The 115343-nt window shown below is 52.7% G+C and carries 107 protein-coding genes, 1 tRNA gene and 1 pseudogene (2 of these 109 only partly in view); 72 read left to right on the top strand and 37 right to left on the bottom strand.

Annotation, left to right across the window (positions count from 1 at the left end; all coding sequences use genetic code 11):
- The 3 genes from SH668x_RS05570 to SH668x_RS05580 all read left to right on the top strand — a co-directional run.
- Window positions 1–1017 carry the 3' portion of a type I 3-dehydroquinate dehydratase gene (locus SH668x_RS05570; protein WP_437187708.1) on the top strand. It extends 432 nt beyond the left edge of the window, so 1017 of the gene's 1449 nt are visible here — the last part of the coding sequence; the start codon falls outside the window, past its left edge; the stop codon is at window positions 1015–1017.
- A gap of 288 nt (window positions 1018–1305) precedes the next feature.
- The gene (locus SH668x_RS05575) at window positions 1306–2574 is read left to right on the top strand and encodes a HEAT repeat domain-containing protein (protein ID WP_437187709.1); all 1269 of its coding nucleotides are present in this window, start codon (window positions 1306–1308) and stop codon (window positions 2572–2574) included.
- A 338-nt stretch (window positions 2575–2912) separates the two neighbouring features.
- On the top strand, window positions 2913–3881 hold the full coding sequence (locus tag SH668x_RS05580) for a type I phosphomannose isomerase catalytic subunit (protein ID WP_437187710.1): 969 nt from the start codon (window positions 2913–2915) through the stop codon (window positions 3879–3881).
- Between the two features lie 670 nt (window positions 3882–4551).
- Here SH668x_RS05580 and SH668x_RS05585 read toward each other — a convergent pair.
- Both SH668x_RS05585 and SH668x_RS05590 read right to left on the bottom strand, forming a co-directional pair.
- Entirely contained in the window at window positions 4552–5514 is a 963-nt protein-coding gene (locus SH668x_RS05585) for a PP2C family protein-serine/threonine phosphatase (protein WP_437187711.1), read from the bottom strand.
- Window positions 5483–6310 (bottom strand): serine/threonine-protein kinase, encoded by an 828-nt coding sequence (locus SH668x_RS05590; protein WP_437187712.1) that lies wholly within the window; start codon window positions 6308–6310, stop codon window positions 5483–5485. Before SH668x_RS05590 ends, SH668x_RS05585 begins: the two co-directional genes overlap by 32 nt.
- 539 nt (window positions 6311–6849) lie before the next feature.
- Between SH668x_RS05590 and SH668x_RS05595 the strand changes: the two genes are divergently transcribed.
- Together SH668x_RS05595 and glyA are read left to right on the top strand one after the other, a co-directional pair.
- Window positions 6850–7905: a prenyltransferase/squalene oxidase repeat-containing protein gene (locus tag SH668x_RS05595; RefSeq protein WP_437187713.1), complete on the top strand. Its 1056-nt coding sequence runs from the start codon at window positions 6850–6852 to the stop codon at window positions 7903–7905.
- Between the two features lie 153 nt (window positions 7906–8058).
- The gene (gene glyA, locus SH668x_RS05600) at window positions 8059–9312 is read left to right on the top strand and encodes a serine hydroxymethyltransferase (protein WP_437187714.1); all 1254 of its coding nucleotides are present in this window, start codon (window positions 8059–8061) and stop codon (window positions 9310–9312) included.
- A gap of 198 nt (window positions 9313–9510) precedes the next feature.
- Here the strand turns inward: glyA and SH668x_RS05605 are convergent, their stop codons facing one another.
- From SH668x_RS05605 to SH668x_RS05625, 5 genes are all read right to left on the bottom strand, one after another.
- A complete protein-coding gene (locus SH668x_RS05605; protein ID WP_437187715.1) occupies window positions 9511–10164 on the bottom strand; it encodes an adenylate kinase family protein in 654 nt (217 codons plus the stop codon).
- A 138-nt stretch (window positions 10165–10302) separates the two neighbouring features.
- Complete coding sequence (locus SH668x_RS05610) at window positions 10303–11238, bottom strand: hypothetical protein (RefSeq protein ID WP_437187716.1); 936 nt, start codon at window positions 11236–11238, stop codon at window positions 10303–10305.
- A gap of 329 nt (window positions 11239–11567) precedes the next feature.
- Entirely contained in the window at window positions 11568–11906 is a 339-nt protein-coding gene (locus tag SH668x_RS05615) for a zinc ribbon domain-containing protein YjdM (protein WP_437188517.1), read from the bottom strand.
- Window positions 11907–12154: 248 nt separating this feature from the next.
- The gene (gene scpB, locus SH668x_RS05620) at window positions 12155–12883 is read right to left on the bottom strand and encodes an SMC-Scp complex subunit ScpB (RefSeq protein WP_437187717.1); all 729 of its coding nucleotides are present in this window, start codon (window positions 12881–12883) and stop codon (window positions 12155–12157) included.
- Entirely contained in the window at window positions 12880–13719 is an 840-nt protein-coding gene (locus SH668x_RS05625; RefSeq protein ID WP_437187718.1) for a hypothetical protein, read from the bottom strand. Before SH668x_RS05625 ends, scpB begins: the two co-directional genes overlap by 4 nt.
- Window positions 13720–14042: 323 nt before the next feature.
- On the opposite strand from SH668x_RS05625, the gene SH668x_RS05630 reads away from it, so the two are divergent.
- On the top strand, window positions 14043–15353 hold the full coding sequence (locus SH668x_RS05630) for a 3-keto-disaccharide hydrolase (RefSeq protein WP_437187719.1): 1311 nt from the start codon (window positions 14043–14045) through the stop codon (window positions 15351–15353).
- Between the two features lie 69 nt (window positions 15354–15422).
- On the opposite strand, the gene SH668x_RS05635 is transcribed toward SH668x_RS05630, so the two are convergent.
- From SH668x_RS05635 to SH668x_RS05655, 5 genes are all read right to left on the bottom strand, one after another.
- A complete protein-coding gene (locus tag SH668x_RS05635; protein WP_437187720.1) occupies window positions 15423–16376 on the bottom strand; it encodes a S1C family serine protease in 954 nt (317 codons plus the stop codon).
- Between the two features lie 309 nt (window positions 16377–16685).
- Window positions 16686–19970 carry a DUF4332 domain-containing protein gene (locus SH668x_RS05640; RefSeq protein WP_437187721.1) on the bottom strand — a complete coding sequence of 1095 codons (3285 nt, stop codon included), beginning with the start codon at window positions 19968–19970 and terminating at the stop codon, window positions 16686–16688.
- A 49-nt stretch (window positions 19971–20019) separates the two neighbouring features.
- Entirely contained in the window at window positions 20020–21141 is a 1122-nt protein-coding gene (locus SH668x_RS05645; RefSeq protein ID WP_437187722.1) for a hypothetical protein, read from the bottom strand.
- Between the two features lie 362 nt (window positions 21142–21503).
- Window positions 21504–22316 (bottom strand): ExeA family protein, encoded by an 813-nt coding sequence (locus tag SH668x_RS05650; protein WP_437187723.1) that lies wholly within the window; start codon window positions 22314–22316, stop codon window positions 21504–21506.
- Between the two features lie 53 nt (window positions 22317–22369).
- Complete coding sequence (locus SH668x_RS05655; protein ID WP_437187724.1) at window positions 22370–22801, bottom strand: hypothetical protein; 432 nt, start codon at window positions 22799–22801, stop codon at window positions 22370–22372.
- Between the two features lie 263 nt (window positions 22802–23064).
- Here SH668x_RS05655 and SH668x_RS05660 point away from each other — a divergent pair, with 263 nt between their 5' ends.
- From SH668x_RS05660 to SH668x_RS05670, 3 genes are all read left to right on the top strand, one after another.
- Window positions 23065–24522, top strand: coding sequence for a family 16 glycoside hydrolase (locus SH668x_RS05660; RefSeq protein ID WP_437187725.1), 1458 nt, complete (start codon window positions 23065–23067; stop codon window positions 24520–24522).
- A gap of 164 nt (window positions 24523–24686) precedes the next feature.
- A complete protein-coding gene (locus SH668x_RS05665; RefSeq protein WP_437187726.1) occupies window positions 24687–25520 on the top strand; it encodes a uracil-DNA glycosylase in 834 nt (277 codons plus the stop codon).
- Between the two features lie 45 nt (window positions 25521–25565).
- Complete coding sequence (locus SH668x_RS05670; RefSeq protein WP_437187727.1) at window positions 25566–26201, top strand: phosphopantothenoylcysteine decarboxylase domain-containing protein; 636 nt, start codon at window positions 25566–25568, stop codon at window positions 26199–26201.
- A gap of 78 nt (window positions 26202–26279) precedes the next feature.
- On the opposite strand, the gene SH668x_RS05675 is transcribed toward SH668x_RS05670, so the two are convergent.
- On the bottom strand, window positions 26280–27476 hold the full coding sequence (locus SH668x_RS05675; RefSeq protein ID WP_437187728.1) for a hypothetical protein: 1197 nt from the start codon (window positions 27474–27476) through the stop codon (window positions 26280–26282).
- 227 nt (window positions 27477–27703) lie between these two features.
- Between SH668x_RS05675 and SH668x_RS05680 the strand changes: the two genes are divergently transcribed.
- Window positions 27704–29395, top strand: coding sequence for a hypothetical protein (locus SH668x_RS05680; protein WP_437187729.1), 1692 nt, complete (start codon window positions 27704–27706; stop codon window positions 29393–29395).
- 101 nt (window positions 29396–29496) lie between these two features.
- Here SH668x_RS05680 and SH668x_RS05685 read toward each other — a convergent pair whose 3' ends face one another.
- The 3 genes from SH668x_RS05685 to SH668x_RS05695 are packed head-to-tail and all read right to left on the bottom strand — an operon-like array spanning window position 29497 to window position 34640.
- Window positions 29497–29946 (bottom strand): molybdenum cofactor biosynthesis protein MoaE, encoded by a 450-nt coding sequence (locus tag SH668x_RS05685; protein WP_437187730.1) that lies wholly within the window; start codon window positions 29944–29946, stop codon window positions 29497–29499.
- A gap of 14 nt (window positions 29947–29960) precedes the next feature.
- On the bottom strand, window positions 29961–31397 hold the full coding sequence (locus SH668x_RS05690; RefSeq protein WP_437187731.1) for a DUF1501 domain-containing protein: 1437 nt from the start codon (window positions 31395–31397) through the stop codon (window positions 29961–29963).
- A 9-nt stretch (window positions 31398–31406) separates the two neighbouring features.
- A complete protein-coding gene (locus tag SH668x_RS05695; protein ID WP_437187732.1) occupies window positions 31407–34640 on the bottom strand; it encodes a DUF1549 domain-containing protein in 3234 nt (1077 codons plus the stop codon).
- A 331-nt stretch (window positions 34641–34971) separates the two neighbouring features.
- Here SH668x_RS05695 and SH668x_RS05700 point away from each other — a divergent pair, with 331 nt between their 5' ends.
- The 7 genes and pseudogenes from SH668x_RS05700 to SH668x_RS05730 all read left to right on the top strand — a co-directional run bounded on the left by SH668x_RS05700 (window position 34972) and on the right by SH668x_RS05730 (window position 42808).
- A complete protein-coding gene (locus tag SH668x_RS05700; RefSeq protein WP_437187733.1) occupies window positions 34972–35832 on the top strand; it encodes a glycerophosphodiester phosphodiesterase in 861 nt (286 codons plus the stop codon).
- 162 nt (window positions 35833–35994) lie between these two features.
- On the top strand, window positions 35995–36459 hold the full coding sequence (locus SH668x_RS05705) for an RrF2 family transcriptional regulator (RefSeq protein ID WP_437187734.1): 465 nt from the start codon (window positions 35995–35997) through the stop codon (window positions 36457–36459).
- A gap of 214 nt (window positions 36460–36673) precedes the next feature.
- A complete protein-coding gene (locus tag SH668x_RS05710; protein WP_437187735.1) occupies window positions 36674–37138 on the top strand; it encodes a hypothetical protein in 465 nt (154 codons plus the stop codon).
- A gap of 102 nt (window positions 37139–37240) precedes the next feature.
- Window positions 37241–38353 carry a DUF1559 family PulG-like putative transporter gene (locus SH668x_RS05715; protein WP_437187736.1) on the top strand — a complete coding sequence of 371 codons (1113 nt, stop codon included), beginning with the start codon at window positions 37241–37243 and terminating at the stop codon, window positions 38351–38353.
- A 517-nt stretch (window positions 38354–38870) separates the two neighbouring features.
- Window positions 38871–39853 (top strand): annotated as a pseudogene (locus tag SH668x_RS05720) (pyridoxal-phosphate dependent enzyme).
- A 24-nt stretch (window positions 39854–39877) separates the two neighbouring features.
- Entirely contained in the window at window positions 39878–42211 is a 2334-nt protein-coding gene (locus tag SH668x_RS05725) for a SufS family cysteine desulfurase (RefSeq protein WP_437187737.1), read from the top strand.
- A 51-nt stretch (window positions 42212–42262) separates the two neighbouring features.
- Window positions 42263–42808, top strand: coding sequence for a rhodanese-like domain-containing protein (locus SH668x_RS05730; RefSeq protein WP_437187738.1), 546 nt, complete (start codon window positions 42263–42265; stop codon window positions 42806–42808).
- Window positions 42809–42907: 99 nt separating this feature from the next.
- On the opposite strand, the gene epsC is transcribed toward SH668x_RS05730, so the two are convergent.
- Window positions 42908–43861 (bottom strand): serine O-acetyltransferase EpsC, encoded by a 954-nt coding sequence (epsC, locus tag SH668x_RS05735; RefSeq protein WP_437187739.1) that lies wholly within the window; start codon window positions 43859–43861, stop codon window positions 42908–42910.
- A 687-nt stretch (window positions 43862–44548) separates the two neighbouring features.
- Between epsC and SH668x_RS05740 the strand changes: the two genes are divergently transcribed.
- From SH668x_RS05740 to SH668x_RS05765, 6 genes are all read left to right on the top strand, one after another.
- A complete protein-coding gene (locus SH668x_RS05740; protein ID WP_437187740.1) occupies window positions 44549–45004 on the top strand; it encodes a SufE family protein in 456 nt (151 codons plus the stop codon).
- A gap of 140 nt (window positions 45005–45144) precedes the next feature.
- Window positions 45145–46386 (top strand): aminotransferase class V-fold PLP-dependent enzyme, encoded by a 1242-nt coding sequence (locus SH668x_RS05745; RefSeq protein WP_437187741.1) that lies wholly within the window; start codon window positions 45145–45147, stop codon window positions 46384–46386.
- 223 nt (window positions 46387–46609) lie between these two features.
- Window positions 46610–47836: a homoserine O-acetyltransferase MetX gene (gene metX / locus SH668x_RS05750; protein ID WP_437187742.1), complete on the top strand. Its 1227-nt coding sequence runs from the start codon at window positions 46610–46612 to the stop codon at window positions 47834–47836.
- 9 nt (window positions 47837–47845) lie between these two features.
- Window positions 47846–48475 (top strand): methionine biosynthesis protein MetW, encoded by a 630-nt coding sequence (metW, locus tag SH668x_RS05755; RefSeq protein WP_437187743.1) that lies wholly within the window; start codon window positions 47846–47848, stop codon window positions 48473–48475.
- A gap of 167 nt (window positions 48476–48642) precedes the next feature.
- Window positions 48643–49581 carry a DUF58 domain-containing protein gene (locus tag SH668x_RS05760; RefSeq protein WP_437187744.1) on the top strand — a complete coding sequence of 313 codons (939 nt, stop codon included), beginning with the start codon at window positions 48643–48645 and terminating at the stop codon, window positions 49579–49581.
- A gap of 101 nt (window positions 49582–49682) precedes the next feature.
- Window positions 49683–51806, top strand: coding sequence for a BatA domain-containing protein (locus SH668x_RS05765; RefSeq protein ID WP_437187745.1), 2124 nt, complete (start codon window positions 49683–49685; stop codon window positions 51804–51806).
- Between the two features lie 141 nt (window positions 51807–51947).
- Here the strand turns inward: SH668x_RS05765 and SH668x_RS05770 are convergent, their stop codons facing one another.
- Complete coding sequence (locus tag SH668x_RS05770; protein ID WP_437187746.1) at window positions 51948–53579, bottom strand: multiheme c-type cytochrome; 1632 nt, start codon at window positions 53577–53579, stop codon at window positions 51948–51950.
- A 380-nt stretch (window positions 53580–53959) separates the two neighbouring features.
- Here SH668x_RS05770 and SH668x_RS05775 point away from each other — a divergent pair, with 380 nt between their 5' ends.
- Entirely contained in the window at window positions 53960–55240 is a 1281-nt protein-coding gene (locus tag SH668x_RS05775; RefSeq protein WP_437187747.1) for an outer membrane beta-barrel protein, read from the top strand.
- A gap of 421 nt (window positions 55241–55661) precedes the next feature.
- Here the strand turns inward: SH668x_RS05775 and rplT are convergent, their stop codons facing one another.
- Window positions 55662–56024 carry a 50S ribosomal protein L20 gene (gene rplT / locus SH668x_RS05780; RefSeq protein ID WP_437187748.1) on the bottom strand — a complete coding sequence of 121 codons (363 nt, stop codon included), beginning with the start codon at window positions 56022–56024 and terminating at the stop codon, window positions 55662–55664.
- A 182-nt stretch (window positions 56025–56206) separates the two neighbouring features.
- Entirely contained in the window at window positions 56207–56410 is a 204-nt protein-coding gene (rpmI, locus tag SH668x_RS05785) for a 50S ribosomal protein L35 (RefSeq protein ID WP_437187749.1), read from the bottom strand.
- Between the two features lie 496 nt (window positions 56411–56906).
- On the opposite strand from rpmI, the gene gap reads away from it, so the two are divergent.
- The 7 genes from gap (at window position 56907) to SH668x_RS05820 (ending at window position 63692) form a co-directional block, all read left to right on the top strand.
- Entirely contained in the window at window positions 56907–57926 is a 1020-nt protein-coding gene (gene gap, locus SH668x_RS05790; protein ID WP_437187750.1) for a type I glyceraldehyde-3-phosphate dehydrogenase, read from the top strand.
- A gap of 230 nt (window positions 57927–58156) precedes the next feature.
- Window positions 58157–58843 carry a ribulose-phosphate 3-epimerase gene (gene rpe / locus SH668x_RS05795; RefSeq protein WP_437187751.1) on the top strand — a complete coding sequence of 229 codons (687 nt, stop codon included), beginning with the start codon at window positions 58157–58159 and terminating at the stop codon, window positions 58841–58843.
- Between the two features lie 14 nt (window positions 58844–58857).
- A complete protein-coding gene (locus tag SH668x_RS05800; RefSeq protein WP_437187752.1) occupies window positions 58858–59418 on the top strand; it encodes a histidine phosphatase family protein in 561 nt (186 codons plus the stop codon).
- Window positions 59419–59577: 159 nt separating this feature from the next.
- Window positions 59578–60483, top strand: a complete 906-nt coding sequence (gene accD / locus SH668x_RS05805; RefSeq protein WP_437187753.1) for an acetyl-CoA carboxylase, carboxyltransferase subunit beta — start codon at window positions 59578–59580, stop codon at window positions 60481–60483.
- 145 nt (window positions 60484–60628) lie between these two features.
- Window positions 60629–61498, top strand: a complete 870-nt coding sequence (locus SH668x_RS05810; RefSeq protein ID WP_437187754.1) for a serine/threonine protein kinase — start codon at window positions 60629–60631, stop codon at window positions 61496–61498.
- A gap of 146 nt (window positions 61499–61644) precedes the next feature.
- The gene (gltX, locus tag SH668x_RS05815) at window positions 61645–63204 is read left to right on the top strand and encodes a glutamate--tRNA ligase (RefSeq protein ID WP_437187755.1); all 1560 of its coding nucleotides are present in this window, start codon (window positions 61645–61647) and stop codon (window positions 63202–63204) included.
- Between the two features lie 53 nt (window positions 63205–63257).
- Window positions 63258–63692 carry an ester cyclase gene (locus tag SH668x_RS05820; protein WP_437187756.1) on the top strand — a complete coding sequence of 145 codons (435 nt, stop codon included), beginning with the start codon at window positions 63258–63260 and terminating at the stop codon, window positions 63690–63692.
- Between the two features lie 65 nt (window positions 63693–63757).
- Here SH668x_RS05820 and SH668x_RS05825 read toward each other — a convergent pair whose 3' ends face one another.
- Complete coding sequence (locus tag SH668x_RS05825) at window positions 63758–64546, bottom strand: SDR family oxidoreductase (RefSeq protein ID WP_437187757.1); 789 nt, start codon at window positions 64544–64546, stop codon at window positions 63758–63760.
- A 133-nt stretch (window positions 64547–64679) separates the two neighbouring features.
- Between SH668x_RS05825 and SH668x_RS05830 the strand changes: the two genes are divergently transcribed.
- Window positions 64680–65099: an EamA family transporter gene (locus SH668x_RS05830; RefSeq protein WP_437187758.1), complete on the top strand. Its 420-nt coding sequence runs from the start codon at window positions 64680–64682 to the stop codon at window positions 65097–65099.
- 41 nt (window positions 65100–65140) lie between these two features.
- On the opposite strand, the gene SH668x_RS05835 is transcribed toward SH668x_RS05830, so the two are convergent.
- The 4 genes from SH668x_RS05835 to SH668x_RS05850 form a co-directional block, all read right to left on the bottom strand.
- Entirely contained in the window at window positions 65141–65551 is a 411-nt protein-coding gene (locus SH668x_RS05835) for a hypothetical protein (protein WP_437187759.1), read from the bottom strand.
- A 30-nt stretch (window positions 65552–65581) separates the two neighbouring features.
- Window positions 65582–66295, bottom strand: a complete 714-nt coding sequence (locus SH668x_RS05840) for an RluA family pseudouridine synthase (RefSeq protein WP_437187760.1) — start codon at window positions 66293–66295, stop codon at window positions 65582–65584.
- A gap of 67 nt (window positions 66296–66362) precedes the next feature.
- Window positions 66363–66884 carry an adenine phosphoribosyltransferase gene (locus tag SH668x_RS05845; protein ID WP_437187761.1) on the bottom strand — a complete coding sequence of 174 codons (522 nt, stop codon included), beginning with the start codon at window positions 66882–66884 and terminating at the stop codon, window positions 66363–66365.
- Window positions 66885–66947: 63 nt separating this feature from the next.
- Window positions 66948–68630, bottom strand: coding sequence for a protein kinase domain-containing protein (locus SH668x_RS05850; RefSeq protein WP_437187762.1), 1683 nt, complete (start codon window positions 68628–68630; stop codon window positions 66948–66950).
- 155 nt (window positions 68631–68785) lie between these two features.
- On the opposite strand from SH668x_RS05850, the gene SH668x_RS05855 reads away from it, so the two are divergent.
- Window positions 68786–69151, top strand: coding sequence for a sirohydrochlorin chelatase (locus SH668x_RS05855; RefSeq protein ID WP_437187763.1), 366 nt, complete (start codon window positions 68786–68788; stop codon window positions 69149–69151).
- A gap of 30 nt (window positions 69152–69181) precedes the next feature.
- On the opposite strand, the gene SH668x_RS05860 is transcribed toward SH668x_RS05855, so the two are convergent.
- Window positions 69182–69925: a hypothetical protein gene (locus tag SH668x_RS05860; protein WP_437187764.1), complete on the bottom strand. Its 744-nt coding sequence runs from the start codon at window positions 69923–69925 to the stop codon at window positions 69182–69184.
- Window positions 69926–70257: 332 nt separating this feature from the next.
- The gene (locus SH668x_RS05865; RefSeq protein WP_437185075.1) at window positions 70258–71067 is read right to left on the bottom strand and encodes an IS5 family transposase; all 810 of its coding nucleotides are present in this window, start codon (window positions 71065–71067) and stop codon (window positions 70258–70260) included.
- A gap of 305 nt (window positions 71068–71372) precedes the next feature.
- Between SH668x_RS05865 and SH668x_RS05870 the strand changes: the two genes are divergently transcribed.
- A complete protein-coding gene (locus SH668x_RS05870) occupies window positions 71373–71768 on the top strand; it encodes a transposase (RefSeq protein WP_437187765.1) in 396 nt (131 codons plus the stop codon).
- The gene (locus SH668x_RS05875) at window positions 71765–72172 is read left to right on the top strand and encodes a transposase (protein ID WP_437188518.1); all 408 of its coding nucleotides are present in this window, start codon (window positions 71765–71767) and stop codon (window positions 72170–72172) included. Before SH668x_RS05870 ends, SH668x_RS05875 begins: the two co-directional genes overlap by 4 nt.
- A gap of 42 nt (window positions 72173–72214) precedes the next feature.
- Here the strand turns inward: SH668x_RS05875 and SH668x_RS05880 are convergent, their stop codons facing one another.
- Together SH668x_RS05880 and SH668x_RS05885 are read right to left on the bottom strand one after the other, a co-directional pair.
- Window positions 72215–72643: a hypothetical protein gene (locus SH668x_RS05880; RefSeq protein ID WP_437187766.1), complete on the bottom strand. Its 429-nt coding sequence runs from the start codon at window positions 72641–72643 to the stop codon at window positions 72215–72217.
- Window positions 72640–73566 (bottom strand): DUF1559 family PulG-like putative transporter, encoded by a 927-nt coding sequence (locus SH668x_RS05885; RefSeq protein WP_437187767.1) that lies wholly within the window; start codon window positions 73564–73566, stop codon window positions 72640–72642. The genes SH668x_RS05880 and SH668x_RS05885 overlap by 4 nt, the downstream gene beginning before the upstream one ends.
- Window positions 73567–74100: 534 nt before the next feature.
- Between SH668x_RS05885 and SH668x_RS05890 the strand changes: the two genes are divergently transcribed.
- The 5 genes from SH668x_RS05890 (at window position 74101) to SH668x_RS05910 (ending at window position 78507) form a co-directional block, all read left to right on the top strand.
- Window positions 74101–74607 carry a thioredoxin family protein gene (locus SH668x_RS05890; protein ID WP_437187768.1) on the top strand — a complete coding sequence of 169 codons (507 nt, stop codon included), beginning with the start codon at window positions 74101–74103 and terminating at the stop codon, window positions 74605–74607.
- A 498-nt stretch (window positions 74608–75105) separates the two neighbouring features.
- A complete protein-coding gene (locus SH668x_RS05895) occupies window positions 75106–75564 on the top strand; it encodes a hypothetical protein (RefSeq protein WP_437187769.1) in 459 nt (152 codons plus the stop codon).
- A 246-nt stretch (window positions 75565–75810) separates the two neighbouring features.
- Window positions 75811–76626, top strand: a complete 816-nt coding sequence (locus SH668x_RS05900) for a hypothetical protein (RefSeq protein WP_437187770.1) — start codon at window positions 75811–75813, stop codon at window positions 76624–76626.
- A gap of 155 nt (window positions 76627–76781) precedes the next feature.
- Window positions 76782–77519 (top strand): hypothetical protein, encoded by a 738-nt coding sequence (locus SH668x_RS05905; RefSeq protein ID WP_437187771.1) that lies wholly within the window; start codon window positions 76782–76784, stop codon window positions 77517–77519.
- Window positions 77520–77805: 286 nt separating this feature from the next.
- Window positions 77806–78507 (top strand): zinc ribbon domain-containing protein, encoded by a 702-nt coding sequence (locus SH668x_RS05910; protein ID WP_437187772.1) that lies wholly within the window; start codon window positions 77806–77808, stop codon window positions 78505–78507.
- Between the two features lie 75 nt (window positions 78508–78582).
- On the opposite strand, the gene SH668x_RS05915 is transcribed toward SH668x_RS05910, so the two are convergent.
- From SH668x_RS05915 to SH668x_RS05925, 3 genes are all read right to left on the bottom strand, one after another.
- Window positions 78583–80358: an Hsp70 family protein gene (locus tag SH668x_RS05915; RefSeq protein WP_437187773.1), complete on the bottom strand. Its 1776-nt coding sequence runs from the start codon at window positions 80356–80358 to the stop codon at window positions 78583–78585.
- A gap of 63 nt (window positions 80359–80421) precedes the next feature.
- Complete coding sequence (locus SH668x_RS05920) at window positions 80422–80961, bottom strand: DUF2760 domain-containing protein (RefSeq protein ID WP_437187774.1); 540 nt, start codon at window positions 80959–80961, stop codon at window positions 80422–80424.
- A gap of 178 nt (window positions 80962–81139) precedes the next feature.
- Window positions 81140–82741, bottom strand: coding sequence for an SLC13 family permease (locus SH668x_RS05925; protein WP_437187775.1), 1602 nt, complete (start codon window positions 82739–82741; stop codon window positions 81140–81142).
- A gap of 260 nt (window positions 82742–83001) precedes the next feature.
- Here SH668x_RS05925 and SH668x_RS05930 point away from each other — a divergent pair, with 260 nt between their 5' ends.
- Window positions 83002–84534: a hypothetical protein gene (locus SH668x_RS05930; protein WP_437187776.1), complete on the top strand. Its 1533-nt coding sequence runs from the start codon at window positions 83002–83004 to the stop codon at window positions 84532–84534.
- 36 nt (window positions 84535–84570) lie between these two features.
- Here the strand turns inward: SH668x_RS05930 and SH668x_RS05935 are convergent, their stop codons facing one another.
- Entirely contained in the window at window positions 84571–85641 is a 1071-nt protein-coding gene (locus SH668x_RS05935; protein WP_437187777.1) for an FAD:protein FMN transferase, read from the bottom strand.
- A 52-nt stretch (window positions 85642–85693) separates the two neighbouring features.
- Between SH668x_RS05935 and SH668x_RS05940 the strand changes: the two genes are divergently transcribed.
- Entirely contained in the window at window positions 85694–86839 is a 1146-nt protein-coding gene (locus SH668x_RS05940; RefSeq protein WP_437187778.1) for a formylglycine-generating enzyme family protein, read from the top strand.
- 179 nt (window positions 86840–87018) lie between these two features.
- Window positions 87019–88404: a cytochrome c gene (locus tag SH668x_RS05945; protein ID WP_437187779.1), complete on the top strand. Its 1386-nt coding sequence runs from the start codon at window positions 87019–87021 to the stop codon at window positions 88402–88404.
- A gap of 80 nt (window positions 88405–88484) precedes the next feature.
- Here the strand turns inward: SH668x_RS05945 and purH are convergent, their stop codons facing one another.
- On the bottom strand, window positions 88485–90056 hold the full coding sequence (gene purH / locus SH668x_RS05950) for a bifunctional phosphoribosylaminoimidazolecarboxamide formyltransferase/IMP cyclohydrolase (protein WP_437187780.1): 1572 nt from the start codon (window positions 90054–90056) through the stop codon (window positions 88485–88487).
- A 306-nt stretch (window positions 90057–90362) separates the two neighbouring features.
- Window positions 90363–90448: transfer RNA gene (locus tag SH668x_RS05955), tRNA-Leu, on the bottom strand.
- A 375-nt stretch (window positions 90449–90823) separates the two neighbouring features.
- Here SH668x_RS05955 and SH668x_RS05960 point away from each other — a divergent pair.
- The 29 genes from SH668x_RS05960 (at window position 90824) to SH668x_RS06100 (ending at window position 113027) form a co-directional block, all read left to right on the top strand.
- On the top strand, window positions 90824–91762 hold the full coding sequence (locus SH668x_RS05960) for a tyrosine-type recombinase/integrase (RefSeq protein ID WP_437187781.1): 939 nt from the start codon (window positions 90824–90826) through the stop codon (window positions 91760–91762).
- A 150-nt stretch (window positions 91763–91912) separates the two neighbouring features.
- On the top strand, window positions 91913–92077 hold the full coding sequence (locus tag SH668x_RS05965; RefSeq protein WP_437187782.1) for a hypothetical protein: 165 nt from the start codon (window positions 91913–91915) through the stop codon (window positions 92075–92077).
- Window positions 92074–92322, top strand: coding sequence for a helix-turn-helix domain-containing protein (locus SH668x_RS05970; protein WP_437187783.1), 249 nt, complete (start codon window positions 92074–92076; stop codon window positions 92320–92322). Before SH668x_RS05965 ends, SH668x_RS05970 begins: the two co-directional genes overlap by 4 nt.
- Before the next feature lie 577 nt (window positions 92323–92899).
- Window positions 92900–93319 carry a MarR family transcriptional regulator gene (locus tag SH668x_RS05975; RefSeq protein WP_437187784.1) on the top strand — a complete coding sequence of 140 codons (420 nt, stop codon included), beginning with the start codon at window positions 92900–92902 and terminating at the stop codon, window positions 93317–93319.
- Between the two features lie 120 nt (window positions 93320–93439).
- The gene (locus SH668x_RS05980) at window positions 93440–94447 is read left to right on the top strand and encodes a hypothetical protein (protein WP_437187785.1); all 1008 of its coding nucleotides are present in this window, start codon (window positions 93440–93442) and stop codon (window positions 94445–94447) included.
- A gap of 4 nt (window positions 94448–94451) precedes the next feature.
- Complete coding sequence (locus tag SH668x_RS05985; RefSeq protein WP_437187786.1) at window positions 94452–95081, top strand: DUF6475 domain-containing protein; 630 nt, start codon at window positions 94452–94454, stop codon at window positions 95079–95081.
- Complete coding sequence (gene dnaB / locus SH668x_RS05990; RefSeq protein WP_437187787.1) at window positions 95068–96402, top strand: replicative DNA helicase; 1335 nt, start codon at window positions 95068–95070, stop codon at window positions 96400–96402. Before SH668x_RS05985 ends, dnaB begins: the two co-directional genes overlap by 14 nt.
- Window positions 96403–96503: 101 nt before the next feature.
- Window positions 96504–96734, top strand: coding sequence for a carbon storage regulator (locus tag SH668x_RS05995; RefSeq protein WP_437187788.1), 231 nt, complete (start codon window positions 96504–96506; stop codon window positions 96732–96734).
- Window positions 96721–97761: a hypothetical protein gene (locus tag SH668x_RS06000; RefSeq protein ID WP_437187789.1), complete on the top strand. Its 1041-nt coding sequence runs from the start codon at window positions 96721–96723 to the stop codon at window positions 97759–97761. The genes SH668x_RS05995 and SH668x_RS06000 overlap by 14 nt, the downstream gene beginning before the upstream one ends.
- Before the next feature lie 116 nt (window positions 97762–97877).
- Entirely contained in the window at window positions 97878–98183 is a 306-nt protein-coding gene (locus tag SH668x_RS06005; RefSeq protein WP_437187790.1) for a hypothetical protein, read from the top strand.
- A 439-nt stretch (window positions 98184–98622) separates the two neighbouring features.
- The gene (locus SH668x_RS06010) at window positions 98623–100257 is read left to right on the top strand and encodes a DNA cytosine methyltransferase (RefSeq protein WP_437187791.1); all 1635 of its coding nucleotides are present in this window, start codon (window positions 98623–98625) and stop codon (window positions 100255–100257) included.
- The gene (locus SH668x_RS06015) at window positions 100254–100415 is read left to right on the top strand and encodes a hypothetical protein (protein ID WP_437187792.1); all 162 of its coding nucleotides are present in this window, start codon (window positions 100254–100256) and stop codon (window positions 100413–100415) included. Before SH668x_RS06010 ends, SH668x_RS06015 begins: the two co-directional genes overlap by 4 nt.
- Complete coding sequence (locus SH668x_RS06020) at window positions 100412–100726, top strand: hypothetical protein (RefSeq protein ID WP_437187793.1); 315 nt, start codon at window positions 100412–100414, stop codon at window positions 100724–100726. The genes SH668x_RS06015 and SH668x_RS06020 overlap by 4 nt, the downstream gene beginning before the upstream one ends.
- 284 nt (window positions 100727–101010) lie before the next feature.
- Complete coding sequence (locus tag SH668x_RS06025) at window positions 101011–101154, top strand: hypothetical protein (RefSeq protein WP_437187794.1); 144 nt, start codon at window positions 101011–101013, stop codon at window positions 101152–101154.
- Window positions 101155–101173: 19 nt separating this feature from the next.
- Complete coding sequence (locus SH668x_RS06030) at window positions 101174–102859, top strand: DEAD/DEAH box helicase (RefSeq protein ID WP_437187795.1); 1686 nt, start codon at window positions 101174–101176, stop codon at window positions 102857–102859.
- Complete coding sequence (locus tag SH668x_RS06035; protein WP_437187796.1) at window positions 102846–103094, top strand: hypothetical protein; 249 nt, start codon at window positions 102846–102848, stop codon at window positions 103092–103094. The genes SH668x_RS06030 and SH668x_RS06035 overlap by 14 nt, the downstream gene beginning before the upstream one ends.
- A 4-nt stretch (window positions 103095–103098) precedes the next feature.
- Complete coding sequence (locus SH668x_RS06040; RefSeq protein ID WP_437187797.1) at window positions 103099–103656, top strand: hypothetical protein; 558 nt, start codon at window positions 103099–103101, stop codon at window positions 103654–103656.
- Complete coding sequence (locus SH668x_RS06045; RefSeq protein WP_437187798.1) at window positions 103653–104006, top strand: hypothetical protein; 354 nt, start codon at window positions 103653–103655, stop codon at window positions 104004–104006. The genes SH668x_RS06040 and SH668x_RS06045 overlap by 4 nt, the downstream gene beginning before the upstream one ends.
- A gap of 198 nt (window positions 104007–104204) precedes the next feature.
- On the top strand, window positions 104205–105137 hold the full coding sequence (locus SH668x_RS06050) for a PD-(D/E)XK nuclease-like domain-containing protein (RefSeq protein ID WP_437187799.1): 933 nt from the start codon (window positions 104205–104207) through the stop codon (window positions 105135–105137).
- 42 nt (window positions 105138–105179) lie between these two features.
- Window positions 105180–106397, top strand: a complete 1218-nt coding sequence (locus SH668x_RS06055; protein WP_437187800.1) for a recombinase RecT — start codon at window positions 105180–105182, stop codon at window positions 106395–106397.
- A 344-nt stretch (window positions 106398–106741) separates the two neighbouring features.
- Window positions 106742–107134 carry a putative quorum-sensing-regulated virulence factor gene (locus tag SH668x_RS06060; protein WP_437187801.1) on the top strand — a complete coding sequence of 131 codons (393 nt, stop codon included), beginning with the start codon at window positions 106742–106744 and terminating at the stop codon, window positions 107132–107134.
- Between the two features lie 55 nt (window positions 107135–107189).
- The gene (locus SH668x_RS06065; RefSeq protein WP_437187802.1) at window positions 107190–107402 is read left to right on the top strand and encodes a hypothetical protein; all 213 of its coding nucleotides are present in this window, start codon (window positions 107190–107192) and stop codon (window positions 107400–107402) included.
- Window positions 107403–107439: 37 nt separating this feature from the next.
- Complete coding sequence (locus tag SH668x_RS06070; protein WP_437187803.1) at window positions 107440–107754, top strand: hypothetical protein; 315 nt, start codon at window positions 107440–107442, stop codon at window positions 107752–107754.
- 81 nt (window positions 107755–107835) lie between these two features.
- A complete protein-coding gene (locus tag SH668x_RS06075) occupies window positions 107836–108309 on the top strand; it encodes a hypothetical protein (protein ID WP_437187804.1) in 474 nt (157 codons plus the stop codon).
- A 19-nt stretch (window positions 108310–108328) separates the two neighbouring features.
- Window positions 108329–108778: a hypothetical protein gene (locus SH668x_RS06080; RefSeq protein WP_437187805.1), complete on the top strand. Its 450-nt coding sequence runs from the start codon at window positions 108329–108331 to the stop codon at window positions 108776–108778.
- A 90-nt stretch (window positions 108779–108868) separates the two neighbouring features.
- Window positions 108869–110242, top strand: a complete 1374-nt coding sequence (locus SH668x_RS06085) for a putative antirestriction adenine methyltransferase (RefSeq protein ID WP_437187806.1) — start codon at window positions 108869–108871, stop codon at window positions 110240–110242.
- Window positions 110194–111018 (top strand): ParB/Srx family N-terminal domain-containing protein, encoded by an 825-nt coding sequence (locus SH668x_RS06090; RefSeq protein WP_437187807.1) that lies wholly within the window; start codon window positions 110194–110196, stop codon window positions 111016–111018. Before SH668x_RS06085 ends, SH668x_RS06090 begins: the two co-directional genes overlap by 49 nt.
- A 16-nt stretch (window positions 111019–111034) precedes the next feature.
- On the top strand, window positions 111035–111532 hold the full coding sequence (locus SH668x_RS06095) for a hypothetical protein (protein WP_437187808.1): 498 nt from the start codon (window positions 111035–111037) through the stop codon (window positions 111530–111532).
- Complete coding sequence (locus tag SH668x_RS06100; RefSeq protein WP_437187809.1) at window positions 111483–113027, top strand: terminase large subunit domain-containing protein; 1545 nt, start codon at window positions 111483–111485, stop codon at window positions 113025–113027. Before SH668x_RS06095 ends, SH668x_RS06100 begins: the two co-directional genes overlap by 50 nt.
- A 19-nt stretch (window positions 113028–113046) precedes the next feature.
- Here the strand turns inward: SH668x_RS06100 and SH668x_RS06105 are convergent, their stop codons facing one another.
- Window positions 113047–113493, bottom strand: a complete 447-nt coding sequence (locus SH668x_RS06105) for a hypothetical protein (RefSeq protein WP_437187810.1) — start codon at window positions 113491–113493, stop codon at window positions 113047–113049.
- A gap of 433 nt (window positions 113494–113926) precedes the next feature.
- Window positions 113927–115343: the 3' portion of a hypothetical protein gene (locus SH668x_RS06110; protein WP_437187811.1), read on the bottom strand. The gene runs 1265 nt beyond the window's last position; only the last 1417 of its 2682 coding nucleotides appear in the window; its start codon lies off the right edge, out of view; the stop codon is at window positions 113927–113929.

Below are 115343 nucleotides of genomic sequence, written 5' to 3' on the forward strand. Positions count from 1 at the left end.
GCCGCGTGGCCGCTTCTTTCCGCAGTCAGCCAGAAGCGGAGGCTCCCCGTCGTTGGAATGGGACTAGGTCACGCTGAATTGACCTTTTCGTTGCTGGGAGCCAAATACGGTTCTCCTTGGATTTATGCTGCCCTCGAAAAGGGGATGGAGGCCTATCCGGGGCAGGCAACCGTGTTCGAGCTGAAAGAAGCTTACGGTGCCGATGAGATCAATTCTAAGACGGCATTTATCGCTGTCGCGGGATTTGGACCCTCTCAACTCGCGACAACACGTGTGATGAACGCTGCTTTTCGACAGCTGGACATCAATGCAAAATGCCTCCCGATCGAGATCGGAGGGAGTCGTCACGTGAAGAAAATGATCGATGTTCTGAACGTCAAAGCGGTCCTGCTTCACGAGGATCTGGATGAGACGCTGCTGGGTTTAGCCGAGCATGTCGGCGCTGTTGACTCGAAAATCGGGTACCTGAACTTGTTTCTGAAACGGGACAACGGCTGGCACGGGTACAACACACTCTGGCGTGCCGGTCTGAAGTCGATCGAAGCAGACTTGGCGAGCCGAGGGAAAACGCTCTCGTCTCAGAGCGTTTTGGTCATTGGAAATGGCGGCATCGCTCGCTCGATGGTACAGGCAATGTCCGAGCGAAGCGGGATTGTGAGTGTCTGTGGACTGGACGATCAACTGGCTCAACGGCTGGCACAGCAGACCGAGTGTCGGTTTGTTCCCTTTCAGAATCTTTTTGAAACGCTTGCTGATCTTGTGATACTCGCCGATCCGAAATTGGTTGCAGGGACGCTCAGGGGGCAATTGAATCCATCTGTGTTCCGCTCATCGATGACCGTCGTTGATGTCAGTCAGCTTCCAGTAGAGAAAAGCTTCATCGAAGAAGCTCGATTTCGGGGAGCGCAGACTATTGGAAGTCTGGAGATGTTCCGATTGCAAATTGATGCCCAGTTTCAGGCGATCACCGGAAAGCCGATCCCTGTGGGGATCCTGCAGGATACGATTTTGAAGTGATCTTTTGAAAATGTGATCTTTTCTCGAACCAATTGAAGGTGTGAACCCCTCTGTGTTGGAGCAATTGAGTCTATTTGGAGAGTTTGGCTAGATTTTGAAAAATCTGCCCGCACGCAGGGAGTTTTGGGATTTCATCCGCGATTGGAGCTCATGCTTTTTCACATAAGATTGCGTGAAAATCGTTGTTTGATGGGGGTGAGGAAAGGTAAAATTTCGGTGTCCATGCTGATTCTCCCAATCGCGATTTATGGCTTCTGCCGAGTGGATGTCTCCCGTGACAGGTGTTTCATGTCTCCTCCAATCGGAATTCGTTGTCCAGCATTCGTCATCCTCATGATGCTGATGGGAAGCATTTGTTCTGCCGACATCATCCATCTGAAGTCCGGGGGCGAGGTGCGGGGGGTGCTGCGAACTCAGCAGAGTGCGGACGGGGCGGCGACCATGGAGACGCTTGCCGGTACGACGATTACAATTGCCGCCCCGGAAATCGATTTTCTGAAACGGCGCAATCCGCTGATCGAAGAATATGTCACTCGTTCTCGCAAGCTGACTGGAACAATTGAAGAGCATTGGGAGCTCGCGGAATGGTGCCGCACGAAAGACTTGAAGGACCAGCGGCACGAGCAGTTGGAAGTCATTCTCGAACTTGATGCGAATCATCCGGACGCTCGGCGGGTTCTCGGCTATCAGCTGGTGCATGGTCGCTGGATGACAAAAGAAGACGAAATGCTCGAACGTGGCTACATCCGCCACAAGAATAAATGGGTGACTCGTCAGGAGCTGGCATTGATCGAAGCGAACACTGCTCAGCAACAGGAAGAAGCCGCGTGGACCCCCAAGGTCCGGCAATGGACTGCGTGGATGACCGGGAGCGATCCAAGAAAGGCCTCAACCGCACTCAAAGAGTTTAGCCAGATTACTGATCCAGACGCGATCGCTGCATTGAAGCGGCATCTTTCTCAGCATCAACAGGACCATCTGCGTATGCTGTTCGTGACGATTCTGGGGAAAATGGATGGAGAGCGAACCGTTGTCCCACTTGTGGAACGAATCCTGACGGATGAGAGCGATCAGGTCCGGTTGGCGGCAATGGGGGCACTGAAGCCAGAAGCGTACCCGTTGGCATTGCCGCTATTCACTGAAGCTCTGAAGAGCAAAGCAAATCCAGTTGTTTGTCGAGCAGCCTTCGCTTTGGGGGAAATGAGAGATCGACGTGCGATTCCAGCGCTGATCAATGCGCTGGTCACTGTTCATCCTGTTCAGATGCAGGTTCCAGCTTCGCAGCCGGTGACATTTTCAACAGCGCCCAACAACAGCCCCTTTTCCGGAAATCTCCCACCAGATGTTGAAATTGCATCCAGAACCGGGCAGCTCCCTTATGGAGTGGGTGTGCGATCAGAGGGGATTCCTCAGCAGATGAGAGTGGTTACCGTGCTCAGAGATGTCAAAAACGTCCCGGTTCTAGAGGCTCTTCAGAAGGTAACTGGCCAGAATCTTGGCTTTAATGAACGAGATTGGCACATCTGGTGGGCTGTCAATCAGAAAGCGGATGGCTGAGTCATTACAAGTGCTCGTAGCGATATTATCGAGCGAGTGAAAGCAGTAATTCAATTTCTCAGCGCGAATTGCTGAACGCGGCTGACGGTCATTGCGTGTGTAATGCAATCCTGGTGCAATTGATTTCTATAAACACAGTTGCGCGAGCACGACAGGGAGTTGAGGGGAGGAGTCTTCTCACCTAGAATCGACTGTCCCGCGATCAATGCAAGCAGGGAGATGCTTAATTAGTTGTTTCCGTCTCTGATCGAATCTGCAGTGACGTCAATTTCTGCACTCACTGCTTCTTGACGGTTCCCGTTCTTTCAATCAATTTCGAGGCGGCTTTGGCAACGCGAGTGGTTGACCCAATTCGGTTTCTGCCCATCATCAAGCGCGCACTTTGGGGAGGGGAGCGACTTGAGAAGGAATTAAACAAGCAGTGCAACGGCGTGCCGGATGCTGCCGAAAGTTGGGAAGTCAGTGATATTCCCGGCAGTGTGAGCATTGTTGCAGACGGTGAGTTCGCGGGAGTGACTTTGCGGGAACTGATGGAAGGTTCTGCTCAAGATTTGCTCGGGCAGCATGCTGATGAAAAGCAGTTTCCTCTGCTAATTAAATTTCTCGACGCTCGTGAACAGCTGTCTTTGCAGGTTCATCCCAAGGATCCGGTAGCAATGCCGGATGGTTCCATCCGACCCGGAAAGACTGAGAGCTGGATTGTGATCGCGGCAGACGCGGGTAACAAACTCTATCTTGGTTTAAATCCGGAAGTCACCGAGCAGGTGCTTCGAGAATCTCTGGAAACCGGCGATTTGGAAAGACATCTGAACCAGTACACGGCACACGCCGGTGATTGTATTCATCTGTCGCCCGGAACCTTCCATGCACTTGGCGGCGGATTGCTCATCGCCGAGATTCAGCAGCCATCAGACATTAAGTATCGTATTTACGACTGGAAGCGTGTTGATGCGAATGGGAATTCGAGAGAGTTACATATCGAACAGGGATTCGCATCGGCTGATTTCGAGCGAGGTCCCGTCTCTCCGGTGATTCCTCAGCCGAGCATGGTGCGGCAGGGCTCGGAGCTTCTCGTTGATTGTCCCTTTTACAGGATCGCACGTCATACAGGTTCAGAACCGCTCACGATTGCTGATGACAACTCGATGCATGTGCTTGTTGTTCTGTCAGGGGAAGCTGATCAGGATGGATTTGTACTGGAGCGGGGGCAAGTAGCTGTTCTTCCCGCTGCACGCGAGAAGCACGAATGGTGTCTCAGTGAGAACGCCATCGTTTTGGATTCGTATCTCCCGCCTCGCAATTCCTGACCGCCCCTTTAATTGTTTTCGCTCGATGAATACGGGCTCAGGGCGAAATCCGGCGTTCCCTGAAGATCGCAATCATTGGGAGGCAATCTGGGGCCTTGGAAGTTGCGGAAATCGCCAGTTGAACTCTCAGCAGTGCACCACCGCGATTCAAAATGTGTGACATTTTGTGATTTGATTCAAATTTGTGGATGCACATTTTCAATGAATCTGCGCAGCGTTTGAAGAGGAATGTAAGCCTTTCGTTCTCCGCTATCCGATGAAATAAGAAGAAGTCGTTTTTCCCTGTCGGGGGCGGTGGGGATTCATTTCCAGGGTTCACTTGGATGTTGTGAGAAACGATTCCAATTCTCGTTCGAACCGCATTTTCAGGAAGATTCGAGCTGATTCAATCGATCTTCGTCGAGATGTCTCCCCGCTGACTATTGGACCAGTCAGCGGGGAGACAGACGGTGTTCTCAGTCCACGACGGGAATTTCTCGCTACGACCATTTCCCATTGATGCACTCTTTATAGAGCGTCAGCGTCAACGGCTCGTCGTTGATCGATCTCCTCACCGCGTCCAACACCCGTGAGCCCTTGCCTCACGGGTATGAGGAGGCGAATGGTGCCTAAAACTGTTCAATCGCTGCTTTTATCGCCCCCTGAACGCCACACTCTCATGAGAGACGCTCTAGTTGGTCAGGCGAAAGAGGAGGATGCTGAGATCGTCAGGCTTGGATGGCGTATCAAGACTCGGTGCGAGCATGCGGTTGCGACTCAGATCAGCCAGTCGCTGCACGCAATCGTTCAGTTTTCCTTTGCGAATCCGATCAACAATTTCTTCCAGAGTGAGATTATCGAACAGTCCATCCGAGGCGAGCAATACGGTGTCTCGTGGTGAAAGAGAGATCCACGGTCCGAGTTCGATTGACATCTGATCGCTTCCAATGACATTGGAGACGAGATGGCGATCGGGATGAAACAGAGCTTCCTCTTTCGTCAGCATTCCCGATTCGACCGCATAACCGATCGGTGAATGCGATACGGAAGAGAACTTGACCCGCCCCCGTTGGCTGACCACAAGGATTTCGGAGTCTCCAATGTGGTAACTGCGCGCGAGGTTTTTCCGAATCTCCACCAATGCGAGGGTGGTCGCCGCACCAGTGCGAGACCGGATCAGGCGTTGATTCACTCGTTCGATTTCGTTTAAAACGATTGCGCGCGGGGCGTCGATTTCGGCTGCAGAGTTCGCAGCTGATGGGACGGGGACGATCCCGCTCAGCATCAGAGGGGGAGTCGAGCTTTTCCGCTTAAGCGCCCGGGTCAGCATAGTCTTGACGAGTTGTGAAGCACGTCGTCCCCCACGATGACCTCCCAGGCCGTCCGCGACGAGCAGCATTCCCTGTTGAGGCGAGAGTGCGATCGACGCGACGGCATCCTCGTTCTCACCTGTCTTGTAAGGAGATTTACAGGTGAGCCAAGCGGCGAAACCACTTGCGAACGGACCGAAAGAGACCGGCGGCAGCGCAGAGATCGACAGAGACTGAAGTAGCCCAGGTGCTTCAGTGGAGCTGCTTGATGGCGTTTTGAACGTAACCGGGGAAAAATCCTCGGCGTTCGCATCAGGCTGTGCGGATGCGTCGGCGCTCGGCATGATTCATCACCCTCGGCTTTAATCGGAGGAAGGCGTTCCGCATTTGTTCTGCATCGCGGAATCGTCTTCGAGGGTCAGCATCGATTGCTTTTTGCAGAAATGCAATGAGATCTGCGTGAATCCGTGTCCGTAATTTACGAATTCCCGGGGGGGGCCAGGCATAAGGCCAAGAGGGCCATTCCCCGGAGAACATTCGATACATGATCAACCCGACTGAAAATACATCTGATCGTTGTGACGGTTTCCCCATGGCCTGTTCCGGGGCCATGTAACCGATGGTTCCTGTCCCTGATCCGGCAATGGTCTTTTGTGCGAATTTTGCGATTCCGAAGTCGGCGAGTCTCAGTCGATCGCCCGCGAAAAGCACCATGTTTTCTGGCTTTACGTCGCAGTGGACGATTTTCTGCTGATGGGCGTAGGCAAGTGCTTCCAGCATTTGTTCGGAGAAGGCCATCGCAGACCGCAATGACAACCTGCGAGCCAGTCGGTCTGAGAGAGTCCGTTCGCCCAGCGGGAACGTGATTACGAAATGTTCCTCGATGACAGAAGCATCCTTCAGCGGAAGGATGTTGGGGTGCTCGAGCCTCGCTGCAAGACGCACTTCATGACGGAACACTTTGAGTGATTCATCAGTCAGTGTCGGTCCGCGTGGGACTTTCAGGGCGACATGAACCCCTTCAATCGTGTCGAATGCTTGGTACACGGTCGCAAAGCCACCTTCGCTCAGGCGCTTTTCAATCCTGTACTTCCCCAGTTTTTGACGTGCTCGGAGTGACAAACTCGCGCCGCCCTTCATTCCAAATTTCTTGCCAGCAATTGCAGGCGAGAGGTGAATCCTCCGCGTCAACGCCACTGGCTGTATAGGAAATCAACAATCTGGATTTTGCAAAAATACTTCTGGAATGATCGACATTGACGTCGACCATCACCATACGAATTGAGGACGCCGCCGAAGTTTTTCGATTTCGGGTCCAAGAGGAAATCGAGCAACAGGTCAGCTACCGTCGCCCTCCCCAATCCAACCCTGATTGAATGCACAAATGAAGGAAGTTTTGCTCGAACGACCGTATTCCATATCATTTTGGGAGAGTCCAACTCCGATTGCAAATCGGAATTTATCGGAATGGTGCAGGGCGGTCCGTTTCCGAACTGGATTTCGCAAATGATTTCGGAGTTCTGCAGGCTTCCAGATATTCAAGGGGCATGCCGCGAGTCGCATAAAAGTTCGGATTCGAATGTTATTTCGATGTTATCGGTCGTTACAATGTGCTTTCCGGTTTGGCTGAAGCCAGCCAGAAGGCGTGCGAGGAATTCTGTTCAAGGGAAATTATCAGAATGCCGCTCTTCCCCAGCGTGAGCCGAGGCTATTTGCTACTTGTCGTGACAGGCTTCCTTTTACTGACTCCTTTTTCACCGGGACTTCTGGCAAAAGAGCGGGATCTGGAACTGGATCAAACAACTGCCAAAGCTCTGGATTACCTGGCCCGTGAGCAGAGGCGTCAGGGCTATTGGGAGGCGAATTCTGGTCAGTATCGCGTTGCGATGACCGCACTGTGCGGTGTCGCCTTGCTGACAGAAGGATCGACCACGACTCGCGGAAAATACGCCCGCAATGTGAGCCGCGCAGTCGATTTTCTATTGGACTGCGCGCAACCGAATGGCCTGATCGGGTACTCGGAAGATTATCACTACACGTATGGGCATGGGTTTTCGATGCTCTTTTTGTCAGAAGTGTATGGTGAAGAAGAGGATGAGGAACGCAGAAAGCAGATCAAATCGGTTCTCGAACGAGCGGTTCGGTTCAGCGCAGAAGCGCAGACGACTCGAGGTGGCTGGGGTTACGTTTCGGCACGAGATGGAAACGACTTCGATGAAGGTTCGACCTGTGTGACTCAAGTACAGGGGTTGCGCGCTTGTCGGAATGCGGGGATTCCGGTGCCTCGAGAGATTATAGACCGAGCAAAGAAGTACATTGCGGACTGTCTCACCGCTGATGGCGGGGTGCAGTACAGCATCCGTGGAGGGGGAGCACGTGCACCGATCACTGCTGCCGCTGTCGCCAGCATGTACAGCGCAGGGGATTATGGTGAGTCAGACGACGTTCGCAAAATGATGGAGTTCTGCAAAAGCAACATTTGGCCTCAGGGGGGCGCCATCAAATCGAACGGATTCGGTCACTGGCATTACTTGCATTACTACTACGCGCAGGTCATGTACCGGGACGTCGAACTCTGGCCGAAATACTTCGCGGAACTTCGTCAGGTTTTGATTGCAACACAAGGAGCAGACGGCAGTTGGGCAGATTCGCAGGTTGGGAATGTCTATGTGACTGCGATCAACGTTACGATCTTGCATCTCGATCGAGGCTATTTGCCCAGCTATCAGAGATAAGACAACTTATGAGACGTTTTTTCTGGGGCGGGAATTCCGTGGGGCCCGTGTCTCGTTTTTTAGATCCTGTTTTGTAAACTGCTTCAGCTTACAGGGTAAAAGGCATGTTCTGGAGCTGAGTTCAGAACTATCAGATTGAACAGGAAAGATTTCATGTCCTCAGTGTCACCTTCGCTTCAAAACTCCGACCCCGAAATCTGGAACGCAGTCGTTCAGGAACGTGGCCGTCAGGTTGATGGACTGGAACTCATCGCCTCCGAAAACTACACGAGCAAAGCGGTTCAGGAAGCTGCCGGGACGATCCTCACCAACAAATATGCTGAGGGATATCCCGGCCGACGCTACTACGGCGGATGCGAATACGTTGACGTGGTCGAATCACTGGCACGTGACCGGGTTTGCAAGCTGTTCGGGGCGGATCATGCCAACGTACAACCTCACGCAGGGTCGCAGGCAAACATGGCTGTGTACATGTCTGTCCTGAAGCCAGGCGACACCATTCTTGCGATGAATCTGGCGCACGGGGGACACCTCACTCACGGAATGCACCTCAACTTTTCCGGGCAGCTTTATAACGTGGTCCCGTACGGTGTTCGTGAGAGCGATCATCGCATCGACTTCGACGCTGTTGCTCGACTCGCACGTGAGCACAAACCGAAGATGATCGTAGCGGGTGCAAGCGCTTATCCTCGTGAAATCGATCACCCGAAGTTTGCGGAAATCGCCAAAGAGGTCGGAGCTTACCTCTTCGTTGACATGGCTCACTACGCTGGATTGGTCGCTGGAGGAATCCACAACAACCCAATGAAAGTTGCGGATTTCGTATCTTCGACTTCTCACAAGACGTTGCGCGGACCACGTTCCGGCTTCGTTCTTTGCAAGGAAGAACACGCCAAAGCTCTCGACAAGACCGTATTCCCCGGACTTCAAGGGGGGCCATTGATGCACATCGTTGCTGCCAAAGCGGTCTGTTTCAAAGAAGCTCTGGAGCCAGCGTTTAAGCAGTACGCTCAACAAGTGGTCGATAACGCCAAAACACTGTCAGAAGTTCTGATGGCTGGTGGAATTCGATTGGCGAGCGGTGGAACCGATAATCACCTGATGCTGTGCGACATGACCGCGATTGGTTTGTCCGGGAAGATTGGTGAAGAAGCCCTTGATCGCGCCGGGATCACTGTCAACAAGAACATGATTCCGTTCGATCAGCGTAAACCACTCGATCCAAGTGGAGTTCGCATCGGGACCGCCGCGCTGACAACTCGCGGTATGAAGCACGACGAAATGAAGAAAGTCGGCGCCTGGATTCTCGAAGTGTTGAAGTCAGCGGAAGACAAGACCGTTGCTGAACGCGTTCGAAACGAAATCGCAGAGTTTGCCCGTAACTATCCAGTACCAGGGATCGAGTAATCGTCTTTGGTGATGTGAAGTAATGATCACCCGTAACTCCGATTGGGGTTACGGGTTTTTTCATGCCATTTCAACCGTGTACTGACATAAAGCCTTCAGCCGGAACTCGAACCTTTTCCGAAGTCGCTGCGGAGCATCACCTCAAAAATAAAACCGCCTTCAATTTGAGGTCGAAGGCGGTTTCGGTTGAGTTTGGAGCTATTCGCGAGGGAAGTTTTCATTGAGTACTGGCACCAGAAACTTCAGGCATTCGAGCAGCACTTCTGCGTGAATCCCTGTTGATTCGATGTTCTGGATCACTTCACTCGGGTAGTATTCGAGGACCGGGGCCGTTTCACGGCGGTAAACTTCGAATCGCTTACGTGTCACGGTGTCGCTGGCGTCGTCGATTCGGTTTTCGAGTGCAGCCCGGCGGCGAATTCGTTCGATCATCGCCTCTTCGTCGTCACAAGTCAGGTGAAGGAGAAGTTTGACGTCAATGAATTCCTTCAGCATCTCACATTGATGGACGTTACGGGGAATTCCATCGAGAAGCAGGAGATGTTCTCTCGGGCGAAATCTTTCCGCTGCTCGCTGAGATTCGAGCCAGTTCAGGAAGACTCGTACCGTCACGTCATCCGGAGCGAGTTCGCCTTTGGCGCTGTACTCCTTGACGATTCGTCCTTCCTGACTCAGGCTGTCAAGTTTTCGAAAAATGACCCCGCTGGACAGGTGAAAAAAACCTGGAATCCGCGTGAGAATTTCCCCTTGTGTTCCTTTTCCTGCTCCCGGAACTCCGAAAATCAAGGCTGCCGGGTAAGGGTACTTTGGCTTCCCCATCAGGTTCCGCCGATTTCCTGGTAGATTTGGCATAGACTCGCTGTTTCTAGACGGAATGGCATCTCTTCCGTAACGATCGCAACTGTAGAAACACAAAAACACGTGTTGTTTACTAAGTGTAGACAACCGTTGATCGAACAGTCGACCAGCGGGACGTGTTAATGCAAAATTCTACAGTTCAAGACGACTTCGGCGGTCCTGCCACATGATTGGCAAGGGTTTCAGATTATCCTCTAGAAACTTGAATGCTTGTACATACTGCGCAGGTTGACGTAAGAGGGCGATTCCTTTGTCCTTTACCGGAGGAGTCAGAAGAACGGCGCGAGGATTGGCCTCTTTGGTTTTGCTTGGGGAATACGCCTGAAAGATCGACTCAGCCATCTTCTTGTCGTTTTGGTCATCTCCGCCGACGATGATTTGAACTGCAATGGCGTACACAGGATTGCGAAGACTTCGCATTGCGTTCGTTGCTTTGAGTCGTCCTGCCGAAGCCTCTGGGGAGAGGAGAATCAGGACTTTCACATCCTGCCCACGCGGTGTTCGTTCAGCAAGCGACGGTGCGTCGTCGTGTGGCGCGAGGCTCCAATCAAACTCGGTAAACACTGTAGCGGCGGTTCCACCTGTCCCAGAGCCGATGATGCCGAGCTTTCGCATATTCAGTCGCTCAGCCTGATGCTCTTTGTATAGGAAGGCTTTGACTGCGAGGAGGTCCAGCGCTGCAATTCCCGCATAATCGTTCGGCGTGAGTTTCTCGCCTTCCTGCAAACTGCTTTCACCGTGCTTGCGTGGGTCGACGGTAATCACGGCGTAGCCTCGTTTTTGCAGTACTACAGGGAACGAGTCTTTATCTCTTGGGGATGAACTTTTGTCCCATGTCAGTCGAGATTCATTGTCACCCGGGACCATCACGACAACCGGAGCGTTCTTCGCACCGCCACCATCGGAATCCTGAGTCTCGACGTACGGGTAGTACGTGATGTGGATTGCGTAACCGTCGTTGGTATTGAGTACTTCGTGCCGGCTGGTCTCACCACTCTGGGCGAAAACAGTTGAGGAGCAGAGCAAGCTGGCGATCGTGGCCAGCATCGCGAAAGTGACTCTAGACATCGGTGGTCGGCTTTCGATTTGGGTGAGCGGAAACGGAAAGAGTGACGCAATAGGGGAACTGTTTAATGGACTTTTACAAACAACTCCTCAATTCAAATTCTCGTGTGTTCTCTGGTCGGAGGAAACCAGAATTCATTGAAATTGCCATAGAATTATGTCGGATTCCAGTCTACGGCCCTTTTTATCGATTGGTCAAATTGAATCAGGGCAAGGTGACCGCTCCTAGACACTTCTCGCGAGCGTCAACTGTTTCCCCTGAGGGGAAGTTGGCACTCGAGCTGGGAAAAGGCAGGTCAGGGCAGAGACGACTTTGACCTGAACCACGCTGCTCAGACCTTGCGAACGAATTCCGATTTCAACTGCATTGCTCCGAATCCATCGATCTTGCAGTCAATGTCATGGTCGCCTTCAATCAGCCGGATGTTTTTCACTTTTGTTCCGGATTTCAGCGTGGACGATGCCCCTTTGACTTTGAGGTCTTTGATGACTAGGACGGTGTCACCGTTTGCCAGTACGGTTCCGTTGGAATCCTTCCAGACTCGTTCGCTCTCTTCCGCTGGAGAACTCGACTCGTTCCACTCGTGTCCGCATTCAGGGCAGACAAACAGATTGCGATCTTCGTAGGTGTATTCGGACTGACATTGGGGGCAAGGGGGCAGGGTGGACAAGTTTCGCTCCGTCTGGGTGGCTGTGCGAAGTGCTGATCTGGGATAGAGCTGCAGTTTTTCTGGTCGAGCGTAGGAATGCAACGCTGCATCTGTCATCGACTCAAAGAGAACGTGTCCGTATGGTGTCACGGCAGAACCAGTGCGATCAACCGGAGCGTTTGAACGAGCTTTTGCCACCATTCGCCGCGACATACCCCTGAGGCAGGTGCTTATTCGCAATCGAACTCCCCAATCCCCAGTGGCAGCGACTAGGCGGCGGCAGATTGCTCGTCGGAAGCGTTGTTTCCGACTTTGACTCCCGGGCGACGGAGTTGCTCGGCCATTGGCAGTTCATCCAGGCTTGTGAACCCGAAGGTCTCCAGAAAGAGTCGAGTTGTCCCGTAAAGATAGGGGCGGCCCAGAGAGGTGTCTTCCCCTGTAACCCGGACGAGGTTCTTTTCCATCAGCTGCTTGATGATTTCGGCGGATTGAACGCCGCGAACTGCTTCGACATCCGCTCGCGTACACGGTTGCTTGTATGAAATGATCGCCAGAGTCTCGATCATCGGTGCTGAGAGTTTGAGTCTGGACTGGCGACGATGGACTCGATCCAGCCAGGGAGAGAGTGTACTCAGCGTGAGAAACTGGTATCCACCTGCGACTGGTTCAATACGAAATGGCGAACGTTCCGCATCGTAACAGGCATTGAGTTGTTCGATGAGTTCCTGTGCTTCCCGGGCGTCCGAGAGTGTGGCGATCTGAGCAAGTTTTTTTGCTGAGACGGCGCTCTCCGCAACAAATAAAGCCGCTTCAAGGCGGGCCATCTTCGGATGTCGTACGAACTGCGTTCCAGCGGACTCAACCGAAGTGGACTTCGATTGACGAGTTCTACTGAGGAGTTGATTCCACTTCCAGCCAAGACCGTTTGACGTCTGAGGGCTGCCAGATGTTGATCGGGGGCTCGGTCGGAATCCTGTACCGAAACGGAACGGCTTCATCGTGACTGGGAACCTGCAGTGAGAGTCAGGTTGCTGCTTCGAGAAGGAAAGTTCGACGCGGCGTAGCGGGTCCGCATCCATTTATCGACTTGTTGAAGTGTCTGATTCACAGCGAGGAGTGGATCCTCTGCTTCAGATTCAAATCGATGAACAATGTGCGGTGCATCACCAGGCGAGAAGACGCAGACAAAGAGGAATGATCCTTCTCCAACACCTTTTTCCAAATGGAAGTTTTTTACTCCCAGTTCAGACAGTCGCAGCGATGCCTGTCGCCACGTGAGGAGGGGACTGCCCGCTTCGAGTGAATCGTTGCGAGAAGTTTCAATCTTGCTGCTGGTCGAAAATGGTGAGTTGTTGTTTGAAATCGGTGAACTGTTCTTGGAGCTTGAGTCGCTGGACATCGCGAATGGTTGACGGGACTCATTTGCGAATGGGCTTGAGTTTGAAGCGGATGCAGTTGCGACTTGAGGGCGTTGATTTTCCCACGCTGCTGCGCTCTCTTCGAATGGAGAATTGCTGCTTTCCTGACGGGATGATGTCTCGAACAGGTTGCGGGAGTTCGAGGGTGGAAATGCGTCTGAGTTGTTCCGATGGCCAGACTTGTGGAGCGGAGCGTCCTCTTGGTTCTCTGTAATGTGTTGTGGTGCGTCACTTTGCGGGCTTTGCGTCCAGTTGAAAGCGTCTTGGACGTTTCTCATGACGTTGTCTCTGGTGGACGATTGCGCGCCGTTGGCCGGAACCAACTGCGGGATCCCAAAGATCGCCATTAAGCCGATTGCAGCGAGTGGGATCGAGAGCAACAGTGTAGCCAGAAAACTGGCGATTTTCGCGCCCATGGTGAGGACCTTCCATGCCAAACCTAAGCCACTAATCTCGTGTCGCTTCGAATCGGGATTGACCCCGAAAGGAAGAAATGCTTCGTGCTGTCGACTCGAGTAAAGGCATCCCAAACACGTCGAATCCAGTAGAATTTATTTGAAGACTGGGCTCGTTCGGGATGCGGGGGAGCATAAATGAGAATCGTGGATCAACACAATAACAATTTCGAAAGATGTTCGGCAAAGATTGCCGAAGCCCGGAATCGCAATTTGAAATGGGGTTTTGTATTCTGCGTTTATGTTGAAAGTTCAGTGATATTTCGTGAATTTGGAGACAAGCTTTGAGAATTTCCGCATCACTCCTGTTCTTGGCGGTAGCGCTTTGCCGCGTCAGTTTCGGTGGCGACAACGTCGCGCCCGAAGGATTCCGCAGCCTCTTTAACGGGAAAGATTTCTCCGGATGGCATGGGATGCCACACTACAACCCCGCCGATCTTGCTGCTGCAAGTGAAGAAGATCGGGCCAAGCTGTTGAAGGAATGGAATGACGACATTCCATTGCACTGGAAGGTGGAAGGCGATTCCATCGTTAACGACGGTCACGGTGTGTACCTGACAACAGATGAATCGTTCGGCGATTACGAACTCCTCGTCGATTACCGCACCTTCCCGAAGGGTGACAGCGGTCTGTATCTGAAAAACACACCGCAGGTTCAGATTTGGGATTACACTCAGACTGAAGATGGAGAACTCGGACGAGATCGTTCCAAGGGGTCAGGTGGTCTCTGGAACAACTCCCCAGGCAAGCCAGGTAAAGATCCTTTGGTTTTGGCTGACAGCCCATTGGGCGAGTGGAATACTGTTCGAGTCATTCAGGTCGGTTCCCGCACCAGCGTTTGGCTGAACGGCAAACTCGTCGTTGATCACGCGATCATGGAGAACTATTTCAATCGTGCGTTGCCGCTGCCCAAAGCTGGTCAGCTTCAGCTTCAGACCCACGGTTCCGAGATTTTCTGGAAGAACATCTTCGTTCGTGAACTTCCCGTTGCTGAAGCCAACAAGTTCCTGGCTGAAGACGCAGGCGAAGGCTTCACAAGCTTGTTCAACGGAAAAGACCTCACTGGCTGGACCGGCGGAACAGATTCCTACGAAGTCGTTGATGGGGCGATTCGCGGTAAGCACGGTGCGGGCGGTGTGCTCCACACTGAAAAAGAGTACGGCGACTTTGTCGTTCAACTCGAATTCAAACTTCCACCAGCAGGCAACAACGGTCTGGCAATTCGTTACCCAGGCCAGGGGAACGCCGCATATGACGGCATGACCGAACTGCAGGTTCTGGATTCAGAGCACGAAGTTTACAACACTCTCGACGCTCGGCAGTACCACGGTTCCGTTTACGGAATGATTCCGGCGACACGCGGTTACCTGCGTGATGTCGGTGAGTGGAACTACCAGATCGTGACGGTCAAAGGAACACACATCACTGTCGAACTCAACGGAAACGTGATTCTTGACGGTGACGTCGGTGCAGTAACTGAATTCATGGCGAACTCGGCTCATCCAGGCAAGGATCTCAAGAAGGGATTCTTCGGATTTGCTGGTCACCAGGATCCAGTTGAGTTCCGCAATATTGAGATCAAAGAGATCCAGTAATCTCCGCTGATTCGATGAAATGCGAGGACCGCCAGGCAAATTGTCTGGCGGTCCTTTTTTGTAAACGAGTTACTTTTGAGTCATTCCGGGAATGAAAAACTCTAAGAGTTCTTCATCCCGAATGACTTCGAGTTGCAGTGGCATTGTCGCTGGAAACAGCGAGAGCAATCGGTGCATGTCGTCGATATGACTGATGACACGATCGTTCATGCTGACAATGACGTCGCCGGGTTGAATTCCGGAGAGCCCTGCTGCGCCATTCGGTGAAAGCTCGACCACTTCAACTCCGTGAGAGACCAGAAGATCAAGATCGCGGATCACTTCATCAGTGATGCGACGAATGGTCCCCATGATCCCCAGTTGTCGACGTCGTACTGTGCCGTTAGTCAGAATTTCCTGAGTCACCCATGTGGCCGTGTTGCTCGGAATCGCAAATCCGAGTCCCTGCGCATTTGCAATGATCGCAGTGTTTACGCCAACGATCCGGCCCCGTGAGTCGACCAGAGGCCCTCCTGAATTTCCGGGGTTGATTGGAGCAGCATGTTGAATGATGTTCTCCATCAGGCGACCATCGACGCCCCTGAGGCTTCGTCGAAGTGAGCTGACGACTCCGGTTGATACCGTCGACTGCAAACCGAGCGGAGTTCCCATCGCGATGACAAGTTGGCCGACCCGGAGAGCATCTGAATTACCGAGTTTCGACGTCGGCAGGTCCCCGGTTGCGAGTCGGATGAGTGCGATGTCAGTAGAAGGATCGTCACCAATGACAGTCACGTCGATGCGATCTCCATCACACGTTTCTGCGAGTAGTTTTTGACGACCGTGCACCACGTGACTGTTGGTGATTGCGAAGCCGTCGGAAGTAATGACGAATCCAGATCCGATCCCAGTCTGAGGTTCGTTGACGGGATTCCGAATACTGATTACTGCCGGTGAAACCAATTCGACAACGTTTACGACTGCTTGTGAGTACGCGTCGAGGATGTCGGTTTCATCGATCGGAGGATGTCGAGTGTTCTCCATTTTCGCGTCCTCAGAGAAGGTGGTTGGTACGTTTCGGTTTGCCTCAATTCTATGAGTGGGGCTCGCAGGGAGAATGGGGGTGCCCAGCGGCAAAATGACGCGTTTCTGGCTGGGCGCGGAGCGGAAGGATGACTCGATGTCGCTGATCTGTCGGAATTGTTGAACCCATATAGGATTCCGGCGAATCTCGGGTCCGCAGCAACGAAATCAGGGTGATCCCGAATTCGAGATCACCCTGATTGAAGTCGCTAAAACGCGTTGTCGCGAGCGAACTGGACACCTATTTCCGCGGATCGATTCCGTCGGTATTCACGCGGCCTTCAGTGGCCGGGCATGTTGTGCGAAGTGAATCCAGTCGGTCACTTCTTCCAAATCCGGAACGCGGGAAGAGCGAAGCAGTCGCGCTCCTTCACGTGAGTTCACAAATGGACTGACGATCGCGAAGAGCTTGTTTGCAGACATCGAAGCAAGCGCTTCCGGAGCGACGATTCGGCAAGCGACGAGGACCTGAGCATCGTGACCGCGCAACTGAGGGACAGAGCAGACGAGATTCGCTTGCTGCTGCCATGCGAGTACAGTCTCTGGTGTCACTTCCCGACGCTTCAATCGGTGCGAAACGTCTGCTGGAATCTGGCTCAGAAGGTCCGAAACTGTTTCAATTCCGATCGCGTTGAGGCGTTCAGCCATTCGAGGACCGATAGACGGAGCGTCCACGATGGGACTGTCCTGATGCAAGTAGAACTTCCACTCCTTCGAGTTTTCAGACGGCAGTTCTTCGTCGTTCTCGTGAGTGTGTAAGTGGACCCGAGTTGTCGGATCTGACAGGCATGGCGTTGAGATCGCTCGCGGTTTTCCACGACCAGCCGAATCTTTCAATTGCACTTTGCGGCCGGCTGACCAGTTACAGGCGTCGACCCAGGTTCGTGCCGACTTGGCAGCCGTAATCCATTGTTCAATGTGCAGAAGTGTTGGCCACTCCGTGCGGATCAACCAGGACATCGTGTAATCCGTTGCGTGACGTGATCGCAGATCGGCAATCAGGTCATAAAGTGCGTTCGCGTCACAAGCCGCCAGTTCTTCTGGAGTCGAGATTCCACAGGACGCCAGCATTTGGGCATCGCGTCCTGTGAGGGTAGGAACGCAGCAGAGAAGGCGTGCTTCGTTCTGCCAGTTGCGGAGCGTGGCCACGGCAATCTGTAGACTGTCGAGCGGCATCTCCACTTTTTCTGGATCGAGTTCTACCAGTTCACTCACGCTGCGGACGCCGAGGGCTCCGAGGCGCCTCGACATTTGTTCCCCAAGTGAAGGAACTGAACTGATCGGGCTCGCCACCTGAAGCCAATGTGAATCTTCAGTCTGATTCAGAACGGGCCTCGAAGTGGTTGCTTGAGGGGGAGACGAGAAGCCTTCTGTGACCGTTGCTGGGGAGCTGGATGTGTTGACGACCGGGGACAATGTTCTTGATGCCAGTCCCGGAGATTTCGTCAGTTGAACAAGATTTGCTCCCGCTTCTTTGAAAAACTTTACGAGATGTTCCTGGCAGGAGAGCAGCAGGATCTGATGCGTTTCTGCGAACTCTATCAGGACCTCTGCGGCTGCCTGAAGTCGACCTTCATCGCTGTCGGTCAGCACGTCATCGAGAATGAGTGGCCACTCTGTCCCGCGTCGCTGGAATTCTCGGCACAGTGCTAAGCGGAAGCACAGGACTGATTGTTCCAGAGTTCCGCGGCTCAGGGCGGTCGCTGGCAATGCCTCGTTGTTGGCATCAACAATCAGGAGTTCATCTTTGGCGGCGTTCCACTTCATCCTTGGATGACGACCGACGGTAATCAGGTTCAATAGTCGAGAAGCCTCTGCGACGACTGGCGAAACGATTTCCGCATTCAGGTGCTTCTGCGTTCGCTTCAGCACCGTTTGCAACAGTGACAGTGATTGCCATTGTTCGCGAGTATCAGAGATCTTCTGCTCGATCGCCACGTATTCGTTATGCAGCGTCTGAGTGGTGTGATCGCAGGAAAATTCGCGCGCAGCCAGTATCAGTTGCTGAAGTTCAGTCCGGGCTGCCAGTAATTGTCGCGTTGTCGTTGCCCGCTGAGCACGCCAGTAGTGCCGGCGGTTGATGAGGTACGATTCCAATTCCACGTCACCCGGGCGCGCACTGGACACCTGAACCGTTCGTGTGTGGGTGACGGTCTTCTCAGCTGTGGAATGGGATGAAACTGGAACTGCGTGTTGAGTTGATGCAGACTCGTGACCTTCACAGCGACAACCGTTGGCGTCGTGCAAGTGTCTCAGGTGGACTCGATCACCGTGAGTTCGCTCTCCTTTTCGCATCAACTCGTCACGGCGGGCACGCAGACGTTGAATCTGGCGTGTGAGCTCGTGTTCGCAACGGTCGACACCTTCTCGTTGAGTTTCGAGAAGCGTTTGCTGATGAGCAGTCTGTTGGCGTCCCAGTTCCTGACAGATCAGCCAGACCTGTTCCCGGATCTGTTCGATGTGCGTTTGAAGTTGCTCAGGGAGTGTCTCACAGCGACATTCGGAGGCTGCCTGAAGATTGGCGAGGATCGTTGAAATTTGCGTTGTTTGATTTTCGATCTGAGAGATGGAATCGCGTTGACGCTCCAACAGACTGAACAAGTCCGGGATTTCGCTGCCGGCGTGGTCCGCTTTTGTGACGGACAGAGACATTCGGGACGCAGCCAAATCTCGTAGAACTTGCTGGATATGGGCAATCTCACCATCGATCGCTTTAATCGGGGCAGTCCAGTCCACAGCCGGAATCGCGACAGGAACTTGAATGATCTCTGTTTCTTCGATGAGATGTTCACGGGTGCTCCACAACCGATCCTGAGTTTCGGAAAGGTCGCATTCCACCGCGTGCAGCTCCTGGTCCTGCCAAGGTCCCAGAGTTGTGAGCTCATCAATCTGGTCTCGTAACGTTTGCAGATCAAGTTGCCATTGAAGGAGTTGCTTTCGCTGTGCTAACCGTGCCGCTGCCAACTCGTCTTTGATTCGTTCTTTTTGTTCCTCGAGTGCATGGATCGGGCTGCTTTGAGAGGCTGGCTCGTGCAGTTGGGATTTTTCAGATTCGAGTTTGTGCAGCTTTTCACTGATCCATTCCCCACCGTTTGTGCGGCTGGAAAGATCGATTGCCTCATCGTGGGCGAACTGAACTAACCCCGAGAGGTCGTGTGCTTTGTAGCCGATCGCTGCGTACAGCATGGAGAAGCGATGTTCTGGCATTTTTTCGATGGCAGCACGCACCGAAGCGACATCGTTCGCGGTCCCTTCCAGGAGCGAGATCGCCAGCGTGTCGGATTGGTCCGCTCGCGGTCGACGAATCACTTCGAATCGGCCAGAACTATTCTTCAGCGTCAGGCTTCCTCCCGCTAAATCGCTTTTTACAGGAGGGAGAAGTTTGACCTGTCGAGCGTCGTCGAAGCCGCACAGAACTCCACGCAGGAAATTGACAATGGTCGTTTTTCCAGAACCGTTTGTTCCGTAAATGACATTGAGGTTCGGCGAAAGATTCGAGATCTGGCAATGGGACAGAATCCCAAACCCACTGACATTAATTTCTTGCAGATACATCAGAATTCCTTGGAATCGACGAAAAATGAGAGCAGAGGCGTCCCGCGGATTATGTTTTGATTGTGAAGCTGTCCGAAAGTTCTTTGACGATTCGGACGCGACTTTGTTGGAAGGAGCTAGGCGTGTACGCGCGGATGGCGGCTTCCACGTTCGTTGACTGAAATTGCAGTGCAGCGGCATTGCAATCGTCCGTTGACAGATTCTCCGCCTCTCGCAACGCAATTCGGACTGCTCGAGAGTGAGACCACTCCTGTTCCTGTTCTGGCGCTGGGATCCAGATCAGACTGCGGTTCCACACACGATCGAGTGCGACGTTCTTCGCCCGTATCTCATCGAGGAGCGATTCCGGGGAGGAGCCGAGGAGCAGATCATTCCACAGTGGACCTGTTCCGGTCAGTTTCCAGTCGACAGCGACAATCCTAGAAGATGTACTTCGTTGGAGCGCACGAATGCTCTCAGCGATTGATTGGAGAAGCGATTTTCGAGTCGTTGTTGGAGAGATCTCGATCGCCTCTTCTCGCCAATCGACTGTCGATGTTGGCAGGATCTTGCAGACGAGCTTCTCTTCTGCATGGAGTTCCAGAAGAAGCATTCCTGTCGGTTCAAAGGAATTCATTCCATTGTGCTGAACCGGGAGCATTTTAAAAGAAGTCGACTGCGAGTCGTCAGTGGAGAACGCATGTACGAACTGCTGGCCTTGACCTGAAGCGAGGACGATTTCGGGAGAAGCCGAACTTCGAATTTGGATATTTGATGGATCATTGAGCGAGACCGTCGAAACGGACAGCACTCTTCCAGTTCGAATCGATCTGAGGGGAGTACGTTCTCCCTGTATGATCTTGATGACGTGATCAGGGTCGATCGCCCATTCCGGAAGGCAACCGAAATGATTGGCAGCCCAACCGATTTGAACGCCTGCGTTGTGGAGACGTTTGAACTGTTCTGTCAGAAAGCAGGCGAGCCTTGGTTCCGAATCGAAGTCTGCAATTGTGCCGCTGAGGATCAGAAAATCGACTTGATGAGCGATGGCTGAGTCGAAAATTTTAATCGCGGTGAGTTCACGTGCCTGATATGCGATTTTCCGGAACAATTCCGGTAGGTTGCTGATGGGATCCAACGGAACGTGGATCGTCAGTTCTGACGCCAGCAGAATACGGGTAGCTTGACCCATTGAATCGCCTCCGTGCGGAAATCTTGCCGTCAATCCGGTGGATCACGCCAAATGACGTCGATCTCACAGGCAAGGTCGCAACCACTCTGTTTCAAAATCCATGAGGCATCGTGATGCCCCCTGTGGTGTTGCCCCCAATTTTGTTCCGACTCCGTCAGAACTGAGTCGAACGTATCAGGGGTGTGCAATTTTGACAACAGGAGTTTTCTGGAGCGGTTTCAGACTTGCAGGGATCGCACGAGGAAGCTCTCTGGGGCTTTAATTGATCGGGACAAATTGAATGAGGGAAAACCCACCGAGAGTCTGCGGGAGATGCCCCGTTCATTCGATCTGATGCCGCTTCAATTGGAAGTCTGGAGGTATTAGGCAGCTACGGAAATGAGTTCTTCAGCTGCGGCTTCGATTTCAACTCGGTGAATGCTTTTGAGTTCATCCACGAATCCGACGAGAAGTGAGAGGTCGCAAAGTTGATTGATTCTTCTCGGAACTCCCTGAGTCAGTTCCCACAGCGATTGATTAGCTTTTGAGTCGAAGATTGGCTCGGTTCTTCCCGCGACATGGAGTCTATGTTGAACGTATTCAGAGACTTCCTGAGCGGTGAGCGGTTCTAGAGCAGTGCGGACCGAGACGCGTTGGTCAATGGCTGCGACTCTTTGAAGTCGGCTGAGGAGTTCTGTACGCCCAGCGAGGATCATTGAGAAGTCGGATCGTCGATCTTCCCTCAGGTTCAGGAGGAGTCTTAACGTGTTGATTTGCTGGTTCTCCAGCAGATGAGCATCGTCAATCACGAAGACAACATGCTGGCCCTGCTTCTGGAGCAGTTCTAGCTGCGTTTCGAGCCCTCGAAGAATAACGTCTTCGGGGTCGCGAGCGTTGACATCGCTTCCAAGACGGCTTGCGAAATAGGCCAGAATCGCAGTGGGGCTCAGCTGAGGAAATGACAGCCTGAGAAACTGAGGATTGGATTGAACAGCCAGTTCGGATTCGAGGACATGGGTGAGGAACGATTTCCCGACTCCATGCTCGCCCGCAATCACGCCCAGTCCTTTACGCTGTTCGATGAGATAGCGGAGCTTGAGCAACGCAGTCTGGTGCAGCTGGCTGGGGTAGTAAAATTCAGGCAGGGCGCCGTCATCAAACGGTCGGGTGCTCAGTTTCCAGTGGGCTTCGTACATAGTTCGTTTTGCTGATTTGGTTTCGTTGTGCCGCTGAGATCCGGATACGTCGCTTATTCTTCAGGTTCGATGCTTTCCGAGAGCCATACTGGAGCGTGCACTGGTTGCGGGTTTTGTTCCAGAAATCCGGTCTGCTTGATCGCGCCGAGTTGCTGCTGACCGCCTGACCCCTCAATGGGCTTCGCATCTCGATGTTTAAACGTGGCGGGTTCCTGAATGCGGACTGGTTTTTCTGTCGTTTCGAAAGGGTGAAACCGTCGGAGCGTTTCGGAGGTCTCGGCTGGTTCGTCGAGAAGTAAACTTGAAGAAGGCGTTGGGGTAAGTCGGCTGTAGAACGTCTCCTCCACCTGTACTGAGTCCGGAGAGGAGGAGGGAAAAGATGTGTTCTGCATGAGGCGACTGGCGAGAGGCCACATCGCTGCCAGTGATCCCGTCAGGCAGATCGCAGCGAAGCAGAACCAGTATACTGGTCGGATACTCTGCATTCGACTGGGCTCCTGTCTCGTGACGACTGAGATTGCAGTTGTCGTCAAGTTGACTTTTGGTCAGTTGGTGTTGTCGAGTTGACGTAAGCGTGGGCGCCCAACCTCACCCCTTCACTCATGCATCGGCGGGGACCGTGAGAAACTTAACGAAAAGAGCGATTAAGCCGTTCGTCATATGTTTGGACGCTTGAATCTTGTGGTGTGCTTTGTCCATACTCGGAATCCTTCAAGGATTTCGGACCAATTGCCGAGAGAGCTCGACCATGAAAAAACTTCCTCCGTCCCCCACACTTAGTCGTCGCTTGTTTCTGCGGATTTCCGCTGCTGCACTCGCGATCGGAACACTGGCACTGCCTCAGTTCTTAAAGGCTGAAGAGCCACAGAAAGATCCATACGGTGGATTCAAGATCGGGCTGCAAAGCTATAGCCTGCGTGAGTTTAGCGAAGAGGAAGCCCTGAAGCACACCGAAAAGCTCGGCCTGCACTTCTGGGAAGGGTTCCCCGGACACATCCCCATCAGCACTGTTCCTGCTTACATCGCAGAGCAAAAGGAAAAGCTGTCGAAGTCGAGCGTTTCTCTCGTTTCATACGGAGTCGTTGGCTTTGACGGAAATGAAGCGAAGGCTCGTGAAATCTTCGATTTCGCCAAAGCAATGGGACTTAGCTCCATCTCTGCCGACCCGAACCCTGATCAGGTGACATTCGACCTGCTCGACAAGTTGGTTGAGGAATACCAGATTCCGATTGCGATCCACAATCACGGACCTGGTCACCGCTATGACAAAGTTGACGACGTGTTGAAGGTCGTTGAAGGGCGCCATCCGCTGATCGGTGCATGCGTCGATACAGGCCATTACCTGCGAAGCGATGAAGACCCAGTTGAAGTGGCTCACAAGCTGGGGGCACGTGTCTTTGGCGTTCATCTGAAAGATGTACGGACCATTCGCGATGAGCAAGGAAAGCCAACAGGCAAGCAGTTCACAATTCTCGGTGAAGGGGATTTGAACGTCGTTGGATTCCTTCGTGCGTTGCGGGACATCAAGTACGATCGCAATCTGTCGATCGAATACGAAGAAAACCCCAAGAATCCGCTGTCGGATCTGGAACTGTGCCTCGCCCATGTTCGTCAGTCTGTCGCCTATCTGGATGATGAAGAAGAGGGCTTTGTCACGATCTGGGACGGAAAATCGTTCGACAATTGGAAGATCAATGAGTCTCCAGAAAGTTTCAGCATCAAAGATGGCGAGATTGTCGTGAATGGCGATCGCGCACACATGTTCTATGTCGGAGAACATGCTCCATTCAAAAACTTCATTCTGCGAGTCGACGTGAAAGCTGGCCCGAACAGCAACGGCGGAATCTACTTCCACACGAAATTCCAGGACGATGGCTGGCCCATCAACGGATTCGAAACTCAGGTAAACAACACGTACAACTCCGATCCTCGAAAAACGGGGAGCTTGTATTCCGTCAAAGATCAGCATCTGACTCTGATTCCAGACAACACCTGGTGGACTCAGGATGTCACAGTGGATGGAAAGAAAGTTGTGATCAAGGTTGATAACCGCGTTGCAACTGAGTGGACCGAGCCTGAAGGCTATCAGGCGGACGCCGGTTTCCCAGGGCGATATCTCCACGAGGGAACCTTCGCTTTGCAAGCCCACGATCCCGGCAGCAAGGTTTACATCAAGAACATCCGCGTGAAGAAGCTCCCGGATTAATTTTCGTCCGATTCTGATAACGGATCAGATTTCATTGAACAGACGCCGTGCAGCATGAAAGTGTTGCGGGCGTCTGTTCCTGTTTGAGGACGCTGGTTAGAATCCGAAGGGCATTTTGCGGTGAAACAGTCGATTCTCGCTAATGTGTTGAGTGGGGATAGATTATGAGTGATTTGATTCGCGCAGCTCGGCAGATCCTGAAGGATCTGCAGTACGCTGGACTGACGCATCTGCCTCATATCGAACTTCCTCCACGCGTGGCGAAGGAGAATCTTTCAGACAGGACTCAGGAGCGTCCGCCACAGCAGGAGAATCGGCCCGTTCGCTCCTTTCAGGCCCCTGTCAGGCGTGAATCTGCTCCTCAGCCTATAGCACCCGTGCATGCTGCGGCATTAAACGTCGAGAAAAATCTCGACACTCTCGCGGTCAGAGAAACCAAGTTGGCGCAGCTACAAGCATGCGTCGCTGGCTGCACCAAATGTCCGACGCTGGCTCGAACTCGAACTCAAACTGTCTTTGGTGTGGGCGATGCACTTGCCCGTATCATGTTCATCGGTGAAGCGCCAGGAGCGGACGAGGACAAGACAGGGGAGCCGTTCGTCGGGAAAGCGGGTCAGCTTCTGACAAAGATCATCGAAGCCTGCGGTTGGACCCGGAGCGAAATCTACATCTGCAACATCCTGCGTTGTCGTCCTCCGGAAAACCGTTTACCCACGGAGACAGAGGCGAATCACTGTCGGGAGTATCTCGATGGACAGATTGCGATTGTCGATCCGGACTACATCATTTGCTGGGGATCATGCGCATCGCAGAATCTGTTACGCACCAAAGATTCGATCGGTAAGATGCGGCAGAAGTTTTATCAGTACGGTCGTGCGAGAGTGCTCTGCACCTACCATCCTTCGTACCTGCTGCGGAATCCGGCGGCCAGAAAGCCGGTCTGGGAAGACATGAAGTTCTTTATGGCAGAGATCGGTCATACTCCACCGGCTCGGTGAGTTCAGTAGAGTCCGCTTGCTTTATTTGATGATTTGGAAGCCCAAATGCGTGTCCTTGTGACGGCTGGTCCGACCCGTGAGTATCTCGACGATGTCCGTTATCTCTCAAACGCCAGCAGTGGGCGGATGGGATACGCTATCGCTGCCGCTGGCATTGAGCTCGGTTGGGAAGTTGTTCTCGTCAGCGGACCGGTTGAGCTCACTCCTCCGGCGGGCTGCGAGTTTCATTCAGTCGTCACGACGTCGGATATGCGGGAGGCGGCTATCAGCCTATTCACTTCGTGCGACGGCGTCATCGCGAGTGCAGCAGTGTGCGATTACAAGCCGAAGGAACGGATTACAGGGAAGTTGAAGAAATCTGGAGGGCCGGTCACTCTGGAGATGATTGAGACCGACGATGTGCTGGCTGAGCTAGGGCGGATGAAAGACCATCGCTGGGTCGTCGGCTTCGCACTTGAAGCACAGAATCCGCGTGAGAATGCGCTGCAAAAGCTGCGTCGTAAGAACTGTGACTGGATTGTTCTGAACGCGCCCTCTGCGATAGGTTCAGACTTCAATGAAGTCGAGTTTATCAATTCGCAAAGCGAAACCGTTTGCAAGTGGAACGGGGCGAAAACAGAAGTCGCGGCGGATCTGACTGCATGGTTGAATGAGAATTCTCGCAGGCCGATTTCAGATTGAGCTGACTTAAAGGAAGGAGAGTGGTCTGGCGTTGGTAAATCTTGCTCGTATTGATTGCATGATCTTCAAACCCGATGACTATTCTTCTTCGACCAGGTCTTCCATTAGAATGACTTCCAGATCTGATCCTTTGAGCTTCTTCAACGTTCGGAGATTCTCGTCATTCCAGCGAGGATCAGGGGCTCCTGAAATGAACCAGTCGCTGCCGTTGTCGGCGAGGATCATTCCGTACCGCTTTAAGGCTGTCAGGATCACCTGAACTTCTGGCGGAAATGGGGAGATGTCAAAATCGTTCTTCAGTCTGACCCGCATCCCCATCGGTGGTAGATCGAGATCTTTATGCTTGCTGGCCCAGTGGCTGGCGGGTGGGACATATGCCTTACGTGTTCGTTGAACAGTGAATCTGAGCGCGTGTTTGATCTCACCTTGTTCTACGGCTTCGTCATATCGGACAAGTCCTGGGAAAATCGGGAGCCCCGCGGCGTCGGCACTCGTCCAGCCGATCGGCCGTTGAGTGTTGGTTTTTAGGCTGAAAATCGCACCTGATTCTGCCCGCCAGAGTTGTCCACTCGCGATCGGAAAGGCCCGAAAGAGTTCGTAGAGTTTAAGTTGATCGCGATCGATCACGATGACGTGACGGTCGCCATCGACGTTGGGATCTCCTTCGATCGGAGCATCAGGAGGAAGGGGGTAGGGGCCGGGGTCACTCTCGTCTCCGTAGGCTGTGTATCGGACTGGTTTAGGCTCGACATTTCCATCGACAACGACGTACGGAATTCCCATTGGTGCGTCGTTCCAGTAGCCGGAACCGAAATCGCCATAAAGCGGCTTTTCACGCCCAATGCGATCGATCAACACTTGTGACAATGGGTCAACAGGTCGGTCATCGATGCGTTGATTCCAAGGGTCATCTTCCGGGAACACTTGAAACCCACCGAGTGAAGCACCAGGCCCGAGATGAATCACTCCTTTCTCATACGGAGCGGGAATCGGACGCTGCGGAACTGGCGGGGAATCGTCCTCGTCGTCGGAAGTGCTAGGTTGATTTACCTTTAGATCGGTATTGGATGTGATTTCATTTGTCTGCGGCGCAGTTTTTGCTTCGTAGAGCGATGTTGGCGAGTCGAGAGCGAGTGCTTGGGGATCTGCCGCATCATTTTCACTCCGGTCGAAAACGAGAACACCTACGACGACCAAGGCGATGGCAGCTGCAAGTACCAGATACTCAACGGATTTCGGGATTTTCATGCCAATTGAATTGGTTGGAGTGGTCAAGCAAATTCCTTATTCATTGAGATAGGTGGTAAATCGCCCCTAGGCAACAAGATTCTCCTTTGGGGATCGGTTTCACTAACTCTTAAAACAAGATTTACCGGTTGTCTCGAATGGGATTAGATCTGAGATTTCAAAAAAGAGTGGCGTAATGAATTGTTCGTGGGGGTAAACTTGAGTGTCCTGCCGCAGTATTATTCGTATTGGCAGAGTTGAGGTGGAACATGACGATGAAATCAAATTTGCGAACCATCTGGAAGTTTATCGCAAAGCGTCAGTGTGCTCCCCGATTTTCGGTGATGAGTCGCGTTCAAGGAAAGAGGCTCGCTGTAATCGCGGCATCTGTTGCATTCACCACTTTGGGCGAAATTTCGACCGCAGACGCCCAGCTGTTTCTACCAAGGCAACCTGCCAATCAGTTCGGCCAACCGGTTGTCGTCACACCGGTGCCAGTGCCGGTACAGGTGAATCGTCCGACTCTTTCTACTCAGCAGGCATTGATTGATCTGGCTTCACGACACGAAGTGTGCATGGTTGTCGGAGAAGATTTTGCCAGCCGGTATATTGGGAGCCGCACCGTCGAAGAAGGACCGTTTCAGGACTTTGTCATGGGGGCTCAGCTTTCTGGGGTCCAGAAAACCAATGCTCAGACGACCGTGGATTTTCTGGCCGATCAAAACGCAGCCCGGATGTTGGTTGTGCTGAAGGGGCAAACCGAAAACGACACCGTCGCACAAGTGCGTCAGTCAGCAGTCCGTTCGGCTGGAGTGTTTTTCTTCGAAATGACCAAGCAGGTCGAGTTCAATGGAGGCACGTTCACGACTTGGAGTCCCTCCGCGTCGATTTCGATTAACCAACGAAATCTGGGAGCAGCAACTCCGGTCAGCAATATTCCTTTACTCGGCCCATTGGCGAACAACATTGCGTTGAATGTTGCTGAGCAGCAAAAGCCGATGTCGGAGAACTTTGCGGCTCATCGAGTCACTCAACAGATCGCGCCGACATTCAATTCCAGACTGGATGAATCGCTGAAGGGGCTGAACGAGTCGCTGCACGGAAGTTTTCGGGATTATCTCACTCGTTCGAACCTGCTTCCAAGCAAGGTTTCGCCGATGACAACGGGAGATGCTGTCCTGGTAGGGGTGGAGTTTCTCCCCTCGACAACTGCCAGTGGCGCGAATCTCACTGGTTCAGGTCCGACGCCACGAGCGACGACGAAACTGGGAACAAGTCGCCTGATTGGATTTGCAGCTCACTCCAATACAAGTGACCAGCCCGTGATCCCTGCAGGGCAGTATTCACTGGATGGCACCTCATTGAGGAACCGTGCTTGTTTAATGATTAATGCGTCATTGGTTAAGAATCTATCGGAACGATTCAATCTCAATGGGCGTGTGATTCCTGATTCTCAGATTTCCCCGTTGCTAAGCGGCAACCTGAATATTGATTCGGATGCCAAGCCAAACCTTTATACGGTCATTCTGGATCAGGACGAGCCATTGACGGCTGTGTTTGATCAAGGAGAAATCGTTCTGAGTATTAAAGCGGTGATTCGTCCCGTGATTGGTTCGGATCTACCGCCTCAGATCATCAAGATTGGAATTGTTCCGCTCGTCGACAATGGGAAGTTGCATTTCGATTCTCAGTCACGCGGCATCTTCCCCGTAAATGACAACGAAGAAGGACGGCTGGGAGAGGCCAGTGCAGCGATTGTAGAGCAGATGATCGAGAGTCGGCTGAATGATTATTCATTCAACGCTCAATACGACCTGAATCGATCACAGGATCAAAGTTGTTTCACCGTGCGAATCACGGGGATCACGCTGGTCGATAACTGGATGACCGTGGCAGTGGAAGATGTCCCCGCCTTAGCGGCAGAAGCGAAGAGTGAAGGGGAGATTCTTCCGACTTTGGCCCGGTAGGCTGAGTCGCCGATGTCGCCGGTTTCGACGTGGCTGAGGTTGTTTCAGGTGCAGTGCTCGGCTGCCGTGCACGCGATCGTCTCATAGAGATTATTTCGGTATCACTGCTTGAAAGTGATCGCTGGTGACGGTTCTGGGTGGATCCATTCTGTCGATCCATCATCCCAGTTTTCCTTCTTCCAGACAGGGACTCGTTTTTTGAGTTCATCAATGAGGTACTGGCTCGCTGCGTAGGCATCTTGACGATGAGGAGAACTCACAGCGATTGCGACGCTTGTTTCGGTCAGTTCCAATCGGCCGAGCCTGTGGACCATCGCCAGGCGAGAGACGGGCCATTGAGCGCAGGCTTCGTCTGCGATTTTGCTCATCACCTTGACCGCCATTTCGGGGTAGGCTTCGTAGTCGAGCGCCAGTGTCCTGCGGCCCTGTGTCAGTTCGCGGACCGTCCCCAAAAATAGAATCACTGCTCCAGCCTGTGGCGTCGTCACAAACCGGATTAGATCCACGGTTTGGATTTCGTCAGTCGTGATATCAATGAGTCGCTCTGACATGTGTTCGCCAGCTATCAGCCCGTAACGAGTTTCTTGAAGAATGAGCCTTCATTCACTGTGGGGCGTTCGGGCCGCCCTTTGTGCAAATAAGTCAGATCCATGTTTGAGAGGCCGAGGAGATGGAGGATCGATGCGTGCAAGTCGTGGACGTGCAATCGATCTTCGACCGCTCGCAGGCCGAGTTCATCGGTGGTTCCAAGGGTCTGGCCCCCCTTCACGCCTCCTCCAGCCATCCACATCGTGAAACCTGTCGGGTTGTGATCCCGGCCGTTTCCTTGTTCCGACATCGGAGTTCGCCCGAATTCACCGCCCCAGATGACCAATGTTTCATCCAGAAGTCCTCGTTGCTTCAGGTCTCTTAAAAGACCGGCGACGGGGAGGTCCATTGCTTTGCACAGTCTGGAATGATTCGTTTCCAGTCCAGCATGGGCATCCCATTTACTGCCGGCTCCATGATAGAGCTGAACGAAGCGTACTCCACGCTCCACCAGCCTTCGAGAGAGAAGGCACATTCGTCCGTAGACTTCGGTTTCCTTTTTGTCGATGCCATAAAGTTGCATCGTCGATTCAGACTCTTTTGTCAGATCGACTGCCTCTGGAGCCTGTGCCTGCATGCGGAATGCGAGCTCATAGCTACGAAGTCGGGCATCAAGTTCAGATTGGTCAGAGTGAGCTTCAGCGTAATCCTTGTTGAGAGTGTTCAGTAAATCCAGCTTGGCGAGTTGTCGCGAGTGCGAGATTCCTTCGGGTGTGTTGAGATTCGGGATCGGCTGTGATCCTTCTGAAAGATGAACCCCTTGATAGACCGCTGGCATGAAGCCCGCGCTCCAGTTTCGTGGACCGTTGGTCACGGATGAGCGGTTATCCTGCAGGACCACATAGGCGGGAAGGTTCGAGTTTTCACTGCCAAGTCCATAGCTGACCCAGCTCCCCAGTGATGGGCGTCCACCGAGGATCGAGCAGGTATTCATCTGGCAAACGCCTGCGGAATGGTTGATGCCATCCTGCCAGCAGGAGCGAAGAACGGCGATGTCATCGACACACGTGGCGATTTCTGGCAGCCATTCAGAGACCCATGTTCCTGCTTCGCCGTGTTGCTTCCACGTTCGGGGTGACCCCATCAGCGGGGCCTTTCCTTCTCCCATCGCGAGAATTACTTTTCCGAAGCTCTCGGGAAGTTGTTGTCCATCAAGATCATTCAGGAGCGGCTTGGGATCGAACGTGTCGATGTGGCTGGGGCCACCTTCCATGAACAGAAAGATGACGTTCTTTGCTGTTGCAGGGAAATGTGGAATTGCTCGTCCCGCGGCAGAAAGGATTGATTTTTCCTGAGCGAGGCTGACTCCCTCGTTTGCCAGCAATCCGGACAGTGCCACCGCGCCAAATCCTGCACCACTTCGTGTGAGGAATTCACGTCGGGATGTTGGCAGGTGGATGTGCGGTGTAAACATTCGCGTTCCCTAATCTACGTAAAGAAATTCGTTGGAGTTCAGCAGGATGTGGCAAAGATCACGAAATGCTGACACTCGAGCATCCTGAACTCGGCGACTCTTCGCGTCTGAATCAATGTTCAGGCCACTGGCGGATGAGTCCTGATAAATTCCAGGACTGGGATCGAACTTCCAGTAGCCAATCGTATCGTCGAATGACTCCTCCGATGTGAGGAGGAGTCTGTGTAGCGACAGCGTCCCTTTTGACAGGCGAACGTCGTCAATCAGGCCATCGAATTGCTCATCGGGGAATCTCATCCCCAACGTGAATGGTTGATTGTTCTCCAGACCGCCGATGATGTCGTGCTGAACTTCTGCGATGTTCAGAGGCTCATCATCGTTAGAGAGGTCCTTGAGGTAGAATGTCGCCGTCCCGGGGGCCGTCGCTGTTCCCATCTTGATGCTGACGGCAGCGAAGTAAGGCTTGTTGATGTCAATGTGCTGATCAGAGAAAATCGCAGCTTCGTGAATCTTTCCGGAGCTATTGCGACCAAACATTTGCAGGACCAGCGTCTGCGGTTTTCGTCGCGATCCTTTGCCTGTCACCCCGAATGCCCATCCTCCTTGGTCTCCATTTTTCCATTTGGCTGCGATTGTGCGAACCTTGCCTGAGTCGTAAATAGACCGCAGTTGAAAGTAGGACTCGATAGTTAAGTCATCGAGGTTCATCCGGGAATCCGTGGTAATGGACAGAGGGGTGATCCTCTGTTCGCTGTGCAGTACAATCGCCTGACCATCGCGATATGGCATTTTTCCTGTCTGCGTTTCGATGGCGATCTGAGATTCATTCGCTGCTTCTGAAGTCTGCGTTTCGATGAATTGTCTCGCTGCCTGAACTTCCCGATCTGTCGGGGAACGGCCAAAGACTGTCCACCAGAGCCTGTCGATGAGGTGGTGAATCTCTGGATTGACTTCCTCCGTTTCGGAAAGAACACGCTTGGCCAGCACGTCTGCATGACGAATCATCACCTGGCTGTTGATGAGCAGCAGCGACTGAATCGGCGATGTCGTGGTGTCGCGGCTACTGGCGCTCGAGAAGAACTGCGGCAGATCGAACGCGTCCAGAAGAGGATCACGGCTGTTTCGCATGTAGCGAGTGTAAATCGATCGGACCGGCTGATCCGGGAGTGCTCCGGGGCCACCTTGGTTCCATCGCAATTGACCGGTCACGGCCAGAATCGAATCACGAATTTGCTCAGCATCCAGTCGTCGTGTCGGAGCATGCCAGAGGAACAGGTTGAGAGGGTCGGTGACATGATGCGAGTCTCGGTCAGGATGGTTGGCTGCCTGACGGTAAGTCGCTGACGTCAGGATCTGTTTGTGAAGCGATTTGAATCTCCACCCACCATCCAGAAAGCTGATTGTCAGCCAATCGAGAAGTTCAGGATGCGAAGGTGGCGCTCCCAGACGACCAAAATCACTGCTGTTTTCTGCAAGTCCGCGGCCGAAATGATACTGCCAGACACGGTTCACGATGACACGGGCCGTGAGCGGATTGTCACGCTGAGTCATCCATTTGGCCAGTGTGGTGCGGCGGCCGGTGGAGTTCGGAATTGGGAGGGATTCGATTTCCGCTGGGAAGTTCGCGAGAATTGTTGGGAATCCCGGAGGAACAATCGTCCCTTTTTTCGGAACGATCGTTGGAGCACTTTCAGGTCCGACATCGGTGACCGTCATCGGCAAGGGGAGAGGGGCTGGCTTGTCGGCAGCGAATTGAGCGAGTTGCCGACGCAGTTCGAGGATTTTCTCCTTCTGCTCTCCCTTCATCTTGCCGTCGATGCCATCGTGTTCGAAATAGACTTGTCTCCATGCGAGTGCGACAAGTTGAGTTTCTTCAGGGGTGCGTGCTTCGGGCGCCTTTCGGATCATCTCCTGAATGTCATCCGGAAAGCGTCCAACTGCCAACTCTTCTCCGGCGTCCTTGTAGACTTTTTCCAGAGCCTCAAGTTGCGATCGCAAGTCGACGGTTTTCTCTTCGTACTCTTGGAGTTTCTTCGCGTATTCCTCGCATTCAGCAGCTGTGGCTGCCGGGAGGGAGTCCTGTGGAAGGATTGGCTCGAAGAAGGCTCGCAACCGGTAGTAATCGGTTTGGAGGAGGGGATCGAATTTGTGGTCATGGCAGCGAGCGCACTGCAATCCAAGCCCGAGGAAAACGTCGCTGGTGACGTCAGTAATTTCGTTCAAAATCCCGGTCCATTGTCCGCGAACATCTCGGGCGTTGTACTCGTAAATTCCTTGCCGCAGGTAACCGGTCGCGGTGAGCGCATCCGGGTTTCCGGGGAACATTTCATCCCCTGCAATCTGCTCTTGAATGAACTGATCGTACGGTTTGTCTGAGTTGAACGAACTGACGACGTAGTCACGATAACGCCACGCCTGTGGGCGAAAACCGTCTGCTCGATAGCCATCGGAGTCGGAGTAGCGAACGAGATCTAGCCAGTGCCGTCCCCAACGCTCGCCGTATTCGGGGCGTGCGAGCAGATGGTCGATCAGCCGTTCATAAGCGTCAGGGGCTTCGTCGGCGACAAATGTCCGAATTTCATCCGCTGAAGGGGGGAGTCCGATGAGATCTTGGTAGACTCGACGAATCAGAGTGCGGCGGTCTGCTTCTGGAGCGGGTGTGAGATTGTTCTGCTGCTGTTTCTGGGAAATGAACGAGTCGATTTCGTTGCGGCACCACGATTCATCAGCGTCGGTTGGAATCTGAGGGGCAGCGAGCGGTTGAATGGCCCACCATTTTCGATCGTCCTCCGAGAACTGTTCCCGATTCTTCCGCACAGCGACTTTGCCATCATCCCCCGGCCAGTATGCGCCATCGTTGATCCACGCGACAATGACATCGATCTTGTCTTGGGTGAGCTTTCCAGAAGGGGGCATCTCGAAAGATTCGAAGCGTATCGCTTCAACGATCAGGCTTTCTTCGGCATGGTCGGGGACGATTGATGCTCCTGAGTCACCACCGAGAAGCATGTGGCCGCGACTATCCAGTCGCAATCCCCCTTTTTGAGCGTCCGGGCCGTGGCATTGAAAACAGTGTTCGGCGAGGAGCGGCCGGATCACATTCTCAAAGTGCCTGAATTTCTCGGGTGGAAGATCAGATGCTGCTGCGATGGAGGACAATGCCAGAATGACGAGAATGCTTGCAGTTCGAACAGGCCGAAGGCCGGCGATTGTGCAGTGGAATTTGATGGCAAAGCGTGACATCGGCAGCATCATTCTTTGAAATTTGAAAGCAGAGTGGATGTGGCGTGAATGATTTACATTAGATCATTCCAAAGCGTTGAGTTCCTTGTGGAAGGCGCGGTTTGGTGGGCGCAGAACTACCGGTTCAGAGGTTAAACCGTATGAAGCCACGTGCAATCATAGGGATTACCCTGTTGCAATCCAACCAAAATCATCATTATTGCTGGCACAATCACCCGGGTATCGCTGGAGGGGTTGCGAGAGTTGATCGCACTTTTCAGGAGTAAGTGTCATTGATTGACTCTTAAACCGAGGTCAGTTCCTGATTCAGCACCCGTGCGGAGTTTTGAGAATGAAATCAAGCGGATATATGAATATGACAGCTGCGTTTTTTAAATGGTTCCGTGGGCTAGGGGTCGCAGCGCTGTTGAGCGTTGGGACTTTGTCCCTATCGGCAGCTGAGATTATCGCTCATCGAGGCGCCTCGTTTGATGCACCTGAGAACACGCTCGCTTCTGTGATGCTGGCTTGGGAGCAGGGTGCTGATGCGGTGGAAATTGACATCTATCTCTCAAAAGATCAGCGAATTGTCGCGATGCATGATCGGACTCCAAAGCGATATGGCGGTCCTGATCGTCCAGTTGTCGACATGACGTGGGACGAGATTCGCGAGCTTGATGTCGGAAAATGGAAGTCTGAAAAATACGAAGGGGAGAAGGTTCCCGAGTTTGACGAGATTTTGTTGAGCGTTCCGCAGGGAAAACGGCTGTTCATCGAAGTGAAATGCGGTCCGGAGATCGTTCCGGTTCTTGCAGCGGCGTTGAAGAAATCGGGACGTCCTGCCTCGGAGCACTGCGTGATTTGCTTCAATTCGGACGTGATTCGCGAAGTGACTGCGGTGCTTCCTGAATTACAGCGATACTGGCTGCTGTCGATGGAGCAGGGGAAAGAAAAGATGCCCCCAGCTTTGGATTTCATCATCGAGAATTCACGGGAGATCGGCGCAACGGGAGTGAATCTCGGCGGAAAAACCTCTCTGATTGGGGAGGATCTACTTGTTGGGTTGTCTCAGGCTGGGATTCCCTGTTATGCATGGACTGTGAATGATCCCGATGAGGCGATTCGACTCGTCAAGCTCGGAGTCAAAGGAATCACGACTGATAAGCCAGGGGCTCTGCGAGAGTTCGGAGTTCCCGATGTTGTTGTAGAATAGTGCGATATTTCCCGTGATAGCATGTGATCGCTGCATGAAAATGCATTGTGCATGTCTGATTTTGACGAGAATGTCGACGAAATATTCAATTTAAGGTTGACTAATTTTGTCAAAACGATGTATACACTACCAACTCGGTGATTGTTTTGCAGGGTGTAGCCGATGAAATTGTCTAGAAAATCGGACTACGCCTTGAGAGCACTGTTTGAGCTTGTAGCCCAAGATGGTGCAGGTCCAATTTCGATTCGGGAGATCGCAGAGCGAAACTATATTCCTCGGCGGTTTCTTGAGCAGATCATGATCGACCTGCGTACTCAGGGTTGGGTGAAAAGCATTGCTGGTCGCGATGGTGGATTCATTCTCGCCAAGCGACCTGAAGAGATCACGATGGGAGAGGTTGTCCGCCATTTTGACGGCATTCTCTCTCCGATTGCCTGCGTCTCAACAACGCACTATGAGCATTGCCCGTTGGAGCCTGTTTGTCGGTTTCGTCGTGTCTTGCTGGAAGTGCGTAATTACGTAGTCAGCAAAATGGATAACGCGACCTTGGCCTTCGTGTTTCAAGGGAGCGTCGTCCGGATGGAAGAGGTGTTTGCACCTTCTTTTGTCGGTGGAGACGGAATTTAGTTTTCGCTGAAGGTTCGATTTGCCACATGTCTTTGGGCGAATCACTTTCTTTGTGAATCAACGGTAAAACTGAAGGAAATTGTTTGTATAAAAGTAACCCGACTAAGTCGTGGTTATATTGTTGGCGAATCTTCGGTTGCCTCCGGGATCAGAAAGTCTGTTGGGCGTTTGTGAGGCTGCGAATTACTCATCGCAGCAATAAAGGATGTGAACAGTGATTGGTCAATTTTTCAGTCGACGATTCGCGAGTGCTTCCCGTGGCGTATTGCCGTTGTTGGGGTGTCTGGCATTCGCGCTGTGTTGTCAGAGTTGCGGCAAAGCACCCGACCCCTGGGAGAAAACCCACCCGGTAAAAGGGAAAGTTACTTTCAAAGGAAAGCCGCTCGCCGGAGCAAATCTGTCGTTCATCCCTTTGGAGTCTTATCCCGACTCGGTTCGTCCACTCGCTTACTCGGATGAGGCTGGAAACTTTGAGTTGCAGACCTACGGGGTGAAGGACGGGGCACCTGTCGGCAAATACAAGGTCGTTGCGATCCATTACCCACACACTGTGGTGAATGGTCAGCCGAAGGTCGGGGGAAACGATCTTCCCAGAAAGTACTCGTCGAAAGATACGACCGACCTCGAAATTACAGTGCAGGAAGGTGAGAACGATCTCCCTGCATTGGAGTTGAAGTAGTTCGCCTCTGTGTCGGTCTGTCGTCCAGGGCGGCCAGGTGATTTTGTGTTGATTTCAAATGAATGCACTCACAATGAGTGCGAATCCATAAAGGAAAAGAAGATGAAGCGATCGTTGTTGAAAGTAGCGGCGGAGCGGAAACGGTCAGGATTTACTCTGATCGAGTTGCTCGTGGTGATTGCAATCATTGCTGTGTTGATTGCTTTGTTGCTGCCTGCCGTCCAGCAGGCCCGTGAGGCTGCTCGTCGCACGCAATGCAAGAGTAATCTGAAGCAGGTCGGACTGGCCTTCCATAACTTCGAAGGGACATATGGTTATCTTCCAAGTAGTCTGCGTCCACCACAGGTTGATACCACTCGAATTGCTGTGTTGACTGCTCTGCTCCCTTACTTGGATCAGACCGCGATCTATAACAAGTACGATCAGTCTGTGAACTGGAACCATGCCAATAATGTGGCACTGTCTGTGACGCCATTGCCAGTGTTTATGTGCCCATCCAATCCTGTTGCGGGTGCACTCGATCTGGCACCTCCAGGAGGCGGTTGGACTGAGAACCAGGCTTCTGCAACTGACTATTCTCCGATTTATGGAGTTTGGCAGGGAGCTTACACAAACGCTGGCCTATCTCCAGTTCCAGGGACCTACACCGATCCTCTGGATGCGACTTCCCAGTACATTCCTGGCTTTTTCCCGAAGAATGCCACACTTGATTCCAGTGGTCAGAAGAAGCCTGGTCGTAAGTTCCGCGACGTGACAGACGGATTGTCGAACACCATTGCAATCGCGGAATCGTCCGGTCGACCTTATGTTTACACTAGGGGCGCCCGACAGGTCGGCAGCCCCTACGGTGATGCTAGCTCAAGTTCCCCGACTGCTCATCGTCTGAATTCCGGTGGTTGGTCACGACCAGCGAGTGACATCCTGATCTATGGTGCTCTGGCAAACGGTGCAGGTCTGGGCGGAACAGCGGCGATCAATGCTTGCAATGGTCAGGACATCAACGGCCAGGCATACAGCTCAACCGGGATTACTTCTGCGATTAACGGAATTACGTACTACACACACGGGACCGGTGCTCCTTACTCCTTCCATACAGGCGGAGCACACTTCACTCTCGGAGATGGTTCGGTTCGCTTCATCAGCGAGAACATCAACTTTGGAACGTTCATCGCTCTGTCGACACCACAAGGTGGCGAAATCGTAGGTGAGTTCTAAGCGACTGATTTCTCGAGACTCAGACTTTTCTGGAATTTGACTCGATCGTCAGGGCGTTTCGCAAAACACTACGGTGACGCTGTTCGGGTTCTGGCGAGTTAAACTGATCGGTATGTTGGCGGCCCTTGCGTGATGCATGGGCCGCCAATCTTTTTTACGGCCGAAATCTCAGTCTCGCGGGGCAATGCATTCTTTTCTGTTGATTCATGGGGAGAGGTTAAGTCGTTAGGGAGTTTTCCGGTTTGGACTGCCGTAAAATCACATCTCGCGGCGGTTTCATTGCAACCGATCGTTGTGACTCGTTAGAACACGCATAGAGCTTGAAGACGACATTCGAAATCGAATGGACTCTGATCTCATGCTGGCTGACCGGAGTTCCCGGAGGTTGGTGGTTGACAAATAGGTGATTAAGAGTCGACCGCATCCTCAGTGTTGCTGTTTAGGAATATGTCCCGGGGCACGAGTCGAACTTCGATGGTTGATTCGCTGCGTGAGTGAAGTCGGAGTGAAAAGTTTGATGTCGAAGAATGCTGTTCTAATTCATGATGAAATCTCGCAGTGCATTGGCGGCACGCCACTGGTTCGACTTCGACGAATCGTGGGGGACTCTCGGGCGACGGTCGTTGCCAAACTCGAAAGTTTGAATCCCGCTTGGAGTGTTAAAGACCGCATCGGTCGAGCGATGATCGATGCAGCGGAGCGCGAAGGGAAAATTGGTCCCGGAACCATCGTTCTTGAGCCGACAAGCGGAAACACCGGAATTGCTTTGGCCTATGTCTGTGCGTCTCGCGGCTATCAACTGAAAGTCACGATGCCGGAAACGTTTGTGGACTACTCTGCGAATCCACGAGAGTACAGCCTGTCTGCGGTGCAGACGGTTGTGCGAGTGCATACGCGGGTGTCGGACCTGTACAACGACCCGTTCAATCAGTTGCAGGAGCAGATGCGATTGACGATTGAAGGGATCAAGGAGCGTCAGGAATGGGAGCTGATTAACAGCAAGAAGTTTGGTCTGGTGAACTCGGTCGATCCAGCGATGCGGATCAGCACGCGTTACGGAGCTCCGACTCCAGACGACCTTGATGAGCTGTTGGCACTGGTGTGGAAGAAGCCGGCGTTCTTTCTGGCCCATCCGAAAGCGATCGCTGCGTTTGAGCGTGAGTGTACGTGGCGTGGGATCCCGATTGTTCCTTGCGACAAGCTGGAGATGAAGAATCGTTATCAGTCGAACCAGTGGTTCGGGACGACGAGCATCCTGCTGATGCGTCTTGGTGAGGCTGATCAGGGAGTTGTGGGTTTGCACCAGACAGGATCCCGGGAGAGATCATGCCGAGCCTGTCAGCCCGTCTGATGGGTCTTGATAGTCTGGGCGTGGCGAGCTACCTGCTGACGTCCTACTTCAGCTGCGCGGTGCTGACGGACGATGCACTGGCGGTGCTGGAGAACGTTGAAGTCGGATACTACCACGACTACGAACACCGTCGCCGCACTCCTAAATAACCAACTACTCTTGAGGAATTGATCATGCAAGACTTCTCTTCAGAGCAGTTACCGAACATTCTGGCGAGGCTTTCGGAGCAGCTCCCGAGCGGGCATTCATTGCCTGCACCGAAATCTTCGTCTGGCTACGCTTCGACTGGCGGTTCATCATCGTCGCATGGGCTGTACCCCAACGCGCCGGGAATCGTTCCGGGGTCTTACGTGGATGCGGGATCTCCGTTCCATCATGGGCACCCTGGTGAGTATCAGGGCTACACCGCGTTTCCCGGAGGCATTTCAAATCCTCATTCTCCACAGGGCATGTCACCGGTCGCCCCTGCTTCCTCATCAGGCTATGTGCCTCACGGTGCTCCGGCATCGTCGCCGGGGTTTTATCCGAACGCAGGGTCACCGTCTCACTTCGGACGGCCCGGCGTGCAGCAGGTCTACACCTCGGTTCCCGGGGGCGTTTCAAATCCGCACTCTCCGCAAGGAATGTCACCGGTCGCTCCGCAATCGTCTTCGGGTTACGCCCCGCATGGAGCTCCAGTTTCACCTTACGGGCAGATGCCTGCTGTTCCGGGACCGCTGAGTCAAGGTGCGCACCCAGCATTTTCTCAAGTCGACTCATATGTGCCGTCAGGTGGCAGTGGACAGGCATTGCCTTCTATGGGGGCCGTCGCACCGGGTGGGGTTCCGTCATTTCCCTCGCAAGGTGGCTTTCCTTCAGCCCCGCAGTTTGGCATTCAAAACCCGCAGCAGCTGAACCAATCGTCTGCCTTTCCGTGCGCGACGAAATACTTCAACCAACTGCACTCAACTTCCCAATTGAATCTCTCTGCACTGGATCAGGGACCGCTTACTGGAAGTGATCCATTTCCGCATTTGACACAAGCAATCTCGGCAGCGGCTCAGCAGGTTATCGGGAATTCGGATGTTTCCAATGCACCGAATTCCGGGTTCCATTCTTCATCGAGTGCATCACGGTATCAGGCACCAGTCAGCCCGTATTCATCATCTTCTGAATACGCTGGCTTACAGCGATTTGTTGAGCACGTCGGGGCAACATCCCATCCCCATCAAGGTGGTCTGAGTGCAAGTGGTTCGAATGGGCATTTCCACCAATCGATGCCTCCAGAGGCGATTCCCTCATTCAAAGGGTCGCGCCCGTTTGACCTCAAACAGATTCGGAGAGATTTTCCTGTTCTGCACCAGTTGGTTCATGGGAAGCCGCTCGTCTGGTTCGACAACGCAGCGACAACACAAAAGCCGCAACAGGTGATTGACGCGATCGCGAATTTCTACGCTCGCGACAACTCGAATATTCACCGTGCAGCTCACACTTTGGCGGCCCGTTCAACAGATGCGTTTGAAGGTGCTCGTCAGAAAGTGCAGCATTTTCTCGGGGCAGGGTCACCTCAGGAGATCATCTTCGTTCGTGGGACGACAGAGGGGATCAACCTGATCTCTCATACGTACGGCAGCAAATTTCTTCAGCCTGGCGACGAGATTCTTCTCACGACGCTGGAACACCATGCCAATATCGTCCCTTGGCAGCTTGTCGCCAAGCAGACGGGGGCAGTGATTCGCGTGGTTCCGGTAACGGATCGTGGCGAGATCATGATGGAGGAATATCAGCGTCTACTCGGGGCCCGAACGAAGATCGTTGCCTTTCCACATGCAAACAACAGTCTCGGCACTCTCTTGCCTGTTGAGGAAATGACTCACCTGGCCAAGCGATACAACGCTCGCGTCCTGATCGATGGAGCACAGTCGGTGGCTCACGTTCCGGTGAACGTGCAGCAACTCGGGTGCGATTTCTACGTCTTTTCCGGTCACAAGATTTTCGGTCCCACTGGGATCGGGGCGGCTTATGCCCGCTCGGAAATGCAGGAAATTATGCCGCCGTGGCAAGGCGGCGGAAGCATGATCAAAGACGTGACTTTCGAGGAAACCAAGTACAGCGACCCGCCTGCCAAGTTCGAAGCTGGAACGCCGAATATCGCGGACGCTGTCGGATTGGGAGCAGCGTTGGATTACGTCACAGCGATCGGGTTGCCCAACATTGCGAAGCATGAGCACGACCTTCTCGAATATGCCACACATCATCTCGCCCCCATCCCCGGGCTGAAGCTGTTTGGTCATGCTCGTAAAAAAGTGGCCGTTATTTCGTTCACATTGCCGAATCGTTCGACTGAAGAAGTAGGACGTCTCCTTGATGCCGAGGGGATTGCGGTTCGTTCAGGCCATCACTGTGCCCAACCTTCGCTGCGTCGCTTTGGAGTCGAATCGACTGTTCGCCCTTCCTTCTCGCTGTATAATACGCGTGATGAAGTTGACCATTTGGTCAATGTGGTGAGACATATTCAACATCGCTAGTCTGCAATGGGAGCGCCCTTCAGGTGCTCTGCTACTCCGGGATCTGTCATTATGAGTACAACAATCACCGCGTCCGACCTCTCGCGTCTTGTGCAACAACTGGGCGGGGTCGACTTGATTGATGTGCGAACTCCGGTTGAGTTTCGGGAAGTTCACGTCGATTTCGCGAAGAACGTCCCGCTTGATCAACTCGATCCGAAGCAGGTGATGGCGTCCCGGGCGGGAGACTCGAGTGCTCCGTTGTACGTGATCTGCAAATCTGGGGCTCGTGGTGAGCAGGCCCGCAAGCGATTCTCCGAAGCAGGATTCAACAACGTTGTGAACGTCGAGGGTGGGACGCAGGCCGCTGTGGCCGCTGGACTTCCCGTTAATCGTGGTCAGAAGGCGATGTCACTGGAACGGCAGGTCAGAATCGCTGCCGGTTCAATCGTGTTGACGGGTGTCTTGCTCGCGTGGTTCGTAAATCCAGCGTTCGTTTGGCTCTCCGGTTTTGTCGGAGCGGGGCTGGTTTTCGCAGGAGTGACAGACACGTGCGGAATGGGGATGCTGCTAGCCCGCATGCCGTGGAATCAGGTTTCAAATTCCTGCAAGGCATAGGTTGAACGGTTGTGTCCATTGTTGCATCGACTGTCGACTCAAGACCCGTTGCAAGGACTGTGAATTTCTCTGCCCTGTCACATTCCCCTGAGTCAGGGGCTAAATGCCGGAGCCATCGTCGAAGACTTCGCTGCGAACTTTCGCCTGTGAGATGTTACTGCCGGGAGGAACGCTATGCGTCAGCCAGACGTTTCCTCCGATGACGGAATTGGCACCAATCGTCACTCGACCCAGAATTGTTGCCCCTGCGTAGATGACGACGCCATCCTCGACAATCGGGTGACGGGCGTTCCCTTTCAGCAGGACTCCGTTTTCGTCGACGGGGAATCGCTTGGCTCCCAGAGTGACCGCCTGGTAAATGCGGACCCGTTCTCCAATGATCGCCGTCTCCCCGATCACCACGCCGGTTCCGTGGTCGATGAAAAAACTTCCTTTGATCGACGCTCCGGGATGTAGGTCAATCCCGGTAATGGAATGGGCGATCTCCGTGATTATTCTCGCGACCAGTCGTGCGCCTAAGTTGAACAGTTCGTGTGCCATTCGATGGTGCAGCATGGCTGTGACGCCGGGATAGCAGACGAGGATCTCGTCCACACTTCTCGCAGCTGGGTCTCCTTCAAATGCTGCTTGAATATCACTTTCAAGGAGCGTGCGAATGCGCGGAATGTGGCTGGCAAAAGTCCGCACAACCTCGACCGCCTGTTGGCGTTTCTCATCGGGCGAGCGGGACTCCACGTCGAAGAAGTCCAACTCGTGAAGCACTTCTTCAACCAGTTCGGAGAGGGTGACGTCCAACAGGTGTCCGACGAAGTAATCGACGTTGGCATTCGCCAGGTTTCGCCCGCCTAATCTGTTCGGGAAGATCGCTGTCGAGAGTCGTTCGATGATGCTGGAGAGTTGCTTTTTGGAGGGGAGTTTTTCCTGTCGACCAGCGCGATTTCGCAGGTTCAGGGAATGTTCCCGCAACTGACTGAGCTCAGCGACGATGCTGTCAACATTCCAGTGAGCGTCGCTGAGTGGGCGTAAATCTGACTTTGGAAGAAAGTTTTCCACGTTGGTCTCTACGATTGCAGAATGTTCTGAAGAGGTTGTTCAGGAGAACTTGCAAGTCGAGCTAGTCAGGAACGGATCACGTCCTGTTGCTCCGGAGACCGGTCACAAAAGATGCTCGAACAGATCCACTGTTGATGATCGGATTCTCTCAGTGCGAATCTCTATTTGCAATCTGACTTTCGGGCGAAAGGTGGTGTCGGTTTATGAATTGGTTGAAGAAAACCGTCGATGCGGAGTTGTTTGATGGGATCCGGTGAGATCTGATGGAGCCGTTGGATGTCGTTTCTGCTGCGCGTAACTTTTTTGTTGTTCGTGAGTTATGTGTCTGGGACTGTTGAGTTGAGCCCCCCGGGTGGATCGATCCTGCCGGAGGAGTCGGGCGAGGTTTCCTGTTTCATGGAACTGGATGTGGCACCGATTTGCTCATTGCTGCCAGCTTTCTAAAATAGTTGCATGTAAATAAGAGGTTTGTCGTCACCTTTGGTGAAGGTGAGATGAAGCGGTTACACTGCTGATGTGTTTCCCGGTTCCGTCGCTACTCGTAGCAAGAATTTCCGGAGTTGTCGTATCAAGCGGGACGAGAGTTCGCTGGTCGTTACAACCGGTGGGGATGTCAAAGCTCATTGAGCGGTTTTTGGAAAGATTCGACTTTTTTCAAAATCGGCTTGGGCGCAATGGAGGAATTGATTGTCTACTGTAATTGATATGACACTCAACGATCTTTACGAAGAGTTCGAATTTCTGGCTGATTGGGAAGAGCGATGCGACTTCCTGATTGATCTTGGATTTGAATTGCCCAAACTTCCGAACGAAGCCAAAGTTGAAGAAAACCGCGTTCACGGCTGTCAGAGCAATGTCTGGTTGGTGGCTGAACTGAACGAAGGAAACAGTCCAGCGACGATCGAATTCGTTGCCAATAGCGACGCCATGATCGTGAATGGTCTCATCGCGGTGCTGAGTCTGATCTACAACGGGAAGACACCAGCCGAGATCCTCAGCACAGACGTTGAAAAGATCTTCCGCAAGCTGGAACTCGATCGACATCTGAGTTCGCAGCGACGGAACGGTTTGTTTGGAATGGTGACTCGTCTCCGTGATATCGCTGCTGAAATTCAGGCACGAATTGAAGCGGCAAGCGTGTAATTCTGGATGCTGGCTGTGAGCCCTTAGCTGTGAACCAGATCGTGATGGCGGTGTCATCAGTTAAATCCGTTCTGCTGTGACGCGGGTCGTGGCAGCGGAGAGAGAAGGCGCGAGCCGATTGCGACAGATGGATTTCTCAGATGGTTGATCAAGCCTTTGATGTGACCGCAATTCGGCGGCAGTTTCCCGTGTTTTCACAGGTTCTGCCGAAAGGTGTTCCCGTCACCTATCTCGATACCGCTGCCTCGGCTCAGAAGCCCGAGTCGGTGATCGCGGCAGAGAGGGAGGTCTACGAGACCCACTACGCCAATGCCTATCGCGGAGTCTATCGGTTCGGGGCTCAGATCGATGAGGAACTGGAGGCAAGTCGAGAAGCTGTTCGTGCATTGATCGGAGCAGCCAGTGCGAATGAAATCGCTTTCACATCCGGGACGACACTCGGCCTGAACACGATTGCATTTGGTTGGGGACGACCTCATCTGAAAGCAGGCGATGAAATTCTCCTCAACTTGATGGAGCATCATGCCAACTTTGTCCCGTGGCAGCAGGTTGCCAAAGAGACAGGGGCAGTGCTGAGGTTCCTTCCGTTGACGGATGAGGGGGAACTCAATCTCTCGCAGGTGGACGAGTACATCAATCGTCACACCAAAATCGTTGCGGTCACGGCGATGTCGAATACGCTCGGAACACTCAATCCGATCAAGGTGCTTTCTGAGAAAGCACACGCTGTCGGAGCCATTCTGGTTGTTGATGGTGCCCAGAGTGTTCCCCATGGAAGCACAAACGTCATCGATGAGGGAATCGATTTTCTTGCGTTCTCAGGGCACAAGCTGTACGGGCCGACCGGAATCGGTGTGATTTACGGGCGGCGTGAATTGCTCGAAAAAATGACGCCATACGTATTTGGCGGACACATGATTGATCAGGTGAAACAGGACTCGTCCACCTGGTCTGATATTCCAGCGAAGTTCGAAGCTGGGACGATTCCTATTGTTCAGGCGATCACGCTGAAATACGCGATTGATTTCCTGAATGGAATTGGCTTCGACGCGATTCACAAGCACGAGCAAGAGTTGACAGCGTACGCGTTCCAGCGACTGGGTGAGATTGAGGGATTGAAGATTTATGGTCCACCTGCTGATCGACGGGGAGCACTGATTTCTTTCACAATCGATAAAGCCCATCCTGAAGACTTGGCGCAGTTGCTCGATCGAAAAGGAGTGTTTATTCGGCACGGCCACCACTGCACCATGCCGTTGCATCAATGGTTGGGCGTTTCCGCGACGATCCGGGCGAGTTTTGGTGTTTACAATACTCAGGAAGATGTCGACACGTTGGTATCGGGGATCGATTTCGCACTAAAGAAGTTGCGTTTACGGTAGCTGACGTTTCACAATTCAGTGATGTGTCGCCGTCAGGCTCAGTGCTGAAGCGATTCAAAGCGTGGTCGACTCCGTTGTTCCGTCATTCTCCTCCATTTCCCGCATTGGCTGGTCCCTCTTCCGTCTGTGATCTTCTGAATCTCGCAGGCTTCATTTCGATTGATCAAACGTTCGAGTATCATCATTAACTGTCATTCAATCCCCTTGCGACCGGATCGACCGGATGGCTACTGACTTCGTAACTCCCGAGCCTTCAACAATCTCGTCGACAGCAGGTGCCGGGCTGGTCGAACGGCGGAGCGCCACGCTGTTTTCAGCTGAGTCTCCGCTGGTTCTGGAGAGTGGGGCGACGCTTGGGCCTATTACCGTTGCTTACGAAACTTATGGACAGCTGTCGGCGAAAAAAGACAATGTGGTTTACATTTGTCATGCGCTGACTGGCGATGCTCACGTCGCTGGCCGTAATGCTCTTGAAGACCGTAAGCCAGGCTGGTGGGATGGGTTCATCGGGCCGGGCAAAGCGATCGACACAAACAAGTATTTTGTCGTTTGTTCAAACGTACTCGGAGGCTGCCAGGGAACGACGGGGCCAAGCTCGATCGATCCCAAGACAGGTGTCCCTTACGGTGGCAGTTTTCCATTCATCACAATTCGGGACATCGTCTGCGTCCATGACACCCTTCTCGATTACCTTGGAATAGGCAAAGTGTTGGCGGTTGTGGGGGGGAGTCTTGGCGGGATGCAGACGCTGGAATGGGCGGTCACCCATCCCGATCGCATTGGAGCCTGTGTTCTGCTGGCATCCGGGGCGAAACTGAAGGCTCAAGGCATTGCCTTCAATGCGGTGGGGCGTCGGGCGATTAAAGCGGATCCCCTCTTTAAGGATGGAAACTACTACGATCAACAGGAGAAACCTCGCTTCGGACTGGCTCTCGCCCGGATGGTTGCTCACATCACGTATCTGTCTGAAGAGTCGATTGAACTGAAGTTCGGTCGTCGATTGCAAAACGGGGATCAGCTTCAATACGACCTCAGTTCTGAAATCGAGTTTCAGGTTGAAAGTTACTTGCATTATCAAGGTCGCACGTTCGTTGATCGATTCGATGCCAACAGCTATCTGGCACTGACTCGGGCGATGGATTATTTCGATCTGGCTGAAAAGCATGGATCTTTGGCAGCGGCGTTTTCCAAAGTGAATTCGCGATTTTTGGTCGTGGCATACAATTCGGACTGGTTGTTTCCAACTCCTCAGAGTCTGGAAGTCGCTCAGGCTCTTGTGGAAGCTCGACGACATGTGACGTTCTACGAATTGCAGTCACCGTTCGGGCATGATGCATTCCTGGTTGATCAGGAACTCCCGAAACTCGAACGACTGGTTCGACCGTTTCTGGCAAGAGCTCACCAAGACGCGATCTTCGCACCTCCCACCTCAGGTCCATCAGAAAGCTGATTTCGTTCGATGTGTGCTAAACGACTTCAACTTGCAGACCCCAGATCAGCAGTCACGAACGATCTCATCATTCAACAGATCGAGCCGGGAACTCGTGTCCTTGATCTTGGCTGCGGCGATGCGGAATTGCTTGAGCGATTGCGACTGGAACATCGCTGTGATGTGCTGGGGGTTGAGTTCGACGAAGAAGCCTTCGTGCAGGCAATTGAACGTGGCGTCCCGATCCTGCAGGCTGACTTGAACGAAGGTCTCAAAGTTCTTCCGTCCCAGTCATTTGACTACGCGGTGATCAGCCAAACGTTGCAGCAGATTCGACGTCCTCTTGAACTATTGCATGATATATTTCGGATCGCCCGACGCGCCATTGTTGTGGTCCCGAATTTTGGCTACTGGAGAATCCGGATGCAGATTGGTCTACAAGGTCGATCTCCGGTGACAGACAGCCTTCCCTATGAATGGTACGAATCACCGAACGTCCACTTTCTGTCGATGCTCGATTTTCGTGAGCTGGCCGGGCGGGGCAACTTTCACATCGTGAAAGAGATCCCCATCATCGGCACCCGGGCAGTGAAGAAAGCCATGTTCGCGAATGTGCGTGCTCAAAGTGCGATGTACGTGCTGGAGCGAGCTGACCTGTAATCAGCGGGTCTACGGTCCTGAATTCGATCCCACGCTCGGCCTATGTAGGCCTGTTTCTACTTACTTCGGTTTCCTGAATCGAAGTCACTGAGGTAAGATGTTGCTTGTTCTGGATGGCTCATCTGGAAATAGCTGCACTCGATGACCTGTAGATTCTGGGGGGCAGGATGGCTCAATCCAGTTCAAGTGAAACGGGAAACTATCCTGCACCATCGTTTATCGATGTCGCGACGCTAATGGAGATTCAATCGCTTGAATTGCGTGCGAAAGCGATTGTCGAGGGACTTTTCAGCGGATTGCATCGTAGCCCTTATCACGGCTTTTCTGTCGAGTTTACTGAGTATCGTCAGTACGTGAACGGAGATGATCTTCGCTTTCTCGACTGGAAACTTTTTGCTCGTAGTGATCGCTATTATGTAAAGAGGTTCGAAGATGAGACGAACCAGCTGTGCCATATTCTTCTCGATAACAGTAAGTCGATGTCCTATGGATCGTTGACGTATTCGAAGTCGGACTACGCGAAGACTTTGGCAGGCACGATCGCGTATTTTCTCAATCAGCAGCGAGATGCAGTCGGTCTCTATCGATTTTCTTCACAGCTGGATGAACTGATTCCACCTCGTTACCGAGTGGGGCATCTTCGCAGGATCATCAACAGTCTTGAACAACAACCGGAAGGGAACTCCACCGGTTTGAGCGAGGCGTTGGAGCAGGTCGCTGATCTGGTCTCAAAACGCGGGCTGTTTGTGTTGGTCTCAGACCTCCTTGCTCCTCTCGATGAACTCGAAACTCGCATTTCGTATCTCCGGGCAAGACGGAGCGAAATGGTTCTTTTTCAGATTCTGGATCCCACTGAAATCCACTTTACATTCGATCAGGCAACCCTGTTTGTCGACGTCGAAACCGGGCAGGAGATCTACGTCGATCCGGTTGTTGCAAAAGAGAACTATCGATCGCAGTTTCAGAAGCATCAGGACGGAGTCGTGCGGATCTGCGAACGATTGGGGGTTCACCTGCATGTCGTCTCCTCGGAGGCTCCGATGGAGCAGGTGTTATTCAATTTCCTGAAGAGCCGAAACAATGTGCAGCCAGTAAGCCGTCACTGAATTGAGAGTACTCTGGTGTTGTTACGTCTCAGGTTGATGAAGATCGAACTGCTGGGGCGGCAACGAATTCGAGATGACAATCGTCTCTTGAGGAAACAGGAATGAGTTTTCTGGCACCGTTCTATCTGCTTGCAGGTCTGGCGATTGGATTGCCGATCGCTTTTCACATGATCCGACGGACGCCTCAAGGACGAAAGATCTTCAGCAGTACGATGTTTCTTTCGCCCTCTCCGCCTCGTTTTGCGAGACGAAGTCGGATAGACGACTGGCTATTACTTCTTCTGCGGGCCGCTGCGATTTGTCTGCTTGCGTTTGCGTTTGCTCGGCCATTCTACGCTTCCAGTTTGATTGAAGCCGTTTTGCCAGATGTTGCGAAACGAAAGGTGTTTCTTCTCGACCGATCGGCCAGTATGCAGCGGACAGGATATTGGGACCGTGCGAAATCTCGGTTGGTTGAGGATATCCGTAATTCCGATCCATCAGATGTCGTCAGCATTCAATGTTTCGATTCGCAGGTTCAGACTGTTTTGAGCTTCGAGGATTGGCACACGCTCGCTTCCGGAAATCGTCTGGTTGAAGTCGAGCGACGATTGTCAGAGCTGAATGTCGGTTTTCGTCATACGGAAGCGGGAAAAGCGTTGATTCAGGTTGTCGATGGAATGTCCGCTGACTCAAATCTGCCGGAGTCCCAGAATGAAATCGTGCTGATCTCAGACGTTCAGCTAGGGGGAGGCTGGGATGTTCTACATGGAACTGTCTGGCCTGAAAACCTGACGATTCGGGTGATCGAGGTGAGCGAGAAAGGGGAATCGAACGGGGTAGTCCAATTGGCTCGTTCTGAAGGGGGCTCAAACGGCACGGTCAGGTTTCGACTGACGAACGCAGCGAATTCCCTGAAAGAGAATTTTCAAATCGTCTGGCAGGACCGATTCAATCGAACGGATGAACAGGTCCAAAATTCGGGGCATCACGAGTACGTCGCTCCCGGACAAACGCTCACCCTCTCCTTGCCAGAGTCCGCAACACCTGAGTTGACCGAGAAGGTTGTGTTGAGCGGAGATGATGTTCTGTTCGATAATGAATGCTTCGTTGCACCACCACAACAGCGAGTGATTCGGATCGCCTATTTGGGGCAGGGTGATGAACTATCCACTTCAGAGGGGCTACTCTTCTTTCTTCAACCTCTGTTTCCAAGTGACAACTCGCGCCGCGTTCAAATCATCGATTGGAAAGAGTCGTCCAGCCCAACGTGGGACGGTCAGCCGATTCAGCCGGATTGGCTAATCGTCGGGGGGACTCCCGATCAGTCGCAGTTGAGCTGGATCAAGGATTTTCTGAACAGCGGCGGCAATCTTCTCTTTGTCGCCAGAAATGCTGATCAGGCAATCGGAGTGTATGACCTGCTTGAGCTTCCTCGCTCAGAAGTTAAAGAAGCGACAGTGAAGCAGTATGCTTTGCTTGGTCGAGTCAATTTAAAGCATTCCGTGCTGCGGCAATTTAACGATCCGCGGTTTTCGGATTTCACCAAGCTCAGACTCTGGAAATACCGTCAATTTCTTTCGGATAGCTTTCCAAATTTCGAAGTTTTGGCCGCTGCGGAAGATGGCTCGCCAGTCATCAGCGAGATAAAGAGTGGAAGTGGAACGGTGGTATTGTTTGCATTGGGCTGGAACCGCGATGACAGCGATTTCGCCGTCTGGAGCAAATTTGTTCCACTGATGAACAGCTTGCTGGAATTAGCCGTTCCGACACTTGGGCAGCATCGGCAGATGACTGTTGGAGAGTCTCTCCAACTCTCCGAATTGAAATTCGAAAGTGAAGCAGTCTTTGTGCAGCGTGGGCAGGAAATCGTTAGTAAAAACCTGCATGAACCGTTTACGTTCGAGCGAACTGGGCTCTATCGGTTCGCGGGGACAAGAGACGACTTATCAAACGGAAATGCTGTCCAAATCGCTGTGAATCTCGATCCACAGGAATCTAGAACAGAGCCGTATTCGCTGGATCAATTGGTTTCTACTGGGGCGCCGTTGCAACTGGCACCAGCAGTGCCGGCACGCGGTGAGCAATTGAGCCTCGGGCAACAGCGTCAGTTGCTGAATCGAGAACTCGAATCGAACCAGCAGTGGTGGCGGTGGATTGTCGTTGCTGGTCTGGTGGTACTGTTGCTCGAGAGTATTTTGGCGGCGTGGAAGGCTCGTCGAACAACCGTTCTCTCTACTGTCTAAGTTACGGACGAAATTGATTCAGTTTCGACCGGCCCGAGCAGTTCAGAGCCTCTTTGATCGTGGACGAGAGACGTTGCGCGTTCAAACGATCCAGCACAGCGTCTTTTGCTTTCAGGGCAAGTCGCTCTCGCGAAAATCGAGTTAATCTTTACGTCCGCTGTGATTGACTTTCGGCCAGTATTTCTCGAAGTCAAAGTGCGGACTGTTGTCTCCATCGTGGCATTTTCCACAGACGTCGTTTTTAGCTTTGCTGAGCGTGAGCTTCATCGCGTCACGACCAGCTTTCATTTCATCCGTGACCGCAGTACCGCGAGCCCATGCTTTCTCGAGCTTCACATGTTCCCCACCAGAGCCATGGCAGTTTTCGCATTGCTGACCAGCCAGATGTGGGGTTTGTTCGAGGTCGATAAATCCACTGTCGAATCGAAGAGCTTTTTGTGCGTCCCAACCCGTCGTATGGCAGGTAAGACATTCCGGGTCCCAGAGGCGGTTGACCCAAGTGTTTTCCGTGCCGGGATGTCCTTTCTCGAGACTTTCCAATGCATGTGCGTGCTTCGTCTGGGACCAGACGTTGTATGCGTAGCTATGGCATGACTTGCACTCCTGAGCCCCGACAAACGCCCCACTTTGGGGGTCAGAAATTTTCTGTGCTGTCAGCTCCGGCCAAGCGGCCTTCAAACGATCTTGATAGTCCTGCATCAGGTCCCGCATCGCAGGGGCATCTTTGAAGCGGGATTGGTCGAGTGACAAGACTTCATACTTCATCTTGTTCTCAGGATAGAGCCCGACAATCGCAGCGTTCTTTCCCTTTTTGCCGACCTGTACGAGCAGAGTATTTCCAATGTACATCGACTCAGATTTCGGATCTTCAACGGTTCCAATCGTGGCGACGATGTTGAACGCCGGGAACTCTTTGGCCAGTTCGATCGATTCTTCGAGTGTCGATGCCGAAAGCAGGACGGTGACGTTCGGCTGTTGAGCCTGCAGTGCTTCAATGGCCGCTGGCAAAACATCTCTGGCGTCCTTCACGAGCAATTCTTCTGCTTGTCGGGTGACCCCGACTGCCTCCAGTTCTTTGCGAGCCTGATTGCCGACGATCGAAAGGACGCCAACTTTGACTCCTCCCACGTCGACGATTTTCGACTTCAGCGGGGTTCCCAGATCATCAGAACCAAAGATCGTTGTTGACGTGCCAATGAACGGCACATGGAAATCCGCGAGCCCTTCGGTCTGAGTGAATTGAGTGAAGAGATTGCTCGCCCCCAAAAGTAACTCTTCTTTGCCGAGCCCTTGCGCCTGATAGCCGAGGGTATTAAGCCCCTTGAGCATAATCGCGAATTTTATCAGGGTTTGTGGATATGTGACGCGGGTTTCATTCAACGAACCGCCGACTTCGAAGGCGGTAGTGGGCCATTTCTTTTCCTCGGTGAGAAGTTTGATCAAGCCGCCACGACGGGCAAATCCGCCGGATTGATTTTCTGCGCATCCGCAGGGCTCGAGGTAGCCGTGGACGTCCCCGGTAAAGATCAACGCCGCGAGTGGCGTTTGCCAATCTTGAAGGACCTCCGCTGGCTGCGTATCGGAAGCTGCGCCACCAGTCCCATAGCGTCCGGTCTCGATTGCGGCGGAAGTCTCTGTCTTGTCCGTTTCGTCAGCAGCTTCTTTAGCAGGCTTTGGGTTGCAGGCAGTGACAATGCAAATCATCCAGACAAAAACCATCGCCAGTGCGACCTTGGTTTTCGGATTGAATTTTTGCGTGGAAGAACTGGGCATTGTAGATTCCTGAAGCTGCGGTCAGTTCCGATGGAAGCCTCGGTCTGAATTTCATCAATGTTGATTCTAGTTTGTTAAAAAGAATGATGTTAGGGGAGATTTTGGCGACAGGGTGTCTCCTTTTGATGCAGGTGTGACCGGTTAGGTAGTTTGTGACGTCCAGTGTGGATTTTCCGTATCTGCTTACGGTCGCATGTCGATTGAACGGTTGGAAAAAACCGAATGTGCCTCTGAGAAAGGAGCTTTGGCGGGTAAAAGGTCCAGGAACGAATCGGGCATCCCGTCAGATCAATAAATCGAGGAGCAACAAGAGGTTTAGCACAAACCGGGAATCGGAGCGCTCACGCTTCCCAGGAATTTATTTCCTGGAGTAGATTCATATGAAACGGTTTCGTGGTGCCGGGCTGGCACTGTCTGCTGTTGCATTTCTTGGCGCATCAGACGTTGCCTTTGCACAAAACCAACAGGTGATTGATCAGGCAGCTGCAGTTTTCAACGAAGGTGAAGCACCCCTCATTCAGCAAATTCAAGGGGACTGTTACGTTCCGGCATCTGAATTCGCTTGCGATGCTGGTGGCGGATGTCACACAGGGAAATACTTGCTTGGGCCAGACGATCCCTTTGATTTAGGGGAGACAATTTTTGGAACGGATTCAGGCTGGGATATCGGCGGATGGACCAGCTGGGGCTTCAGCACCGCGAACGACGGTGTCTTTGCAACCTACCCACATCACTTCCAGAACAACCAGACAAATTTATTCGTTGAGAAAGTTGCTGATGGCAGCAACGGGATTGGCTTCGGGGGCCGTATTGATGTGATGTATGGAACGGATGCATCCAACACACAATCATTCGGTAACAGCTACGGTGCATTCGATTTTCGTAATAACTTCGGAGTGTACGACTGGGCGATTCCTCAGCTATACGCTGAAGTCGCTTATGACAAGCTCTCCGTGAAAATCGGACACTTTTACACACTATTGGGTTATCAGGTCGTTGCCGCTCCAGACAACTTCTTTTATAGCATTCCTTACACATTCAACTTCGGCGAAGCGTTCACTCACACAGGCGCCATTGCGACCTATGAAGTAAGCGACCGCCTGACAGTGTACGGGGGTTATACTTTTGGTTGGGACACTGGTTTCGATCAGATCAACGGTGGTAGCAGCTTCCTCGGAGGAGCAAGTGTCGCTGTGACAGACGATGTGACAGCAACATACATTCTGACCGCAGGTAAACTCGGTTGGATCGGCGAAGGATATTCTCACAGTATCGTTGTTGATTACGTCATCAACGATAAGTGGGAATACGTCTTCCAGAGCGACCTGGACACGATTGGAAATTCACCGAACGGAAGCGGTGGAGCAGGGACACGCTACAGTGCAATCGGCGTGAACCAATACCTCTTCTACACTGTGAACGACAACGTCAAGGCTGGTGCTCGCGTCGAATGGTGGAAGGCAAATGGAACATCAATGCAGGAAATGGCCTACGGTATCAACTACCGTCCAATGGCTAACCTGCTGCTCCGACCAGAATTTCGTTACAACTGGTCGAACGGCGTTCCAGGCTTCCTGCCAACAGTTGCACCGAACGCATCGACAGTCGGCGACTACACGAACAATGCACTGTTCATGATGGACGCCGTTGTGACATTCTAGTCTTTGGCTATAGACGTCGAGCGTGTTCAGGCAACCTGAGAAATTGGGGAGCCTCACGTGTAGAATTTGATCGAACAACACGTCCGCAAAGAGCTTCTTTGCGGACGTGTTTTCGTTGAGAGACTGGTCCGCTTCAGTGTGAACTCAGGCTTCATTTAGCCCCTGCCTCAGTGGATCGTGACGGCGAATGCTGGCAAACGCTCGTCCAACTGGTGAGTTTTTTGCCGCCCTGTCGTGAATAGTGAATTAGGGGGTGTGGGGATCAACCTAGCAGATTTCCTCGGGCCAGAGAGAGTCAATGCCCGAGAGGTGATCGTCGCGAGAAATGTGGCGATGATGTGAGAAAGAGAACACAAGAGGAGGCGCAGCAAAAAGAGCCCGTCAGTCGATGACGGGCTCTTTTACTGTATCGATTGGGAACTTACGCCTTTTGAGCGAGTGCGCCCTTGGCTGCGTTCACAATTTCGTCGAACACTGCTGGTTCGAGGATTGCGAGTTCGCTGAGCATCTTGCGGTTAACAGTGATGCCAGCCAGTGTCAGACCATGAATAAACTCGGAGTATCGCAGACCGCGGATCATGCATGCTGCGTTGATACGAGTGATCCAGAGCGAGCGGAAGTCACGCTTCTTAGCACGACGGTCACGGAACGCATAGACGCGAGCGCGGATGATGTTTTCTGCGACTGTTCGCCACAGACGACTACGTCCACCCCAGAAACCTCTGGCTTCGCGAAAAATGCGGTTCTTCTTTTTCCGCCGAGCTTGTCCGTATGAAACACGCATGACTCAAGTTCCTCTTCAGCAATCGCAATGGCGACGCTTTTGACTGATCTCAAAGGGATCAATCCTCGCAATTGATCCAATAATAAACAGTTTCTTGCCGGCATCTGGCGTTCTCGGAGGAGAGTTGGCCAGAATTTGACCCGCCAGCGGCTCCCAAAGTGAGGGACCTATGGGATCGGTCTTTACAGGATTGGCCGAAGAGCATCGACAATCATGCGGGCGTTAGCACCGCATACGATACCGCCATTACGGAGTTGGCGTTTACGCTTACCGCTCTTTTTACCAAGGATGTGACCACGATTGGAGGCACGGTGTTTGGCTTTCTTGCCGGAACCGGTCACCTTAAATCGTTTGGCAATCCCTTTATGTGTTTTCGCTTTAGGCATCACTATCACCATCTTGCAAAAAAATCGAAGCGGGGAGTGTAGGCAAAACCTCACCCGGAGTTCTAGTCCACCAAGCAGGAATTTCTTTGCAGTGGCAAGACTTGCTTTTCTGTCCCCGTCTAACCTCGTTTCCCGACTTGGTTTAAGCACCAAGATGGTGTGAGGCTGCGCAGCAGGGGGCAGCGTTAAGCCGACGAGTTTATCGATTGAGGTCGTTGGCGTCTACTCTGTTGCAGGGCTGTTGTGCTGGTTGCGGCGATCGCGATGAATGGCGAGATTGATTTGTTGGAGAGAGTGTGGGTGGGCGGTATGCGGTGGTGGATGCAAATGTGTGGGCGGGTTGATGCGAAATTGTCTCAGAATTGAGAGGATCGTGAGTAGAGGCGGGTGCTGTCGTTGCTGATTTGTGACATCATCATGAGGTGGATACAATGCCCGCGAAGCTCACGAAAATAAAAGTGGAAAACGTTCAGAACTGAATTTGGAGAAGTAACCAGTGGCAGTCACAGTTGGTATTAATGGTTTTGGTCGTATTGGGCGAATTACCTTCCGTGCGATGATGGCTCGCGCTGGAGAGTTCGATGTTGTTGCCATTAATGACCTGGGTGATCCAAAGGCACTGGCAATGCTGTTGAAATACGACAGCGTTCAGGGCCGCTTCCCAGGTGAAGTGAAGGCTGAAGGGGATTCTCTCGTTGTTAACGGGAAGAAGATCAAGGTTGTTGCCGAGCGTGATCCTCGCAACCTCCCTTGGAAAGACCTTGGCGTCAATGTTGCTCTCGAATCAACCGGATTCTTCACCGGTCGCGCAAAAGACGGCAAGCCTGGTTACGACAGCCATATTGAAGCAGGTGCGAAGAAGGTTGTCATTTCCGCTCCAGCTTCGGACAAGCCAGACCTCACAGTTGTCTGCGGTGTGAACGATGATCAGCTGACAGCCGAGCACAAAACTGTTTCCAACGCGAGCTGCACAACCAACTGTCTCGCTCCGATGGCGAAGATTCTGCACGAGAAGTTCGGTATCGAAAAAGGTCTGATGACCACCGTTCACGCTTACACAAACGATCAGCGTGTTTCGGATCAGATTCACAGCGATCCACGTCGTGCTCGCGCTGCTGCAATCAACGTCATTCCAACTTCAACCGGTGCAGCTAAGGCTGTGGGTGAAGTTCTCCCAGCGTTGAACGGCAAACTGACGGGGATTTCTTTGCGAGTTCCAGTTCCAACTGGCTCTGTGACAGACCTCGTTGCAGTGATGTCTCGCGACGTGACTGCTCAAGAAGTGAACGCTGCAATCAAAGAAGCAGCTGAAGGGCAGCTCAAGGGGATTCTGGAATACACAGAAGACCCAATCGTCTCTTCAGACATCATTGGTAGCACCTACAGCAGCATCTTCGACGGAAGCTGGACTCAGGTGATCGGCGGAAATCTGCTGAAGGTCTTGAGCTGGTACGACAACGAATACGGTTACTCAAACCGAACAGCAGACCTGATTTCCAAGATTGCCAAGCTCTAATCGATAGTGGCAATTTCGGCTTGAATTGAGAGTCGCCCGCCGTGTCAGCACGGCTGGCGGCTCTTCTTCTTAGGGTTTAAGTTCTATTGCATTTTGTACTTACGGAATTCGCAAAGTGTGGATGCTTGACGTGGACAAATGTGATGTACAATTGAGCTCGTAATTACAGAACGGAAGCTGATTGCGGATTTCAAAATCCGTCACAGTTTTCAAAGGCGAGGTTCGAGACAGTGTCCAAACCGATTCCGCAGAAGCCAATCATTGCTCCTTCGATGTTGAAGTGCGACTTCGGCGATCTCGCAGCCGAGATTGCGAAATTAGAAAAGGCAGGCGCTTCAGTATTGCATTTGGATGTAATGGACGGCCACTTTGTTCCAAATCTGACTTATGGGGCAATGGTAGTGGAAGGGTTTCGGAAACGAACCTCTCTGGTTCTGGATATTCATTTGATGATCGACGATCCAGCTCGCTGGGTGGACGACTACATTAAAGCGGGTGCTGATTGGATTACGTTTCACATTGAGGCGTGTTCCGATCCTGTTCCATTGTTGAAGAAAATTCGGCAAGCCGGGTGTCTCGCAGGACTTGCGATTAATCCCGGGACGCCGGTAAGTGCAATTGCAGAATACCGGAATGAATGCGATCAGATTCTTGTGATGAGCGTTCAGCCGGGGTTTGGCGGGCAGAAGTTTATTCCCAGTTCAACGGACAAGATCAGAGAAGTTCGTGAACTGTTTAACGCCGACGTGTTGATTTCAGTGGACGGTGGAATTGGTCCTCAAACCATTTCTCAGGTCGCTGGCGCAGGTGCGGATGTTTTTGTTGCTGGAAGTTCGGTCTTTGATCAACCCTGCTATCGCACAGCCATTGAAGCAATGGTGTCGTTGGCAAAAGGGGTTCGAACTTATTCGGCCTAGTTCACGGAACTGAAATGTCACAATTTGTCGTTCGGCCAGGGGCAACGGATTTCGATGTCCAGGATCGGATTCAGGGAGCACTTGATCTCCCTCTCAATGCGTGCGGACTTGCGCAAGTTGAGGAACTTGTTGAGAAACTCCGAAATGAGCGTCTCGACGTCATTTACACATCCCCCTCGGAACCATCGCTGAGCTCTGCTCAGATGTTGGGGAAGGGCTTGGGCGTTGTTGTGAAGGTGCTTGACGGGTTGGCGAATGTCGACCTTGGGCTGTGGCAAGGGCTGGCGCGAAATGAAATTCGTCATAAGCAGCCTCGCGTCTTCCGCCAGTGGGAAGAAGCTCCGGAATCTGTCTGTCCTCCTTGTGGAGAGCCGCCGGAGGAACTGATTGCGCGCATTGAGAAGTCGTTGCGTAAGCCGGTTCGCAAGGGGGGAAGTTTCGCAATTGTTGCTTCGGATCCTGTTGCAGGGCTGGTATTGCGGGCACTTCGTGGGCATTCATCATCTGTGAATTGCGATGCGAGTGAGCCTGGTACGTGTTCGGCTGTTCATGCGTTAGAGCACGTGGAAATCTAGTTGGGATTCTGATCTGGTTGAACTTCCCCTGCTTCGAGCCAAGCTCGCAGGGGGAGAGGGAAGTGGACTCGACAATTTCGACGCAACTCCCGATGATGACCGCACCTCGTTCGTATGGAACGAATGTGGTTTTCAAGTCTGACTGGAATTTCCTGTCGAATGTTGAATCAAATGAGCACCGGTTCTGACGCAGTACGCCCGAATTCAGCGACTCCTATTCCCGACGTTCCCGCGGAACAGACTGGTTCGCGTAAGAAGCGTGGCGTTCCCGAGGGCCTTTGGCTCCGGTGTGATGCCTGTTCGGCGACGATTTTTCGCAAACATCTGGAGAAGAATTTCCGGATGTGTCCTGAATGTGGCTACCATTTTTATGTTCCCGTCTACGCCCGCATTGAGCAGTTGCTCGATGAGGGGAGCTTCGAAGAGTTTCACAGCGATCTGATGCCGAAGGATCCGCTCGGTTTTTCAGACAAGAAGCCTTACAAGGTGCGGCTTGTCGAAGAACAGAAGAAGACGTCTTTGAAGGAAGCCTGTGTCGTCGGACGTGGGCATTTGCGTGGGCGACCGCTCTTGCTCGGATTGACTGACTCATCTTTCATCATGGGAAGTATGGGGTCAGTTGTGGGTGAGAAGCTGACTCGTATCGTCGAAGAAGCAACCCGCACTCTGCTTCCTTTGGTGATTGTCAGTGGTTCCGGCGGAGGGGCTCGAATGCACGAGGGGATTTTCTCCCTGATGCAGATGGGCAAGGTTTCCGCAGCATTGGGACGCTATCATGAAGCAGGCGGACTCTTTATCTCTGTGCTGACGAACCCCACGATGGGTGGGGTGGCAGCGAGCTTTGCTTCGCTGGGCGACGTCATCATTGCAGAGCCCAAAGCATTGATCGGGTTTGCTGGTCCACGTGTGGTCAGTCAGACGATCAAGCAGCCATTGCCGCAGGACTTCCAGTCCAGCGAGTTCCTGAAAGAGCACGGGTTCGTCGATCGCATCGTCAGTCGTGAAGAGCTTCGCGGCGAGATTTCCAGACTCATTGACTACTGTGTCGTTCCTCGCGGTCATTAGGGCAAAACAATTTGTTTTTGCTCAATTCATCAGCGGAACTGCATTTCAGTCTGCCTCTCCTCGGTTAAATTGGAGTTGCAGCAGACGTCAGTGCGCGATGCGGGTGATGAGGTGACAGGTCGCCTCCCAGACTCAGTGGAATCTCATGAGCTTTCTGAAGCGGCTATTCTCCGGAAAACGGGCTGAGCCCAAAGTCGATATCGAAAAACGCTTTCAGTTACAGACTCCCATTGGGCGTGGGACGATGTCCAAAGTCTGGAAAGCGATTGACCGCAATTCGGGCCGCACAGTGGCCTTAAAGGTGCTGGATAAAGCGAAAACTCTGCGGCTCGAACAGCGATTTGTCGGCATGAATCGCCCCAAAGAAGGGGAAATGGCGATGAAGCTGAATCACGAGAACGTCGTGAAGACTCTTGAGCACGGACTGACGACTCATGATGAACAATTTCTCGTCATGGAATTTATCGAGGGAATGAGCCTCGGATTGTTGGTTGAATCCCAGAATGCGCGGATGAAGGCGAATTGCCTCTCCTATTGCATTCAACTCGGGGAGGCGCTCGATTATCTCCATCGCAGCGAGTGGATTCACCGTGACCTCTCACCTCGCAACGTTCTGATTACCAACGACAATCGGGTGAAGGTCATCGATTTTGGGCTGATGGTTCCGAACACGGAAGTATTTCGGCGCCCCGGGAATCGCACTGGGGCTGCTGCGTTCATGGCACCGGAGCTGATTAAACGGATGCCAACCGATGAACGGATTGATATCTACTCTTATGCAATGTCGTGTTACGAGATGTATACGAAACATCTTCCGTGGCCTTCGGCAGACACGATGGAAGCGGTGTTGCAGCATCTGAACGCGCCGCCGAAAGAGATCCGGGCGTATGTTCCCGGTCTGGATCCTCAGATCGCTGAAACCATCATGAAAGGCCTGGAACGCAACCGCGACGATCGTTGGAAGTCGGTCGGGCAAATGGTCAGCGAGTTTCGGGCTGCAGCCTCGCGTCAGTAGGGAGAGTTTCCCGACGCGTGACTCGTAACGACGATTCCGAATGGTAGAAAACTACTGCTCCGAAGGCTCGGCGAGTTTCGGACGTCCTGCAATTTGCGTATCCTCATTTCTTTCAGATTCTGATTCCCTGCACGCGTTGAATGCTCATGACTGTTCGTACACGTTTTGCCCCCTCGCCGACGGGTTACATGCATATTGGCGGGATGAGAACCGCTCTGTTTAACTGGCTCTGGGCGCGTCACAATGGCGGACAATTCATTCTGCGGATCGACGATACCGATCAGCAGAGAAACATGGACGAAGCGCTTGCTCCCATTCTGGACGCGTTTCGCTGGCTCGGTCTGAATTGGGACGAAGGGCCGGAAGTGGGCGGGCCTCATGGTCCTTATTTCCAGTCACAACGATTGGGGCTCTACTCTCAGGCATGCGAGGGCCTGCTGGCTAATGGACTGGCGTACATGGATTTCGATACGCCCGCTCAGACACAGGCGGATCGCGAAGCTGCCGAGAAAGAGAAGCGGACTTTTCTGAACATTCGTCGTTCGTTGGATCTCTCTCCAGCTGAAGTCGAAGAGAAGCTGGATCGCGGTGATCCGTACGTGATTCGATTCCTCGTCGACCGGACTCGCAAAGTTGCGATCGATGATTTGGTTCGTGGGCATGTGGAATGGGATTGCGGCCTCATTGCTGACCCCGTGATCATGCGCGGGAATGGAATGCCGCTTTACAACTTTGCATCGGTCGTGGACGACATCGATCTCGAGATCACGCACATCATCCGCGCGGAAGAGCATCTGACAAACACCGCTGTCCAAGCGTTACTGTTTGAAGCGTTGGCGACGACGATGCCACACTTTGCTCATATCCCGTTCGTGGCGGCACCGGGGACGAAAGAGAAGCTGAGCAAGCGCGAGAAGAGTCTCGAGAAGTATCGCAAAAGTCCGCAGTTCAAGAAGCTGTTCGAGATTGCAGACGAGGTCCTCCCCAAGCTTGGATTAGGCGATTCGGCGACGCTCAATCCGGTCATGGTCGCTTACTACCGCGAAGTCGGATTTTTGCCGGGGGCGATTCTCAACGGACTTTCTCGCTTGGGATGGTCGCTTGACGACAAGACAGAGAATATGTTGTTGCCATTCATCATTGAGAACTTTTCTCTTGATCGAGTGGTGAAAGCTCCTGCAGGCCTCGATCCCGATAAGCTGCTCTCCTATCAGGAATACTGGATGGGACAGGAGTCGTTGGAGTCTCGAGTCGCGGGATGTGTTCCTTATCTCGTGAAATCGGGAATTCTGGATGAGAAAGAAGTCGAGATTTCGCGGCTCAAGTCGCTCGTATCGATTCTTGGTGATCGGTTGAAGTTGTTTAGTGACATTCTCTCTTACGAAGAATACTTCCTCGCGGACGATCAGCTGAAGTATGATGAGAAGGGGTTCGCGAAACGAATCACGCAGGCGGAGCGTGCAGCGGAGTTGCTGACGAAGTACAAAGATGTTCTCGCAGCGTCACCCGATTTTACTGCAGGTCCGCTTGAAGAAGAGTTTAAGGCATGGATGGAGCGCGAAGGGATTTCCTACGGAGATATCGTCCATGCACTTCGAATTGCAGTGACAGGGAAGACCACGGGGCCGGGGATGTTTGAATGCCTCGAACTTCTTGGGCGGGAAAGCAGCATCAAGCGCATTGAGTCGACATTGAAGCTGATGTAGAGAAATGTTGTGAGTGGGGCGAGTTCATTCCTGAGCGGGTATTGAAGTTTCCCATGAGTCTACCACAAGACCCTCTGTACGTTGTTCAGCGCTGGTTCGAAGAAGTCTGGAACCAGCGTCGCGTGGACGTCATCTATGAACTCATGAGTCCAGAGAGCATCTGCCATTCGGACGTGGGGAGTCTCTACGGCCCGGATCAGTTCCGTGAGAGGCACTATGAACCGCTGATTGCATTCTGTCCTGATCTCTGGTTGAGTGTTGAAGATACCCTGATCGAAGAGGATCAGGTTGTGATCCGCTGGGAAGCGACAGGTGCGCATACGGGGATCGGGCTGGGGCTCAATTCATCTGGCCGCGGATTTACGATCTCCGGAATGACCTGGGTTCGGGTCACCAATGGTAAAATCGCTGAGGCTTGGCAACAGTCGAACTTCAGCAGCGTGCTGGGATCACTCCGCTCAACACTGGCAGTTCAGCAGCAGAGATGATTTCCGTGTCGAGCTAGTTTTCGAGGTCATTAGAAGACGCAAATAGCTCCGCTGTATCGCTTGCTTCAGATCGTCATTGCTGAAAAGCCGCCATCGACGATGACGTTCGATCCAGTGATAAAGCTTCCGGCGGAGTTCGACGCCATCAGCAATACCGCTCCTGCGAGTTCTTCAGGCAGGCCAAACCGATTCATCGGTGTGTGTCCCATGATCTTCGAAACCCGCTCCTCGGTGAGAATCTTTCGATTCTGTTCCGCAGGAAAGAAACCCGGAGAAAGTGCGTTCACACGAATCCCGTGAGGAGCCCACTCCCTTGCGAGATTCTGCGTCAGATTCAGGACGGCTGCTTTGCTGCAGGAGTAGGCGAAAATTCGGGAGAGAGGAGTGATTGCCGACATCGACGCGATGTTGATGATCGATCCCTGCGTCTGCTTCTTCAGCATGTACGCGCCGAACACCTGACATGCGATGCGGACGGTAGAGAGGTTGACCTCCATGATGCGGTTCCAGTCTTCATCCGCAATCTCAAGAAACGGTGTCGCTGCGTTGATCCCCGCACCATTGATCAGGAGATCACAGCTACGGCCTTCTTCTTCCAGATGTCTGACAAGGTCTTCCAGGTCTGCCCGCTTTGTTGCATCGGCCTGAAAATAAGATGCAGCGTTCGGGACGGCATCAATTACGTTGTTTCCAGAAACGGAGTTGTTTCCGACAACGTAAATATACGCTCCTGCACTTGAGAGCGCTTCGCAGATTGCACTTCCCAAAACGCCTGTTCCGCCGATGACGACAGCTGTTTTTCCTGCGAGACCGAATAAGCGTGTGAGATAATCCGCTGCAATCGTGTGGGGCATGGAATCGCTTTACAGTGCAAGAATTTGTAGACCGAATCGAGGATTTGCATATCCTAGATCGAGTTTCCTCAAAACAAAAGGAGTGGATCTCTGGATTCGTGATCACATCGATTGAACAGACTCGAGGCGTCGGATGAACTGGTTTGCGTGGGCGATTCTTTCAGCGGTATTTGCAGCGATCACTGCGATCCTTGCCAAGTTGGGAACAAATTCGATCGAGCCGAATCTGGCGATGGCGCTTCGGACCAGCGTCGTTTTGATCTTCGCGTGGGGAATCGTCTGGGGACTTCCAGTTGAGAGAGCCCCTTTGACGTTCCGAGGAGGGCTGTTTCTGGTCCTTTCCGGTCTAGCGACCGGAGCATCCTGGCTTTGCTATTTTCGGGCACTGCATCTTGGTGATGCCTCGTCCGTGGCACCTGTAGACAAGCTCAGTGTCGTTTTCGTCATCATCCTGTCAGCACTGGTTCTGCATGAAGCGGTGACGTGGAAGCATTGGATTGGTGGTGGACTGATTGTGGCCGGTTCCCTGCTGATTGCATGGAAGGGGACTTGACCAACTTCATCGCAATCCGAGACGCGTGATATCACGTCAAGCTAAGGTTCGACAATTTCGAGGGTGACAGGCTGCCAGATCCCGCCAGCTTCGGGAGGGCATTCGGCTGGGTCGCACTCGATCGCGATTTCGAGCGAGTTGAATCCCCCGATCGCAGTTGTTGCGTTGAAGCGATTTTCGAGGGGCGAGTTCGCAGTGAGGCGGATGCCGTTGAGTTGGCAGAATTCAATTCGACCAGCATGAGGGGGAATACAGATGAAAACCTGTTGTTCGGATGTGAGGTTGGTTGGGGTGTTGAACTTTCGCCGAAAGACAGCAGTCCCTGCGGTCTCGCCGAAAATCGCGGACCATGCTTGCGGCAGAGTTAAAGTGAGCGGAGGCACTTCGGGGCTAGCACCCGGTGGATGAATCTGCCACGGACCTTGCAGGCGAATGCGATGGGAAGAGGGCATGGCAATGGGTTTCTGCGAACTAAATCGACTTCAGTGCTGGTCGAATCCGAGTTTCTTCCAAGAGGCCGGGAGAGGTGCAGTAATCTCCATCTCATCGTAGCGAACAGGATGAAACAGTTTGAGCCGACGGGCATGCAGCGCAATCGGGGCAGAGAGACGGTCGGCAAACGAATACCCTGGGAAAGGTGTTTTGCTGCCATACTGCTCGTCACCGATCACTGGGCAGCCTCGGCTTCCGAATTGAATGCGGATTTGATGCATGCGACCTGTGCCGAGGTCGATTTCGACAAGCGCTTTCCCTTTGTGAGTGGCGATCGTGCGGTAGCTGAGCTGGGCATACTTGGCAGCTGAATTGGACTGGGTAGAAATCTCGACCATTGAGTGGTCAGGGATGCGATAGATCCAGTCTTCGAGAATTCCTTCGGGGGTCTCTGGCGGCCGCTCCAGAATTGCCATGTAAGTCTTTTTGACTTTGCGTTCGGCGAACTGTTCTGCGAGTCGGGCTGCGCACTTCGAATTTCGGGAGAAGACGACGACTCCTGAAACAGGGCGATCAAGCCGGTGCGGAATTCCGAGATAGACCGCACCGGGCTTGTTGTACTTCTGTTTCAGGTAGTCTTTGACGAGTTCCACGAGGCTTTGGACGCCATGTGGAGCTCCCTGTGTGATGACGCCGCTTGCCTTATTTACGGCAATCAGCGGCCCGTCTTCACAGATCACCTGAATGGAGGGGTTTTCGGACACGACAGCTCGAAATTCAGTTAAACGCGATTCGGGCCATCACGTGCAATAGCGACATGATGGCTGGGAACTATTCACCATCGTAATTGATGAGAGAGAAGACCTCGTAGTCTGCCAGTTTCTGTCGCCCATTGAGGAATGCGAGTTCGATGGCAAAGGCGCATCCGACGACGACTGCACCGCATTCTTCAACGAGTTTGGCACAGGCATTCATCGTTCCACCTGTCGCGAGCAGGTCGTCAATCAGCAGTACGCGATCACCGGGATTGAATGCATCCGTGTGAATTTCGAGCGTGTCTGAACCGTACTCGAGATCGTATTTGAAGGACCGCTTCTCGAAGGGAAGCTTGCCCGGTTTACGGACTGGAACGAACCCGATGTTCAGTTCCAGAGCCAGCGGGGCTGCAAAGATGAAGCCGCGGGCTTCTGCCGCTGCGACTGTCGTGACGTTCGCACTGCGATAATGGTCTGCCAGTAGTCGGATCGATTCCCTGAATGCGTCTGGGTGAGCCAGAAGAGGAGTGATATCACGGAAGAGGATTCCGGGCTTCGGGAAATCGGGAACATCTCGAATATGATTGCGCAGATCCATAAACAATTACGTTGATCAGTCAACGCCTTAACACGGATTGTGTGAGTGGGACTCTCGCCAATGTCAGTCTGTTTCGTGGGAAGCCAGTTTCTGCCGGGCGATTTCAACAAATTTTCGAGCACTCGGATCGGCATCATACAGTTCCAGTACGCTGCGCCAAATCTCGGTGGCAGCCGAAATGTCATTCGCTTCTAAAAGAGCGTCGGCCCGGAGGAGTGCCTGTTCGACAAAGTTCAGTCGCCCGGCGACTTCTTCCTCCAGTAATTCATTTTGAAGCTGTGTTGCAATCGCAGCGTACGGGCTTAATTCCGAGTTCTCGGCAGCGAGCAGCGAAAATGCAGCCAGTTTTGCACGGGCTTCTCCCAGTTTTCCGAGTTTTCGCAGATCGAGTGCCTGCCGAATGACAGCTTCTGGTTCAGATTTTGGAGCAGGATCTTTCTTGCGATGACGACCAAGGGTCTGCTTTTTAATCTGATGCATCTGAATGTCGGCGAGGTAGGGGTCAATTTTGGGGCCCCATTTTTCGCTATCCAGTTCCATCAATGGGTCAAAGAATTCGCTCTTGGCAACATCCCATTGATTGCCTTCGGGCTGTTGCATGAGTTGCTCACCACGGGCGAACATCTGTTCCTGCGAGAGTTTGTTCCACCGCATCGCACCAACGACTCCGATGACGAGAACAAGAAGTAAGCCAAGAAGCACCCAGACATTGTCCAAAAAGCGACCGACAACCGTCGGAGTATGAGTGTTTGTTAACTGCTCTCGGAAAATGTCACGGACAAATGTCCCTCCGATGTGCTCATGGCTTATTTGTTGTGTGTGGCCCTGGGTGACGTCTTCTCCATGCGTCGCTGGGTTGTCGAGTTCGTCACTGGCTTTCAGATCCACTTTCTTAGGGACTTCCTGAAGTCGCAGCATCAGTACGTAGGCGTCTGGATATCTGGCTTCCGGCTTTTTCGCCAGACACTGACAGACAATTTCATCCAGCCAGAAAGGGATGTCCGCCACAATTCTTCTGGGGCTGTCAAATTGATTGAAACGATGCTTCTGGATGATGTCCAGAGTCGTTTTTCCGGTGAACGGTGGACGGCCAGTCAGCATGACATACAGGACCGCGCCCAGTGAGTAGATGTCGCTTTGTCGAGTGGCCCGGTGTCCTTGTGCCTGCTCGGGGGACATGTATTCAGCGGTGCCAAGAATGCCACCGGTGACCGTGAGCTTCGTGGAAGCGAATAGCTGTGCAATTCCGAAATCGGTGAGCTTAACTGATCCATCTTTCGCAAGAAGCAGGTTCGAGGGTTTCAAGTCGCGGTGAATAATTCCGCAATTGTGAGCGGATTTCAGTGCTTTACAGATCTGGGTGGCGATCTCGATCGCTTCTCGCCAAGGGATTCTCTTTTCACGCTTGAGTCGCGAGGTCAGGGTCTCTCCATCGACGTATTCCATCGTGTAGTAATAAGTCCCATCAGCCTCTCCGCTGTCGAAAAACTCGACGATGTGGGGGCTTTTCAGTTCCTGCATCGCTTTGATTTCGCGACCGAAGCGGGCGACGAATCCGGGCTCACGCGACATCGAGGCGGGGAGCACCTTCATCGCAACCTGCGCCTGCGTCTCTTGGTTTTCCGCGAGGTAAACGGTTCCCATCCCTCCAGAACCGAGTTCCCGCAGAATCTTGTAGTTTCCGATTACCGATGGCATCGGCGTCTTTTCGACAAGAGAATCGGAGGATTCGGATGGATTTGACATGTACTGGAACCTCGGAAACTCTGAAATGGCATGACGTTCAGACGACTAGCAGCGTTGGCGAAAACGTGAATGTTCCGGATTGGATTTCTTCGCAGGTGGCGCTACAGTTCCAGTGTCGCTGGTGGCTGCTACGTCGTTCAAGTCAGTGAGGGAACATGCTCAAGGCAATTTTGTTGATCGCCCATGGAAGTCGGCGGGCGGAAGCGAATGCCGATCTCGTCATTGTGGCGGAAAGGTTGGCTGCCCAGTTGGAAAATGATGAATTGATTGAAATCGCCTACCTCGAGCTCGCAGAGCCTTCAATTCCGGCAGGGCTGGAACGATGCGTTTCGCGTGGGGCATCGTCGATCAGGATGTTGCCCTATTTTCTATCCGCTGGATCCCATGTGGCGCAGGATCTCGAACGATATCGAGAAGAGTTTCAGCAGAGATACCCGGAAACTGATTGCCGAGTCTGCCCTCCCATTGGACTCCACCCACTGATGACTGAAATCCTGTTGGCCAGGCTTCAGGAGGGGTAACGAAGCGAACAACCGGTTTCAGAGGTTCATCTATTTCTTAGGCTGAGGCGTTTTGTCATCCGCTGAGAGTGCTCGGATTTTGAGAGACTTAATCAGCATCGTTTTAGGGCCGTATCGGGAGTCGTAGGTTCCAAGAATGATTCGGCCCGGTTGATACCCTTCGAGGGGAACGCGATCGATCACCGTGAACTTGCCAATCTTCAGGGTGAGTTCTTCGTTTTGAACGGTCATGCGGAAAGGCTGGGCTCCTTTCCATTCGAATTTTTCGAGCTCAATCGTTCCCTCTTCGATTGCTTTGCTTCCTCGGAACTCGGAAACGAACCACGGGCTCCCACTCTGCTTCATGACGACGTTGTGGATCCCGAATCCACGTCCATCATCCCAGCCGACCAGGCAGTACCAGCCGCCGAATCCCTGCTGTTCCATGATCCCTTCGAGTTCGAAGTCACCAGCCCAGGCGAGTTGCAACGCTGTGTCAGAACCTTCGACGACTCCGAGCATCCCGTTCACAAGTCCCCATGATCCGGTTGTCGCAAAGTTTCCTAGGACGTGCGGATGGGAAGGCTTCGGGCCGGTGAACTGGAGTTCATCCAGATTGAGGAGTTCGCTGCTCTTGGGAAGCGGCAGAAATCCCGCTCTTGTCATTTTCCCACTGAAGAGGGTGGTTTGCTGAGGTCCTGCGACAGCACCCTGGAAATCTTCAGGTTGGGCTAAGGCTGATGAGGAGGTCATCAACACGGATGTGATGAAAAAAAGCAGTGTGGCCCGCTGCATTGTGCTGTTCCAGTTACGAACAAGTCCTGAGTTGAAGATTCTGGTTTATATTCAATCAGGTGGGCGGTCGGCACGCAACCGGATGGGCGAGATCGTTTTCTGCACATGGTAGGGCAAACTCTGCGGAGTGTGCGAGGCGGGGGTTGTTAAATCGGTAAGTAGTTCGGGGCTGTATAACTTAATGTGGCAAGATCGTCTTAACGAGTACATTGCCCGTATGGTGATTTGGATACGCGATGTGCCATTTCGTCCAATTCGCAAGTTTTAGTTGATTAATTGTTCAACTACAAAATAAGAGTTATTCGATAAAATTGTTTGCGAACTAGAGCCTGTTATGAACTCTGGACGACGATCGGCGTGTATTTGAGCAGCAGTGCGACCATGGCCACCCAGTGCCATCCGGCCAAGACTTCTGCCAGTCGTTCGTAGTCACGTGCCAGCCTCCGTGATCGTCCTAGCCAGGCAAAGGTCCGCTCCACGACCCACCGACGTGGCAATAATACGAATCCTTTCTTGGCATAAGGGAGTTTCACGACGCGCAGTTCCACTCCCTGCTCAGCGGCAGCCTCTTCCGCGTTCTCGCCAGTATAACCTTGGTCCACATAGGCGACTTCAATGGCCTGATCAGTCGCCTCCTGCACAGCGACACATAAGTCGGAAACCTGGGCTCGCTCCTGTTCATTGGCTGGGGTCACTTTCAAGGCGAGAAGGTGCCCGAGCGTGTCAATGGCCACGTGAACCTTCGAGCCCTTCCGCCGTTTGCCGCCATCGTAACCGGCTCTGGCACCACTCTCGGGAGTGGATTGGATGACTCGCGCATCTAAGATCGTTGCTGAGGGGGGCTCATCGCGTCCCTGAGCCACGCGAGCCACTTCCCGCAGGTCATGAGCGATGTGCTCAAACACGCCAGCCTCCAGCCAACGGCGAGCCTGCTGATAGACCACGGGCCAAGGCGGGAACTCATGGGGCATGAACCGCCACTGCGCCCCGGTGCGTACCAGCCACCGCATGGCATTGAACACGGCTCGAAGGGAGTGAACCCGCTGCGGCGAGTCCTCTTTCACCAGCGCCAAATAGGGGGCTAAAAAGGCCCATTCGTCGTCCGTGACGTCACTGGGGTAAGGCATCCGGGGCTTGCTCATCCACGGAAACTACTTCAAAACCAACACTTAAGTCCATAACAGACTCTAGGTTGTTTTCGGTATGCTTGAGTTGTGTGGAGACGGCACAGTTCATGCGTTTGGCCTCTTCACAGCCGATTTCAGCGATGTTTTTGCTCAAAACTCCCGTGATGTTATTGGGATACTAGCGTGCAGTCGGTTGCTGGCATGGTTCCGATATTAATCGCTGCCGCATTAATTCATTAAGAGCGTTCGGACAAAACTGATCTTGGCACGTTTTGAGGATTGTGGGAAGGTCTGGTTTTTCTGTTCATGGAGGAACCGACATGGCTGGCCAATTGCTCAGTGATGATTTGTGGAACGAGATCGAATCGTTCTTCCCAACCTACGAGTTCTCTCCCAAAGGGGGCCGACCTCCTGCGGAGAACCGCACCGTCTTCACCTGCGTTCTGTTTGTGCTCAAGACTGGGATCGCCTGGGAAGACCTGCCACTGGAGCTGGGCTGTTCTTACAAGACCTGCTACCGGCGGCTTCGCCAATGGATCGATCTGGGAGTCCTGCAAGACATTCATCGCCACCTCCTCACGCAGCTCAACGCCGCTGGTCGCCTAGAACTGGCCGACGTGCTCATCGATGCTGGGTTGATTAAGTCCCCGCTGGGAGGACAAAAACCGGCTCGAATCCGACAGACCGCGGCCGCTGCGGCAGCAAGTCGCACCTGATGACCACTCACAACGGGATTCCATTGGCCAACACGCTCACTGCTGCCAATGTCCCTGATCTGAGACAACTTCTCCCGCTGGTGTTTCTGAAGTTTCCCAAGATTGGTGGCAAGCGAGGACGGCCACTGGACCGTCCCCGTAGCGTGATCGCGGACAAGGGCTACGACTGCCAGACCACCCGTGATCTTCTGGCCGTGGCCGGGATTGAAACGCACATCCCCAAGCGCGGAACGCGACAGGCCTCTTCTCTAGGCGGCAGCCGCTGGCCCGTTGAACGGACGATCGCCTGGCTCAAGCAGTTCCGTCGAATCCGGATTCGCTGGGACAGGCGGGAAGAGATCTTTCAGGCGTTTCATGACATCACTAACTCACTGATCACCTGGCGATTCCTCAACGCCGATTAAGTTTTGTCCGCCGGCTCTTAGTAATTGCAAAGCAATCGTGCGCTATTTCTTTTTCTTCCCCGGAACGACCAAATCGACGGTAGCATCCTTTTTAGGAAGCTCTTCTTTCAACGTTTGGGGTTTGAATAACTCTGTCCCGAACGGCGCTGGGACACCGGGGGGGATGATTCCATCGAACCCAGTAATCTGGACGAGATGAGGACCACCAACCACGCCCGCTCCTTTGGCGGTCTCATATTTGCCGTCTTTGATGTCTGCTACCGCCCCCGGTCCCATGTTTCCCTGGGAGTTGTCGGGAGTGAACAGAATCTTGCCGATCGCGACAGGCTTCCCTTCGAATGTCACGGTTCCTTCGATTCGATATCGTTGCGGACCAGCGTCTTCACTCCCACCACATCCAGCCAATCCGAGGCCAACAGTTAGCAGTGAAAAGACCGCGCATGCGGTTCTTAGTTGTAGCCCATGGATCATTGGAGACCTCCAATCGGGAGTCCGTCTCCGCGTTCGCCCATCTGCTGGTATGTTGGAAGATTCATGTTTTGGCTCAGGAACTGGACTGATCCATCCGCCATCAGGAAGTGGGCTCCACCGACGTGTCGGCTGCTGAAGTCTCCGACAACGTCGTGTCCGCTCCCCATGTTGGAATTGATCGGGTTCACGGTCTGGCCGTTATTGACAGGAAATCCCCAAGCGCTGTCGATGTAGTCCGGTGATGCCCAACCAAGGCCGTACATCCCGTGCTGCGCTTCGCCAGCCATGTTGATCGATTCGCCAACGAGGAACGTGTTTGTCGTTCCGTCTGTGATGTCAGCAATTCGGACCTTTGAACCATGGTAAAGGATGCCGCTTCGGAAAAACTGACGGTTCGATGCTCCACTTGAATAGCAGGCAAAGTTTACGCCGCCGCCAGCAACACCTTTGTAGCTATTCACTGGATCGTTGGTCGCATTCACGTCAGAAGGGCAGCGATATTTCACCATCGGCTGTCGCCACTGAGTTTCATTCGCTGTTGCTCCCTGTTGCCAAGGGCCGACCGTAAAGCTGTCATTGAAATCAAATGACGAGTAACGAGGGCCTTCGTCCAGCATGGGCAGAATTAGGACTGTCCAGGGTGCCCGTGCCTGTGGTGTTTGAACTGCGGACCAATTACACGCAGCTCCCGTTGCAGGTGAGGTTCCTGCCCCACCTGATCCGAGTGGGAAGGTGTTGTGTGTGTCGTGGTAATTATGCAGTGCCAGGCCAATCTGTTTGAGATTGTTTTTGCATTGCGACCGCCGCGCCGCTTCGCGTGCTTGCTGCACCGCGGGGAGAAGAAGAGCGATTAGAACTGCGATAATCGCAATCACCACAAGTAATTCAATGAGCGTAAAGCCTTCTCGCCTTGTCGATTTCATCTGTGAAAGTTGTCCCAGAAAGAGGAGGAGAAATCCGAAATTAGATCGATTCAAAATGTATCGTGCATCGTTTTTTCGGGCAAGCAGATCAAAATATGAAATGATGAGAGATTGTTGGGGTTGTCTATGCGTGTTTGATTTTGTCTGAACGTCTGCGTTGCTGGAGGGTTACGACGGCGAGTGCGGCTCGATAGAGAACTCAGCGAGATGTCGAGGTTGCAAGAATGGTGGTTGCTGATGCGAAAAAGACGTCCGTTTGGTGGATTGGGAAGGTTGCTGGAAGTGTAAGGGGTGGGATGGCGGGCCAGCGACGAGGTCGAACTTGATTGTCACGGTTGAAATCGATGACGCTCCATATTCCTTCATCGAAGCGACAGAGAGGTGGTGCATTTCGATTGAATCTTCAGTGAGGTGCATGAATTCGATGCGGGAACCTGTTCCATATCTTCCGATAGATAGTGAAGAGCACGCGTGTCGGGCGACTTCGGCATTTTCTGCGTGAGAAATGCACTAACGCTGTAAGGGGCAACCTCAATGAAGCGAATTCCGACGCTCTCTCTGGCGACGATTGTTTTGGCATTTTCATTGACGACGTTCGCTGTGGCAGCTCCTCCCTTTTTCTTTAAGGGGAAATCAACGGCTGCGGCTCCCACTCCCCCTTTGAAGTGGCACAAAGATCTGAAGTCAGCTCATCAGGCTGCAGTTGCCGGGAATAAGCCCATTCTGGTTGTGTTTGGTGCTGAGTGGTGTGGGTATTGCAAGAAGCTCGACAAGGAGACACTCAACGCTCCTGAGTTGAAAAAATACATTGCTGCAGAGTATGTCCCGCTGTATCTCGATCTCGACAAAGAGCAAAAGATCGGCGAAATCCTGGAAGTTGAGTCGCTTCCAAGCACTGTTGTTCTCAGTGCTGACGCGGAGATTCTTGGCCGAATCGAAGGATTTCAGAATGCCAACGAATATCAGAAGAGCCTCGTCACAGCTCGTGAGAAGTTCCGCCCAGCGACTGCCGTTGTCCCAACAAGCGGCTACTCTCGCTAATTCTCTCTCTCTGAAATCAAAGTCAGCCACGGTGAATCGCCGTGGCTTTTTTTGTGCCGTTCACGGATTGGTTACGCCAAGGGATCCCATCATTCGCCCTCCAGGGAAACATGAGTGACATGCGCCGGGTAGCTCTCCGGTAGAAGCGAAGTGGCGTTGGAGTTTGACGGTTGTAGGGATGGTTTCGCTGCACATTCGGTAAATGCGGACGTTTCGCTGCAATGCTTTTCAATAGATTGATTCGATTCACTCCATTCAGACGATTTTCAAACAGCAGTGTTTCGCCGAATTGAATTCAAAAGTGATGTCGTTACGGGAGTTGGAGTCGGACTTCGATTGAAGACCTCAACACAGACCGTCGACGTCGAAAGCTGATCGATTCGCAGTGTCACAGGTGATCACAGATGGGAGTCCGGGGCGACTTTGCCATTCGAAACATTGAGAATTCAACCACATGAAAGTGGTTGTCCAGAATGAGAACCCACGGAGGGGGGAAGAATGTTTTCCAAGCAATTACGGGCTGGTGCCGCTGTTCTGGCAATCGCGATCGCTAATATTGCAGCTGCCCAGCAATACGCCCCGAATGGGGTTCAGCACGCTTCTTACCACGGGGGGGGTGTTGTCGAGACACCAGCGCAGCCCGGCGTGTACGTTCCTGGTGCTCAGTATCCGCAACTGAACGCCCCGCTGTATCCAAGCCCAGTGCAGAACACTCCTTCCTATCAGGGTGGTACAATTATCACCAATCAGGCGTTCGCACCGCATGAGATGCTCTATCCGCACACTTACCACGCGATGTACCCACCATTTTACCACAAGGTGAAGGGGAAGTGGTTCTGGACTCCGCTGGGTTTCCGTCAGCATGAACACTGGGAACTTCAAGGAACTGAAGTCACTGTGAAGTACCGATCCAACTACCCATTGTTTGGTGGATGGCACCCTCCAGTGACGCGATAACTCCATCTTCGATGTGCGGTCGCATCGCAAAAATAACTCTTCGATGGGACTGCCGGAACGCACAACTCTGGCGGAACTGAAGAACAGCTGGCTGACGCTGTTTGAACAGCCGGAAGCAGTGAGTGAAATCGGAATGTAAGCGGGGATTCAGGCGATATCAGGTGCCTATCCTCGCGACGACAAAATTCACCGTGAAACAGGTCAGGCCATGTTGCCTGCCTGAAATCTATACTCAGGATGAGCAACATGAAGACAGCGTTTCGCAGAATGAGTCTGGGATGTGTCGTCAGCAGCGGTCTGCTGGCTGGCCTTTCAGCCCAGGCAGAAGATGTTGAAGGAGTCGTTCGGCTGGGCCACCAACCTGCTGGTGTCATTCGCGTCAGTGACGAAGTGCAGACATCGCAGGTCTTTCGAGGCCAGTCCGAAGTTGTTGGTGAACCACAGATCCAGACTCTCTCGCACTGTGAGCAGACCGCACCGGTTGCTGTGAGTTCCAATGCTGGTGCAGCTGGAGCAGCCACTGCTGCCAATAATTGCCCACCACAGACTCAACAGGTTTGTCAGCCAGCTTGCCAGCCGATCTGCCAGTCACATTGCCGCCATGGCGGATCAGATGGTGTGGCGTTGCCATATCGGTTTGCAACGTGGCTGCGGAACGACCTCGCTTACAAGGGTGCCTGGTTCCGCGGAAAATTCGGCAGTGATGACTACTCCGGTTACGGACATCATGGGCATCACGGACGAGGCGGTGCTGGCTACGATGATTCTGGCTACGGTCGTCGCGCTGGTTGCAAAGATGGTCCAGGGCGTCCATTGGCGGGGCATTATTCCGTCGTGTACCCGGTTGATCCAGGCTATTTCGATCAACGAGATGGTCAGGTTTACGCCGCTCCAGGTTACGGTGGTCCGGTTTCGGTTCCACTCGCCCCTGTCGTGCAGTCGACTTACAACTACGGTTGGGGTGTTCCTTCCAGCCGTCTGACTCCTGTTCTGCATCCAGCAACACAAGCTCCGGTTGCACAATATCCGAGTCCCTATCCTACTGCTCCAATCGCACGATAAGCAGCGAATTGGAACAGTGATTTCGTAAATCCCGTTCGTGGAGAATCAGGACGTGGCAGCGGTTTGCTGCCTGGCGAGTCTGGTGATCTCCGATTTGAATCTGATGTGTCGATGTGCGGATGGCCGCCAGCGCGAGACTTTACAGGAAGACTCCCATGCTTCGAATTCGTCCCTACCTGACCTCCTGCGTCTTTGCGGGCGGACTTCTTGGTATCTTCAGTCAGCCTGCCTTTTCGCAGTCGGCCGAGACTGAAGGGATCGTGCGTGTCTCAGACCGTGCGTTCGATCCCGAATCAACTCCCGGTGTTTCAGTCTGTCCAGAATGTCAGACTGAGTGTGGTAACAATACCGGGCGTCAGTGCTGCCTTCGCCGCGGAACTGGGTATGTCTTTTCACCTCCAGTGAAGCGACCGATCTACCGAACTCCAGTCTCCTATCAGAAGGGCTTCCCAGACAGTTGGACCGGACAGGGTCAGCCTGTCGGCGGTCCGGTTTATCAGGCACGAACAGTGTATATGCCGACTGACACCACTCAGTTGGGGTATTACTATCAAACTGTTCCTTACTGGCAGCCTCGTCCAGGTGCGATTCCTCCTCCGCCAGTTCCATCACAGTGGCATACACGGATGGATCAGATGCAGACTTACGGACGGCATCCAGCTGGGAAGATTTTCGGAACAGCACCGACAGCAATTCCAGCGGATTCCTACTCGGCTCTGTGGGATAGCAACGGAGTTCCGCCTGAGCCAACACGAGTGTTGAATCCATCAGTAGATCCGAACGTCCCTGCCGATCCAGTCGCTCCTCCGATCCAATCCGCACCGGTGTCAGAGCCAAGCGGAACAGCACTCGAGAAATCAGCTTCGCAGCCACAGCTGTTCCCAATCAACTAGGTTGATAGGCAGCTCGAACTTTGAGAAAGCCCGATGTCATTCGCGTCGGGCTTTCTTCGTTTCAATCCATGGTTGAGGGAAAATCATCAATTGCATTTCCGTGATCTATCGAGAGTAGCCGGCTGACTTTGTTTCCATTCTCGCTGAAATCTGCCAAAATGGGAGAACGCCGGATGCGTTGTTCAGCGCTCTGGAAGATGAGTCCTCTTCTGGCTCTGTCATTGTGCAGAGTTCAGAATGGCTGAGTGAGGTTTGCTCTTTATTAATTTGCGGATGGAGTTCAGCGATGGCGTCAGCTGGTGCGCAGTATAGTTATCTTCACCAATTGCTGATTCAGCTGAAGGATGTACAGGATCAGCTGGCTCGCGGCCCGAAACAGGTCAAGGCCCGCCAGAAACGCCTTGCTGAGTTTGAAAAAGATCTCGTAGAGAAAGAAGCGGAATTCAAAGAGACGCGGGCGACGACAGATCGAAAGAATCTCGATCTGAAATCCAAGGAATCGCACCTCGTCGATCTGCAAGGGAAATTGAATCAGGCTGCTTCCAACCGCGAGTTCGATATCATCAAAGGCCAGATGGCAGCTGATCGGGCAGCCAAGGCTGTGCTGGAAGACGAGATCATCGAATGGCTGGATCGGACCGACAGTCTGCAACGCTCCATCGCTGAGGCCAAACAGGCGATTCTCGATTATCAGGCAGACAGCAAGAAGATGGCTGCCGATTTCGAAGAGAGGTCAGGCGGATATCGGCAAGAGGAAGAAAAACTCAAGGTTCGCATCTCGGAAGCAGAGACAGTGATTCCGACTGAGTTGAGGGAACAGTATCGCCGACTCGTTGAGGCCTATGGTGCTGACGCATTCGCCTCAGTGCAGAATAATGTCTGCGGACAATGCCGGGTTTCTATTACAGCCCAGTTTCGAGTTCATCTCAACGGCGGCAAGTTGATGACCTGCGGGATCTGTGGTCGCTTGCTGTATCTGGGCGAATAATCGCTCGATATTCTCGGGTAAGACAAGAGCTGGCAATTGCATTTGATCTCGCAATTGCCAGCTTGTTTTATGGGGTTACTCTTCTTCCCGCACGCTAAACTCGAGCTTCCAGCGTTGATTCGAATTCGCGCTGACACACCACAATTCGAACATTCCGAGTTCGGTCACGACTGAATGGAATCGAACAGGGACATAGCTACCAGTTTCACCATCTTCCGCTGGAAGAGTCGCCTCCAGCGAATCGGTTTCGGCGAGCTCGTCTTCAGCCCAGGTCTTCAGCAACGTGCCGGGTTGATCGTCTTTGCGAATTGCGGAACTGAAGAATCGAAAGTGTGCAGGCTCTCCGACGATCAGTCCAAACTCTGAGGAATTCACGTCGATCGACGTTCCTTCTTCCATTCCCATCGGGACGACGCAGAGAGCGTTGAGAGGACGTGGGGCGCCGGGAATCGCCAGTCCTGCGGTTTCAATTCCAACGTAGTAAGATCGGGCGGTCCCGCCATGAATTCGAACGCCGCCATGATCTTTCGCCCACCCATAGTAGGCAGCCCCACGTGCGACAGAGTGGTCGAGGTCGCGTTCGCCGGCTAACGCTTTGGGGGGAGATTCCGGGAACCAACCCTTCATGACTTCCAGTAACCTCTCAGCGATTGCTGGTGACTTGAAGACACCACCGTTCAGCAGAATATCTGTCGGGTGAACTGGAGTTCCATCAGTTGTATGTTGCCGCAGGAATTCCGCGATATGCTTCGTGATTCCCGTTTCGGTTTCAAACGGCAGGCCGATCTGTTGAAAGCCTGAAGCCCGCTGGCGTTTTGTGACAGCCTGCAGGTCGCACTCGGGAAGGAATCCGGAGAGGAGCAGTTCCTGAGTTGATTGCCGATCCAGATCGATCGTCACTGTCCCGCCGACGAGTTTACGTCCGCGTCCCAGAACGGCCACCGGGTGAGTCTCTTTCCCTTCGCCACTCAGGAGTGATTCCTTGGCAGCACGGCAGGCATGCCAGAGTGAGACGGATTGCCACGGATCGAGTTGAGTTCCTTTTTCAGCGAACTTTGTGGCGGCGACATGGGCGAGTGTCAGGTCCATGTTGTCGCCACCGACGAGCAAATGGTTGCCCACAGCGATTCGTTGGAGTTGCAGTTCTCCTTCTTGCTCCGCGACAGTGACGAGCGTCAAGTCGGTCGTTCCTCCGCCAACGTCGACGACCAGCATCGTGTCGCCCACTTTGACGAGTTTTCTCCACTGGTCGCCGGATTGCGCTAACCAGGAATAGACCGCAGCCTGAGGTTCTTCCAATAGCAGGAAATTCGAAGGGAGACCGGCAGCGATGGCGGCTTCTCGCGTCAATTCACGAGCACTTGCGTCGAATGAAGCGGGGACGGTCAGGACGACCTGTTGTTGTGCGAGAGGAGACTGCGGGAACTGTAGTGTCCACGCAGCGATCAGGTGTTCAAGATATCTCTGCGATGCGATGACAGGAGAGACCTTCGAGACTTCTGCGGGGGCTCCCCAAGGGAGGATTGGCTGATGTCGATCGACTCGGCTGTTCGCGAGCCATGATTTTGCACCGCTCACTGTTCGGTCGGGGTTTTCTGCGGACTGTCGGCGAGCCCATTCTCCCACCACGTAGTTTCGGTGAGTTGCCCACGGGAGATCAAATGTGGGATCCATTTGATCTGCGAGAAAAAGGAACGAAGGGAGGTTGTCGCGATTCTCGATTGTGCCAGCTGAGACCAATTGAGGAATCGGCAGTAACTGGATCGAAGGAGCATCTGCACTCGCAGAAGTATACGCGACAACGCTGTTCGTGGTGCCCAGGTCGATACCAACTACAAATTCAGCAGACATACAAAGACTTCAGTGTTAAGGGATTTCAATTGACCCTGGGGGACGTGTCAGGTGCGGTCCGAATCAGAGCTCTACTTCAGCTGGGGCGATGACTTTTGCTGAATCCGGAGTGCCTGACCATTTGGGAAGCTCGCATTTTTCGACCTTCCATCCACCATGAACAATTGTGCCTGTAACCGGGCGTGTTTCGGTGACCTTACCGACCAATCGAATTCTGGCTGCGGAGTCCGAGGATTGAACCGTCATTCGGCTTCCTTCAGTTTCGCTGAGTACTGGGGAGATGTCGAACATCCGTTTGAGAACTGCGCGTGAGCTACGATGGATCTCTCGCACTGCGCTGCCGACTTGTTCATCGGAATAAGAGTCAATTTCTTCCTGAAGGAAGTCGATGAGCCGTGCTTCGCGCTGCAGCGTCTCCAAAAGGCTTAGTGCTTCGCTTCGAGTTGGTGCTGGCGGTGGGGGAGCGGGTGCAGGAGTATGAGCGGGTTTTGGCTCTGGGACTGCGTCGACTGATACGGCTTCGATTTTGCGGATTTGCTCAGCACGATCCTTGTTGAACAAAATGCCAAAGAAGACCTTGAACGCAAGCGATACCCGATTCATTCCCGTGATTCCTTACACCTTGAAACCTGCAATGGTCGCTGAAAATTCGGAAGTGTTCCGGAATATTCGGCAATTGATTTCTGCGTCCTGATCTTAACGGATGCGAATCGACAATTCACCGTTCGATGGAATTCGGCGCCAATCGAAAATGTTGTATCGATTTGTGTTGATTGGATTGTCAGGGGACAGGGAGTTTCATGACGCCGGATGCGATGAACCACATTGCCATTGCTACATAAATGATCCCCAGGCAATTCAGTATCAGTCCGTATCCAATCATTGAGGTGAGTGGGACTTTTCCGGTGCTGAAGACCAGTGCGTTCGGAGGTGTCCCGACCGGCATCATGAATCCGCAACTTGCAGAAACCGTTGCCGGCATCAGCAGCCATCGAGGGTCGAGATTCAGGTCGACGGCAATGGCTGCGAGAATCGGCAACATCATGTTGATTGTCGCTGTATTGCTTGTGAACTCTGTGAGGAACGTCAGCAGGATGCAGGTCCCGATGATCAGTATCAGAAGTGGTTGATTCGCGAAGCCGGAGGAAACCTGACCCCCGAGCCACGTTGAGAGGTTTGTCGATGTAAACGCTTCGGCAATTGCGAAACCGCCACCAAAAAGGAGAAGCATTCCCCACGGAACACGGCGTTCTGCCTCTTCCCAATTCAGCAGCCTCGGTCGCTCTCCCGTTTCGAGTCTGTCACCTGGAAGCACGAACAACAATAAGCTCATGCCAATCGCAACTGTTGCATCATCCGCAAGCTTGGAAAGCAGGCTCGAATCGATTCCGATCATCCCCAGAATCTGAGTGAGTACTTCAGGCCAGCCGGGAATCGAGAGCAACCCTTGAATTTCGATCGGTTTTCGAAAGATCCACAGAAGTGTCGTTGCGAAAAAAAGGAGGCCAACTCGCCATTCAGCGCCAGTCGCTTTTCCGAGTTGTCTCAGGTGGTCTTTGAAGAATTCCCTCGTCAGTTTTTCGGCATGCGGAAAAGGCTTCACTCGCCAGCACATCACGATGAGGCAGGACAGGAGCATCAGGATCATGACCGGAGTAAAGACGATCATCCATTCTGCAAACGAAACATCCGGGTAGCCTTGGGAAACGAACTGCCGTTCCCAATACCCACGGAAGCTCACATTTGTCGGCGTTCCTATGAGAGTTGCAAAGCCGCCACAGCTAGCTGCATAGGCAATGCCGAGCAGCAAAGGAATCGTCAGCTGAGATGTTCTCTTTTCTGCATCTACCGGATCGAATTCAGAGAGTGTGTCACGAAGCGTTGCGACGAGGGCGAGTCCAATGGGCATCATCATCAAAGCGGCAGCGGTATTGCTGATCCACATCGACAGTCCGGCGGTGGTTAGCATGAAGCCAAGCACAATCATTCGTGGGCTGCTTCCGACGCGGCTGATAATGTGCAGCGCAATACGTTTGTGCAGATTCCAGCGTTCGATCGCGATTGCCAGGATGAATCCGCCAAGGAAAAGAAACACGTTGGACTCTGCATAGAAATGACTGACCTGTGCTGCAGGGAGAATTCCAAGGAGTGGATAGAGCGCAATGGGCAGGAGACTCGTTGCCGGGATCGGGATGGGCTGGAGAATCCAGAATACAGCCATCAGGACTGTTACGGCTCCCAGTCGCTGGCCTTCAATTGAAAGGCCGTTCGGCGTTGGAATCAACAATACTCCGATGAAGAGCGATAGGCCCAGCGCAAGGCCAAGCCATCGAAAAAGATGTTCCCGCAGGTCAGGTCTGAGGTTGATGATATTGCCGGACATCTGTTTGACCGCCCACAAGAACTGTCTGATTCATTCAATGCGAATTCATAACGAGTTGACAATTGGAATTCGAGGGGAGTCTCGTGGCGGCACGCTCGTTCACGAGATCGCAGCGTTTCTGTAACAGTGTTGTTCGGCGGTTGAAAGAATGCAAAAGACCGTTGAATATTGTGTTCGACTCCATTGCAACGTCACACTGAGGGAGCGGGGCGAACTCGAACTAAAACTGATTTGCAGCGAACTCCCCGGGAGTACGGAAAATGTCTAGGATTTCTGTTCGATGTGCAGTCGCAATGCTGTTCTGTGTTACAGCGGTGATGTGCAATGCGAGTTTCCTGCCGATGGCGATCGCAGCTGAGTACTTTGGTATTCAGGTTGTTGATGAAGCGACTGGCCGCGGCGTTCCACTCATTGAGTTGGAGACAGTTAACGCCATTAAGTATGTCACGGACTCGAATGGCATGGTGGCGTTTCTCGAACCGGGATTGATGAATCGAGACGTCTACTTCCATGTTCGAGGACATGGGTACGATCTTCCAAAGGATGGATTTGGATTCAGTGGAGTGAAGCTGCACACGACTGTGGGCGAGACTGCCACAATCTCGCTGAAGCGGAGGCTTGCAGCTCAACGAATCTATCGAGTGACGGGAGATGGGATCTATCGGGATTCTGTGTTGCTCAATCGAGAAGTCCCATTGCAACACTCGGTGATCAATGCGGGAGTTCTGGGTTCTGACAGCGTGCTGTGTACAGTCTTCAATGGCAAGTTGCACTGGTTTTGGGGAGACACCAATCTTCCGGGGTATCCCTTGGGACTCTTTCAGACTCCTGGAGCGACATCACAGCTTCCAGGCCAAGGGGGGCTCGCGGCTTCTGTCGGAGTTGACCTCACTTACTTCACTGACAGCAATGGGCAGGCAGTGAACACGGCAGAGTTGCCCGGTGAGGGGCCGACCTGGCTGGGCTCACTCACCGTTTTCAAGGACGATCAAGGGCGTGAGCGGCTCTTTGCCGCGTACGCGAAAATTCGTCCGCCACTGGAAGCATATGAAAGAGGAGTGGTCGAGTTTAATCCCGAAACGTTTCGCTTTGAGAAGCGATGTGTCTTTCCAAAAGGGGCATTGATCTATCCGGATGGACATTCGCTCAGAGTGACCGAAAACGATGGCGAATATCTCTACTTCTCAAGACCGTTTCCGGACGTTCGAGTCCCTGCAAATCCGGATGCGTTTCTGGACCTGGATCAATATGAAACGTTTTCTTGTCTGGATGCCACCGGCTCAGCGGTTGAGAGGGATGCAACTGGAAAGCTGATCTACAAGTGGCGGAAAGGCGTCCCAATGCGGGATTGGAAAAGTGAAGAGCAGCTTGTCGCGTCGAATGTCGTGAAGCGGGAGGAACTTCACTTTCAACTGCGGGATGCCCTGAGCGGGAAAATGGTCACAGGACACACTGGATCGATTTATTGGAACGCGTATCGGAAGAGATATGTGATGATTGCTTCCGAGATTGGTGGAACGTCGATGCTGGGGGAAGTGTGGTACTCGGAATCCGAGGACTTATTGGGCGAATGGGCACCGGCAACGAAAGTCGTGACCCATCAGAACTACACCTTTTACAACCCGCTGCAGCACCCTGAGCTCGCGGAAGAGGGAGGCCGATTCATTTACTTCGAAGGAACGTACACAGACACATTTGCTGATGGGCCAGTGAAGACTCCTCGCTACGACTACAATCAGATCATGTATCGACTCGATCTCTCAGATGAGCGCCTTCAGCCATCGCAACTGTAATCCCTTCAGGTGGCTTAACCGTCTCGTTCGCTGGGCTTAGTTGATTTGATCACAGCCGTCGCTCTGAAAAGGCCAGTTCGACGAGGTGTTGACCGTTCGCTCTCCGTTTTCTTCAAGACGGAAGATGATCGCAGAGGTGCCAGGGAATTGTTTCAGGAGTTCGATTCCCTTTTCTGGGCCAAGTAGAACCAAGGAAGAGGCGAGTCCATCCGCCAACATGGCGTTCGGTGCAATGACAGTCGAACTTCCGGGGGTTGTCATGCCTAAACCACTCTTGGGGTCGACAATGTGAGAATATCGAACTCCATCAATCTCGAGATATTGATAGGTGTCTCCAGAAGTAGAGACTGCCTGGTTCGCAAGAATCGCGACAAGTGGGGGACTCTCTTCTGATGGGGGACGGGTCCTGTCTTCAATTTCTATTTTCCATCCAGTTTGGCCCGGTGGGGCGTCTCCCACTCGAATGTCACCTGCAACCGCAATCAGCGCTTGAGAGATGCCGTGTTGCTTCAGCACGATCAAGGCTTCATCTGCGGCATAACCTTTCGCGATTCCTCCGAAATCGAGTTGCATATTTGCGCGAGCAAGCGTGATTTCACGTGAATCGGAATTAACAGTGATGAACTGGTCACCGACGCTTTTGAGAGCCGTCTGAACCCGCTGTGGATCCGGAAGTTTCTTGTTGCGTCGTGCTGCCCTCCAGAGCTGGATGACAGGGCCGACTGACACATCAAAAGCTCCCTCGGTTTTAGCAGAGAGACTCTTCGATTCCTTCAGGACATTAAGAAAATCTTCGCTGATGGGAACAGGGTTTCCGGGTGTATAGTTCGCGATAATTTGCTGAAGTTCACTATCTGGATCGTAATCACTCAAAGTGCGATCAAGTTGACGAATTCGCTCATAAGCAGCATCCGTAGCCTGAATTGCGGATGCCGAATCGTCGGCGTACACTACAATTCTGACAGGAATTCCCATGCGGATTTGAGTGAACTCAAATCGCTGCGGTGGTTCAGCAGAAAACGTGGGAATGCCCATCAGGCTCAGTCCGGTGCAAATGCCGGACAGGGTGAGGGCCCACCTGATCCAGTTCGGATTCTTGATAGTCATGAACTCGGTCCTACTCATCCCATCGGTAAATCAGTTGAAAGACTCGCCTACCATGAAACTAACTCCGAAGTTCGCACTCTGGCAAGCCGGTTGGATTACCGCCGGAATGCTTTCCGTAGCTACGGCATCTCTTAATACCGCACAAGCTGAATCCGAAGATCCGTATCTTCGCGACCCAAGCAGTGAAGCGACAACCGAAGCTGAGATGAAACCATATGTCCAGAAGTTGCGGGACACATCGGTTCAGTTCGAGATGCTTCCAATCCCCGGTGGTGAATTCGTGATGGGCAGCCCTGAAGGGGAAGCTGATCGCCAGGAGGACGAAGGTCCACAGCACAAGGTGAAGATTGCTCCATTCTGGATGGGTAAACACGAAGTGACCTGGGACGAGTACGACACGTTCCGATTGGCACTTGATATTCAGCGACGAGTTGAATTGCTCAAGCGAGAGTCCAACGAAGTGGATGACGCTGCAGACGCAGTGACCCGTCCAACCAAAGAATACATGGAAATGACATTCGGGATGGGACACGATGGGTTCCCAGCGATCTCCATGACTCAGGTTGCAGCCAAGATGTACTGCAAATGGTTGTCTGCCAAGACCGGCCAGTACTACCGTCTGCCAACTGAAGCAGAATGGGAATACGCCTGCCGTGCTGGGACCGAAACCGCTTATTCATTCGGCGATGATCCAACTGGTCTCGATGAATACGCCTGGTACTACGAAAACTCAAACGAGAAGTATCACAAGGTTGGCAAGAAGAAGCCAAACCCTTGGGGACTTCACGACATGCATGGAAACGTTGCTGAGTGGTGCCTGGATCGATACGACCCAGAGTTCTACAAGCAGTTCACCGGTGAGCAGGCAGCAGTCTTCCCACTCGCTGTGCCGAATGTCGATGAAGAGTATCCACGAGTCGTTCGTGGTGGATCGTGGCGCGATGATCCAGATCTGCTCCGCAGTGCAGCTCGAGTTGGGTCACACGACGACTGGAAAGTTCAAGATCCACAGCTGCCTAAGAGTATTTGGTACCTGACAGATGGTGACTTTGTCGGGTTCCGCGTTGTCCGCCCATTGACTCCTCCGACACCAGAGGAAATCAAGGAATACGTTCTGGATCCAGATATTCAGAAGCATCTGTTGAAGGTCGACACTTTCACTCGCAAGGCTTACGTTCCAAAGCCAAGCAAGAAGTAATCTGTCGGCATGTGGCAAGTCCTTTGCTGCTGCAAAGAGTCTGAAAACGTTGAAGCCCGGTTCCCGAGTGGACCGGGCTTTTCTATTGGAGACGTCAATATGGTGGATCGGAGGGTTCGGAATCGGTAAGGTTGGGATCAGGAGTTTGTTGTGATGTGCTCAGTTGGAAATTGAATTCGATGACGTGCCCCCTGAGAAACTCTTTGTTCCTGTTGATCCTGCTATTAAGTGGCTCATCAGCTGCTCGTGCTGCGGATCCGGAGAACGGGCTTCGGCTCCTTCTTGAAAAGCCGTTCCTGCCAGCCGACTTCTCGGAGGAAGATTTTTCAGGTGTCTGGCAGGTCTGGCCTGAGCCGCTCCGGAGCGAGGCTGAACAGGCGACACCACTAGAGCGTCGGAAAATGACCTTCGCGCGGTACGGGCTGACGGCTCGACCAGAAGTCGATCTGGAGACAACTGAAGATGCTCACTTCAAACCATTGCAGTACGTCGTCGGGGGTGATGGACGTTGGACAATGAATTGCTTTGCATGTCACGGGGGACAGGTTCTTGGGGTGTCTTTCCCCGGGCGTCCCAATGCGGACTTTCAGCTTCAGAATCTCAGCGAAGACTTGCGTTCGTTAAAGCTGCGTCGTGATCCGAACGCAGTGTTGTCACGCATGGAACGAGCGACACAGTTCGTCCCGCTGGGGACTTCTCGCGGGGTGACGAACGCTGTGATGTTCGGTGTGGTGCTGATGTCCTATCGAGATCCGGATCTGAATCTGATCGAAGGTCCACTCTCGCCACGACTGCTCAATCACGACATGGACGCTCCTCCCTGGTGGAACTTCAAACATAAGAAGTTTCTCTATGCGGATGCGTATGCAGCTCACTCTCCAAGAAGCCTGATGCAGTTCATGTTGGTCCGGAGCAATGGTCCGGAAAAGTTCCGTGAATGGGAAGCTGACTTTGAAGAGATCTACGCTTATCTGAATTCCATCGAGGCGCCGAAGTATCCGTTCGAAATCGATCAGAAACTAGCGAACCGGGGAGCAGGATTGTTCGCGAAAAACTGCGCAGAGTGTCACGGAATGAAGACTGAAACTGGGTTGGATTTTCCAGCCCGTGTGGTGGCAGTGAAAGAGGTGGGGACTGATTCTGCACGCTCTCGGGCTATCTCCACAGAAGATCGCGAGATCTATCGAAAGTCATGGTTCACGAAATATGGCGAGCTCGATTCTATCAGAGAACCCGAGGGATACCTCGCTCAGCCACTCACGGGGATCTGGGCATCCGCCCCTTATTTTCATAACGGTTCTGTCCCGACACTTTGGCATGTTCTGCATCCCAAGGAACGGCCCGTTGTGTGGACTCGTAGCAGTCTGACCGGGTACGACCAGCAACGGGTCGGATTCGAAGTTCAGGAGTTGAAGAGGATTCCCGCTGGTCTGAAAGATCCTCGAGAACGTCGAGAGTTTTACGATTCCAGACAGATTGGAAAGAGCAACGCAGGGCACAGCTATCCGGATGTGCTGAGCGAAGATGAGAAGCGGGCGGTGCTGGAGTACCTGAAGACGTTGTAGACCGATTGCGGATCAGAGAAACCAAAAATGAAAGCGAGGGCCACTGTGGACCCTCGCTTTTGCGTTTCTCAGTCGAGCAATCAGTGCTTGAAGTGGCGGCGACCGGTGAAGATCATCGCGATCCCATGTTCGTTGCATGCCTGGATGACTTCATCATCGTTACGCGATCCACCTGGCTGAATCGCCGCTGTGACACCTGCTTTGGCAGCAGCGTCGATGCCGTCACGGAATGGGAAGAATGCATCTGAAGCGATAATCGAGCCTTGGCTGCGGTCACCTGCTTTGTGAGCTGCAATCATCGACGAATCGAGTCGGCTCATCTGGCCGGCTCCGACACCGATAATCATTCCCCCCTTGGCGAGAACGATTGCATTTGACTTCACATGCTTGCAGACCTTCCAGGCGAATCGCAGATCCAGCATTTCTGCTTCGCTCGGAGTTCGCTCGGTGACGACCTTGTATTCCGCTTCCGGATCTGGCTGGTCATCGCGGCTTTGAACGAGCAGTCCACCTGCAACACGTCGGTAGTCAAAGCTGACCGGCTGTGGAGCGAGCATTCCAGAGCAGCTCAAAAGGCGGACGTTGCTCTTCCACTTTGGCTTGGTCTGCAGGATGACAAGTGCTTCCTGTGAGTACCCGGGGGCGATGATCGCTTCGATGAATCGGCCCGGTTCAGCGAGTAGTTCAGCTGTGGCAACGTCAACTTCACGGTTGAATGCCAGAATCGATCCGAAGGCACTCACTGGGTCGCCAGCGTATGCATTCACGAACGCTTCCGACAATGTTCGACCGATCGCACAACCGCAAGGGTTGGTGTGCTTAATCACAACTGCGGCTGGGTCGGCGAACTCTTTGGCAATCGCCAGGGCAGCGTCGAGGTCGAGGATGTTGTTGTAGGAAAGTTCTTTTCCGTTCAGCTTTTCAGCAGCAGCAACGGATGCCGCAGGCGGTGCTGCTTCGGCGTAGAACGCTGCGATTTGGTGTGGGTTTTCACCGTATCGCAGATCAGTTTGTTTGTTGAACTTCAGCGAGAGCTTCTCAGGAAAGACATCAGTTTCCACAGCTTTTAGCTGAGTGAAGTAATTCGAGATGGCACGATCATACGTTGCTGTCATCTCGAAAGCTGCATGTGCGAGATCGCGGCGGAACCCTTGTGTTAGTCCTTCGCCATTCAACTGGGCAATCACGGTTTCGTATTGTGATGGCTGAGTGACGATGGCGACATAAGCGTGATTCTTGGCAGCGGATCGGACCATGCTTGGTCCGCCAATGTCGATCTGCTCAATCGCCTCTTCAACAGAAACACCGGTCTTCGCGACGGTCTGTTCAAAGGGATACAGATTGCAGACCACAATCTGGAATGGAACGATTCCGTGTGTCTGGATTGCTTCAGCGTGTTCCGGGAGGTCTGGCATCCCAAGAATCGCGCCATGAATGCGTGGATGCAGGGTTTTGACGCGACCGTCCATAATCTCTGGAAATCCGGTGTAATCCGAGACGTCCATGACTTTCAGGCCGAGTTCCTTCAGGAAACGGGATGTGCCCCCTGTCGAGAGGATTTCGTATCCGAGACGATCGAGTTCTTTGGCAAATGGGCCAAGTCCGGTTTTATCACTGACGCTGATCAACGCCCGCAGGGGAGTCGCACTCATGAGATTAAGTCTTTCGAGGTCGGGAATTCAGAAAGAGAGACGGTATCCGCCCGTGCTTCAGGATTCAAATGGATGGAGTGAATCGCCCTGAATGTGAGATGAGAATCTGCGCTAAATGAGAACGCAATTTGTCTCAAGGTCCGATTCTGGCTGCAAGCAGACGACTTTTTATCAGCCCACCCGGATGCGACAACTGTGGAAAGCGGGTGATCGGGAAGCGATTGTTCCTGTCCGGCAGGTTTACCGGAGGACTTGGATTGTCCATTTTAACAGCAGTAGGATCTTCGGAAAAAATTTCCCAATGAGTGGCCGAGGCGGGGATCGAACCCGCACGCCGCTTTCGCGACACAGGATTTTAAGTCCTGTGCGTCTGCCTATTCCGCCACTCGGCCGAGTGGAAATTCACTGGGTTTTTGTATCAAGGCCCAGATCTGTTTGACACCTTGACACCTGAAGTGACACCTCGTAGCTTGGATTTGTGCGTTTGTGACACCAGATGTGAATGTCTTCAGGGGGCCAGGTCCGTGGCGGATCGTAACAAAAAAACAAGACCAGAGAAACCATTTCCGGATTTTCCACTGTTCGCCCATGCCACTGGTCGGTGGGCAAAAAAGATTCTTACTCAGACCCACTATTTTGGACCTTGGCGAGATCCGATCGGGGCACTGGAGAAATACAAAAGAGACGCCCCATATCTTCTCGCGGGGAGGCCTGTTCCTGAAGAGTGTGTACAGGGGTGCACTGTTGCCTACATGTGCAACTCGTTCATGAATTCGAAAAAGTCCCTGAAGGATTCAAGCGAACTCTCATCTCACACGTACGCCGACTGTCATAACATCTGTCAGGCAATCGTTGACCATTTTGGTCGTGAGTATCTAGTTCAGCACATCTTCCCGGTGGACTTCGAAAAATTCCGCAAGGTGTTGTCTCACGGAGTCAACAAGGTGACTCTCAAGAATCGGGTCAACCGGGCTCGCGGTGTGTTCAACTATGCGTTCGAGAACGGACTGATTGATCGACCAGTCAGGTACGGAGCTGGATTTGATCGTCCATCTGAGAAGCTTCTGCGTAGGGAGAAGAATCGTTCTCCCGAACGGTACCTGGATCGGGACGAGATTCTGGCGGTTCTTGATGCTTCAGATCCGAGCATGCGGGCAATGGTGTTGCTCGGCGCGAATTGTGGGTTCGGGAATACCGATGTTGCATCGCTCCCAATTTCAGCTATCGACTTCAAAGGTGGGTGGGTGATCTTCCCAAGGCCGAAGACCGAAGTGCCGCGAAGAGTCCCACTCTGGGAGGAGACCATGACCGCACTCAAGGTTGTGATCGGAAGTCGACCAAAGCCGAAAGATCCAAGCGATTATGAGATCTGTTTCATTACAGGTCAGGGGAATCGGTGGATGCGATCCTTCAGGAGCAGGAAGAATCCAAGCAAGCTCACGACAGTGAACACTGTTTCTCAGAACTTCTCCGCCACAATGAAGCGAGCTGGCATCGACCGTCGAAGAGTCAGTTTCTATGCACTCCGACATGTGTTTGAGACGATCGGTGGTGAATCTCGGGATCAGGTTGCAGTCGATTTCATCATGGGGCACGCGCCGAAGTCCAACGATATGGCGTCTCAATATCGTCATGGAATCAGCGACGAACGGTTAAGAGTGGTCGTCAACACCGTGCATCGTCACCTCTGGCCGAATTTGTTTTGATGGGCAATGCCCGAAACACGCCCACTGAAATAAAAAAGTCCGATTTTTTTAGTCGCACATTTGTGCGGCTTCTTTCATTTCTAGGGGCTGATTTTGCGAGTGGGCATGCCCACATTTGCCAGTCACACATGCACAGTTGAGGAGACAAGAATGACTAAATCAAAAAAAGCAGTTCCTCACGAACAGTGGCCTTCGTTTTGGTTCTCTCGATTGGAAGAAGCGGTTTCATCCAATGACAAAGCCAAGGCTGCTGAGTGCAAGGAACGACTAAGAACTCTTGGCTGGTTGGTCCGTCGGTTGAGGGAAAAGGCATGATCTATTTCACCGTCGACGAAGTGGCAAAGCTCTGGAAGAGCGGAAGACACACGGTTCTCTCGGCAATCACTTCAGGACGACTGAAGGCGTTTCGATTGAACCCAAAGAGCACGAAGTCTCCGTGGAGGATTCCAGAATCCTCTCTCAAGGAGCATGACGAACTCTGCTGTGGACGGATTCCGCAACCACAAAAGAAAACAACACGTAAGCCTAAGAAAGCCTCAGGGTTCGAGGAAATTTGGTGATGGTAATCAATTCCGTCACGTCGCCCGCTAACGATCGCAGCCCCACCGACATGGCTTCGTTGAACACCTTTGACGCTGGCAGCCCGATGCCGAATCGGGCAGTGGAGAGGCAGCCCAGAGCCGATCTGGGTAATTGACGGCAGCTCAGTGCCGAACTGAGTAGGAAAGAAACCGCGTGGCCAGCCGCTTTGAGGTTGGCTGGTCACGCAGCCCCCTGAGCGAACCTATCGCGAAATCCAAAAGTCTGGCGCATCGAAAAACTGCCCGTAGAGCGCCCTTCGGGAACTGGGATTGGGGGCCGCGAGAGTGGCAAGTACGCAGATGAGTACAAGACGGAGGTTGGGGTAGAGCAAAGCCACCGAAGCTCGATGTTTTTTTAAACGCTTCGAACTTCAGTGGCTCTATTCTGCCGGGGGCGCTTCCGTTGGGAAACACTGCTAAAGCTGACTCCATCCCATGTTACCCGATTCACGTCTTTCGCCGGACCAGAAGAGGGATCGCTGAGACAGGACGCACGCAACTGCGCTTGGCTTTAGCCCCCATTATAGACTTCGCGCGAAAACATAGGCAAGAACCAATGAAACATAAAGAACCCAAAACCGCTAAGTCCATGACGCCCAGACAGGCCGAAGTGCTCGCGATCATCGAAGGCTTTGAGAGTCCACCGACAATTCGAGAGATCGCTTCTGCTCTAAAAATCGTGAGCGCAAACGGCGTGATCGGACATCTGAAGGGACTGGAGAATCGAGGATACATCGAGCGAGATGGAGGCTCATCTCGGTCAATTCGGGTCATCCAACCGTGGTGGAAGATCCACGCATGCGTCACGAGTCTGGTTTCCTGGATGGCCGATGAGGAGCTCATTATCGGAGCCAAAGAGGCGGTCACCGTGCTGCAGCAACCGCTTTCTTTCTCGAAAGATTGGGACGCATTCAACGAGCGATGCCCGGATGAAATCCAAAGTTTGAGAAGTCGGCACCGATGGCGGTCCAGATAGAGACAGTCGGAGTTGAATTCCGGTAAATCATTGATCTTCTCGAATCTCAAGGGCGTTCACGTGGCGAGGAAGCGACAAGTTATCATTGCTGTAGACGCTGAAGAATGGGTGAAAAACGAGATGCTTTCTCGGTGCTCCATTGCGGCCAGGGGAGTTTATGTCGAGTTGCGTTGCTATTTGATTTCCAATCGTATTTCGACCTGTCGCGGAACTCTGCAGGATATCTCTGAGATCGTCCGAGTGGATCAATCGGTCGTGAAGCTTTGTCTGAATTCATTGGCAAACGCCGAACAAATCAGAGTCGCCGAGCATCATTCATCCGGCCAGATGGAAATCGAGATTCCAGACATCTCGAAGAAAATTCGCCTTTCTCTTACTCGCACATTGCTTGCCACAGAGAGAGGGAAAAAGAAGTCAGTATGCCGAATTGGGGCACAGTTCAGTGCACAGAGTGGGGCACAGAAAAAACACCAGATGGTCGAAGGGGCAGCGTCAATTCGAGATGGAAAAACACAGGTTTCTTCGTCGGATGCGAAAGTTGTTCCCACACCGAATGGGGCACAGATCAGGGCACAGTCGAGTCCACAGCAGAATCCCTTCGTCCTTTCGGAGGGAGCAGATAACTGGACGTTGGCAAATTATGTGATCCAGCAGTGGAACATGATTCCAGGCGTAGAACAGTGCACCCGATCCACTGATGAGCGAAAGAAACGGATCGTGAGGCGATTGCAAGATCCAGTTTGGGCGGACTCATGGGAGCGAGCGATCGACCTTCTGTCTGAATCGGGAGATGCCGATGGCAAGAAAATTGAATGGTTCATCAGCCCCAAGCAAGTTGCCGCAATCCTTGGCGTGAAGAACACAAAAAAGTTTTTCCCTCCCACAATTGTGGAAGTGGAATCTTACTGCCTTGAAAAGGGATTTCAGATCGACGCAGAACAGTTTGTGTCGTTCTACGAGAGCAAGGGCTGGAAGGTTGGAACGTCTCCTATGAAGAACTGGGAGGCCGCTTTAAGAGGCTGGGCATCGCGTGAACGGGCATCCAGCAGAACTGTTCACACGGCGCGCATGACAGTGGTGGAGCACAACAGAACCGCATTTGACGAAGTGTTTGGAAGGAGCGAATGAGGCGATGGCAGAGAGACGCACCAAAGAAGAGATTGATCGTCTGAAACGGATTTTTGAGGCATTCTTTGAGGCCAGGAATATCCGCCTGTCTCCAGATGCTCTCCGGCTGTGGATTCTACCATTCACTGGGCTCTCTATTTCTCGAGTTGAAATCGCCATTAGTCGGTTCATGTCGGAATCAACTGACTATCCAACACCCGCAGCAGTACTCAAATTTGGAGGGGTCGAGACCTTCGCAGATTCGGAGCGGGCCGCTATTGCGTGGGCAAAAGTTCGAGAATCGATGCGTCTTCATGGGGGATATGAATCGGTGGATTTCAGCGACAAGTTGGCAAATGCTGCGATTCATGACATGGGGGGATGGGCACAACTCTGTCAGAGTTTGACTGAGGACATGCATTGGCGAGAGAAAGAGTTTACCGAGTGGTATGAGCTTCGCGCCCGTTCTGGGGATGGTGATGGAAGTTACCTGCGAGGGATCCACTCAGAGCCTCAGGCGATCCACAGTATCGAATGCGGTCTACCGGTTCATCGGGTCCAGCAGGCAATGCTGGACAGGTTAGCGCAGTCCGCGTCGTCATCGAGACACATTGAAGGTATTGGGGGGAGCGAGGTACTCCATGTTAAAAACTGAGAACAGAACAAATCTCCCGCACGACAGCGAAGCCGAGAAATCAGTTCTGGGGTCAATCCTGTTCTCCGCGGATGCTTATGACGAAGTTGTCGGTATCGTCAAACCCGAATGTTTTTATCTGGATGCGAACCGACGATTGTACCGTTGCCTGCAATCGATGTACGAGAAAGGCTGTCGGGCCATCGATGTCGTTCTCTTGACGAACGAATTGAAGAAGCGAGGAGATTTCGACGAGATGGGCGGGATCACCTATCTCGTTTCGGTGATGGAATCCGTTGAGCATGCAGTTCATGCGGTCTATTACGCTCAGATTGTCAAAGAGAAGTTTATTCGCCGAGAGCTTCTGACAGCGTGTGCACAGATTACAGATGATTGTTGGAAGGAAGCAGGGGATGTCGGGGACATCGCCGTTTCTGCAGAGAAACGAATTCTTGATGTTCTCGGCGGTCTCGAAAATGTCGAGCAGAAGAGCTTCGAAGACATTCTAAATGAAACGTTTCAGTGCATTTTCGAACGAATGAACCGAGACGATACGGAAGTTCATTCCACAGGTTTTGCCGGAATTGACGAAAAGACAACGGGATTCCAGCCGGGAGAATTGATTGTCCTTGCCGCCCGCCCGTCGATGGGAAAAACCGCGTTCATCTGCAATTTGATCCTGGCAGTGATCAAGACTCAGGCAGCACTGGTGTTTTCGCTGGAGCAGTCACGCCAGGAAATCTCCGAACGGTTGCTTTGCATTCATTCGCGTGTCAACGGTCACAAATTGCGGAAAGGAGAATTGGATGAGGTTGCTCAGCAAAACCTCATGAATTCTGCGGAGATCCTGAAATCAGCCCCGCTCATCATCGATGACACACCCACTCGAACCCCATCAATGATTGCAGCAATCACACGGAGAGTGGCGAGAACCCATCATCTCGGATTGGTGGTGGTCGACTATCTGCAACTGGTGGAACCCGATGACAGGAAAGTTCCCCGAGATCAGCAGATTGCGGCGATCACGCGCAAGGCGAAGATCATTGCCAAAGAATCGCAGGTGCCGGTGGTGGTTCTGGCGCAGTTGAATCGCGGGGTTGAGCAGCGTGAAGATAAACGCCCCAAGTTATCAGACTTGCGTGAATCGGGAGCGATCGAGCAGGACGCTGACGTTGTGATGTTCCTCTATCGCCCCGAAGTCTATGACCCATTGGAACGTCCGAAAGAAGTAGACGTGATTATCTCTAAGAACAGATCGGGGCCTTTGGGGACTGTGACGATGTACTGGGAGAAAGAAAACATGCGATTCAGTGAGCAGCGGGATGTACTTCCGTTTGAGTGATGTTATGTTGAGTCGTAGGTTTTAACCGAGGCAGTCCAGAGCCGATCTGGTCAGGAAAATCTCGCTCAGTTCTTGAGCGTCAATTCACAATGGAGGTGAAAATGCTGGTTCTATCCAGGGATGTTGAGCAAGAAATCGTCGTTGGCGATCCAGAGAATCCAATTCTGATCATCAAATTGGTCGGTGCAAAATTGGACAAAGCCAAGATCGGGCTTATTGCTGCGCCTGAGTTGATGATTCATCGCCGCGAAATTGCGGAGAGAATCCTGAGAGCAAGAGAAACGGGCATTTCTGTCGACACTTTGAATGGGGAAAATCATGTCGCAACTTGAAGAACAGTTACGCGAGCGAATTGATGCGCTCGTTGCACAGTCGGCAATCGTCGATCAAACGCAGCAGGAAGCCCGTTTGGCCAAGGAAGAATTGACTCGGAAGCGGAAGTGTTACGAGGAAGCACAGGAGAATCTGAATCGGATTGTTCGCGACATTACGGGATTGGAAAGTGGGCAACCGTTCCTGCCGTTTGCCGGACATCCCGACACCATGCGAGGCACACCTGCTCTCAATAAAGTGGGCGAGTTGTACGCCAAAGCCGAGCAAAACAAGACCCTTTCAGTCAAAGCGAATCTGTCGATCCTGCAAATGTATGGTGTTTCGGACTCGGTGATTTCGGCGTTAATGGATGCCGATCAGAAGCTGGTTACAGTCAGCGATCTGTGCAACCTGATGCAGACTGATCCGCAGTGGGCGAAGAAGGTGAAGGGACTGGGCGAGAAGAAACGCCTGAAGGTCGAAGAGGCCGTTCAACAGCTGTTGAACGACGGAGCTGCAAAGAACGATGCGGACAAGGAAGAGCACGACAATCGCCTGAAAAAATGCCTGAAGTGCGAATCGTTCCGTGATGCAGAGATTTCGAACTGCCCAACGTGCAACGAGACGACATTTACGCTCGAGAATCCACCATCCGACTCTGCGGGCGAATCAACGTTCGATCCGGACCTGGTTGGTTCTCGCAGTGTGCCGATGGAATCAGACGACGTTGCGGTCGCAATTCATACCTGCCAAAACCCAGAAACGGGACTTTGGCACGGATCGTTTTCCGTGGTGAAAGACGGGGAATTGATCGTCGGTCGACGTATTCCGCTCCATACCTCGGAGCCCGAAGAAAGCGAATCACTGGCAATTGAATCTGCCGCAAGCGCCGCCTCTGTCCGCTTGATGGAAATGGAGATGGATTCAGCTTCATCGTCTGTTCGTGATTTTTTGCACACGGTCTCAGCAGACTCATCAGAAGATGATGACTCGGAAGATGAGCCGCAGTTCGAAGAGGCGGAAGAAGAACATCCCGTCGTGAACTAAGTGGTCCCGAAATCGTTGGTCATCGATCCTGGTGGCCAACGTTTTTCACTTAAAGGAATGTGTGGAGAATGACTGTCGATGAACTCGTCAAGGTGTTGCAGTCATGGAGCATTCCTATGGCAACCACGGAATTTAAGCTGCACGAATCAATCGCGTCAGTTCTCAGGAACGAGGGGATTGAATTTCGCCAGGAAGTCGTGTTCGGAAAGGACCGACCAGACTTTTTGTGCAACGGCGAGATCGTCATTGAAGTCAAAATTCAAGGCGGTGTATCGGATCTGATTGAGCAGGTCTATCGGTATTCGAAGATCGAACAAGTGAAGGGGATCGTGGTCGTCACGACCAAGCCGAATCATCGCATTGAAGCAGAGGAAATGAACGAAAAACCAGTGAGGGTTTATTTGCTATCGGGACTGATCTGATTCCCAATCTTTGAAGAATACTCTGATCCGAGAAGCATCGATTCGCGTTGAGATCAGTACGGAACCGACTCCGGATGTCGGTAAGTGTGTCTTTAGCAATCATCAATCGGGATTGCTTGGAGTGCAGCATGACAGCAGAGGCAGACCGCGCTGGTCGCAAGTACAGCAAGCCACCAGGCCAGGGACGAAGTAATAGTTACGCACAAACTCGAGACCAGCAAGTCAACTGGCTGAATGAAAGATGGCGTGAACATACGCATCTTTGGATGCAACAAGATACGTCAATAGATGATCGAGCGATTGGACGAACCAGACCACCTCTGAAATCCGGATGCTACGGCTAACGACAGTCGCAACTTTTGAGAATCCGTTCGCCGTGGCCCCGGGCGTAAAGCGGGGCAACCTTTTAATGCATCCATGCACCGTGGAAAAAAGAACAATGAGCAAAACCAAAGTGGTCGACCTGTACTGCGGAGCTGGTGGAACCTCAATTGGTGCTGAGATGACTGGCGAAGCGGAGGTTGTGTTCGCTCTCAATCATTGGGACGTCGCCGTCCAGACACACAGTGCAAACTTCCCGAATGCCAAGCATGTGAATTCTCGCGTTGATCTGACGTCACCGGGAGAAGCTCCGAAACATCATATCTTCTTCGCGTCGCCCGAGTGCACTCATCACAGTAATGCACGCGGTGGAAAGCCGACATCGGACCAACAGCGGGCTGGGGCATGGGACTTGATGCCGTGGATTGAATATCACCGTCCCAGTTATCTGTGCTTCGAAAACGTGAAAGAGTTTCGTAACTGGGGACCAGTGGGGCGAGACGGCCGTCCTCTTCAATCCGGCAAAGGGAAGATCTTCGAAGCGTGGATCGCTGCGATCAAATCAATGGGCTATCGCATCGAAATGGACTGCATGAACGCTGCTGATTTCGGAGCGGCAACATCGCGGGATCGGTTATTCGTGATCTGTCGCAAGGGGAATCGATCTGCTCCGTTTCCTGAGCCAACGCATTCAAAGCACCCAGGGACGGCACTTCCTGGAATGCAGAGAATGCCGTGGCGGCCAGCGTATGAAATCATCGATTGGTCGGTCCCCTGTCCGTCGATTTTTTCCCGCAAGAACCAACTGAAGGACAACACGCTTCTGCGAATCGAAGCAGGCTTGCGGCGGTTTGTCGAACCGTTCGTCGTGCGAATCAGAAACAACATGACGGCGTCTGGAGCGGCTGATCCGCTTGGAACAATCACGGCTGGTGGACGCCATCACGGTATCGCGGTTCCCATGCAATATCAGTCTATCGGAAGGGGGGCCGGAAGGAGTCGAACTGTCGATCAGCCCGTTCCAACGATCGTAGCTGCAAGGGAAAACCACGGAATCATGGTGCCGTTCATTTCTCGCCAGTTTGGGACGAAGGACGGACAATGCGACCACGCATCTGGAATTGATGAATCACTGCGAACCATCACGACCGTGGATCATCACGCCCTCACTGTTCCGTACATGGTTCAGTTTGACAATGCCAGCGGTAACGAGCGAAGAGTGCGGTCTGTTGAAGATCCTGCGTTCACTTTTGTGACCAAGGCAAATCAAGCCGTCGCGGTTCCTTACGTCCTTCCTCGGCAGGGCTTTTACGATCATCACGCTTTGAAGCGTTGCCGAGGAGTGGAAGAACCACTTCCGACAATCACCGCTTCGCATGTGCCCGGCGCGGTCGTTGTTCCCTTTCTCTCGCAGTATTACGGAAACGGTGACGGTTCTTCGATCCATGCTCCAATTCCAACGATTGTCACTAAAGATCGTCACGCCCTTGTGACGGCAATTATTGATCCTGCATGTCAGTCCATCCCTCTCGCCACAACTCCAGCGATGGCCAAATTACTTGCAACGATGGCGGAACTCGGTGTGGCCGATATCGGCTTTCGCATGCTTAAGAACCATGAGTTGTCCGCGGCTCAGGGCTTCCCAGCCGACTACATTTTCAAGGGAACTGCAACTCAAATCACGCGGCAGATCGGTAACTCGGTCTCACCCAACGTTGGCGCAGCAATCACTCGGGAGATCTTGGCGGCATGAATGAACTTAAAGCACTTCTCAAGGACTCAGGAGACCAACTGCAAGTGATCAATGTCAAGCATCTCGAACACGCTGAAGCCGTCGTCAGAGCATTAAACCTGAAGCTGATCAATCGAATCGACGACGCATTCGCAGAGCAAGCGAAGGAGGGAAAATGAACGGCCAGCCTACGTATGGGCCCCTGTATGCGTCGTTGTACCCCGACTTGGCGATCATCTGTCGAAATCACGGGTTCGCTCTTGCGGTTCACGGAAGTCTTCAACGTGACTTCGATCTAATCGCCGTTCCTTGGGTCGACCTTCCGTCGAAACCTGATGATGTCATCAAAGAAGTGACGTCAACATTCGCACTCAGACAGATCGGAGACGCAACAGCAAAGCTGCACGGACGGCTCTGCTACACACTGTCTTTTACCGGATCGTGCTACTTAGATTTTTCGTTCATTGGAATTGAGGAGATAGCCAATTGAATGAATCACAACCCCCGACGCCCTCGTAAGCTAGTGTCGGTAACGTCAACGAGTCCACACATTACCACTTTGCAGCGACCGGAAACTCAGTACGTCGGAAAAGATAATAGACAAGTGTTGAATGCTCGGAAGCAGACTATTTCGTTGAGCTTCGAGATGGCGTTTTAACTTCATAAATGACGGGTTGTTGAATGAATGATGCGGTGAGAGTGGTTAAGGATCTCCAGGACATCTATGGAACACGATTGAAAGCTGGTTCCGTGGCGTTCATCAGGAGGAGAATCATGGTCAACGGTGGAACCGTGGCAAAGGTCGATCTGGAGAATTCCAATGGAGTGCTGCTGATGATGAATGTCTCACCGGAACATCTGGAACCCCTATGTTCTGCGGTGGTATCTGCCAAAGAAATCAACTCTGTCATTGTTTAATTAAGGTGAGGGAACCGTGGTGAAGAGTCGGACTTACGGGTCAATCCAGTTCCGGGGAAACCAATGGGAATTGAACTGCGAACCGCATGTGAGGATGCGTGCAAAGCAGTTGTTTCGGAAACTGAAAGAAAACGAGAACAAGCTGTGCATCAAAGAGACGATCGACGCCTGTGTGGATCTCCACTGGTTCATGCAGAGATATCCGTTGAACATCAGCCAGGAAGACTGGGCTCGACTCCAACAGGAAGTGGATGGATACCACGAAAACATTCAACGTCTCGATGAAATGTTCGATGGGAACTACGTGCCTCGATCCTTCGATATGGCGATTCCACCCCGCCCCTATCAGTCAATAGCGGCAGAGGTTGTGCTGGGGACGGGAAGGTTGTTGCTCGCTGATGAACTGGGCCTCGGGAAGACTGTTTCAGCAATTACCTGCATGAGCGACAAAAGGGCATTGCCTTGCGTTGTGGTCTGCCCTCCGCATCTCAGAATTCAGTGGGAATCTGAGGTGAAGAAGTTCGCGCCGAATCTGAACGTGCATGTAATCAAGAGAACGACCCCTTATGAGCTTCCCCGGTTCAACGGGAGAGGTCCTGACGTCCTCATCATCTCGGATATGGGGATCAGTGGCTGGAAGGAAATACTGAGTTCGTACTGCACATTTGTGGTGTTCGATGAGGTGCATGGACTTCGGCGTAATGAGTCCGAAAAGTATGCCGCCGCGAAGAGAATCGCATCAGCGATGCCATTCAGACTCGGGCTGAGCGGAACTCCTATCGCAAATTACGGTGGTGAAATGTTCAACGTGATGGAGTGCATTTCCCCCGGTGTGTTTGGATCGTGGGCGGAGTTTCTCAGGGAGTGGTGTCCAGGTGCTGCCACTGATAAGCCCATCGTCAAGAACGCTGCAGCGCTCGGATCATGGCTGAAATCTGAGCGACTGATGATTCGCAGAACCCGGGCGGACATCGGTCGAGAATTGCCTCAGGTGATGAAGATTCTCCAGCACATTGACTCAGATGCCTCAGCACTGGCGAAGGTGAATTATGAGGCCGGTGAGCTGGCGAGGATTATCCTCAACCAAAACAACAAGATGAGCAGCAAAGTCGAGCAGATGACCGCGATGGGGCAACTTTCACTGTTGCTCCGACAAGCGACGGGAATTTCAAAAGCTCCTTATGTTGCAGCGTTCGTGCAAATGCTGGTTGAATCCGGAGAACGGGTCATTCTGGCGGGCTGGCACCGACAGGTCTATTCGATCTGGTTGGAGAAGCTCAAACAATTCAAGCCATCGATGTATACCGGCAGTGAAACTGATGCTCAAAAAGTCAAAGAGAAGGAGCGATTCCTCAAAGGGGAAACGCCCATTCTGATCATGTCTCTGAGAAGTGGCGTTGGGCTCGACGGACTTCAGGCAGTCAGCAACACAATCGTGATAGGGGAGCTTGACTGGACTCCTGCAGTGATCGAACAGTTGATCGGCCGTCTTCATCGAGATGGACAGACGAAGCAGGTGACCGCTTATTACCTTCTTTCGGAAAGTGGATTTGATCCAGATATGGCTCGAATCCTGGGAATCAAGAAAGAGCAGGTGGATGGGATTCGGGATGATGTCCAGATACTGCAGAAAAACTTTGACAGTGGAGCAGCTATTCGCCGGGCGGCACAAAAATATCTCGCAGGAACCCATGGACAGGATTGATAGAAAACTCCGTGAATGGAGTGAGGGGTTACGCGACGCCACCGACGAGGTGAACTCGGTCGCAGATCTTCGCGTTGTCTCTGGAAGAGCACTCCTGATTGCATTTGATGCTGCGATCGATGCTCACGAAGGAGACGAAGAGGCGGCGAAGTCCTTCATAAGTAAAACACTTGGTGATCTGATTGCCGGGTATGATTTTGGTATTCCTCCGCCTTCAGAAGCAATCGAAAGGTAGAAGCATGGGAGCAGTCATCGGACTCGATCCATCCATGTCGGGGTTTGCAATCTGCCGACTGGAGATTGGAGAAGCACCGGAATTGAAAACGGTCTCACAGGGGGCAGAGGGACTCACTTGGGAATCCCGTCTCGAGAGATACGGGAAACTCGCCACAAAGGTGGCTGAGGCAGTCAGGGAAACGTCGCTTCCAATTTTCATCGAGGCGTATTCGTTTGGTTCGAAGAATACACGAGCGCACACTGCAGGAGAATTTGGATGTTATTTACGTCTGAAGATCTCCCAGGCATTCAAAGTTCGCTTGATCGAAGTGACACCGAACGAATTGAAAAAGTTTGTGACAGGGAAAGGGAACGCGGGGAAATCAGAGATGGTCTCTGCCGTCAGCATTCGCACTGGAATACAAATCAAAGACGACAATCAGTCTGACGCGTACGGGCTGGCATGGATTGGTCAGTGCGTGCTTGGACTTCAGGAGCCGACGAACAAAATCCGTGCGGGCATTGTCGAAGCCATTCGCGATCGTCACGGAATGCAGGCTTTGAAAGCGGTGACACCATGATGCCGAAAACAGGCCCCTTACTGGCAGCGATGCGTGCGGTCTGCATGATGGCATCCAAAAAATTCAAATTCTGTCGTGCAGCGAGGGAGTTGGACATCGGAGTGCGAACTCTGAGTATCTGGCGGGCCGAATGGGGGCTCGCAACGAGAGAGAGACGGGATGCCTATCCTGGTGACATCGATTCAGTTCGATCGTTTCTGGAAATCCCAGCGCAGCCAACGATTGTTGAAGGCATAGAGCATATCCAAGCGGAAGTTTCACTCATCCACGGGATCCCTCCCGAGCTCGCCTTGAAAGTTGAACGGGCGACAGAGAACTATTACTCCTTGGACAGAGCCACGCGGCGTTAGACGTGTTGCTGAGCATCAAAAGGAATGTTTAGAAGCTTGTTGTCCCTGTTGATCATCAATCGCTACATGAACTGCTGTTAACCGTCACATTATCCAGGAATTCAATGATCCCTCCGGTACGTTGGTCCGTATTGGATGTATCGTGAAACAAAACTGTTTCACAAGGCAGCTCGATGCCGAATCGAGCAGGAGAGTCTTATGAGCACAGAGTCTGCTGTTGCAAACGTGGTGGATTATCACAGTCGACCGGAAATTTCACGTTCAGAACTGGTGCAGTTCATATCCAGCCGACGCTTGTACCTTGCTGAGAAAGAGGGGCGGTACAAGGAATTCGGGGATGATAAGTTCGACGACAACCTGACCGTTGGAACTGTCGTTCACCTCCTGTTGCTTGAGCCGGAGCGATTTGAAGAAGAAGTCGCAGTGTGGGATGGAAAGGTTCGCAGCGGGAAGATCTGGGATCGGTTTGAAGCTCGCTGCCATCGAGAAAAGAAGATCGTCGTCACAGAAAAGCAATGGTGGCTTATCGCTGTTTGTGCTGCCGCAGTCCGGGCGAGAATCGGTAACCTGATCGACAATCCAAATGCCTCCCGCGAACGAGAGATCTTCTGGGAAAAGACAGTTGAGACGAGGTTTGGTCCACGTACCGTAAAACTGCGGTGTCGCACAGACATGGATTTCGTACTCCCCAATCAAGAGGGATGGGTTTTCGATCTGAAGACCGCTGTGAACTCCGAAGCAGCAAAGTTTCGCTCAGACATCAGGAATCGACTGTATTGGGTACAAGACGCTCATTACACCGATGGATTGGTAGAGACGTCAGGTATCCCGTTTGAAAACACCAATTTTATCTTCGTGCCGATCGGAAAGACGATTTGCAAGAAAATTGCCAACGCCACGATGGACGGCTCTCACGAATTCGGGCTGCCGCAAATGGAGAAGTGCCGTCTCGCAGTGAGGGGAATTGAGCAACTGGCCTGTGACATCGTTCGTATTTCGGAAGACGATCGGTTGCGAGCGCGTGCGAAATGGGAGCAGGCGATTGTGCAGTTGCTGGAATGTCGCGAGACCGGTGACTTCTCAGATCCCGGCGAGGATGACGTCAAAATTGTCTCGAACGTCGTTTCCTGATTTGAGTGAATATTTCATCACCCCCAATGTTGGAGAAGCCAGATGGTCCATGCGAACACTTCGAACGGTAAGAGAGGGGCGACACTTCCGAAAGAGCCGGAAGCAGCCCCAGTCAATGGCATCACCGTGATGGCGAACAAGAAGGAGACGCTGAACCGCCGCATGAGTGCGTTTGAGTCAATTCTGTCTGACCAGAGAACAAAGTTGATCAACAGTCTCCCCAAGAGCTGCGGTTTGACCGTTGAGAGGCTCACACGGTTGGTCCTGAGTTCATTTCGTGACAACCCCGATTTGCTGAACTGTACTCCCGAATCAATCTTTGCCTCCATCGGAGAAGCGGCCCAGCTTGGATTGCAGATTGATGGGACTCTGGGGCATGCCTATCTGGTTCCGTACAAATCGGAATGCAAGCTCATGCCTGGGTACAAGGGGCTACTGGATCTGGTCCGGCGTCACGACAAAATCAACATTAAAACGAGATGCGTCTATAAAGGCGATCAGTTTCACTACGAGGAGGGGGATGAGGACCGGATCGTTCACATTCCCGACCAAAGCGGTGAAGGCGATTGCGAAGACAGTGACGTCACCCACGTTTATTTGATTGCGAAGGATATGGAAACCGGCGCTGTGATTTGCCGCAACGTCTGGAGTCGAAAGAGAATTGAAAGTCACAAAAGGAAATACAGCAAAGCATGGAAGAAAGACGACAATGCCTGGAACACGGCTTGGTCGTCGATGGCTCGAAAGACCTTGATTCGCGACTCAATCAATCGCGGGGAGCTTCCCGTCGCAGTGGAAGTACTCCGCCTCGCTGGTCGAGAAGAGCAATTTGAGGCCCGGTACGTCACCATCGAAGAACCGAAGCGACTCACGATCGATGGAATCGGTTCACGGTTCGACGATGCTGTACGTCCCTATCAGAGACCGACGGCAGACGTCGAGTCTGATAGTGAGGACAGCGCGATCGAACCAAACCCCGGTGTTGATCATCAGGACGTCCCAGAGGATCACGAGAGCGACAACGAGACCATTCCTGACGTTGAGATCGTTGAAGATGATCCGTTGAGCCTGAGAGAAGGAGAGACACCAAAGAAGTGGGAGCTTCGAATCCTGGATGCGATCAAAGACGTGAAAGGCATCGATCAACTTGCCAATATCGAGGACGCGATTTATTTCACTGGAGAGCAGGGATTGGTCAGCGCTGAGATGGCTCACCGGCTCTCACTCCGTGTGGGTGAACGACGGAAAAACTTCCGTTAATTCCTGACCATCAATCTTTCATTTTGCGTGTACAAATGGTAAGATTTTGATGTTGAAATTCACTTCAACAAGGCAGCTCAAAGCCGATTTGAGTAGAGGTCGAAGCGATGGTTTGCGTCACATATTTTCTAGACGGCACGTATCACACAGAGGGTTTTCTCGGGGAGAATCGCCACGCAGAAGCCGCCGAATTTGCTGCTCAGTTCGACATTGTTTCCATCACAGAGTAGTCCACTTCGAGTTTTTTCTCATGATCTCCGGGTGTTGGCCGACCATTACGCCAATGTGCTGGGGATCTTTTCTTTTCTGATGGCAGCCGGTGCCGAACCGTGCAGGTGATTTCGATGGACCCCAAGGAAGCAAAGATTATCGAGGACCGCGTAGCGGCCGGGAAGTTGGCAAAACAGATCGTGGAGATGGTACAGACTGATCTGCCACACGATCCCGCCGCCCGGAGATTTATCGAAGTCCTTCAGGCCGAACTCATACCTCCTCAAGAGGTGCTGGAAGTAACAGAGCCACTTGGAAGGCTGGGGGCGTATGGGATGCCGTTTGGGAAATACCGGGGAATGCCATTGGAGGAGATTCCTCTCATTTACCTGGATTGGATCGTCTCAACGCAAGAGGACTCGTTACGGCACATCAAAGCCTATTTGGCTCACCCCAAGGTGAAAGCAGATCTGGCAGGGCAGCTGGAAGTGTCAGATGCACTGCATCAGCGAGAAGTTCCAATGTAACGCGGCAACCGAGTCGCCCCCACGATAATCAAAACGCAACTACAGGAAGGACATCATGGCAAACCTGCACCCCAGTGCTGTCGGCGAGATCAAACTCACTACAACCTACGCCTTGCTGCTCACGTTCCGCCGCATGCAGTACCCACGGATCGTCAGAAAGATCAAACGATCGGAAAACGCAGTAGCGATCCTCACAGAGTACGCCGCAAAGGCAAACATTGAGTTGATCCCAAATGAAAGTCAAGACGCCCATGGAGTGGGGGAGTAGAGGAAAGGGACAGGGAACGGAGGGAAAGGAACAGCACATGCCAGTCAAACCCACACGCGATGAGTTCGAGGCTCGCGTTCAAAAGACCGTCAGTATGATCCTGGCACAATGGAAGAAACACGAGATCAAAAAGACACTCATGGGGCTCTACAACGTTAAAGCTCGCACTTGTGAAGTGTATCTCTCTCGCGCGCGTGCTCAGATTCGTGCGACAAGTCAAGGAAGCACTCTGATCGAGAAGCTCGACCATTACGTTGCCCTGAAGGCGATCATGATGGACGAGAAGTCGAGCGTGAGAGAGAGAATTCTGGCTGCCAAGGAACTGCGGCGAACTTTACAGCCCATGATGTAAGAGGAAATCTCCATAAACATTTTGAGCCGTGCACGTTGCATGCACGTATGAAAGTTAGGATTTCGTGTTTGTGGAGTCGTCATGAATCGGGAGTATTTACGGTTTTGGAAGCTGGCGTGCAAAGTGCGCGGTTATGAGTATGTCGATCTGCGAAATGCCTACGATGGCCTTCGGGAAATTGAGAAGGAATTTGCGGATGAAGATCAGTCCATTCGAATCAACGCTTATGGTTTGATCTTTCCCCAGTGGGCTCACATCCGGTTTGCCTGGTGGAAGACGCTGACTCACGATCTCCAGAAGGTTGTGGGAGACTCCGATATGACGGTCATTCGCGGGTTTGATGATATCAGTCGAATATTGGCAACGAATCACCCCACACTGAGAGCAGATGATCCGTTAGCAACGGCGCAGAAGGTTTTTGAATACCTCATGTCACCGAGAGTTGTGAGAGAAGATGTCGAAGTGGTGATGTCAAAAGCCTGGAAACTGGCATTTGGCGAAACGGCACCCTCCGAAGAAGAAGTGTTCCCTGACCTCCAGGAAGTCCCTTTTTAAGAAGAACGCTGAAATGTTAATGACCAGTAATTTCGCGAGAGTGAAGAAGATTCCACCAGGGTTTACGGCAGTTGGAATTGCAGTCAACCCGCCATGGTATTTTCGTGGACCATCCGAGAAGAGACTGGCGCCACGCAAAGAGATGCTTGGAATGACCCGCGAAGAATATATCCGGGAGTTCAACCAGATCCTGAAGACTTTGGACCCTCAAGAAGTGTTCGACAGCTTGCCGGAGCAAGGCGTGCTGCTCTGCTGGGAGTCACCCAAAATCTTTTGCCATCGTCGCAGAGTGGCGGAGTGGTTTGAGGAAAATCTGGGAATTGTTGTCTGTGAAATGGACTTCCCTGACCGGGATGCTTTTCCTCGCTATGTCGACATGAAGGAGAAGCCAGCGAAGAAAGTCGATGTCCCCGAGAGCACACCATCGAAGGACCAGGTGAACAAAACACAATGGCTCTTTCGTGAGTAAGAGAGGAAGTTAGACTCGCAATCTGCTCGACAACGAGTAGTATTGAACTCAGCAGCCGCAAGCTGATTGCGGTAGATGGGGGAAGAGTCCATGTTTCAGGGCGTAGTTCATGCCAATGCTCGCAAGATTATCGCGAGCTACATTCCGAGATTGCCAAACAAGGTCCAGGTGATCTGTTCCGGAAACTTTTCGGTTGAGACGACACTGCGATTGAATGGCTACGAAGGGGCGATCAGCGGTTGCGATGTGAGTCTGTACACGTCAGCACTCGGTTCTGCCCTGTGCGGGAAGGAACTGGAGATTTCTCTCTCCGGGAAGTTTCCAGAGCTGGAAGCACTGCAGCCGTTCATGAAAACTCGCGAAGGACGCGCGGCGGCAATTGCGATCGTCCTGGACATGATGCAGTTCGAAAAACGCAATAATCGTTTTCAGATGCGAATGTGGGATGCGTACGTTTCCCGGCTGAAAGATCTCTGTGAGAAGACGATTCTTCGCATTCAGAAGAAGCAAAATCAGGTCCAGCTCAATGCGTTCTACGCTGAAGATGGGTGGGACCGAGTTGATGGCGTCTCGAAGGATTCGGCAATCCTCTCATTTCCGCCAACGTACTCGAATGGATACGAAAAGCTCTACAAGACGCTGCAGGAAGCGTTCGTGTGGTCCCCGCCAAAATACAAGGAGTTGACGAGTGGGACTCAGTTTGCATCGAAGCTTCGCGATTGGGGCGGGAAGTGGCTGTTGGCCGCAGAGAATCCTCCCCCTGAGATGGAGGAGGTTGCAGGTCCACCAATTTCGTTCTCACCGCGGGGTACGGGTGTGAACATCTATTTGTATTCGAATATCGACGGGATTGAGACACGGGTTCTTCGAAGAAAGCAGAAGAGCCATGTCTGCCGTTTGCCGCGACTCCAGGAAACAGACGACGTCACCTCCGATTCACAACTCGAGCTGATTCCGATGGCCTACCCGGAGGCTCAGTACATTCGTGAGATCTATGTTTCAACAGCGGTAGCGCAGTCGCCCGCCCAGTTTTGCTATGGACTATTGCTGGATAAAAAGCTGTTTGCGCTCATGATGTTTCAGCAGACCAGCCAGAGCGGGTTCTTGATTGATGGAGAAGTTCGGAAGTCCGATCTCATTTACATGATGTGCGATCTGACGCTGCCTTCGAACGTTGACAAAATCAGCAAGCTGACCGTGATGTGTGCTCTGTCTCAGGAGGTCCGCGAGTCGCTGCAGAAGCGGTTGACGTCAGACATCTCTTACCTTGCGACCACTGCATTTTCGGCAAACCCGGTGTCGATGAAATATCGCGGGGTGATGCAACTCTACAGTCGAAAGCAGGAGGGAAACCGATTCGCCTTGAATTACACAGCGAAATATGAAGGTCAAACTTTAGAGGAGATCAAGCAGAAATGGCTGAAGAAATACCGCAAGACATCGGCGTCCGACTCTCGGAAATAAGCGAGCAGATCTACGGCGGCAAAGCCTGCTTTCGGCTGGTGAATCCTCGTCGATTACGGCTTCTCACGAAGAACGCCCGGTTCATGAAAAAGGAAACGTTTTCGCAGCTCACGAAGAACGTCACCAAAGATGAGATGTTGTCTTCCATTCCCCTGGTCCATCCAGTCAAAGATGGGCTTGATTACAGAAATTGCCCGGAAGAAGAACTGGAAGTGATTAGTGGGAATCACAGGGTCAAAGCGGCCAAGGAGGCTGGTTTCGAATCGATCGTGGTACTCTCAATTCCACATCAACGAAACGAAGCGAAGGTCGCAAAGCAGCTGAGTCACAACGCGATCTCGGGAACGGACGATGATCAGTTGCTGCGGGAATTGTACGAAGAGTTGAGTTCGATTGAGGCGCAGTTGTACTCAGGTCTGGATTCTGAAGATGTGCAGCAGCTCAAGGATATTGAATTCAGCGGGTTTGGAGCAGAGCCGGTCAGAACAGAGAAGATCGTGCTTTGGTTTCTCCCGGAAGAAGTTGCAGAACTCGACAAGATCCTGCTCGAAGCCTCTGAAATCGCCAGTGCTGACAAGGTCTATCTGGTTGCGGAGAGCAATTACAAAGAGATCTTCAATGCCATCACAAAAACCAAAACAATCAAGAACATCGCGAACACTGCGGTCGCGTTCATGGTGTTGGCATCAGAGTTAAGCGAGCTGATGTTGACCAGGGCGAAAAGTCAATCCGCCACAGCCAACGTCGGGGCAGAGACAATAGAGGCGACAGAGTGAGTGGTCTGGAGAACAGATGGCGGCGATCTCAAGAGAAGTGATGAAACAGTGCACCCAGGAAGCACACGATCTCATTGTTTTGGCAAAACCAAAACGCACGATTCTCGAGTTTCTCGTTCGGAAACGTTCGATCACACACGACCAGGCCGAAAGAGCCTACAAAGCAGCGAAAGACTTGGTCATCGAGGATCTGAATCGGCCTCGGATTGAGCATCTCGCCGAGCAGTTCGCGTTCTTCAAGGGAGTGATGGCGTCTTCGGAGGCGAATACTCGCGACCGCCTGATTGCGGCGAAAGAGATCGATTCAATCATGGTTTTGAACGGTCGTTCTGGTCAGGTTCTCAATCAGATCAATGTCGTGGCATCGGCCAGCGCTGGAGTGGCCAATATCGATACCAGTGGAGCGCCAGAGGATGTCCCAATCGGAGAATTGGATTCTGACGCAAGAAGAAATCAAATTCGTCTTGTCGCTGAACGAGTCCGAGCTCGAAACCTTTCTTCTCGATCTGAATAATGCGGATGCCGTCGAATCTGTCGTTTTGCAGATTCAGTCGTGGCAAACTCCCCAGGAGATCGTTGAGCAAGCCAAGATCAGTCCATCCATCTATCGCAGGCATGTGCTGATTCAGGCTGGCCCCAAAGTTGTGATCTACGATGAAGCTCTTGACCCATGGCAACGGGCAGATCTGGAGGCTATGGATGGTGCCTGGGAGTACATGGCGCGCGTGACATCAGTGCGACCGAAAGAAAGACGTGCCTACCTCGAGCGAGGACGCGGCCATTCCAAGACGACAGACATTGCAGCAGGGGTCGTCTGGGCCATTCTCTCTTCCAAGTCATTGCTCTGGGGATATGCGGCGGCGTCATCTGAGAAGCAAGCTGGATTGATCATGAAAGCGATCCAGATGATCTGTAAGCTCAATCCATGGATCAATGACCGAATCTTCGTCTACGAAAATCACATCAAAAATCCACTCACAGGAAGTACCTGCGAGGTCGTGGCTGCCAATCCGAAAACGACATTCGGGGAAACACCAAACTTCATCATCTGTGATGAGCTGACGCACTGGGGGAGCGAAGAGGTCTGGTCGACGCTGTATTCGGGGATCGTCAAAGTCCCCGATTCACTCATGATCGTGATCAGTAATGCCGGTTACGGAAAAGGAAGAAGCTGGCACTGGATTTTGAGGGAGAAGCTTCGGGTTGACCCCGCCTGGTACTTTCGGTCATTGGATGGAATCCAGGCATCCTGGCTCACAAAGGAAGACTTGGAAGAGCAGTTGCGTATTCTGGGGACGCTCGAATACCGCCGTCTTTTTCTGAATAAATGGCTCACGGATTCCACAGATGGAATCCCGTATCACCAGATCGAAGCATGTACGGTGCTGGCCGGGCCCGCATCGGGAAGAGAGCACGGCTGGGACTACGTGATTGCCGGTCTGGATATTGGAATTACCCGTGACCGCGCCTCACTGGTATTTCTGGGAGTGAGTTTGGCCCGTTACAAGATCGGCCTGATGGGTCATTTTACGTTTGATCCGCGAGAGTATCCCAATGGTGAAGTCGCGATTTCGGACATCGAGAATACGTTCTGGAGGGAGTTCAATCGATTCGGGGGCGTGGACGCGCTGTATGCGGACTCATACCAGGCGATCTCCACGATGCAGAGAATGACCGCTGAGGGAGTTCGTTGCTTTGCTGTGCAGTTTAGCGGCAAGCAGGCGATTCTCATGGCGAAGCGGTTCGTTGACGGGTTCCGCCTGGGGATTTACGAACTGTACTACGACGAAGTCCTGGAAAGCGACATCCTGGAGATCGAAGTGGGATTCAAGGAACTCACCAGAACCTACAGCTTGAGTGCCGAGAGAACGGAGCGAGGGCACGCCGATTCAGCGATCGCTCTTGGCATTGGAACGATGGGCGCCATGGACTGGCTTGACGAACTGGTCAGCTCAAATGGACCGCAGGCTCATGGGAATGAACCGGCAGAACAGACTGTCGAAACCTGATCAGGATCTTTGATCTCTCTCATGGCTGGTTGCGTTGCTTTGATAAGGAATTCGATTTCCATGTCAGGACGAGCGACGCCTGTCGGACCGCAGCATTCGATTGCCATGTCACAGGAGCGGGTGTCTGCGCTTCCCGAAATGCCTGTTGCCTCTGTCGGGACAGGGCCTCACGGTTCTGCTGCAAGTCGTTGAGAGACATCTCAAGAAAACGGGACGCCTTTGGAGTAAACCGCTGATCGCTCAACAGCGTGTATTCGAAAAAGCCCCTGACCGATATTCTGGGGTGTCCAGTTTCCAGCCGGTCGCGAACAGCATGACGATGACCAGTAGCCACCGCCCCTGTTGCCCGAACGATGTCCATTGCAGATGAGGTGCGAGGAACAACGCCATTCGTGTACCGCGTTTCATCAAATGGATTGGCCTGCGCACTTTTCTGGCGCCTTTTTCCGTCACAACTGCCGAACAATATTGAACTTCTCACAGTTCACAACAATTGGACAGAAGGCTGGTCCTCGCACGCGACAGTGGGGCGCTATGGAACTTTGGCCACCTACCAGAAAGCGGACAAGACCGTTTTCATACATGATGAACAATGGCATCCGACGAAAGAAAGGAGCATTCGAGGAGATTATCAAGGTGATCGACCGTCATTTGAAGCAGCTGGCTTTGGAAGCTGCCCGCAAGAGGGAAAAGAAAAAGCAGCGTCGAAAAGATCATAAAAAAGCGCGAACTCGGAAGAAGCAAAACCCTCGCTTTGACACGAACTAATTCGCAGCGATATGGCGGGGATGCCGTCAGACGTTCTTCCGCATGATTTGGCGGCCAATTCAACGCCTCTGAGGCTCCGACACACGTAATGATGCGACCACGGATTCACATTACACCTTGATCTATATTACTCACATCACATTCATCGCTCGGACATACGTTTCGGCGACGGCTAGTTCCTGCACGGCCGCTGCGATGGCCTTGATCCGCTGCGCCTCGCTGGCGAGGTGCGACGCAGCTATGCCTTCGAGGTCGTTGATCGCGGACTGAAGTGCCTCCCCTAGCGGCAGGAGTACGGGCGCGTACCGGGAGGCGACTCGTCGTCTTTCCGATTCCGGCAATCCCTGCTGGGACCGGAATGACGACGCAAGCCTGTCGCGCCAATCGAAGAGACGCCGACTAAGTACCGGCCCAATCCCTGGCACTTTCTGATAGTTAAGCATAGAGACGTCTTTGGCTGTCTCAATGCCAAAGGATTCCAGGCAGAGGATGCGATCGCCGGTAATTCCCTTAAGCTTCGCCCCACGGATCATCGACTTGTCGAGGTGCTCGTCCAACTGAGTCTTCTTCGAGTCCATCTCGGCTTGACGCAAATCCCGCTCGTAATCCTGCAACGCACCGTTGTGAGATTTTTGTACGTCGTCGACCTTCGCTTTCCGCTGCTGTATTTTCGAAACAGCTGCATTGCGCTGGGCCGCCAACTCGCGTTCCATTTGCTTAATCTCTGCCTCGATAGTCAATACGCGATCATACCATCGCTTCTGCTCGACGATCCAAGGGGCGTTTGCAGCTTCCCACTCAACGGTGCGACGTCGATTCGCCGCGTCGATTTCATCGCATTTTTGGCGGTACTCAGCTTGGCGAGAGGCCGTTAATGCTTCCCAAGCTGACGTGAGTCGTTGATTCGCCACTTCAATCTTATGACGAGCACCATCGTAGGCAATTCGGCGTGCTGCATTTTCTGCTTCCCAATCCGCAAGGGCTTTGCGATTCGCCTGCTCGACTTCATGAATTCGCCACTGATGGTCGGTCATGATTGCCGCTTTCCGCGCTTCCCAAGGAGCAATCGTGCGGCGGTTTTCATCATCGATCTTTTTACACGCCGCAACGTGCTCGGCTGCCTTAGCTGCATTTGCAGATTCCCATAACTTCAAAATCTCTCGGTTGGCCAACTCAATGGGCTGCACGCGGACTTTATATTCTTGATCTATCACGTCGCATTCCGCCTGATGCTCCTTTTTCAGGGATTCCTGGGCCATCCGGTCCCGCATCCCTTCAGTAAGCTTCATGATCAGCCACACGGCCCCACACCCAAACATCACTATCATGCTTACTGGCGGAGCGACGAGGTACATTGGTATCCCCGCTAAGGTTACGATGGCGCAAAGCCTTTCTAGAAACAGATCTGGTGGAGCTGGCAAGGGGAGTGGTGGGTAGTCCGGCGGCAGCGGTATGTCATGCAATTTAGGATGGGGCAATGCAACTGGCGCTGACGGGTGGGGGCTAAGCTTGGGAGGTAAGGGGATAGCCGGCACGGCTGGCAATGGG

It is taken from the genome of Planctomicrobium mucosum (genome assembly GCF_051466335.1).
GTDB lineage: Bacteria > Planctomycetota > Planctomycetia > Planctomycetales > Planctomycetaceae > Planctomicrobium.

Coding starts and splice junctions, on each gene's coding strand:
- SH668x_RS05575 (WP_437187709.1), top strand. CDS start 1,306: ATGTCTCCTCCAATCGGAATTCGTTGTCCAGCATTCGTCATCCTCATG.
- SH668x_RS05585 (WP_437187711.1), bottom strand. CDS start 5,514: ATGCCGAGCGCCGACGCATCCGCACAGCCTGATGCGAACGCCGAGGAT.
- SH668x_RS05590 (WP_437187712.1), bottom strand. CDS start 6,310: ATGAAGGGCGGCGCGAGTTTGTCACTCCGAGCACGTCAAAAACTGGGG.
- SH668x_RS05595 (WP_437187713.1), top strand. CDS start 6,850: ATGCCGCTCTTCCCCAGCGTGAGCCGAGGCTATTTGCTACTTGTCGTG.
- glyA (WP_437187714.1), top strand. CDS start 8,059: ATGTCCTCAGTGTCACCTTCGCTTCAAAACTCCGACCCCGAAATCTGG.
- SH668x_RS05605 (WP_437187715.1), bottom strand. CDS start 10,164: ATGCCAAATCTACCAGGAAATCGGCGGAACCTGATGGGGAAGCCAAAG.
- SH668x_RS05610 (WP_437187716.1), bottom strand. CDS start 11,238: ATGTCTAGAGTCACTTTCGCGATGCTGGCCACGATCGCCAGCTTGCTC.
- scpB (WP_437187717.1), bottom strand. CDS start 12,883: ATGAAGCCGTTCCGTTTCGGTACAGGATTCCGACCGAGCCCCCGATCA.
- SH668x_RS05625 (WP_437187718.1), bottom strand. CDS start 13,719: ATGGGCGCGAAAATCGCCAGTTTTCTGGCTACACTGTTGCTCTCGATC.
- SH668x_RS05635 (WP_437187720.1), bottom strand. CDS start 16,376: ATGGAGAACACTCGACATCCTCCGATCGATGAAACCGACATCCTCGAC.
- SH668x_RS05640 (WP_437187721.1), bottom strand. CDS start 19,970: ATGTATCTGCAAGAAATTAATGTCAGTGGGTTTGGGATTCTGTCCCAT.
- SH668x_RS05645 (WP_437187722.1), bottom strand. CDS start 21,141: ATGGGTCAAGCTACCCGTATTCTGCTGGCGTCAGAACTGACGATCCAC.
- SH668x_RS05650 (WP_437187723.1), bottom strand. CDS start 22,316: ATGTACGAAGCCCACTGGAAACTGAGCACCCGACCGTTTGATGACGGC.
- SH668x_RS05655 (WP_437187724.1), bottom strand. CDS start 22,801: ATGCAGAGTATCCGACCAGTATACTGGTTCTGCTTCGCTGCGATCTGC.
- SH668x_RS05660 (WP_437187725.1), top strand. CDS start 23,065: ATGAAAAAACTTCCTCCGTCCCCCACACTTAGTCGTCGCTTGTTTCTG.
- SH668x_RS05665 (WP_437187726.1), top strand. CDS start 24,687: ATGAGTGATTTGATTCGCGCAGCTCGGCAGATCCTGAAGGATCTGCAG.
- SH668x_RS05670 (WP_437187727.1), top strand. CDS start 25,566: ATGCGTGTCCTTGTGACGGCTGGTCCGACCCGTGAGTATCTCGACGAT.
- SH668x_RS05680 (WP_437187729.1), top strand. CDS start 27,704: ATGAAATCAAATTTGCGAACCATCTGGAAGTTTATCGCAAAGCGTCAG.
- SH668x_RS05685 (WP_437187730.1), bottom strand. CDS start 29,946: ATGTCAGAGCGACTCATTGATATCACGACTGACGAAATCCAAACCGTG.
- SH668x_RS05690 (WP_437187731.1), bottom strand. CDS start 31,397: ATGTTTACACCGCACATCCACCTGCCAACATCCCGACGTGAATTCCTC.
- SH668x_RS05695 (WP_437187732.1), bottom strand. CDS start 34,640: ATGTCACGCTTTGCCATCAAATTCCACTGCACAATCGCCGGCCTTCGG.
- SH668x_RS05700 (WP_437187733.1), top strand. CDS start 34,972: ATGAAATCAAGCGGATATATGAATATGACAGCTGCGTTTTTTAAATGG.
- SH668x_RS05705 (WP_437187734.1), top strand. CDS start 35,995: ATGAAATTGTCTAGAAAATCGGACTACGCCTTGAGAGCACTGTTTGAG.
- SH668x_RS05715 (WP_437187736.1), top strand. CDS start 37,241: ATGAAGCGATCGTTGTTGAAAGTAGCGGCGGAGCGGAAACGGTCAGGA.
- SH668x_RS05725 (WP_437187737.1), top strand. CDS start 39,878: ATGCAAGACTTCTCTTCAGAGCAGTTACCGAACATTCTGGCGAGGCTT.
- SH668x_RS05730 (WP_437187738.1), top strand. CDS start 42,263: ATGAGTACAACAATCACCGCGTCCGACCTCTCGCGTCTTGTGCAACAA.
- SH668x_RS05745 (WP_437187741.1), top strand. CDS start 45,145: ATGGTTGATCAAGCCTTTGATGTGACCGCAATTCGGCGGCAGTTTCCC.
- metX (WP_437187742.1), top strand. CDS start 46,610: ATGGCTACTGACTTCGTAACTCCCGAGCCTTCAACAATCTCGTCGACA.
- metW (WP_437187743.1), top strand. CDS start 47,846: ATGTGTGCTAAACGACTTCAACTTGCAGACCCCAGATCAGCAGTCACG.
- SH668x_RS05760 (WP_437187744.1), top strand. CDS start 48,643: ATGGCTCAATCCAGTTCAAGTGAAACGGGAAACTATCCTGCACCATCG.
- SH668x_RS05765 (WP_437187745.1), top strand. CDS start 49,683: ATGAGTTTTCTGGCACCGTTCTATCTGCTTGCAGGTCTGGCGATTGGA.
- SH668x_RS05770 (WP_437187746.1), bottom strand. CDS start 53,579: ATGCCCAGTTCTTCCACGCAAAAATTCAATCCGAAAACCAAGGTCGCA.
- SH668x_RS05775 (WP_437187747.1), top strand. CDS start 53,960: ATGAAACGGTTTCGTGGTGCCGGGCTGGCACTGTCTGCTGTTGCATTT.
- rplT (WP_437187748.1), bottom strand. CDS start 56,024: ATGCGTGTTTCATACGGACAAGCTCGGCGGAAAAAGAAGAACCGCATT.
- rpmI (WP_437187749.1), bottom strand. CDS start 56,410: ATGCCTAAAGCGAAAACACATAAAGGGATTGCCAAACGATTTAAGGTG.
- SH668x_RS05800 (WP_437187752.1), top strand. CDS start 58,858: ATGTCACAATTTGTCGTTCGGCCAGGGGCAACGGATTTCGATGTCCAG.
- accD (WP_437187753.1), top strand. CDS start 59,578: ATGTTGAATCAAATGAGCACCGGTTCTGACGCAGTACGCCCGAATTCA.
- SH668x_RS05810 (WP_437187754.1), top strand. CDS start 60,629: ATGAGCTTTCTGAAGCGGCTATTCTCCGGAAAACGGGCTGAGCCCAAA.
- gltX (WP_437187755.1), top strand. CDS start 61,645: ATGACTGTTCGTACACGTTTTGCCCCCTCGCCGACGGGTTACATGCAT.
- SH668x_RS05820 (WP_437187756.1), top strand. CDS start 63,258: ATGAGTCTACCACAAGACCCTCTGTACGTTGTTCAGCGCTGGTTCGAA.
- SH668x_RS05825 (WP_437187757.1), bottom strand. CDS start 64,546: ATGCCCCACACGATTGCAGCGGATTATCTCACACGCTTATTCGGTCTC.
- SH668x_RS05830 (WP_437187758.1), top strand. CDS start 64,680: ATGAACTGGTTTGCGTGGGCGATTCTTTCAGCGGTATTTGCAGCGATC.
- SH668x_RS05835 (WP_437187759.1), bottom strand. CDS start 65,551: ATGCCCTCTTCCCATCGCATTCGCCTGCAAGGTCCGTGGCAGATTCAT.
- SH668x_RS05845 (WP_437187761.1), bottom strand. CDS start 66,884: ATGGATCTGCGCAATCATATTCGAGATGTTCCCGATTTCCCGAAGCCC.
- SH668x_RS05850 (WP_437187762.1), bottom strand. CDS start 68,630: ATGTCAAATCCATCCGAATCCTCCGATTCTCTTGTCGAAAAGACGCCG.
- SH668x_RS05855 (WP_437187763.1), top strand. CDS start 68,786: ATGCTCAAGGCAATTTTGTTGATCGCCCATGGAAGTCGGCGGGCGGAA.
- SH668x_RS05860 (WP_437187764.1), bottom strand. CDS start 69,925: ATGCAGCGGGCCACACTGCTTTTTTTCATCACATCCGTGTTGATGACC.
- SH668x_RS05865 (WP_437185075.1), bottom strand. CDS start 71,067: ATGAGCAAGCCCCGGATGCCTTACCCCAGTGACGTCACGGACGACGAA.
- SH668x_RS05870 (WP_437187765.1), top strand. CDS start 71,373: ATGGCTGGCCAATTGCTCAGTGATGATTTGTGGAACGAGATCGAATCG.
- SH668x_RS05880 (WP_437187766.1), bottom strand. CDS start 72,643: ATGATCCATGGGCTACAACTAAGAACCGCATGCGCGGTCTTTTCACTG.
- SH668x_RS05885 (WP_437187767.1), bottom strand. CDS start 73,566: ATGAAATCGACAAGGCGAGAAGGCTTTACGCTCATTGAATTACTTGTG.
- SH668x_RS05890 (WP_437187768.1), top strand. CDS start 74,101: ATGAAGCGAATTCCGACGCTCTCTCTGGCGACGATTGTTTTGGCATTT.
- SH668x_RS05895 (WP_437187769.1), top strand. CDS start 75,106: ATGTTTTCCAAGCAATTACGGGCTGGTGCCGCTGTTCTGGCAATCGCG.
- SH668x_RS05900 (WP_437187770.1), top strand. CDS start 75,811: ATGAAGACAGCGTTTCGCAGAATGAGTCTGGGATGTGTCGTCAGCAGC.
- SH668x_RS05905 (WP_437187771.1), top strand. CDS start 76,782: ATGCTTCGAATTCGTCCCTACCTGACCTCCTGCGTCTTTGCGGGCGGA.
- SH668x_RS05910 (WP_437187772.1), top strand. CDS start 77,806: ATGGCGTCAGCTGGTGCGCAGTATAGTTATCTTCACCAATTGCTGATT.
- SH668x_RS05915 (WP_437187773.1), bottom strand. CDS start 80,358: ATGTCTGCTGAATTTGTAGTTGGTATCGACCTGGGCACCACGAACAGC.
- SH668x_RS05920 (WP_437187774.1), bottom strand. CDS start 80,961: ATGAATCGGGTATCGCTTGCGTTCAAGGTCTTCTTTGGCATTTTGTTC.
- SH668x_RS05925 (WP_437187775.1), bottom strand. CDS start 82,741: ATGTCCGGCAATATCATCAACCTCAGACCTGACCTGCGGGAACATCTT.
- SH668x_RS05930 (WP_437187776.1), top strand. CDS start 83,002: ATGTCTAGGATTTCTGTTCGATGTGCAGTCGCAATGCTGTTCTGTGTT.
- SH668x_RS05935 (WP_437187777.1), bottom strand. CDS start 85,641: ATGACTATCAAGAATCCGAACTGGATCAGGTGGGCCCTCACCCTGTCC.
- SH668x_RS05940 (WP_437187778.1), top strand. CDS start 85,694: ATGAAACTAACTCCGAAGTTCGCACTCTGGCAAGCCGGTTGGATTACC.
- SH668x_RS05945 (WP_437187779.1), top strand. CDS start 87,019: ATGACGTGCCCCCTGAGAAACTCTTTGTTCCTGTTGATCCTGCTATTA.
- purH (WP_437187780.1), bottom strand. CDS start 90,056: ATGAGTGCGACTCCCCTGCGGGCGTTGATCAGCGTCAGTGATAAAACC.
- SH668x_RS05960 (WP_437187781.1), top strand. CDS start 90,824: ATGAATTCGAAAAAGTCCCTGAAGGATTCAAGCGAACTCTCATCTCAC.
- SH668x_RS05965 (WP_437187782.1), top strand. CDS start 91,913: ATGACTAAATCAAAAAAAGCAGTTCCTCACGAACAGTGGCCTTCGTTT.
- SH668x_RS05970 (WP_437187783.1), top strand. CDS start 92,074: ATGATCTATTTCACCGTCGACGAAGTGGCAAAGCTCTGGAAGAGCGGA.
- SH668x_RS05975 (WP_437187784.1), top strand. CDS start 92,900: ATGAAACATAAAGAACCCAAAACCGCTAAGTCCATGACGCCCAGACAG.
- SH668x_RS05980 (WP_437187785.1), top strand. CDS start 93,440: ATGCTTTCTCGGTGCTCCATTGCGGCCAGGGGAGTTTATGTCGAGTTG.
- SH668x_RS05985 (WP_437187786.1), top strand. CDS start 94,452: ATGGCAGAGAGACGCACCAAAGAAGAGATTGATCGTCTGAAACGGATT.
- dnaB (WP_437187787.1), top strand. CDS start 95,068: ATGTTAAAAACTGAGAACAGAACAAATCTCCCGCACGACAGCGAAGCC.
- SH668x_RS05995 (WP_437187788.1), top strand. CDS start 96,504: ATGCTGGTTCTATCCAGGGATGTTGAGCAAGAAATCGTCGTTGGCGAT.
- SH668x_RS06000 (WP_437187789.1), top strand. CDS start 96,721: ATGTCGCAACTTGAAGAACAGTTACGCGAGCGAATTGATGCGCTCGTT.
- SH668x_RS06005 (WP_437187790.1), top strand. CDS start 97,878: ATGGCAACCACGGAATTTAAGCTGCACGAATCAATCGCGTCAGTTCTC.
- SH668x_RS06010 (WP_437187791.1), top strand. CDS start 98,623: ATGAGCAAAACCAAAGTGGTCGACCTGTACTGCGGAGCTGGTGGAACC.
- SH668x_RS06015 (WP_437187792.1), top strand. CDS start 100,254: ATGAATGAACTTAAAGCACTTCTCAAGGACTCAGGAGACCAACTGCAA.
- SH668x_RS06020 (WP_437187793.1), top strand. CDS start 100,412: ATGAACGGCCAGCCTACGTATGGGCCCCTGTATGCGTCGTTGTACCCC.
- SH668x_RS06025 (WP_437187794.1), top strand. CDS start 101,011: ATGGTCAACGGTGGAACCGTGGCAAAGGTCGATCTGGAGAATTCCAAT.
- SH668x_RS06035 (WP_437187796.1), top strand. CDS start 102,846: ATGGACAGGATTGATAGAAAACTCCGTGAATGGAGTGAGGGGTTACGC.
- SH668x_RS06040 (WP_437187797.1), top strand. CDS start 103,099: ATGGGAGCAGTCATCGGACTCGATCCATCCATGTCGGGGTTTGCAATC.
- SH668x_RS06045 (WP_437187798.1), top strand. CDS start 103,653: ATGATGCCGAAAACAGGCCCCTTACTGGCAGCGATGCGTGCGGTCTGC.
- SH668x_RS06050 (WP_437187799.1), top strand. CDS start 104,205: ATGAGCACAGAGTCTGCTGTTGCAAACGTGGTGGATTATCACAGTCGA.
- SH668x_RS06055 (WP_437187800.1), top strand. CDS start 105,180: ATGGTCCATGCGAACACTTCGAACGGTAAGAGAGGGGCGACACTTCCG.
- SH668x_RS06060 (WP_437187801.1), top strand. CDS start 106,742: ATGGACCCCAAGGAAGCAAAGATTATCGAGGACCGCGTAGCGGCCGGG.
- SH668x_RS06065 (WP_437187802.1), top strand. CDS start 107,190: ATGGCAAACCTGCACCCCAGTGCTGTCGGCGAGATCAAACTCACTACA.
- SH668x_RS06070 (WP_437187803.1), top strand. CDS start 107,440: ATGCCAGTCAAACCCACACGCGATGAGTTCGAGGCTCGCGTTCAAAAG.
- SH668x_RS06075 (WP_437187804.1), top strand. CDS start 107,836: ATGAATCGGGAGTATTTACGGTTTTGGAAGCTGGCGTGCAAAGTGCGC.
- SH668x_RS06080 (WP_437187805.1), top strand. CDS start 108,329: ATGACCAGTAATTTCGCGAGAGTGAAGAAGATTCCACCAGGGTTTACG.
- SH668x_RS06085 (WP_437187806.1), top strand. CDS start 108,869: ATGTTTCAGGGCGTAGTTCATGCCAATGCTCGCAAGATTATCGCGAGC.
- SH668x_RS06090 (WP_437187807.1), top strand. CDS start 110,194: ATGGCTGAAGAAATACCGCAAGACATCGGCGTCCGACTCTCGGAAATA.
- SH668x_RS06095 (WP_437187808.1), top strand. CDS start 111,035: ATGGCGGCGATCTCAAGAGAAGTGATGAAACAGTGCACCCAGGAAGCA.